Annotated in this window: 100 protein-coding genes, 1 tRNA gene and 3 rRNA genes (1 of these 104 running past the window's edge); 31 read left to right on the forward strand and 73 right to left on the reverse strand. The window is 36.0% G+C overall.

Annotated elements, in window-relative coordinates:
* The coding region (locus C8269_RS07755; RefSeq protein ID WP_158698396.1) for an IS3 family transposase at positions 1-191 on the forward strand (191 nt) is incomplete at its 5' end.
* A 62-nt stretch (positions 192-253) separates the two neighbouring features.
* Here the strand turns inward: C8269_RS07755 and C8269_RS07760 are convergent.
* Positions 254-1,063 (reverse strand): Cof-type HAD-IIB family hydrolase, encoded by an 810-nt coding sequence (locus C8269_RS07760; protein ID WP_106461159.1) that lies wholly within the window; start codon positions 1,061-1,063, stop codon positions 254-256.
* Between the two features lie 130 nt (positions 1,064-1,193).
* Here C8269_RS07760 and C8269_RS07765 point away from each other — a divergent pair, with 130 nt between their 5' ends.
* The 13 genes from C8269_RS07765 to C8269_RS07825 all read left to right on the forward strand — a co-directional run bounded on the left by C8269_RS07765 (position 1,194) and on the right by C8269_RS07825 (position 14,565).
* The gene (locus tag C8269_RS07765) at positions 1,194-3,086 is read left to right on the forward strand and encodes a BglG family transcription antiterminator (RefSeq protein WP_106461160.1); all 1,893 of its coding nucleotides are present in this window, start codon (positions 1,194-1,196) and stop codon (positions 3,084-3,086) included.
* Positions 3,076-3,411, forward strand: a complete 336-nt coding sequence (locus C8269_RS07770) for a PTS lactose/cellobiose transporter subunit IIA (protein ID WP_106461161.1) — start codon at positions 3,076-3,078, stop codon at positions 3,409-3,411. Before C8269_RS07765 ends, C8269_RS07770 begins: the two co-directional genes overlap by 11 nt.
* Positions 3,408-3,725, forward strand: a complete 318-nt coding sequence (locus C8269_RS07775; RefSeq protein WP_106461162.1) for a PTS cellobiose transporter subunit IIB — start codon at positions 3,408-3,410, stop codon at positions 3,723-3,725. Before C8269_RS07770 ends, C8269_RS07775 begins: the two co-directional genes overlap by 4 nt.
* 7 nt (positions 3,726-3,732) lie before the next feature.
* Positions 3,733-5,088, forward strand: a complete 1,356-nt coding sequence (locus tag C8269_RS07780; RefSeq protein WP_106461163.1) for a glycoside hydrolase family 1 protein — start codon at positions 3,733-3,735, stop codon at positions 5,086-5,088.
* On the forward strand, positions 5,081-6,394 hold the full coding sequence (locus C8269_RS07785; RefSeq protein ID WP_106461164.1) for a PTS sugar transporter subunit IIC: 1,314 nt from the start codon (positions 5,081-5,083) through the stop codon (positions 6,392-6,394). Before C8269_RS07780 ends, C8269_RS07785 begins: the two co-directional genes overlap by 8 nt.
* 141 nt (positions 6,395-6,535) lie before the next feature.
* On the forward strand, positions 6,536-7,201 hold the full coding sequence (locus tag C8269_RS07790; RefSeq protein ID WP_106461165.1) for a PRD domain-containing protein: 666 nt from the start codon (positions 6,536-6,538) through the stop codon (positions 7,199-7,201).
* 18 nt (positions 7,202-7,219) lie between these two features.
* Positions 7,220-7,381: a PRD domain-containing protein gene (locus tag C8269_RS07795; protein ID WP_106461166.1), complete on the forward strand. Its 162-nt coding sequence runs from the start codon at positions 7,220-7,222 to the stop codon at positions 7,379-7,381.
* Positions 7,382-7,390: 9 nt separating this feature from the next.
* Entirely contained in the window at positions 7,391-9,247 is a 1,857-nt protein-coding gene (locus C8269_RS07800; RefSeq protein WP_106461167.1) for a glucose PTS transporter subunit IIA, read from the forward strand.
* 1 nt (position 9,248) lies between these two features.
* The gene (locus C8269_RS07805; protein ID WP_106461168.1) at positions 9,249-10,721 is read left to right on the forward strand and encodes a glycoside hydrolase family 1 protein; all 1,473 of its coding nucleotides are present in this window, start codon (positions 9,249-9,251) and stop codon (positions 10,719-10,721) included.
* 90 nt (positions 10,722-10,811) lie between these two features.
* Positions 10,812-11,714, forward strand: coding sequence for an alpha/beta hydrolase (locus C8269_RS07810; RefSeq protein WP_106461169.1), 903 nt, complete (start codon positions 10,812-10,814; stop codon positions 11,712-11,714).
* 8 nt (positions 11,715-11,722) lie between these two features.
* Positions 11,723-12,319: a histidine phosphatase family protein gene (locus C8269_RS07815; protein WP_106461170.1), complete on the forward strand. Its 597-nt coding sequence runs from the start codon at positions 11,723-11,725 to the stop codon at positions 12,317-12,319.
* A 95-nt stretch (positions 12,320-12,414) separates the two neighbouring features.
* Entirely contained in the window at positions 12,415-13,884 is a 1,470-nt protein-coding gene (locus C8269_RS07820; protein WP_106461171.1) for a hypothetical protein, read from the forward strand.
* Between the two features lie 9 nt (positions 13,885-13,893).
* On the forward strand, positions 13,894-14,565 hold the full coding sequence (locus C8269_RS07825) for a DUF5710 domain-containing protein (protein WP_106461172.1): 672 nt from the start codon (positions 13,894-13,896) through the stop codon (positions 14,563-14,565).
* Positions 14,566-14,594: 29 nt separating this feature from the next.
* On the opposite strand, the gene sdaAA is transcribed toward C8269_RS07825, so the two are convergent.
* From sdaAA to C8269_RS07935, 22 genes are all read right to left on the reverse strand, one after another.
* Complete coding sequence (gene sdaAA / locus C8269_RS07830) at positions 14,595-15,506, reverse strand: L-serine ammonia-lyase, iron-sulfur-dependent, subunit alpha (protein ID WP_106461173.1); 912 nt, start codon at positions 15,504-15,506, stop codon at positions 14,595-14,597.
* Positions 15,507-15,515: 9 nt separating this feature from the next.
* Entirely contained in the window at positions 15,516-16,175 is a 660-nt protein-coding gene (sdaAB, locus tag C8269_RS07835) for an L-serine ammonia-lyase, iron-sulfur-dependent subunit beta (protein ID WP_106461174.1), read from the reverse strand.
* A 91-nt stretch (positions 16,176-16,266) separates the two neighbouring features.
* Positions 16,267-17,478 carry a dicarboxylate/amino acid:cation symporter gene (locus tag C8269_RS07840; protein ID WP_199792188.1) on the reverse strand — a complete coding sequence of 404 codons (1,212 nt, stop codon included), beginning with the start codon at positions 17,476-17,478 and terminating at the stop codon, positions 16,267-16,269.
* Positions 17,479-17,916: 438 nt separating this feature from the next.
* Positions 17,917-18,396: a staygreen family protein gene (locus tag C8269_RS07845; RefSeq protein ID WP_106461175.1), complete on the reverse strand. Its 480-nt coding sequence runs from the start codon at positions 18,394-18,396 to the stop codon at positions 17,917-17,919.
* A complete protein-coding gene (locus C8269_RS07850; protein WP_106461176.1) occupies positions 18,393-18,920 on the reverse strand; it encodes a hypothetical protein in 528 nt (175 codons plus the stop codon). The genes C8269_RS07845 and C8269_RS07850 overlap by 4 nt, the downstream gene beginning before the upstream one ends.
* 1 nt (position 18,921) lies before the next feature.
* The gene (locus tag C8269_RS07855; RefSeq protein ID WP_106461177.1) at positions 18,922-19,905 is read right to left on the reverse strand and encodes a radical SAM/SPASM domain-containing protein; all 984 of its coding nucleotides are present in this window, start codon (positions 19,903-19,905) and stop codon (positions 18,922-18,924) included.
* Between the two features lie 136 nt (positions 19,906-20,041).
* Positions 20,042-20,485: a MaoC family dehydratase gene (locus tag C8269_RS07860; protein ID WP_106461178.1), complete on the reverse strand. Its 444-nt coding sequence runs from the start codon at positions 20,483-20,485 to the stop codon at positions 20,042-20,044.
* A complete protein-coding gene (locus C8269_RS07865; RefSeq protein WP_106461179.1) occupies positions 20,475-21,629 on the reverse strand; it encodes a haloacid dehalogenase-like hydrolase in 1,155 nt (384 codons plus the stop codon). The genes C8269_RS07860 and C8269_RS07865 overlap by 11 nt, the downstream gene beginning before the upstream one ends.
* An 8-nt stretch (positions 21,630-21,637) precedes the next feature.
* Entirely contained in the window at positions 21,638-23,002 is a 1,365-nt protein-coding gene (locus C8269_RS07870; protein WP_106461180.1) for a class II fumarate hydratase, read from the reverse strand.
* A complete protein-coding gene (locus C8269_RS07875) occupies positions 23,002-24,420 on the reverse strand; it encodes an aspartate ammonia-lyase (RefSeq protein ID WP_106461181.1) in 1,419 nt (472 codons plus the stop codon). Before C8269_RS07875 ends, C8269_RS07870 begins: the two co-directional genes overlap by 1 nt.
* A gap of 144 nt (positions 24,421-24,564) precedes the next feature.
* Positions 24,565-25,698: a sortase gene (locus C8269_RS07880; protein ID WP_106461182.1), complete on the reverse strand. Its 1,134-nt coding sequence runs from the start codon at positions 25,696-25,698 to the stop codon at positions 24,565-24,567.
* A 164-nt stretch (positions 25,699-25,862) separates the two neighbouring features.
* The gene (nagA, locus tag C8269_RS07885) at positions 25,863-26,993 is read right to left on the reverse strand and encodes an N-acetylglucosamine-6-phosphate deacetylase (protein ID WP_106461183.1); all 1,131 of its coding nucleotides are present in this window, start codon (positions 26,991-26,993) and stop codon (positions 25,863-25,865) included.
* Between the two features lie 163 nt (positions 26,994-27,156).
* Entirely contained in the window at positions 27,157-28,938 is a 1,782-nt protein-coding gene (locus C8269_RS07890; RefSeq protein ID WP_106461184.1) for a hypothetical protein, read from the reverse strand.
* A gap of 137 nt (positions 28,939-29,075) precedes the next feature.
* Positions 29,076-29,363, reverse strand: coding sequence for a cupin domain-containing protein (locus C8269_RS07895; protein ID WP_106461185.1), 288 nt, complete (start codon positions 29,361-29,363; stop codon positions 29,076-29,078).
* Positions 29,364-29,432: 69 nt separating this feature from the next.
* Entirely contained in the window at positions 29,433-29,996 is a 564-nt protein-coding gene (locus C8269_RS07900; protein ID WP_106461186.1) for a uracil-DNA glycosylase family protein, read from the reverse strand.
* A gap of 195 nt (positions 29,997-30,191) precedes the next feature.
* Entirely contained in the window at positions 30,192-31,007 is an 816-nt protein-coding gene (locus tag C8269_RS07905) for a Cof-type HAD-IIB family hydrolase (protein WP_106461187.1), read from the reverse strand.
* A 14-nt stretch (positions 31,008-31,021) separates the two neighbouring features.
* Positions 31,022-31,639 (reverse strand): dihydroxyacetone kinase subunit L, encoded by a 618-nt coding sequence (locus C8269_RS07910; RefSeq protein ID WP_106461188.1) that lies wholly within the window; start codon positions 31,637-31,639, stop codon positions 31,022-31,024.
* A 6-nt stretch (positions 31,640-31,645) separates the two neighbouring features.
* Positions 31,646-32,659 (reverse strand): dihydroxyacetone kinase subunit DhaK, encoded by a 1,014-nt coding sequence (locus C8269_RS07915; protein ID WP_199792189.1) that lies wholly within the window; start codon positions 32,657-32,659, stop codon positions 31,646-31,648.
* 5 nt (positions 32,660-32,664) lie between these two features.
* The gene (locus C8269_RS07920) at positions 32,665-33,327 is read right to left on the reverse strand and encodes a class II aldolase/adducin family protein (RefSeq protein ID WP_106461189.1); all 663 of its coding nucleotides are present in this window, start codon (positions 33,325-33,327) and stop codon (positions 32,665-32,667) included.
* A 9-nt stretch (positions 33,328-33,336) separates the two neighbouring features.
* A complete protein-coding gene (locus C8269_RS07925; protein ID WP_106461190.1) occupies positions 33,337-34,689 on the reverse strand; it encodes a PTS galactitol transporter subunit IIC in 1,353 nt (450 codons plus the stop codon).
* 8 nt (positions 34,690-34,697) lie between these two features.
* Positions 34,698-34,979, reverse strand: a complete 282-nt coding sequence (locus C8269_RS07930; protein WP_106461191.1) for a PTS sugar transporter subunit IIB — start codon at positions 34,977-34,979, stop codon at positions 34,698-34,700.
* 3 nt (positions 34,980-34,982) lie between these two features.
* Positions 34,983-35,450, reverse strand: a complete 468-nt coding sequence (locus tag C8269_RS07935; RefSeq protein WP_106461192.1) for a PTS sugar transporter subunit IIA — start codon at positions 35,448-35,450, stop codon at positions 34,983-34,985.
* 423 nt (positions 35,451-35,873) lie between these two features.
* On the opposite strand from C8269_RS07935, the gene C8269_RS07940 reads away from it, so the two are divergent.
* Positions 35,874-37,043, forward strand: coding sequence for an IS110 family transposase (locus tag C8269_RS07940; RefSeq protein WP_106460365.1), 1,170 nt, complete (start codon positions 35,874-35,876; stop codon positions 37,041-37,043).
* 292 nt (positions 37,044-37,335) lie between these two features.
* On the opposite strand, the gene C8269_RS07945 is transcribed toward C8269_RS07940, so the two are convergent.
* The 11 genes from C8269_RS07945 to C8269_RS07995 all read right to left on the reverse strand — a co-directional run bounded on the left by C8269_RS07945 (position 37,336) and on the right by C8269_RS07995 (position 52,709).
* Positions 37,336-39,291 carry a BglG family transcription antiterminator gene (locus tag C8269_RS07945; RefSeq protein WP_106461193.1) on the reverse strand — a complete coding sequence of 652 codons (1,956 nt, stop codon included), beginning with the start codon at positions 39,289-39,291 and terminating at the stop codon, positions 37,336-37,338.
* 802 nt (positions 39,292-40,093) lie between these two features.
* Positions 40,094-40,169 (reverse strand) — tRNA-Gln (locus C8269_RS07950).
* Positions 40,170-40,240: 71 nt separating this feature from the next.
* A complete protein-coding gene (locus C8269_RS07955; RefSeq protein ID WP_106461194.1) occupies positions 40,241-40,957 on the reverse strand; it encodes a hypothetical protein in 717 nt (238 codons plus the stop codon).
* A gap of 113 nt (positions 40,958-41,070) precedes the next feature.
* Positions 41,071-43,350: a DUF5633 domain-containing protein gene (locus tag C8269_RS07960; protein WP_106461195.1), complete on the reverse strand. Its 2,280-nt coding sequence runs from the start codon at positions 43,348-43,350 to the stop codon at positions 41,071-41,073.
* 10 nt (positions 43,351-43,360) lie between these two features.
* Entirely contained in the window at positions 43,361-44,155 is a 795-nt protein-coding gene (locus C8269_RS07965; protein WP_106461196.1) for a metal ABC transporter permease, read from the reverse strand.
* Positions 44,156-44,161: 6 nt separating this feature from the next.
* A complete protein-coding gene (locus C8269_RS07970; protein WP_106461197.1) occupies positions 44,162-44,824 on the reverse strand; it encodes a metal ABC transporter ATP-binding protein in 663 nt (220 codons plus the stop codon).
* Positions 44,817-45,758 (reverse strand): metal ABC transporter substrate-binding protein, encoded by a 942-nt coding sequence (locus C8269_RS07975; RefSeq protein WP_106461198.1) that lies wholly within the window; start codon positions 45,756-45,758, stop codon positions 44,817-44,819. Before C8269_RS07975 ends, C8269_RS07970 begins: the two co-directional genes overlap by 8 nt.
* A 186-nt stretch (positions 45,759-45,944) precedes the next feature.
* Entirely contained in the window at positions 45,945-46,478 is a 534-nt protein-coding gene (locus C8269_RS07980; protein WP_106461199.1) for a hypothetical protein, read from the reverse strand.
* A 1,200-nt stretch (positions 46,479-47,678) separates the two neighbouring features.
* Positions 47,679-47,795: ribosomal RNA gene (rrf, locus tag C8269_RS07985) — 5S ribosomal RNA — on the reverse strand.
* A 124-nt stretch (positions 47,796-47,919) separates the two neighbouring features.
* Positions 47,920-51,048 (reverse strand): 23S ribosomal RNA (locus tag C8269_RS07990).
* Between the two features lie 134 nt (positions 51,049-51,182).
* Positions 51,183-52,709: ribosomal RNA gene (locus tag C8269_RS07995) — 16S ribosomal RNA — on the reverse strand.
* The 16S, 23S and 5S rRNA genes sit together here, the layout of an rRNA operon.
* 625 nt (positions 52,710-53,334) lie before the next feature.
* Between C8269_RS07995 and C8269_RS08000 the strand changes: the two genes are divergently transcribed.
* Positions 53,335-53,598, forward strand: a complete 264-nt coding sequence (locus C8269_RS08000) for an RNA polymerase sigma factor (protein ID WP_234025865.1) — start codon at positions 53,335-53,337, stop codon at positions 53,596-53,598.
* A gap of 256 nt (positions 53,599-53,854) precedes the next feature.
* Here C8269_RS08000 and pepF read toward each other — a convergent pair whose 3' ends face one another.
* From pepF to C8269_RS08020, 4 genes are read right to left on the reverse strand one after another with little or no spacing between them, the layout of a single operon-like run.
* Entirely contained in the window at positions 53,855-55,633 is a 1,779-nt protein-coding gene (pepF, locus tag C8269_RS08005) for an oligoendopeptidase F (protein WP_106461200.1), read from the reverse strand.
* An 11-nt stretch (positions 55,634-55,644) separates the two neighbouring features.
* Positions 55,645-56,460: a hypothetical protein gene (locus C8269_RS08010; RefSeq protein WP_106461201.1), complete on the reverse strand. Its 816-nt coding sequence runs from the start codon at positions 56,458-56,460 to the stop codon at positions 55,645-55,647.
* A gap of 1 nt (position 56,461) precedes the next feature.
* Positions 56,462-57,145, reverse strand: coding sequence for a rhomboid family intramembrane serine protease (locus tag C8269_RS08015; RefSeq protein WP_106461202.1), 684 nt, complete (start codon positions 57,143-57,145; stop codon positions 56,462-56,464).
* Between the two features lie 28 nt (positions 57,146-57,173).
* A complete protein-coding gene (locus C8269_RS08020; protein WP_106461203.1) occupies positions 57,174-58,256 on the reverse strand; it encodes a glycerate kinase in 1,083 nt (360 codons plus the stop codon).
* Between the two features lie 624 nt (positions 58,257-58,880).
* Between C8269_RS08020 and C8269_RS08025 the strand changes: the two genes are divergently transcribed.
* From C8269_RS08025 to C8269_RS08060, 8 genes are all read left to right on the forward strand, one after another.
* Complete coding sequence (locus C8269_RS08025) at positions 58,881-59,789, forward strand: DMT family transporter (RefSeq protein WP_106461204.1); 909 nt, start codon at positions 58,881-58,883, stop codon at positions 59,787-59,789.
* Positions 59,790-59,913: 124 nt separating this feature from the next.
* Positions 59,914-60,483 (forward strand): alkyl hydroperoxide reductase subunit C, encoded by a 570-nt coding sequence (ahpC, locus tag C8269_RS08030; RefSeq protein WP_106461205.1) that lies wholly within the window; start codon positions 59,914-59,916, stop codon positions 60,481-60,483.
* A 2-nt stretch (positions 60,484-60,485) separates the two neighbouring features.
* Positions 60,486-62,015 carry an alkyl hydroperoxide reductase subunit F gene (ahpF, locus tag C8269_RS08035; protein WP_106461206.1) on the forward strand — a complete coding sequence of 510 codons (1,530 nt, stop codon included), beginning with the start codon at positions 60,486-60,488 and terminating at the stop codon, positions 62,013-62,015.
* 134 nt (positions 62,016-62,149) lie between these two features.
* Positions 62,150-62,671 carry a GNAT family N-acetyltransferase gene (locus C8269_RS08040; protein ID WP_106461207.1) on the forward strand — a complete coding sequence of 174 codons (522 nt, stop codon included), beginning with the start codon at positions 62,150-62,152 and terminating at the stop codon, positions 62,669-62,671.
* A 577-nt stretch (positions 62,672-63,248) separates the two neighbouring features.
* A complete protein-coding gene (locus C8269_RS08045) occupies positions 63,249-63,932 on the forward strand; it encodes a ZinT/AdcA family metal-binding protein (RefSeq protein ID WP_106461208.1) in 684 nt (227 codons plus the stop codon).
* A complete protein-coding gene (locus C8269_RS08050) occupies positions 63,916-65,280 on the forward strand; it encodes a metal ABC transporter substrate-binding protein (protein WP_106461209.1) in 1,365 nt (454 codons plus the stop codon). Before C8269_RS08045 ends, C8269_RS08050 begins: the two co-directional genes overlap by 17 nt.
* Positions 65,277-65,948 carry a metal ABC transporter ATP-binding protein gene (locus C8269_RS08055; protein WP_106461210.1) on the forward strand — a complete coding sequence of 224 codons (672 nt, stop codon included), beginning with the start codon at positions 65,277-65,279 and terminating at the stop codon, positions 65,946-65,948. Before C8269_RS08050 ends, C8269_RS08055 begins: the two co-directional genes overlap by 4 nt.
* Positions 65,942-66,736, forward strand: a complete 795-nt coding sequence (locus tag C8269_RS08060; RefSeq protein WP_106461211.1) for a metal ABC transporter permease — start codon at positions 65,942-65,944, stop codon at positions 66,734-66,736. The genes C8269_RS08055 and C8269_RS08060 overlap by 7 nt, the downstream gene beginning before the upstream one ends.
* 125 nt (positions 66,737-66,861) lie before the next feature.
* Here the strand turns inward: C8269_RS08060 and C8269_RS08065 are convergent, their stop codons facing one another.
* The 7 genes from C8269_RS08065 to C8269_RS08095 all read right to left on the reverse strand — a co-directional run bounded on the left by C8269_RS08065 (position 66,862) and on the right by C8269_RS08095 (position 74,587).
* The gene (locus C8269_RS08065; protein WP_106461212.1) at positions 66,862-67,623 is read right to left on the reverse strand and encodes an ABC transporter ATP-binding protein; all 762 of its coding nucleotides are present in this window, start codon (positions 67,621-67,623) and stop codon (positions 66,862-66,864) included.
* Positions 67,610-68,485: an ABC transporter permease gene (locus tag C8269_RS08070; protein WP_106461213.1), complete on the reverse strand. Its 876-nt coding sequence runs from the start codon at positions 68,483-68,485 to the stop codon at positions 67,610-67,612. Before C8269_RS08070 ends, C8269_RS08065 begins: the two co-directional genes overlap by 14 nt.
* Positions 68,486-68,499: 14 nt before the next feature.
* Complete coding sequence (locus C8269_RS08075; protein WP_106461214.1) at positions 68,500-69,492, reverse strand: ABC transporter substrate-binding protein; 993 nt, start codon at positions 69,490-69,492, stop codon at positions 68,500-68,502.
* A gap of 445 nt (positions 69,493-69,937) precedes the next feature.
* Positions 69,938-72,013, reverse strand: coding sequence for a heavy metal translocating P-type ATPase (locus C8269_RS08080; protein WP_106461215.1), 2,076 nt, complete (start codon positions 72,011-72,013; stop codon positions 69,938-69,940).
* The gene (locus C8269_RS08085) at positions 72,013-72,345 is read right to left on the reverse strand and encodes a DUF6110 family protein (RefSeq protein WP_106461216.1); all 333 of its coding nucleotides are present in this window, start codon (positions 72,343-72,345) and stop codon (positions 72,013-72,015) included. Before C8269_RS08085 ends, C8269_RS08080 begins: the two co-directional genes overlap by 1 nt.
* 173 nt (positions 72,346-72,518) lie before the next feature.
* The gene (argF, locus tag C8269_RS08090) at positions 72,519-73,529 is read right to left on the reverse strand and encodes an ornithine carbamoyltransferase (protein ID WP_106461217.1); all 1,011 of its coding nucleotides are present in this window, start codon (positions 73,527-73,529) and stop codon (positions 72,519-72,521) included.
* A 68-nt stretch (positions 73,530-73,597) separates the two neighbouring features.
* Positions 73,598-74,587 carry a DUF4236 domain-containing protein gene (locus C8269_RS08095; protein WP_106461218.1) on the reverse strand — a complete coding sequence of 330 codons (990 nt, stop codon included), beginning with the start codon at positions 74,585-74,587 and terminating at the stop codon, positions 73,598-73,600.
* A 165-nt stretch (positions 74,588-74,752) separates the two neighbouring features.
* On the opposite strand from C8269_RS08095, the gene C8269_RS08100 reads away from it, so the two are divergent.
* Positions 74,753-75,007, forward strand: coding sequence for a YkvA family protein (locus tag C8269_RS08100; RefSeq protein WP_106461219.1), 255 nt, complete (start codon positions 74,753-74,755; stop codon positions 75,005-75,007).
* Positions 75,008-75,094: 87 nt separating this feature from the next.
* Here C8269_RS08100 and C8269_RS08105 read toward each other — a convergent pair whose 3' ends face one another.
* From C8269_RS08105 to C8269_RS08155, 11 genes are all read right to left on the reverse strand, one after another.
* Positions 75,095-75,538, reverse strand: coding sequence for a hypothetical protein (locus C8269_RS08105; RefSeq protein WP_106461220.1), 444 nt, complete (start codon positions 75,536-75,538; stop codon positions 75,095-75,097).
* A 60-nt stretch (positions 75,539-75,598) separates the two neighbouring features.
* Positions 75,599-77,413 (reverse strand): glutamine--fructose-6-phosphate transaminase (isomerizing), encoded by a 1,815-nt coding sequence (glmS, locus tag C8269_RS08110; protein WP_106461221.1) that lies wholly within the window; start codon positions 77,411-77,413, stop codon positions 75,599-75,601.
* A 1,308-nt stretch (positions 77,414-78,721) separates the two neighbouring features.
* Positions 78,722-78,910, reverse strand: a complete 189-nt coding sequence (locus C8269_RS08115; RefSeq protein ID WP_106461222.1) for a hypothetical protein — start codon at positions 78,908-78,910, stop codon at positions 78,722-78,724.
* Positions 78,907-80,523, reverse strand: a complete 1,617-nt coding sequence (locus C8269_RS08120; protein ID WP_106461223.1) for an oligopeptide/dipeptide ABC transporter ATP-binding protein — start codon at positions 80,521-80,523, stop codon at positions 78,907-78,909. Before C8269_RS08120 ends, C8269_RS08115 begins: the two co-directional genes overlap by 4 nt.
* Positions 80,513-81,514 carry an ABC transporter ATP-binding protein gene (locus C8269_RS08125; RefSeq protein ID WP_106461224.1) on the reverse strand — a complete coding sequence of 334 codons (1,002 nt, stop codon included), beginning with the start codon at positions 81,512-81,514 and terminating at the stop codon, positions 80,513-80,515. The genes C8269_RS08120 and C8269_RS08125 overlap by 11 nt, the downstream gene beginning before the upstream one ends.
* Before the next feature lie 8 nt (positions 81,515-81,522).
* On the reverse strand, positions 81,523-83,478 hold the full coding sequence (locus C8269_RS08130) for an ABC transporter permease subunit (protein WP_106461225.1): 1,956 nt from the start codon (positions 83,476-83,478) through the stop codon (positions 81,523-81,525).
* 1 nt (position 83,479) lies between these two features.
* The gene (locus C8269_RS08135) at positions 83,480-84,442 is read right to left on the reverse strand and encodes an ABC transporter permease (protein ID WP_106461226.1); all 963 of its coding nucleotides are present in this window, start codon (positions 84,440-84,442) and stop codon (positions 83,480-83,482) included.
* A gap of 510 nt (positions 84,443-84,952) precedes the next feature.
* Positions 84,953-87,133, reverse strand: coding sequence for an ABC transporter substrate-binding protein (locus tag C8269_RS08140; protein WP_106461227.1), 2,181 nt, complete (start codon positions 87,131-87,133; stop codon positions 84,953-84,955).
* 442 nt (positions 87,134-87,575) lie between these two features.
* Positions 87,576-89,771 (reverse strand): ABC transporter substrate-binding protein, encoded by a 2,196-nt coding sequence (locus C8269_RS08145; RefSeq protein WP_106461228.1) that lies wholly within the window; start codon positions 89,769-89,771, stop codon positions 87,576-87,578.
* A 346-nt stretch (positions 89,772-90,117) separates the two neighbouring features.
* A complete protein-coding gene (locus C8269_RS08150; protein ID WP_106461229.1) occupies positions 90,118-92,331 on the reverse strand; it encodes an ABC transporter substrate-binding protein in 2,214 nt (737 codons plus the stop codon).
* A 475-nt stretch (positions 92,332-92,806) separates the two neighbouring features.
* Complete coding sequence (locus tag C8269_RS08155; protein ID WP_158698397.1) at positions 92,807-94,762, reverse strand: peptidoglycan amidohydrolase family protein; 1,956 nt, start codon at positions 94,760-94,762, stop codon at positions 92,807-92,809.
* A 263-nt stretch (positions 94,763-95,025) separates the two neighbouring features.
* Between C8269_RS08155 and C8269_RS08160 the strand changes: the two genes are divergently transcribed.
* Complete coding sequence (locus C8269_RS08160; RefSeq protein WP_106461231.1) at positions 95,026-95,967, forward strand: hypothetical protein; 942 nt, start codon at positions 95,026-95,028, stop codon at positions 95,965-95,967.
* Between the two features lie 55 nt (positions 95,968-96,022).
* Here the strand turns inward: C8269_RS08160 and C8269_RS08165 are convergent, their stop codons facing one another.
* The gene (locus C8269_RS08165; RefSeq protein WP_106461232.1) at positions 96,023-96,550 is read right to left on the reverse strand and encodes a GNAT family N-acetyltransferase; all 528 of its coding nucleotides are present in this window, start codon (positions 96,548-96,550) and stop codon (positions 96,023-96,025) included.
* 169 nt (positions 96,551-96,719) lie between these two features.
* On the opposite strand from C8269_RS08165, the gene C8269_RS08170 reads away from it, so the two are divergent.
* Positions 96,720-97,172, forward strand: coding sequence for a YhcH/YjgK/YiaL family protein (locus C8269_RS08170; RefSeq protein WP_106461233.1), 453 nt, complete (start codon positions 96,720-96,722; stop codon positions 97,170-97,172).
* 54 nt (positions 97,173-97,226) lie between these two features.
* Here the strand turns inward: C8269_RS08170 and C8269_RS08175 are convergent, their stop codons facing one another.
* The 16 genes from C8269_RS08175 to dnaA form a co-directional block, all read right to left on the reverse strand.
* A complete protein-coding gene (locus tag C8269_RS08175; protein WP_106461234.1) occupies positions 97,227-98,750 on the reverse strand; it encodes an ATP-binding cassette domain-containing protein in 1,524 nt (507 codons plus the stop codon).
* A 310-nt stretch (positions 98,751-99,060) separates the two neighbouring features.
* The gene (locus tag C8269_RS08180; RefSeq protein ID WP_106461235.1) at positions 99,061-99,306 is read right to left on the reverse strand and encodes a cytoplasmic protein; all 246 of its coding nucleotides are present in this window, start codon (positions 99,304-99,306) and stop codon (positions 99,061-99,063) included.
* A gap of 59 nt (positions 99,307-99,365) precedes the next feature.
* The gene (locus C8269_RS08185) at positions 99,366-100,754 is read right to left on the reverse strand and encodes a double zinc ribbon domain-containing protein (RefSeq protein WP_106461236.1); all 1,389 of its coding nucleotides are present in this window, start codon (positions 100,752-100,754) and stop codon (positions 99,366-99,368) included.
* 97 nt (positions 100,755-100,851) lie between these two features.
* Complete coding sequence (locus tag C8269_RS08190) at positions 100,852-101,853, reverse strand: zinc-ribbon domain-containing protein (protein WP_106461237.1); 1,002 nt, start codon at positions 101,851-101,853, stop codon at positions 100,852-100,854.
* A gap of 96 nt (positions 101,854-101,949) precedes the next feature.
* Positions 101,950-103,251, reverse strand: coding sequence for a DUF438 domain-containing protein (locus C8269_RS08195; RefSeq protein WP_106461238.1), 1,302 nt, complete (start codon positions 103,249-103,251; stop codon positions 101,950-101,952).
* Between the two features lie 70 nt (positions 103,252-103,321).
* Positions 103,322-103,624 carry a cupin domain-containing protein gene (locus C8269_RS08200; RefSeq protein WP_106461239.1) on the reverse strand — a complete coding sequence of 101 codons (303 nt, stop codon included), beginning with the start codon at positions 103,622-103,624 and terminating at the stop codon, positions 103,322-103,324.
* 24 nt (positions 103,625-103,648) lie between these two features.
* Entirely contained in the window at positions 103,649-103,813 is a 165-nt protein-coding gene (locus C8269_RS10900) for a hypothetical protein (protein WP_199792190.1), read from the reverse strand.
* Positions 103,810-104,577, reverse strand: coding sequence for a SigB/SigF/SigG family RNA polymerase sigma factor (locus C8269_RS08205; RefSeq protein ID WP_106461240.1), 768 nt, complete (start codon positions 104,575-104,577; stop codon positions 103,810-103,812). Before C8269_RS08205 ends, C8269_RS10900 begins: the two co-directional genes overlap by 4 nt.
* A complete protein-coding gene (locus tag C8269_RS08210; protein WP_106461241.1) occupies positions 104,570-104,911 on the reverse strand; it encodes an anti-sigma regulatory factor in 342 nt (113 codons plus the stop codon). The genes C8269_RS08205 and C8269_RS08210 overlap by 8 nt, the downstream gene beginning before the upstream one ends.
* 2 nt (positions 104,912-104,913) lie before the next feature.
* Positions 104,914-105,219 (reverse strand): STAS domain-containing protein, encoded by a 306-nt coding sequence (locus C8269_RS08215; RefSeq protein WP_106461242.1) that lies wholly within the window; start codon positions 105,217-105,219, stop codon positions 104,914-104,916.
* Position 105,220: 1 nt separating this feature from the next.
* Positions 105,221-107,659, reverse strand: a complete 2,439-nt coding sequence (gyrA, locus tag C8269_RS08220) for a DNA gyrase subunit A (RefSeq protein WP_106461243.1) — start codon at positions 107,657-107,659, stop codon at positions 105,221-105,223.
* A gap of 8 nt (positions 107,660-107,667) precedes the next feature.
* Positions 107,668-109,569 (reverse strand): DNA topoisomerase (ATP-hydrolyzing) subunit B, encoded by a 1,902-nt coding sequence (gene gyrB, locus C8269_RS08225; RefSeq protein ID WP_106461808.1) that lies wholly within the window; start codon positions 109,567-109,569, stop codon positions 107,668-107,670.
* Entirely contained in the window at positions 109,556-110,650 is a 1,095-nt protein-coding gene (gene recF, locus C8269_RS08230; protein WP_106461244.1) for a DNA replication/repair protein RecF, read from the reverse strand. The genes gyrB and recF overlap by 14 nt, the downstream gene beginning before the upstream one ends.
* Positions 110,650-110,856 (reverse strand): RNA-binding S4 domain-containing protein, encoded by a 207-nt coding sequence (locus C8269_RS08235; RefSeq protein WP_106461245.1) that lies wholly within the window; start codon positions 110,854-110,856, stop codon positions 110,650-110,652. The genes recF and C8269_RS08235 overlap by 1 nt, the downstream gene beginning before the upstream one ends.
* Before the next feature lie 7 nt (positions 110,857-110,863).
* The gene (dnaN, locus tag C8269_RS08240; RefSeq protein WP_106461246.1) at positions 110,864-111,976 is read right to left on the reverse strand and encodes a DNA polymerase III subunit beta; all 1,113 of its coding nucleotides are present in this window, start codon (positions 111,974-111,976) and stop codon (positions 110,864-110,866) included.
* Between the two features lie 223 nt (positions 111,977-112,199).
* Complete coding sequence (dnaA, locus tag C8269_RS08245) at positions 112,200-113,579, reverse strand: chromosomal replication initiator protein DnaA (RefSeq protein ID WP_106461247.1); 1,380 nt, start codon at positions 113,577-113,579, stop codon at positions 112,200-112,202.
* A 721-nt stretch (positions 113,580-114,300) separates the two neighbouring features.
* On the opposite strand from dnaA, the gene rpmH reads away from it, so the two are divergent.
* The 4 genes in view from rpmH to C8269_RS08265 are tightly spaced (at most 41 nt apart) and all read left to right on the forward strand, a layout consistent with a single transcriptional unit that may run on beyond the window.
* Positions 114,301-114,435: a 50S ribosomal protein L34 gene (gene rpmH, locus C8269_RS08250; RefSeq protein WP_037326218.1), complete on the forward strand. Its 135-nt coding sequence runs from the start codon at positions 114,301-114,303 to the stop codon at positions 114,433-114,435.
* 24 nt (positions 114,436-114,459) lie between these two features.
* Positions 114,460-114,810: a ribonuclease P protein component gene (rnpA, locus tag C8269_RS08255; RefSeq protein WP_106461248.1), complete on the forward strand. Its 351-nt coding sequence runs from the start codon at positions 114,460-114,462 to the stop codon at positions 114,808-114,810.
* On the forward strand, positions 114,800-115,015 hold the full coding sequence (yidD, locus tag C8269_RS08260) for a membrane protein insertion efficiency factor YidD (RefSeq protein WP_234025866.1): 216 nt from the start codon (positions 114,800-114,802) through the stop codon (positions 115,013-115,015). Before rnpA ends, yidD begins: the two co-directional genes overlap by 11 nt.
* A 41-nt stretch (positions 115,016-115,056) precedes the next feature.
* A protein-coding gene (locus C8269_RS08265) for a YidC/Oxa1 family membrane protein insertase (RefSeq protein ID WP_106461250.1) crosses the window boundary here: on the forward strand, positions 115,057-115,343 show its start. The gene runs 433 nt beyond the window's last position; the window shows 287 of its 720 coding nt (coding positions 1-287); the start codon lies at positions 115,057-115,059; its stop codon lies beyond the right edge, outside the window.

Raw genomic sequence — 115,343 nt, forward strand, 5'->3', positions numbered from 1 at the left:
GTCTAGACAATTCTCCAATGGAGAACTTCTTTGGAATATTGAAACAGGAAATGTATTATGGAGAAGATTTTAAAAGTTATGATCATTTAAGAAATGAGATTGAAAAATATATAAAATGGTACAATGAAGATAGGATTAAAACAAAATTAAACGGAATGTCTCCTGTTATGTACAGATTACATTCCGCTTAAAATATTATTAAATTATTCCGTGTTTACGGGTTCAGGTCAATATGACTTTCCTTTTTCAGTATCTATTTATTTAAAAGCTCATTTTCAAGATAGTAAGCAATTCCATCTTCATCATTAGATTTAGTAATGTAATCACCAATCTCTTTTACAACATCAGGAGCATTACCCATCACAACACCCACACCAGCCGCCTTAAGCATAGCAAGGTCATTTCTCTCATCTCCAATAGCAATAGTATCCTTAATATCTATTCCTAAATACTTAGCCATCTCTATAAGAGAATTCCCCTTATCAATGCCCTTTGGCATAACCTCATAGAAAAATGGTGTAGACTTGGCAGTTGAAAACTTACCTTCAAATCTCTCATCAAAAATCTTAATCTTTTCATCTATTATGCTAGGATCAATTGAAAACAGAATCTTATTTGGACTAAAATCAATATTATAAGATAAGTCCTCAACTACCTCATAAGTATTATGATCAGCATGGGCAATATCAGCTATAGCATAGGTATCTTCTGAATTTGTCACAATGCAAGTATCAGTATAAAGAAGATAAGTCATAGAGTTTTCTTCAGCAAAAGCTAAAATCTCCTTAGCAGTATCTAAGTCTATTGAATGGTCAATCAATACTTCTTTAGTTTCATAATCAATAACCTTAGCCCCATTAAAGGTACAAATTAAGCCATTATGCTTATAAAAATTAAGCATATCTGCATACATAGAAACCCCAATAGGGTCCCTACCGGAAGCTATAACGAGAGTGTGACCAGCATCCTGTGCCCTCTCCAAAACCTCTCTAGTCCTATCTGTAATCTCATTATTCGAATTTAATAGTGTTCCATCTACATCAAGTGCAATTAATTTTCTCATAAATCCTCCTACATATATTATAGTATAATATTATGTAAATTCGAAACAAGAAAATTCCACAAGCATGAGGAAAATGTTTGAGTGGAGGTTTGTGAACCCTTTCCATATAATATAAGTACAAGGTGGTTATATGATTGAAACAAGACTAAAACAAATATTTGACTACCTAACTCTAGACTATGATTTTCACACGTCTAAAGAGATAGGAGAAGTAATGGAATTATCTTCCAAAACAATAAGAAAGGAGATAAACCAGCTTAACTCTGTAATTAAAGATAAGGGGGCGATAATAGAATCTAAACCAGGAAAAGGTTATATATTCAAGATAGTAGATAAGGATAAATTTAAGAACTTTTTAAAAAGTGATTGGTATAAATACGCATACTACCAACAAGAAAGCGGAGAAAAAGACATCAGGTATGAGAACATCCTAAAAATGCTCCTCTTCTCCAACTCTTATATCAAGCAATTTGAACTAGCAGAAATTTTTCACATAAGCGAATCACAAATAAACAAAGACCTCCCCTATGTCAAAGAAATACTAGCAACTTACGACTTAAACTTAATTTCAAAACCTTACTATGGCATGAAAATAGAGGGAAGCGAAAAAAACATTAGACTAGCAATAAAAAATGAAATAGGAGAAGATCCAAGTTTATTTGATGATGATGAAAATAAGGAACTCTTCAACAAAATCCAGTCAATAATAGATAATATAGATTTTGGCGAAGACTACTATATGCCTTATGTAAACTTCAAAAACCTAGTAATCCACATCTATATATCAATCCTAAGGATAAGACAAAAAAAATTCATATCCCTACCAAAAGATATAGAAAGCAAAGTCACATCCTATGAAGAATTTAATTTAGCAAACAAGATTGTCAATAAGCTAAAAGATGAGCTAAATATAGACATACCTAAGCAAGAACTAGTCTATATCACCATGCATCTAATAGCAAAAAACACAATCAGAGACCAAGAGAAAATATCTACAGAAATCCTAGAATTATCTCAACAAATAATCGATGAAATCTACAGGGTATCAAGGTGTGACTTTAGAGCAAATATAGACTTCTATTTCTCCCTAGCCATCCACTTAGGACCTTTGATAAATAGGATAAAATATGGTTTTGATATGAAAAATCCAATCCTAGAAGACATCAAAGATAACAAAGTCCCATATCTGATGGCAACAATAGCAGCAAATACCATCAACGAAAAATACAAAACTAAACTATCAGAAGATGAAATTGGCTATCTAGCCCTTCATATAATGGCAGCCATAAACAACAATAACTTAAATAAGAAAAAAATATTAATAGTATGTGGCTCAGGCAATTCATCAGCCCAAATAATGAAGGCCCAGCTAAATAGACAATTTAAAAACAATATAGAAGAAATTGTAATAACAGACCTTAGAAATCTAAAAAATATAGATCCAAGCAATTATGATTTAGTGATTTCTTCAGTCGAATTAGACCAATGCTGCGATATACCCGTAGTATATGTAGATATAATATTTTCTAAAATAGACCTAGAAAATATCAAAATAGCCTTCGATGATACAAGGCTTGCAAAGATATACGACATCTTCGCAAATTCAGTATTTGTAAAAGTTAATAAATTTAAAAATAAACTTGAAGTCCTAAGCTTTATCGCAGAAACAATCGAAGAAAAATCAGGAGTAGACAAAGAAATAGCTCTAAGCCAGCTAAAAGAAAGAGAAGGACTTGGTCAAACAAGCTTTGATAATATAGCAATCCCCCACATCCTAGATCAGGTAAGGGGTGATTCCTACTCCATAATAATAATCTTAGATAAGCCGATAAAATGGAATAAAGAAGAAGTCGACTTGGTATACTCTCTAGTAATAGGTGAAAACCTAGGAGATATGGGCCTATATTACGAAAAACTAGGGGATTTCTTATCAAATCAAAAACTAATAAAAATGGCAATGAATTCTAAAAATCAAATGGAATTTATGAATATATTCATCAAAGGAGGTAATGATGGAAACTAGCGAAAAAGTTTACGAACTAGCATTCAACATCATAGTTCATGCAGGAGAAAGCAGAAGCTTATCATCAGAAGCCATGGATGCAGCTGAAAACTATGATTTTGAAAAGGCAGAAGAGCTTCTACAAAAGGCAAACGAAGAATTTCTAAAATGCCACGAAGTTCAAACAGACATGCTAACAAGAGAAGCAAATGGCGAAGAAAATGAGATAAACGTAATTTTAATCCACTCTCAAGACCATTTAACCATGGCAACAATGGCCATGGACAATGCTAGAAGATGGATCAAAATAAACAAAAAATTACAAAAATTGGAGGAAAAGAAATGAAAAAAGTAATGTTGATTTGTAACGCAGGAATGAGTTCATCTTTGATGGCAAAAAAAGCAAGTGAATACTTGGCTTCTAATGGCTACGATATTAAAGTAGATTCCACTACTTCTGCAGAGGCTGAAGATATATTCAATAATTCAGAATATGACATGATTTTGGTAAGTCCACAAATAAGAATGCTGTTTAATGAATATAGCAAAAAAGCTGAAGAAAAGGGTAAGGAAATAGCACAAGTTGGTTTTGATGCATACTCACCTACTTCAATGGGAATCTCAAAGATGGCGAAGTTAATAACAGATAAGATTGGATAGTAACATAATGAATAAATTTTTATGGGGTAATTCTACTTCTTCAATGCAGACAGAAGGAGCCTATAATGAAGGAGGAAAAGGCCCATCAGTATATGATATTAGAGAAGCTACTGCAAACACAAGCGATTGGAAGGTAGCCATAGACGAATACCATAGATATGAAGAAGATATAAAACTCATGGCGGAAATGGGGATGAATTGCTATAGGTTCCAGGTTTCTTGGTCAAGAATATTTCCAGAGGGAGAAGGAAGGGTAAATGAAGAAGGCCTAGAATTCTATGATAAATTAATAGATAAATTAATAGAATATAATATAGAACCAATGATATGCCTTTATCACTTTGATATGCCTCTAGCATTATATGAGAAATATGATGGATTTTCTTCAAGACATGTAAAAGATGAATTTGTAAAATATGGAAAACTTTTAGTAGATAGGTTCCATCAAAAAGTTAAATACTGGATAACATTTAACGAACATAACCTTTATACTATGGATATGGGCTTTAAAATAGCTGGAAGCAAAAAAGAACATACACTTGAGAATATTTATAATATCCAGCACTATACTTTGCTTGGACACGCTGAGATTGCTAATTACATCCACGATAAGTATAAAGATTTACAAATTGGTGGTATGCTTGCTTATTCACCTTATTATCCTGCAAGCTCAAAACCGGAAGATGTTCTTATATCCAATCAATATGATAGATTTTTAAGTAAGTTATATATTGATATTTTTAGCGGAAGAAATTATCCTAAATTTTTCATAAATTACCTAGAAAAAAATAACATAAAGATTGATTATACACATGAGGATTCACTTGTATTTGATAAAGTAAAATCTGATTTTATGTCATTTAGCTATTATCAATCAACAACTGTAAAAGCTAATGGAAAAGATTTCAATACTTTAAAAATGGATCAAGTAATTGATAATGAATTTGTTGATAGAAGCGAGTGGAATTGGGAAATTGACCCTGTAGGTCTTAGAATATCTATGGAAAATATTTTTGCTGATTCAAACGTACCCGTTTTTATAATAGAAAACGGATTAGGCATAAGAGAAGAATTACCTGAAAATGAATTTATTGAAGATGATGAAAGAATTACTTATCACGATAGCCATATTAAAGAAATGAAAAAAGCTATGAAAGAAGGAGTAGACTGTATTGGCTACCTAGGATGGGGGCTTATAGATATACCTTCTTCATCAGGAGATATGGATAAAAGATATGGTGCTGTCTATGTAAATAGAGATAACCATGATCTTAAAGATTTAAGAAGAATAAAGAAGAAAAGTTTTGAGTATTTTAAAAGCATATTTAATCAAAATATATTAAAGGAGACAAAAAATGACTGAAAATAATAAAAGAAGCTTCATGGATAAATTTACAGAAGCCGCTATGAAATTTGGTGCACAAGTCCACCTTAGATCTCTTAGAGATGCTTTTGCTATAATGATGCCTTTGTTCATTTTAGCAGGTCTTGCAGTATTGATAAATTCTGTAATATTTCCAAAAATTTTAAGCGAAAGCTCTTTACAAACTGCTGGATATTGGGCAGTATCTATAGCTAATGCAACTTTGAATGTATCTGGCCTAATTCTTTGCGGAATCATAGGATATACCCTTTCAAGAAATAAAGGCTATCAGAGCCCTTATACATGTGTAATGATTGCAATAGCAGCCCTTATAGTGATGATGCCTCAAACCTTAAAAATAGCTGCAGCTGATGGTACAGAATTTGAAGCTGGTGGAATCTTAACTTACGGAAACCTAGGCACATCATCAATGTTTGCTGGAATAATAGTAGGACTATTATCTACAGAGATATATCTAAGACTTTCAAAAATAGATAAACTAAGAGTAAACATAGGCGGAGATGTTCCACCTCAAGTAAACGCATCTTTCAATAATATGATTCCTGCAATGTTAACTATTATTGTTTTCTCTTTAGTTAGCTTCGGACTTTATGCAGCATTTAAGACAGACCTTATAACATTAATAACAACAATGATACAAGAGCCTCTAAGAAAGATTAATACATCACTAATAGGTACTGTTCTTATATACAGTTTCGGAAACTTCTTATTCACATTTGGTATACACCAAACAGTAGTAAATGGTACAATACTTGAACCTCTATTACTTGTTAATATGAACGAAAATATGGCCGCTGCTGCTGCAGGAAAAGAAATTCCACATATTATTAACTCAACCTTTGTACCAACTTTCGGTATGATGGGTGGAACCGGATCAACAATCTGTCTATTAATAGCTGTTTTTATATTTTACAGAAAGAATCAACAATATAGCGAATTAGGTAAACTTGCTATAGCACCTGGACTATTTAATATAAATGAACCAGTAATATTCGGTTTTCCAATAGTATTCAACCTTCCAATGATGATTCCATTTGTTTTAACTCCTGCTATAGGAATTATTGTAGCTTACTTTGCAACAGCAATTGGATTTATGAATAAATGTACAGTTCTTGTTCCATGGACAACACCACCACTACTAAACGGATTCTTAGCAACTGGTGGAGACTTCAGAGCTGTGATAGTTCAATTAGTGATAATAGTTATAGGCGTGCTATTATATCTCCCATTCATGAAGGTAAGTGCGAGAGTAAGCAAAGAACAAGCAGAATCCATGAATAATTAAAGAAAACATTTGTATTTTTTCTAAAATATGATATAATTTAGTTATCATATCTAAGGATAGTAATTCAAATGCGAAGCTAAACCTGTATGTGTACTTGGGGATAAGTATGCGTACAGGTTTTTTTGATTAAAGGAGGTGTCGATGAGAATTAAAAAAATATTAAATAATAACGCATTGATTGCTATCGATGATAAGGGTTATGAAAAAGTTTTGATGGGTAAGGGTATTGGTTTTGCTAAAAAAACTGGAGAAAATATTGACTCTAACCTCGCTAATCAGATTTTTTCTTTGGATGGTAAGGATTTTGATAAAGATCTTGCTGATATTATTGGTTTGATTCCTCTTGAGTATTTTAATGTCAGTAAGGATATTTATGAATTAGCCTGTAAAGATCTTAGCAAGAAGATAAATCCATCTATGATTGTATCTCTTGCAGATCACATCTATTACGCCAAAAAGCGTTTGGATAATGGATTTAATATTCCTCCATCTACCCTCCTATATGACATGAAGCTATTATATAAGGATGAGCTTGAACTGGCCTATAAGGCTATCGATATTATTAATAATAATTTAAATATTGATTTTCCAAAGTCTGAGGCTTCTTATATTGCCATGCATATAGTAAATTCTGAAATAGAATTTTCCGCTAATGCTGATGCTATGAAAGTGTCTAAATTTATAGACGAAATTTTAAATATTATGAAGTATGACCTAAACCTCGAATTTGAAGAAGACACGAGCTTTTTCTACAGATTTGTTAGTCATCTAAAATATTTTGCTATAAGAGTTTTTAATGATAATTAGGTTGAGGATAAGAATGTTTTGGAATTTTTGAAAATTATTGATGCTAATCACCCAAAAATAGGAAGAGTTGTTGCGAAAATTTCTCAGTATATCACCGATAGATATAACTACGACATCAATGATGAAGAGAAGCTATACCTATCCATGCATATTAGTAGACTTTTAAATTACAAAGATTAAGGAGAATTTATGAAAAAATATAGGCCTTTGGCTGAAGATATTATTGCCCATGTTGGTGGCAAGGAAAATATTACTGGTCTTACCCATTGTATTACAAGACTTAGATTTGAACTTAAAGACCAATCTAAGGCAGATGATGAATATTTAAAAGACCGTGATGGGGTTGTTACTATAGTTAAAAACCCTTCCCAATATATGGTTGTTATTGGGGAACATGTTGGCTCTGTTTACGAGGAGGTTGTTGATATACTCGGAGGAGGAATTAACGATAAAGAAAATAATGAAAAAGTCCCTTTATCTAAGCAAATATTGCCATTTATTATGGGGACTCTTGCTCCAATTATCTTCCTACTTTCTGCAAGTGGTATTATCAAGGGTATCTTGTCTATCCTTGTGATGGCAGGTGCTCTAAATGCTGAATCAGGTATTTATACTTTAGGCTATGCTATAGGTGATGGTATTTTCTACTTCCTACCAGTTTTACTTGGTATAAATGTAGCTAAATATATAAAGATGGATATACTAATGGGTGCTCTAATAGGTGCTATTCTTTGCTACCCTACAATCAATGGTGTTGACCTTAACTTTATGGGCAAGGTTGTAAACCTTACCTACACAAACTCCATGCTTCCAGTTCTAGTTACTGTTTTATTTGCAGGCTTTGTTGAAAAATATGTTAAAAAAATAATCCCAGAGATGATAGCCTCTTTCATAGTTCCTATGATCGTTCTAATAATTTCTGTGCCAGCTGGTTTCCTAATTTTAGGTCAAGCCGCTAACTTTGTTGGTGACCTTGTTGCAAATGGAATGAATTTTGTTTACGGACTAAGCCCTATCCTAGGTGCTACAATTCTAGGTGGTTTATGGCAAGTTCTTGTTATGTTTGGTATTCATATGGCAGTGGTTTCTGTACCAATTATGAAACTTGCTCAAGGAGTTCCTTCAGAGATGATGGGCGCTCTTTTCGGACCAAGCTTTGCTGTTATGGGTATTACTCTAGGCGTTTATCTTAAAACTAAAAATCAAAAGATGAAAGAAATAACCATGCCAGCCTTTATCTCTACCATATTCGGTATAACTGAACCATCTATGTATGGTCTTATCATCCCTAGACCTACCCTCTTTAAATTAACTATTATTGCTGCCGCAGTAAGTGGCTTAGTTGGAGGAATATTTAGAAATACAACTTATGCTATGTCAGGCCTTGGTATCTTTGCAGCAATAGGAATGATTTCTCCTGAAGGTGGTGGACTTATAGGAATAGCTGCACAAATGATTATTCCTATAATAGTCGGTGCTATCCTTTCATTTATAAGCTATAGCGATAAGAACGATCCTGTAGTATTAAAACAAAAAGAAAAGAAAGAAACTACAGAAGTAAGTCCTGTAGAAAATTTATCTGATGTTGAAATCAAAATTACTTCACCTGTAAAAGGCAAGGTTGAAGATATCAAAAATTCTACAGATGAGGTCTTCTCATCAGAGGTCCTTGGAAAAGGTGTTGTAATCTATCCAACAGAAGGCAAGGTCTTTGCCCCAACTGACGGTGTAATCAAAAATATTTTTGACACCAAACATGCCATATCTTTCCTATCAAATGATGGTGCTGAAATATTAATGCACATCGGTATTGATACAGTCAAGCTAAATGGCGAAGGCTTTAAAGCCTATGTAAAAAATGGTGATGCAGTTAAAAAAGGTGATTTACTAATTGATTTTGACATTGACCTTATCAAAGAAAAAGGCTTTAGTCCAGAATCACTTATAGTAATTACTAACCACGATTCCTATGATGAGTTTAATATAGTTGAAAATAAAAACGTTGATATTAATGATGAAATAATCAGCGTTAAGAGAGGCGAATAAAATGACATTTCCAAAAAATTTCCTATGGGGCGGCGCTACAGCCGCCAACCAAGTAGAAGGAGCTTATGATGAAGGTGGCAGAGGTAGAGCTCTTACCGACTACACCTTGGCAGGATCTGTAGAAAAATCTAGAGTTGTAACTTTCCTTGATGAAAATGGCAACTATGCAGAAAGTATCCATATGGCAGAAAAACTTCCAAAAGGTGCAAAGCTTCATATTTTTGAAGATAAATACTATCCAAACCAAAAAGCCATAGATTTCTACCACAATTATAAAGAAGATATCAAGCTATTTGCTGAAATGGGCTTTTCTATATATAGGATGTCTATTTCTTGGCCAAGAATTTATCCAAATGGTATAGAAGAAAAACCAAATCAAGAAGGTCTAGACTTCTATAGGAAAGTATTTGAAGAGCTTAAAAAATACAATATAGAACCCCTTGTCACAATCAGCCACTACGATAATCCAGCCTATATAGATAATAATCTTGGGGGTTGGGCTAATAGGGAAATAATAGATTTATATACAAAGTATTCCAAAACCGTAATGGAAGAGTATAGGGACCTTGTAAAATACTGGCTAACCTTTAACGAAATAAATGTAGAACTAATGATTGCCGAACTATTAGGTCACTCTGATAAATTCGATAGAAAAAAGGCCTACCAAGCTCTTCATAATCAAATGATAGCAAGTGCAAAAACAGTTATTAATGCTAGAGATATAAATCCAGATTTCAAAGTAGGTTGTATGATAGCTGGCTTTGTATGCTACCCATTAACTTCAGATCCTAAGGATATCCTACTTGCTCAAGATAAGATGCAAAGAAATTTCTGGTATCCAGCAGATGTCATGGTTAGAGGAGCTTATCCTTACTATACTAAAAAGCTTTGGGAAGAAGTTGGTCTTGAATTTGCTATCTCTGAAGAAGATAAAAATATTCTAAAAGAAGGAAAAGTTGATTACTACACCTTCTCTTACTACAGCTCTCAAGCTGTCACAGTTAACCTAGATGAGGCAGAGATCTCTAAAGGTAACTTTGCATCAGGCGTCGTTAATCCATATCTAACATACTCTGATTGGGGTTGGTCAAAAGACCCAGATGGATTAAGATATATCCTAAATGAAATATATACTAGATATCAAGTTCCAGTTATGGTTGTAGAAAACGGTCTTGGCGCCTATGATAAGGTCGAAGACGATGGCTCAATAATAGATGATTATAGAATTGACTACATGAAAGATCACATAGTCGCTATGGACCAAGCTATAAAAGATGGTGTTGATTTAATAGCCTATACCTCTTGGGCTCCAATAGACCTAATCTCAGCAGGTACAGGTCAAATGAGCAAAAGATATGGATTTATCTATGTAGACCTAGATGATGAAGGAAATGGAACACTTAAGAGAAGCAAGAAAAAATCATTTGACTGGTATAAAAAAGTAATAGCTTCTAATGGTGAAGATTTAGATTAATCAAATACCTCCACGGATTTCCAGTGGAGGTTTTATTTACGCTTTAAAAATGTAAAATACTTATAAGACAAAAGGAAGGAATATTTTTACATGACCAAGGACCTCTACCCAAACCATACCTTAGAAGAAATCATAAATGACATGGATACAAATGACAGAAAGCGACTTGCTAAACAGGATTATCCTACAGATGGGGTGATTGTTAAAGCTGATCTTGCATATATTGATGATGGGGATGATTTTCACCTTTTTGATATTTATTATAATGAAGAAAATTATGGCAAGGGCCTGCCTACTATAATAAATATCCACGGCGGCGGCCTTGTTTATGGGAGAAAACAGCTAGATAAGAATATGAACATCGACTTTGCCAGGGCTGGTTTTAATGTCGCAGGACTTAATTATAGGTTAATTCCCCAAGTTAGCCTTAAAGAGCAAATCTCTGATATTATAAGTGGTATTTCTTTTATTTATAAAAATCATGAGAAATTTGACCTAAATATGGATAAATTTTTTATAAGTGCCGATTCAGCAGGGGCCTATTTGGCTATAGCTGCCTTTGCAATCATAAACAGTGGCGAACTTCAAGATTTATTTGGGATTTTCTCCCCAAAGATTGAAATTGATGGCATGGTCTTTATCTCCCCTATGACTAAGCTTGCAGATGATGGGTCATTTTCTACAATCAATGACTTTGTAATAGATGGTTTAGACCATGATGACTTAAAAACTTATGCTAAAAACATGATTAAAATTTTTGATAAGGTAAGTCCTTGCCCAATTTTTATCCAAACTAGCAAGGAAGATTTTATCAGGGACCATTCATATGAACTTAGGGATTATCTAGACAATAGAGGCGCCTTTTATGAATTTGCCGACTTTGGCAAAGGAATAAACCAAGCCCTCGGCCACGTCTTTCCCGTTTGCTATCCAAAATTTCCAGAGTCTATTATGGCCATAGGCCAGATGGTTTTATTTTTGAAAAATTTATAGGAGGAGTTATGAGAAAATTATATATAGTTAGACACGGACAAACACTTTTTAATCTCAAGGGCATGACCCAAGGATGGTGTGATTCGCCCCTTACAGACCTTGGTATCCGACAAGCCAAGAAGGTTGGGGAGTATTTTAAGGAAAACAATATAAAATTTGATGAGGCTTATTCATCTACCCAGGAGCGAGCTTGCGATACACTTGAGCTTATAACAGACATGCCTTACAAAAGAGTCAAGGGCCTTAAAGAGTGGAATTTTGGCATGATGGAAGGTGAAGCTGAAATCCTCCAAAAAGTACCAAGACGTCCTGACCAAATGACCCACGAAGATTTTTTCGTACCTTGGGGTGGCGAAAGCGATAAGGAAGTTGCATCTAGAATGAGTAGGACAATCAAAGAAATCCTTGAAAAGTCTTCTGCCAAGACCATCCTTATGGTAAGCCACGCTGGCGCCATGTGGACCCACGTCCTTTCAACCTTGGATAATCCGCAAAGAGATAAACCAGGTCACCTAGGAAATTGTGCTATACTTGAATATGATGTGGACGATGCTAACAAACTTAAATTTGTCACAATCCACGAACCTGCCAAGGATGTAAAATAATCTTTATCTCCTTCCTTAAATAATATTTCTAAAGAGTGAGCTAAAAAACGGGTAAAAATTATAAAAAGAAGTCGCTTAAAACAAAGGAAGGTATTATGGCTAATAAAATTTCGACTAGAAAAGATTTAAAATTTCAGGATTTTAAGAAGGGGGACTTGGCTCGTCGTTTTGCCCGTATGGCTAGGATTTGTTCCAATCTTGATATTCCAATGCTTATTATTGTAGATGGTTGGGAATCTTCTGGTAGGGGCTATGTGATTAAAGAGCTTGTCAGCGAGCTTGCCGCCAAAAATTATGATGTAGAAGTCTTTGATAAGGAAGAAGCCTTAGATGATACTTATCCATTTATAAGGAAATTTTGGATAAACATTCCTAAAAAAGGCCATATCAAGGTCTTCGACAGGTCTTTTTATTACAAAATTTTTGAAAACCTAGAACTTTCTGATAAGGAAATTGAAAAAAGAATTGCCTCTATCAAAAAAGTGGAGAAGGCACTTTTCGATGATCAGACAATAATTCTTAAATTTTTCCTAAATGTAGATGAAAAAGAGCAGAAAAAAAGAATAAAAATCCTTAAAGAATCAGTCAAAAAAGATTTTTATATAGATGGTTTGGACCAGGCCCAGCAGAAAAATTATGGCAAGTACGAAGACCACTTTGCAAGGCTTTTGGAGAAGACTAGCTTTTCTTATTCTCCATGGGATATTATAGATTCAAATGACAAGAAAACTTCCGCCAAGGAGGTCTTAGGCCTAGGTGTAGAAAGGCTTAGTCAGGGTCTTGAGAGAGTTATCAGGCAAAGAGAGGATAGCAAAAATACCCAAAGGTCTTATCAAGAAACTGAGTCGATTCTAAAAAATCTCGACTTGAACAAGACCATAAGTGATGAGGACTATAACAAAATCAAAGATGACCTCCAGGATGAGGCTGCCAAGCTCATGTATAAATATTACGAAAAGGGCATTTCAACAGTCCTTGTCTTTGAAGGAGTCGATGCTGCTGGCAAGGATGGGGCTATTGAAAGGCTTATAAAAGAAGTAGACCCAAGACTTTATACAGTCCATGGCATATCTGCCCCAAGCAAGGAAGAGTTAGATCACAACTATCTCTGGCGTTTTTATAAAAAGCTCCCCCAAGATGGCTATGTAGGAATATTTTCTAGGTCTTGGTATGGTAGGGTCATGGTTGAACGTGTTGAAGGCTTTGCCAAGACCAATGAATGGGACAGGGCCTATGGAGAAATCCTAGATATGGAAAAGGAAATCTATGATCATGGCAGCTTAATTATTAAATTTTTCGTTGTGATTGATAAGAACGAGCAGCTTAAACGCTTTGAGGCCAGGGAAAATGACCCTGATAAAAATTACAAGATAACCGATGAAGATTGGAGAAATAGGGACAAATGGGACGCCTACATCGCAGCCATGGATGAGATGCTAAAAAGAACAAATGCAGCCTATGCCCCATGGATAATTGTAGAGGGCAAGCAAAAGAAATACGCAAGGATTAAGGTCCTTAGAGAATATATAAGACTAGCCAAAGCCCACCTTAAAGAATTAGATTAGGAAAATATTATGCTTTATTTAAATGTATCTTATGAAGATAAAGACAAGGCAAAAGCCTTAGGAGCTAGATGGAATCCTAATGTAAAAAAATGGTATGTAAAAGATAGAAAAGATTACCCTAAGTTTATGGAATTTATGGGAGATGATAATATCCTAGTTTTAGATAATCTATACCTAATCCAAGGATTTCAGGAATGCTTTCGATGCCATAAACAGACCAGAGTAATAGGTTTTGGTCTTGATAAATATCTAGCCATGTATAAGTATCTAGAAGTTGATAATTATAAATATGACAGACAAAAATTTACAAGAGATATAAAGTTATGTGAAAAAAATAATTTTGACATGCATATAGTTGGTCCCATAGACCCTATTCCATCAAAACTTTATAAACTAATCAGACAAAAATACAATTATAAAAATAGATATTCCAAAACAACTCACACTTCATCAATAAGCAATTGCTGCGATTATTGTGATGTTCTACAGGGTGACTTCTACTTATTTTATGAGGTTGATAGTCCTTTTTGGATTGACTCTGAAGAAAAATTAGAAAAACTTAAAATTTATAAATTTAACCTATCTAGAGATATACTAGTGAACGCAAATGACGGATGGTCGTCTTTTGACGAACTCTTTAAAAAGCATTGTAGGATAAAGGAATTTAATATAGAAATCTAAAAACCAGAAGCATATAGCTTCTGGCTTTTTTAGTGTTTAGCTTCGTTTTCTACTGTTTGGCCCTTTTCTGGGTTATCTATATATTTATCTCTTAGTTTTAGGGCTGATGGGCAGACTGCTATGCCGCCTTCGCCTGTTTCTCTAAGTCTTTCTGGTAGGGCATCTCCTACTCTCTTCATGGCTTCTACAGCCTCATCGAAAGTTACAAACATTGCCACGCCTGCCATTGCCATGTCGGCACTTGCTAGGGCGTTCATTATGCCGTTTGCATTTCTTAGGTTGCATGGGAATTCTACCATACCGCCTATTGGGTCACAGATTAGGCCCATGATATTTAGTAGGCTTGCTGTTGCGGCATTTTCTTGGGTTTGGATGTCATAGCCTCTGAGGTAGCATACTGCAGCTGCTGCCATAGCACTTGCTGATCCTGTTTCTGCTTGGCAACCGCCTTCTGCACCTGCAAAGGTCGCATTATCAAAGATTACCTGGCCAATTTGGGTTGCTACTAGGAGGGCTTCTTTTAGTTTCCTGTCGTCATAGCCATATTTTTTGTACATGGTCATCATGGTAGCTGGGATTATTCCAGAGCTGCCTGCTGTTGGTGCTGCTACTATCCTTCCCATGGCTGCGTTGACTTCTGATGTTGATAGGGCCATGGCCATCGCTATGGATGGGGTATCTCCTAGGACACTTTCCCCGCCTAGGAAGTATTCGTTCATCTTCTTGGCATTGCCGCCTGTCATGCCTGTTACGCTTCTTACGTCTTCTTCTAGGGCACGCTGTGCAGATGCTTTCATAACATCTAAGGTCTTTTGAAGTCTAGCAAATATCTCTTCTTCAGTCTTGCCTGTATTTTCTATTTCATCTTTTATAGCTAATTGCCAAAGATTGAGATTTTCATTCTCGCATCTTTCTTTTAGTAATTTCATTGTTGTAAGCATATTTCTATCCTATTCTATATATTTTAAGAAGGTAAAGTCTTTACCAGCTCTGATTTCCTCAAGGACTCCTTCTTTGAGTGGTTCATCAAGCTCGCAAACTAACATTACATTGTCACCATCTTTGATTGTCTTCATCATATGAATATTATAACCATACTCAAATAGCACTCCTGATACAAAGGCTATTACTCCCTTTTGCTCGCCATAAGACATAAAGAGGGTTGGCTTTGTGGCGTTGTATTCGATAGGATTGCCATTTACCTTGGTTATTACTATTGATCCACCACCTATAGAAGAACCTTGGACTTCTAGTGGGCTTCTGTCTGGATATTTGAAGACTATTTTTACTGTATTAGGATGTACATCGCCTAGGTCTGTTTCTAAGAAGTTGTATTTAATTCCAGCTTGATCTGCATAGTCAAATGAATTTATTATCCTATCATCATCTGGCTCATAACCTAAAACTCCACCTACTAAAGCTCTGTTTGTACCATGTCCCTTATAGGTTTTGGCAAAAGAACCGTGTAGATAAAAGTCTACTTCATTGAAATTTCTATCGACCATTCTCCTGGCTATATTGCCTATCCTACAAGCTCCTGCTGTATGAGAGCTTGATGGTCCGACCATGACTGGTCCCATTATCTCAAAAATTGAAGCATTTACTGCCATAATTTCTCCTTTTCCTTAAATTATAAAGGGGAGTTAACCCAATAGATATTTTGTTAACATCCCCTTATCTTGCAAAATTTTACTAATCTTATTATTTAACTGGGTCTGCTTGCCAGTTTTTGTCTCCTAGGATATTTCTGTGATAGAATTTATCCACTGCTACTGCTAGAGCTGTATCACCAGAGATATTTGCTGCTGTACCAAATGAGTCTTGGGTTAGGTATAGAGAAATAGCTAATGTTGCCATTGCTGACTCTGGGCTAATTCCTACTATTGGTAGGAATGGAAGTGCTGACATGATTGCTCCACCTGGTGCTCCTGGTGCTGCTACCATTGCTACACCAAGGATAGCTATAAGTTGGATCATTAGGCCATATGAGTGGTCCATGTTATACATTGTAAGGATTGTAAATACACAACCTGTAATTGTAATCATAGAACCTGGCATATGAACTGTAGCTCCTAATGGAATTACGAAGTCTCTGATTGGTTGAGATACGCCGTTTGCCTCAGCACATTCTAGGTTAACTGGAATTGTTGCTGCTGAAGATTGGGTACCTACAGCTGTAAAGTAGCCCCTAAGTTGGTTTTTAAGCATAGCAAATGGATTTTTGCCTGCATATGAACCTGATGCCACAAATAATATTGTGATGTAGATTAAGTGTAGGGCTATAATGCAGATAAATATCTTCCAGAAAATTGAAAGAACTGCGAATACAGAACCTGTAAAGGCCATCTTAGCGAAGTTACCCATGATAAAGAATGGAAGTACTGGAACTATAGCTACTGCTAATACTTGGGTGATGATTTGGTTAAATTCATCAACTGCTCCGTATAAGTACTTGCCAGAGCCCTTTTTCCTTAACCATGAAATACAGATACCAAGCATAAAGGCGAATATGATACCACTTGTAACTGTAAAGAATGGTGCAATCTCAACGGTAAAATATGGGTCAAGCTTGATTTCATCTGCTGCTTGGATAGCTGCTACTTGACTTTCGTTGATAAAGTTAGGGAAGATTGCCCTTGACATGAAGTATGATGCAGAACCACCGATAAGAGTAGATGCATAAGCTAGGGCTACTGTAACACCTAAAAGTTTACCAGCTCCTTCTCCTAGATCTGCTATACCCTTAGTAACGAATGCTAAAATCATAAGTGGAATTATGAAGTTTAGGAAGTTACCAAAGATAGATGAAAATGTCACAAAAATTCTTACTATTGATTCTGGTAGATAAGATCCTATTAAGATACCTAAGATTATACCACAAATCATTCTTGGAATTAAACCAATTTTTTTCATTTTTCTCTCCTTGTTTATGTAATATGTAAACCTTTGCAATCGATAGAATCAAAAAAGTAGATTTTTTCTAAAATATACCTGGGTCGCCTTATCCCAAAATCATTACTAATTATTTATCAAAAATCTATATCAATTTGTATTTCCTATCTGACTAGATTATATATGATAAAAACGTTTATGTCAACACTTTGAGGGAGGATTCGCCAAAAAATATCAATGATTTTCTTTGTTTGAAAATTATCAACTTGATATTATAAAGGATGTTAGCCCTTACATTTTTTATGATTTTTTTTAAAAAAATTCATAAATTTTCTTATTTTTTATCAAAATTATCCCTTATCGGAAATCATTTGTAAGATTTCCTACAGACAATTTCTAAGAAGATCATAAGTCTTATATTTTTAAAATAATCAAAAAAAGCTTAAAGAAAAATCCTTCTTAGCCTTTTTTATATCCTAGCAAAGTCTCATAATCAAATCCCTTCTCATAGTCTACAAATTTACCATTTTCATATATGAAATCATAGAGATTTTTATTTTTTATTATCTTATTAAATTTTGGATTATTAGATTTATAAATCTCTATTAAAGGTACTCTCAAATCTTCTTCTTTTAATTTTCTTTCTGCCTTAAGCATAGTCAATACCGAATTTCTCAAATGACCTTTAAAGATTAGATACCTACCCTCTGTCGTGTAGGAACTTTTATCATTATCAAGCAAGCAAGAAAATACAAAATCATCATCTTTCCAATATCCGAAAACCTCATCTAGATGATCTGATAGCTTGTAATCTTTAAAATCCGCTAGTATATGGACATACAAATCTCCAGTATCATCATCATGGGCTAGGATGTATTTTCTATCCTTAAGATCTAAATTTTTAGCTTTATTATCTTCTATTACTTCTGTTTTTCTCACGCTATAGCCATCCTTTTAGAAAAGACTCTAGCTGTATATTTACTTGCTCCAAGACCCACAAAATAGATTATTACGCTAATTATTAGGGTTGGTATTAAACCTGCCTGGACAAATCTTGAATTTGGTACAAACTTTGTAACTATAAAGTATGATGTCCAAACTGATAAAGTTGATTTGATTGGTACTGAATAAACTATATTTTCTATCTTGTCATAGTTTTTAAATATTAATAGGCTTAAAAGGTCACAAAGTATTCCTGAAAGCACTCCAGCTGCTGCCCCAAATATTGAAAATCTAAGCATATACAAACCATAGGCTAGAGATATAAAGCTAACTGTTCCTATTCTTCTTGTCTGCATAGCTGTAGCTGTATAGATAAAGGCAAATACTGGTGCTGTAACTAAAACTCTTGATGATGGGATAGGTAAGCTTAGACTTATAGTGTAAAGCATTTTTCCTACTACTATCATCATGGCTAAGGAAAGTGCCATTAAGACCCAATCTTTTAATGTAAATTTCTTCATTTCAATCTCCTAGTGAACAATAATTATCAAATTCTAAGTAGTCTCCTGTATTGGCAAAGGCTCTAGCTCTACATCCTCCACAGACTTCGTTATAGGAACAAGCTCCACATGCTCCTTTGTAGTTATCATAGTCTCTTAGTTTTTCAAAAACTTCAGACTTATTCCATATATCAAGGAAGCTCTCCTCTCTTAGATTGCCAGCAGTCACTTCTGCATAAGGGCAAATATTCACCCTTCCATCATAGACTACCGAGCAATATGACATACCAGCTATGCATGCCTTCTTAACCTTAGGATCAAGACCCAGTTCTCTAGCTATAACTGTAGACTGTGGGGCACAGGTTGGCTTTATAAATAGTTCTGATTCGTATTCAAGAACTTCCTTTATAGCTTTTAGATATTCTTCCTTGCTTAGGTAGACTCCCCCTAAATCTTTGCCCCTACCAGTCATTACCAAAAATAATACGTGTACTGAGCTGGCTCCTAGAGAGCTTGCAAAATCTAAAAGCTCGTGGATTTCATCTTTGTTTATCCTTGATATGGTTGTATTTATTTGAACCTTTACACCGTTTTTCTTTAAAAGTTCTATGCCTCTTAAGGTCTTATCAAAAGCTCCTTCATAGCCCCTAAAGTCATCGTGGGATTTTTTGTCAGTTGAGTCTATTGACACTGCAACTGATCTTATGTATTTTTTAATTTCTCCTATGTTATCTTCACTAATCAAAGTTCCATTTGACCCCAAGCAAGTATATAGTCCCAAGTTTTGAGCATATTCTGCAAGCTCGAATATATCATCTCTCATAAGGGGTTCACCACCACTTAGTTTGATCATATTAAAGTCAGCTTCTTTCATATCCCTAAAAAGTGCCTTGCACTCATCTGTGCTAAGCTCTCCAGAGGTATCTACATCCTCACCAGAATTCCTATAGCAATGTTTACAATAAAGATTGCAAGCTCTGGTTGTGTTTAGCGAAACGATTTTCAAGTATATCCTCCCCTATCTTTAATAGAAAGGCTTGCCTAGTTCAGGCAAGCCTTTACTTTAATAATCTAATTATAACAGATATCTCGTATTTCTCCAAACCACCCTACACTTCTCTTTAGGTTTTTGCTCAAATATCTTATTCCGGTCTAAATCTTACAAGGCCTGTGCAGCAATATTCGCTTACTACTTCTCCCTCAGGATTTGTCGCTGTCATTAAATAAGTGACTGCACCATTTACCCCTTCTTTTCTAACTTCTTTATCTACAATTTCGACTTTTATATCATATAAAGTGTCAGGATAGACTGGTCTTAGCCATTTGCCGTATTCTATACCAATGCCAGCCACTATGCCTGGCTTATCTATGTCTGTCTTTACCCATTGGCCCCAAAAGGCCATGTTTGAATAAGATCCTGGCGAGATTATCCTACCAAAAGGGCTTGCTTCTGCCACTTTCTTGTCTGTATGGATAGGTCTTGGGTCGTATTTTTCTCCAGCCCAAATCAGTTCTTCTTCGCTAAATTTGATGGGCTCTATTTCCTTGTCAAATACCATTCCTATTTCATAATCTTCAAAATACATTCTTAAGCTCCTTAGATCTTTTTTCTTTTATAAAGGTCTTAGCTCTGACATCCCTTGCTTGGAGGTGGTATTTATTATCTCCATCTAGGGCAAAAGCCTTAAGGTCATTTATCTTTCCTCCTATGTCCCTGTCAATTATAAGACCTAGGTCGGTTTGATCAAAGCTTGTAAGCATGGCATAATCGCCATCGCTATCGCCCCCGACCATGATTGGCCCGTAATTATTTGGATTTTTTATAAATTTATTTATAGTTTGGACCTTGCCTTCTTTAAGGGTTGGAGGGTAGGCTGGGTCAAGATTTGGAATAACTTTACCATCACCATCTTTTTCTAACCTTAGGCCAAGGACCTTGTCCTTGTCAAATCCATAAGCATTGGCCCTTGATGTGGCAAAAGCCCTTACTATATCTATGAAGGAGGCTGATACTATATAAACGTCAATTCCATTTGATTCTAAAGTCTTATAGAGCTTTGCCATTTCATCTATATCACCCAAGCCCACAAAGATTGATATCTCAACTCTTCCTGCGGAGCTTTCTATATCTGGAGATGTAAAGATTTCCCTTCTAGGGGTCTCTTTTTTGACATAGGCAAAGGCATCTTGACAGAGATTATAAAGCTCTTCTGTGGTGTAATTTGTAAGCAAAAATGACATCCAACAATAGTCTTCCCTTGCATCAGACCTTGCCCTGATAGCTTTGTACCTATAAAACATCTTACTTACAAATTCCTTGTAGACATTGGTATCTAGCAAATCCTCTAGGTCGATATCCCCTCCAAGGCTCTTAGCTGTCCCGTAAAGTTTGTCATAGGCTTCTTTTATATCACTAGCAAGGAGGTCTATATTTACAGGCTCTCCATCTAGATTATTAAATTTTTCATCAAGATTGTCAGAAGGGACATTTTTCTTTATTACTTCTATAAGCTCTTCAGGATCCATCTTAAAGGCTAAGTGGGTTATTATATAATATAAAAGTGCCTCTTCTACATCACCTATAATTGAGGTATTATCCCAATCAAAGACTGCAAAGGGCTTCTTATCTGCCCTGTAGGCTTCATTCTCACTGCCATGTCTTGCGAGCAAATTCTCTATGGCTTTTTGAAGTCTATCGTTGAAATTAGTATTTTTAATTGACTTGTTCATTCTTCCTCTCAGATCATCTTTTTGGGGTCTACGATTTTTATAAATTCTTCGTCAGACACATAAGCTAGCTCTTTGTTAGCTGCTCTTAAACTTATACCCTTTTTGTGGGCAAATTTAGCAAGGTCTGCCGCCTTTTCGTAGCCAATGAACGGAGATAGGCTTGTAACAAGCATGAGGGACTTATCTAGATTTTCTTTGATTTTTTCTTCATTTGCCACTAGGCCCTGGACTAGGTGGATATTAAAGGAATGCATGCCCTTTGATAAGATATCAATTGATTCTAGGGTTTTTGAGATTATTAGTGGCATATAGGCGTTTAATTCAAGTTGACCAAGGGAGTTGGCCATGGTGATTGCCTGGTCATTTGCCATCACTTCTAGGCAAATCATGCTTAACATCTCTACCTGGGTTGGATTTACCTTGCCTGGCATGATTGATGAGCCTGGTTCGTTGGCTGGGATTATTAGCTCGCCAATGCCTGTTCTTGGGCCAGATGATAAAAATCTGATGTCCTCGGCAATTTTTAAGAGGTTGCTGGCTAAGATTTTTATAGCTCCATGAGTCCTTGCCAGTCCACCTTTGGATGATAATTGCAAGAATTTATTAGGGTCAGCCTCAAGGTCTAGGCCAGTAAATTCTGATAAAAGTCTGGCCATTTCCTTATCGTAGCCTTCTTTGGTATTTAGTCCTGTGCCCACAGCAGTGCCCCCTATGGCAAGTTTCTCTAAAGCTTTGGCACTTTCTTTGATGTAGTCCTCGTCTCTAAGTATAAGATCTGCGTAGGTCTTTATTTCGTCTGAAAGGGCAAGGGGTGTGGCATCCTGAAGATGGGTCCTGCCTGTTTTAATTATCCCCTCAAATTCCTCTGCCTTTTTCCTAAAGCCTTGTCCTAAATTTTCTATTTCTGGCAAGAGCCTATCTCTTATAGCAAGTAGGCTTGCTATGTGCATGGCTGTCGGGAAGGAGTCATTTGTAGATTGGCTCATATTTACATGGTCATTTGGATGGATTAAATCTTCCCCCAAAATCTCATTGGCAAGGTGGGCTATAACTTCATTGACATTCATATTTGTCTGAGTCCCTGACCCTGTCTGATAGACTGTAAGTGGGAAGTGGTCCTCATAACCACCAGCTAGAAGCCTATCACAAGCCCCAACTATGGCTTCCTTTCGCTTATTATCAAGCTTACCCTGACTTTCATTTACTATTGCCGCCGCCTTTTTTACTAGGATTAGGGCATGGATTTGGTCTTTTGGCATCAACTTTAAGCCTTGGGGGAAATTTTCAAAAGACCTCTGAGTCTGAGCTCCCCAAAGCCTATCGCAAGCAACCTCTATCTCGCCCATGGAATCGTGTTCTATGCGCTTTTTCATCAATTTTTCTCCATATGTTCTTCATCAAGGATTCCTGGTCTGGTCATCCTCTTGTAATCAAGTATCTTATCGATTTCAACTTCATCCATAAGGCCCTTTTCAAGGATTAACTCCCTTACGGACTTATCTGATTTCATTGATTCCTTGGCGATGGCACTTGCAGCATCATAGCCAATATGTGGTGCAAATGGAGTAATTATTGCCACAGAATTTTCAACCTTGCGTCTTAATTTTTCCTTATTGGCTGTAATTCCTTCAACGCAATTTAGGGTAAGAGTTGAAATTGCACCTTTAAGAGCAGTTATTGACTCGATTAGGCTATAGAAAATTACTGGCTCAAAGGCATTTAGCTCTAGCTGGCCAGCCTCAACTGCCATTGTCACTGTCATATCATTGCCTATTACCAAGAAGGCAACCTGGTTTACAACCTCTGGAATTACCGGATTTACCTTGCCTGGCATGATAGATGATCCCGCCTGCTTGGCTGGCAATTTAAAATCTGAAATCCCTGTGGTTGGTCCTGATGAAAGAAGCCTTAGGTCATTAGCAACCTTTGATAGGCTGGCTGCAAAAGTTTTTAAAACTGAGGATGTAAATAAAAAACCATCCAAGTTTTGTGTTGCATCTATGAGATCATTGGCTTGATTTAGGTCAAGACCTGTGATATCACTTAAAGTTGTTACTATATTTTCTACAAAATAATAGTCCGCATTAAGGCCCGTACCTATGGCTGTTCCTCCAAGATTGACATAGGATAGCTCCTTCTTTGCAGCCTTAAATCTCTTTAGCCCTCTTTTTACAACACGTCTGTAGGCATTAAATTCCTGGCCAAGGGTAATAGGAACTGCATCTTGCAGCTGGGTGCGGCCCATTTTTATATATTCATCAAATTCTTTGGACTTCTTATCAAAGGCTTCGACAAGCTTTTCCACCTCTTCATATAAATCATCCATATAGCGAATTATTGCAATCTTGCCCGCTGTTGGGATAACGTCATTTGTAGATTGGCCTAAGTTTACATGATCATTTGGATGGATGTGCTCATAATGGCCCAGGCTTCCCCCTAGGCTTAGGTTTGCAATATTTGCTATAACTTCATTGGCATTCATATTAAAAGAAGTGCCAGCCCCTCCCTGAATTGGGTCAACAATAAATTGGTCAAGGTACTTGCCTGCCAAGATTTCATCGCAAGCGTCAACTATAGCCTGCATTTTCTTATCAGATAGGATTCCAACCTTGTTATTAAGTATGGCACAAGCCTTTTTAACTTCGACTATAGCCTTGATAAAATAAGGGTCCATGGCCTTATCTGTGATCTTAAAATTTTCATAAGCTCTGTAAGAATTTGCCCCGTAATATGCATCCTTTGGTATATTTAGCTCTCCCAAAGAATCTCTCTGTAACCTGAATTCACTCATATTTGCCTCCTATATAGATATTTTCTTCTAAATTAAAAATCTTTCCCTATCCTAATTATAAACCAAGAAAACGATTTTACCAAATAAATATACAGGACCTATAAATGATTAAAAAAAAAGAGCCCCATAGGACTCTTTAAAATATTATTTTCTTTTCTTGCTTGCGAATAGAGCAGTTGAGCTTGCTCCAAAAGTAAGGATAGCTAGAATAGATGAGCCTACGCCTGTCTTTACATTTTGGGATGAGGCTTTTACATCTTGTTTTCTTTCTTGCTTAAGACCTTCTTTTTCATCCTTTTTTGTGGCTTCGCTTGTTTGGTCTACTTTTTGAGATTTTTTATGTTCTTTATTTAATTCTTTCTTTTCTTCAGATTTTTCAGTAGCCCCGCTTTTTTCATCTACTTTATCTGGATTTGCTGGCTTAGCTGCTGAATTTTCGTTTTTGACATAGACTAGATCACCATTTTCAAAATATGTTCCATCAGCAAATTTGACTAGAGCTATAGGTTTGATGAATTTCGCATCTGCTGGTAGTTTGGTGATTTCTATCTCATAGCCATCTTCTACTTCCCTTATTATGTAATCATCTTGAGGGAGTTCTTGTTTTTTGTATTTTGGTGTTGCAGCTGATACTCCATCTAGCTTCATTGCCTTGTAATCATCTTCTGTAACATAGTTTAACTTTATAAATTTATTCTTACTTTCTCCAGATTTTTTTAGTCCCTTAAAGCTTGATTTTATCTTGATTTTATTATCCCTAAGTCCTACATAGGCTTTATTGTTGTGAGGATTCTTATTTGATCTTTCACCTTCTACTTGAAAATTCACTAAAGCCTTATGGGTATAGTCTCTAAATAAACCTTGTTTCTTACCATTGACTTTTTTAAATGGGATTTTTTCGATTTCTTCCAATTTTGCTTGGTCAATTTCTTCATCATTTAAAAGCTCTTTTGCTCTTGTTATAGAATTTTTGATATCTTCCTTAGCTTGGCCTTCGTAAGCTATAGCTGGATTATCAACAGATTCTTCATCCATTGAATCTAGATATTTTTTAAGATCTTCCTTAGCCTTAGCAACTTTTTCCTCAAAAGCCTTTGTCTCATCATCTTTTGTGGTTTCATCACTAAGTGGTATAGGATTTTCAACATCCTTTTCTTCACTCATAGTTTCTTGCTTAGGCATCTCTTCCATTAGCTGGCTTGCATCTACTCTTCCAGGAACTATATTTATCGCCAATAATAAGGCTAGGGCTAAGCTCGCTTTATGTTTTACTTTCATAAATCCTCCAAATTTATATAATAATTATCTTAAGCTATTTAAAGCTTCTTGTTAGTTACTTAATTAACCTTAATAATTATAATAAAAATTTAAAGACTTGTCAATAACGATTATCATTATTCTTCGATTAAAAAGCTCCTCATCTCTGAGAAGCTCTAAACATCTTATTTGCTATAAACCAATTTGCCATTTAAGAATGTTTTTTCTAGATTCATATCATAATCAAGAACTATAAAGTCAGCAGCGTAACCTTCCTTAAGCTTGCCACAAACATCATCTATGCCGACAGACTTGGCTGGCACAAGGCTTGCCATTTGAACAGCTTCAAAGACATCTGCAATATCCCAGTCAACAACATTTTTGATGGCATCCTTTAATTTTAGGATAGAACCCGCAAGAGATCCGCTATCCTTTAGCCTTGCTGTTCCCTTTTCAACTTTTACAGGAAAATCACCTAGCATATAGTCCCCATCAGCCATGCCGCCTGCGGACATGCAATCTGTAATTAGAGCAATGTGGTCCCTGCCCTTGGCATTCATTAAAATATTAGCAGCATGAGGATTTACATGATGACCATCGCAGATTAGCTCTGAAATAGCATCGGTGTTCATGGCAGCACCAACCATGCCAGGCTCCCTATGGTGGAGACCGCTCATACCATTATAGGTGTGGACAAATATATTTGCCCCAGCTTCAACTGCTTCTACCGCCTGGTCATAAGAGGCATCAGAATGTCCTAGGGCAACCCTTACGCCCATGGCGTTAGCTTCTTTGATAAAGTCAATTGCCCCTTCCCTTTCAGGAGCGATGGCAATCTTATTTACCAGACCATCAGATAGGTCCTTCCATTCTTTTAAATATTCAATCTTTGGATTAGACATGTAGGCTGGGTTTTGGGCTCCCTTGTACTTTTCTGTAAAGAAAGGTCCTTCAAGGAAAATTCCCCTAATCTTAGCCCCTTCAACATCTTTATATTCCTCACCAACCACCTTACAAGCCGCATCAGTCCTCTCCTTAGAGTCTGTAAGAGTAGTAGGCAAAAAGCTAGTCACTCCACACTCCAAAAGTCCCTTAGAAATCACATTTAGGGCCCCCTTTTCAGCATTCATGATATCCTTGCCATGGTAGCCATGGATGTGTGTATCCACAAGACCAGGAGCCACAATCTCCCCAAGGTCCTCATAAGAATCAGGCACTTTCTTAGAAAATCCCACAATCTTCCCATCATCAACTTCCATAAAATAATCTTCCAAAATCCTATCTTCTAGGATAAAATATTCTGCCTTATAAAACATAAATCCTCCCTTAATCATTCAATAATCTATCTACTAATATGATACCCAAAATATATGGTAGTGACCATTATAATAATATGTATTCTTATTTATTCCTCAAAAAAAGACGAGTCAACCGCTCGCCTTTCTTCATTTTATGCTTTTGTAAAATCAGATTTAGATTTTAATAACTATAAATTTCTTCTAATCTTTCTATTATTAGCCTTGTTTTTGATAATAGGTATACTTGTTTTTCTAGTAGACTTTGTAATCTTTGCCTTCTTTCTTTTGACATTTGCTTATTATTTACAAAATCTTGCGCACGTTTGAATACCTCAACACTTCTATTATAGGCTATTCTTAGTCTTGATATTGATATAACCATCTTTTCTTTATCTTTTTCTTGAATTTCTACTTCATCATCTTTTTCTGATGTCATAAAGTTATAGTATCCTAGATAATTATTATCATAATACTCCGGTGTCTTATCTTCTTTGACCATCAAAACTTTTATTATCTCTTGTATTTTCTCGATTTCTTTTTCTAGTTCTTCTCTTTTATTTAAGTAAGATAGTTTCTTGTCCTTAGCCTCGTCTATTTCTTTTTGTAATTTTTGTTTTTCTTCCTCAGTTAAATCCTTAATATTTGACTGAGCTTCTTTAAATCTAGCTATTTCTTCGTTCATTCTATTTAGCTGAGCATTCTTTTCAGCTAGTAGTTTTTCTTTTTCTTTTATTAATTTATCAGTAGATCCTAGTGGATTTTCTAAAAATGCTTTTAATTCTTTATATTTATCTGCTTTAATTCTATATTCTATAAAATATCTAGAGGATGTATTGTTTTCATCTATTGCTTTACTAATTTCTGTTCCCAACTTAGCTAATTCATCTTCAAGCTCAAATTTTCTGCTTACAAGAGCCTTTGTTTCCACTTGTATCTCTTCGTTCTCTCTTCTTAATTTATCTTTGTTTTTTTGATAATATAAGTCGTTTGTATCTCTTTGAATCTTAATTATCCAAGAAGCAATAGAGCTTTTTTCTTCAATTTGTTTTAAAACTTTAGCTTGTTCGGACCTTTTATCACCGATTTGCTTAGAAAGTTCCTCATATTTTTGATGGTCGATTATATAATCATTTTTAGCAGGCTTTGCCTTGGTCTCATTTTCAGCTATCTTAATATCTATATTATCAAGATTTACCTTTCCTTCTTCATATTCTTTCTTAATCTCAAGCTCATAATTCATTTTATCAAGCTTAGGAGACTCAGCATTCTTAAAAGCTTCTCTATCAATTTTTAAGTCTGATTCCAGCTTCTTTATTTCTTTATCATGATTTTTTATATCAAGATTAAGATAGGATAATTTTAAATCCTCTGCTTCTTTCTCCTCTGCATTGAGATTGACTAAGTTTTCTTCTCTTCTTTCTTTTTCATAATTTAATATGAAAATTTCTTTTTTATTTTTCTTTAGTTCGTCACTTTTTTCATTTTTATATTTCCATGCAGCATCAATTTCAGCACGTCTTATTTTTGCTTTTTCTTCCTGATTTTTATATTCTTCCTCGCTTGGAAATAGTTTTGAAACATCTGGTTTTTCAGAATCTTGTTTTTTTAGGTCTTCGATATCTTTTTCTAAGCTCTCTTTATCAGCCTCAACCTCATATTTTTCTCTTTTTAAACCAGAAAGTTTCTCGTTAATTTCTCGCCTACCTTGATCTGGGTCTAGTTGATTTGTTTTAGATATTATTTCTTCATCAACTTTATTGATTTCTTCATTTACTTTTGCTTTTTCTTTTTCTGCTACTTCTAAGTCTTTTTGATAATCTTTTAAGTTTTTTTCTTTTACTTCTGTACCTTCTGTGTTTGAGCCTGTATCCGCTTCATCAGCAAATACAGTATTTACTCCTAATGGAAATAATGATGCAAACATCATTATAGCTGCTAATTTACAAATTTTCTTCCCTTTCATAGCTTCTCCTTAAATATATAGATTTTCTTATTTTTATTATATCATGTTACGTTACTTTTGTAAATTAGTAAAATCTTTGTAAGCACAATATAAAACAGGTGGATAAAATATCCACCCGTCTGATATATAATATATACTTAGATTTTTGCCTTAATAACCATAAGGTCGCTATCTTCTATGGCTTCTAGAGCGTGCATTTCGTTTGGATCCATTGTGATGATGTCTCCTGGCCTTATTATTTCGCTTGCATTTTCTCCCTTAAAATCTACCTTGCCCTTATATATTACAACTACTACATTTTTATCTGATTTGTGGCTTGGGACTTCCTCGCCTTTTTTGATCTGTAGGTGGGTGATTTGTAAATTGTCCTCATCTACTAAATGTTCAAACTTGCCATCTAAGATATTTGCACTTATTTTTTTCATATATCCTCCTTTTTGATATTTATTATCACTAAGGTTATTATACTATTAGCTTTTTCAAATGATAATTTATCATAGATTATTTACAATCTTCTTCAGTTCAGGCAAGACTTCCTCTTTAAAAAAGGGATTTTTTGCCATCCACCTGTTGTTTAGTGGGCTTGGGTGGACTAGGGGGAAGTATTTTGGTAAATAGGCCTTAAAGTTTCTTACTGTTTCTGTGAGATTTTTCTTAAATTTATCTCCAAGATAGTATTTTTGAGCATAGGCTCCTATAAGGATTGTTAGCCTTACATTTTCTAATTGGTTTAAGATGAGAGGATGGTATTCCTCTGCTATGAATTTCCTCGGTGGCTTATCTCCTGATTTAGCCTTGCCCGGATAATAAAAATCCATTGGTATTATTGAATAGTCTTTGCTATGAAGGTCTTCCATGCTTATACCTAGCCAATCTACTAGGTTTTCGCCACTCTTATCTGCAAATAAAATCCCGCTTTCCTCGACCTTTTTTCCTGGTGCTTGGCCTATTATTAGGATTTTTGAATCCTTATTTAATTGAAAAATAGGACCTATGCCTCTTTCTGTATAGGCTTTATTTCTAGGATCTTTTTTTAGTTTTTCGATTATTTCTTCCATAATATTTCCTTATATTTAAGCTATTTTATTTAAGTTTGTCTTTTTATAAGAATACCCAAAACTTGCATAAAATAAAAGCTCCGACTTAGTCAGAGCTTCTAATATTTTATTCTTCAATTTTTTCAAATACGGAATTGGCTATTTATTAGCTTTACTGTTGAGATATTTTGTCCTTTTTGAAGATAAGCAGGGAACCTAATTCATTAATTCAAAGTAATCTATTAAAAATCTTGCTACACCATCTTCTGAATTAGGTTTAGCTATATAGTCAGCCTTGGATTTAAGAACGTCTTTTCCATTTCCCATAGCAACAGAAACACCAGCGTATTCTATCATTTCAATGTCATTGACGTTATCCCCAAATGCCATTATTTGATTTCTATCAATATTTAAATATCCACTTAGAAATTCTAAGCCCTTTCCTTTACTTGAGTGTTTATTTAATATCTCGTAACTAAATGTTTCATTCCTCATTGTGGAATATTTCTTCTCAAGAGTATTCAAGGTCGCTTTTTGAAAATTATCTAGTAAATCTTCTGGTCCCATTACATTTATTCTACATATGGGTTCATTTTTATAAGAACCAATATTTTTGCTAGCCATCCTCAAGATATCCTTGTCATGAATAAATGCTTCGTTAGGGTGGGTCTCATCAATGTATAAATAATCATCAGTATAAAATGCTACTTGGAGTTTATCATAATTTTCAGTTAGATTCTTTATGAATAAATAGTCATTTAAATTCATAGCATTGAGTTTAATATTACCTTCGTCAATATTTTCTCTTATAATAGAGCCAGTGTTTGTTATTGAATAGTTATCTTTACCTAATGTACCTAACTTTACTAAAAACCTACTGAATCCAGCATAAGGTCTACCTGTAGCTATAACTATTTTTATATCTTTTTTTATTAACTTTTTTATAGCTCTTATATTATATTCTGATAATTCTCTATTTTCGTTTAATAAGGTCCCGTCCAAGTCAAAAGCTATCAATTTAATGTTTTTCATCTTATCTTTATATCTTACTTATTGTAATATTTATCTAGAGCTTCGAATAGAAGTTTACCCACGTAAGCACCACCATCCATGTGTCCTAGAGTTTTTTCACCATGGTAGGATGCTCTTCCATGTTTACTTACCATGTTTTTAGTTTCTTCAGCACCCTTATCAGCCTCTTTGGCCATAGCGGCTGCTAGTTTTTCAATACCTTCAGATTTTACACTCTCTGTATTTTCTACCGCTGGAATTAGTGAGTCTAGTATAGTTTTTTCACCTGCTTTAGAACCTGTTTTGCTTACTATATTATCAACTCCTGCTTTGATGGCGTCATAAAGGTCATCGCTTGATAAGTTTTCCTTACCTTTTGTTGCTTTAGCTATACCAATCATTCCAAAAGATAGAATTGTTCCTAATGAAGAAGGAGCACTTTCATTAAAGTCCCTCCCCATCTTGATAAAAACTTTGCCTAAATCACTTTCATCACTACTAAAGTTTTCAAGAAGTCCTCTAAATCCTTGGCACATTGAGATACCAAGATCTCCATCTCCAAACAACTGGTCTAAACTTATTAGGTAATCTTTATTTTCAATCATCAGTTGTTCAATTATCTCATTTATTTTAAGAACGTCTTTTGTATTCATATTCACCTACCTGTTATAATTTGTATAGAATGGAGTGTTTGAAACTTCTAATAATAATTCCTTTAACTCCTCATCTAATTTAAACAATGTTATTGAAAGCCCAGCCATCTCCATAGAAGTTGCAAAGTTACCTATGTGTGGTTGGATTATATTTATATTTTTCTCTTTTAATGAATCGTATAATCTGTTGTATACAATATACATTTCATCTAATGGTGTTGATCCTAATCCGTTTATCATAACAGATATCTCATCATTATCTTCAAGCTTAACTTCTGTCAAAAGCTTCTCTAAAAGCAAGTCTGCTAATTCATCGGCTGTTATCATCTTTTTCACTTCAATTCCAGCCTCACCATGGATTCCCATTCCTATTTCGATTTCATCTTCATTAATAGAAAATGTTGCTTTTCCAGCTTCTGGAACAACGCAAGGGCTTAGAGCCACGCCCATTGTTCTTATATTTTCTAAGGCTTTATTTGTAATAGATGCTACTTTTTCTAAATCATAACCTTTATCAGCTGCAGCTCCTGCTATTTTATAAGCATATACTATTCCAGCTACACCTCTTCTTGTGTCTCTTTTTTCATAAGGAGCGCTAGCAATATCATCCTTAACAGCAATTTTAACAGTCTCGATGTCATCAAAATCTGTCATTTCGGTAGCCATATTAAAGTTCATATTATCTCCGCCATAGTTACCATAGAGACATAGGACACCTTTGCCAAAATCACATTCTCTAATTAAATCTTCCATCTTAGAGGCAGCAGGAGATGCAAAAACATTTCCTACCGCACAGCCGTCAAGCATTTTTTCTCCAACATAACCTAAGAATAATGGAAGGTGTCCACTACCGCCAGCTGTTACAATGCCTACCTTGTCTTTTTTTGGATTATTCTTGCGTATAAGCATTCTAAAGTCATCATTTAATAAAGCATATTTATCGGAGTGAGCTTTAATAATGCCATACATAAACTCTTTTGTATAATTTTCTGGTTTATTGATTATTTTCTTCATTTTCATTAATATTAACCCTCTAAATCTAATTTTTCTGGATATTTCCAAATGTCAAAGTCTTCTTGTTTAAATGAATCTGGTTCTTTTCCATTATTTATCATTAGTACATTAAAATAGATATGAGCAATATCCTCTAAATATTGCATATTGATATATGCTTTTTCCAAATCCTCACCTATACCTACTGCGCCGTGCTTTTCCATCAAAAATGCATTTGATATCTTGCATGACTCTATAACTGTTCTTGCTAATTCTGGTGTTCCTGGTGTTGCAAATGGAGCAACTGGAATCTTTGCTTCTTTAAGTCCCATAGCAGCCAATTCATAAACTATTGCTGGAATTTCTTTTCCAAGCACTGCAAAGCTTGTCGCATATTTTGAGTGAGTATGAGCTACACCATTGATATCATCCCTTGTTTTATAAATTTGTAGATGCATCATTGTCTCACTTGAAGGTCTTCTATCATTTTTAGCTTCTATTATATTTCCATCTAAATCAACAACTACAATATCGTCAGTTGTGAGTTTCATCCTATCTACTGTTGCAGGTGTTACAACTACATATCCTGTTTCTTTATCTTTTTCACTAAAGTTTCCTGATCCTGGTTGACATAGTCCCTTTAATTGTGCGTCTTTAGATATTCTTATTATATTATTTTTTAATTCTTCTAACATTATAAACTCCTAGTTATTCTCAACTTCAACTTGTTTTCTATTCAGTGCTTTTTTAACATATACTATAAAAAGTCCAACAAATGCTACAAAGGCTACAATTCCTACCACATTAAAGGCAAAAGCTTCTGATATTGCCCATCTAAAAATTGGAGCTTCTACACCAAAGTATGTGATAAATTGGCCTGAAGGTATATCAATAGTACCAACTTGTTTAGCAAGAGCTGTTACTGCTTCAGCAAATCTACTTGAAACTAATAAATATGTTGGGGTGAAAAGGATAGATAAAATTATCATTTTAATTATATCTCCATTAGTTACTATTAATGCTGGTACAACTACAATAACATTTACAATTCCAGCTAATGGTAATACTGATGACCATCCAAGCTTAGCAAATAGAAAAGCTAACGCTATTTCAAGTGGTACAAGTATGATAGAAACTACCCATATTTCTGATCTTCCTGCCATAAATGGCCAGTCTAGACCAATTTGAATCTCTCTATCTTTATATTTGTCTTTCATATAGGTACTTGCATAGTCAGATATAGGTTGTAGAGCTTGCATAAATAGCTTAGCAACCATTGGAAATAAAACTAATGATGCAGAAACTTTAATTCCAACATTCAAGGTTTCAGATATACTATAACCAGCAATTATAGCTAATAATATTCCAACTAAAAGACCCATTACACTATTTTCCCCAAATATTCCTATTCTATCTTTAAGCCTGTCAGAGTCAAAAGATCTTCCACCGAGTCCAGGGATTTTATCTAAGAATCTGTTTACTGGAGCCATTAAAGCACACTGGAATGTCATATAGTGGGTACAAGTTACGCCAGGTATTCCTGTGATTTTTTGTATTCTTTCATGATTTGCATCAGCCATCTTTAATTCAAACACTATTTGAATTATTGCAGCAACAAATCCAAACACTAAATTTCCAGATATAGCATTTACCATTGTAGCAGTGAAAATTTTTCCCCAAACGTTCCACATATCTACGTTTAATGTATCTGTCCATTTAAAACCTATAAGTAATAGATTCACCACTATTTGGATAGGGAACATTAATAGTGCATATGGCCATGCCCAAGCAATAGCACTCATTGGTGTCCAGCCAACATCCACAGCATTTAGTTGAAGTCCTGTTCTTTCTACCAGTGCTTGTGCAACAGGGCTTATTGTTCCAAACATAAAATCTAATATCAAGCTCATACCTGTAAAGGCTACACCAAGTGTGATACCTGATATTATAGCTCTTTTAGCAGGCATCTTAAATATCAAACCAATAATAATCATAATTATTGGTAAAAATATTGCTGCTCCTAAATTTAAAATATAATTAATTATTTGCCCTAACATGATAACTCCTAACTATTAATATATCCTTTTAATTTTTCATATTCTTCATCCATACCCATACCAGTTAAGAAAGCTATCCCATTAATCTTTGGTATATTTTCATAAGTTTTTCCGCCTGGCATGATTGATACATATACATCAACACTATCTATAATATTTTCAAGTGATTTTATATCTACAGCTTCTACAGTTGCTCTGATTCCATCATCTTCTAACATATGATTAATTTTAGAAGCTACTGTTTGACTTGTTGCTACTCCTGAACCACATGCTACTACAATTTTTTTCATTTTTTACTCCTTTATTAATTTTTCAAGAATTTGTTTAATTTCTTGTTTTGTTTTTGAATCTTTTATTTTTTTCAATAGTTCTTTATCACTAAATACACCCATCAATTTAACAAGCAAAGGTACTTGAGCTTCAGGGTTTGCTACCGCTAACATAAATACTAGATCTACATCAATATTTTGATTAGGATCTTCCATATTTTTAAATTCCACACTCTTTTTTAGTGTTGCAACTGAAATTCCTGCTGAATTGACATGAACTGGATCTGTATGAGGAATTGCGACTTTAATATCTCCTGTATTCAAACCAGTTGGGTATATCAATTCTCTTTCAAGCACAGCATTACAATAAGTTTCTTTTACTTTTCCAGCATTCATCATTTGATCAGACATATATTTGATTAATTCTTCCCTGCTATTGCAATCTAAATCAATAAATATTAAATCTTCTCTTACTTCAATTTGACTTTCCATAATTACCTCCTTATATAATGTATTTAGGTTGTTAAAGGTAACCTATAAGCCTTTTTCGACTAAGTATTATTCAGATTTACTGTATAATATTGTTATTAGATAGAGTGTACTCGTCACTTCCTTGAGATTTAATCTCGTACTTGANTCCTTATATAATGTATTTAGGTTGTTAAAGGTAACCTATAAGCCTTTTTCGACTAAGTATTATTCAGATTTACTGTATAATATTGTTATTAGATAGAGTGTACTCGTCACTTCCTTGAGATTTAATCTCGTACTTGAAAGAGTGAGTCCTCTAATCTTTTAACTGTTTACGAATAAGTTAGATGTTGACCCTTTCAGGGTACTTCGTATATACCATAAGGCAGTAACGTTATTAGATTTTGAGGTGTCTATCTAAAATACTTTTTTATGAGGTTTCAAATGTTCTATTTAGGTATCGATATTGGTAAAAATACTCATGTTGCTTCATTAGTTGATGACAAGAAAAAGGTTATTTTTAAGGCTTTTTCTTTTTCAAATTCCATTAATGGCGCTGAGAGTTTAGTCCTTAAACTAGAAGCTTTCAAAAATGAACTTGAAGTTGGTATGGAAGCTACAGGTCATTATTGGTTATCTCTATACTCATATCTTGCCCAAAAAAACTTTACTGTTCGTGTTATCAATCCAATCCAAACTGACGGTTGGCGACAAGGTGTAGAAATCAGAAAGAGAAAAACTGATATTATTGATTCTCTTTTAATAGCTGATCTTCTTAGATATGGAGATTTCGTTGAGACTTCACTTTCTAATGAAGATTATTTGTCTTTGAGGAATCTTTCCAGATTTAGGTCCTACCTCATTTCTTCAATTGGCGATCTTAAAAGAAAAACTATTGCACTTTTAGATCAAGTTTTTCCTGAATACGCCTCTTCTTTTAGTAATATTTTTGGGAAGACTTCTAAGGAAATTCTTTCAAATTTCTCTACTCCTTCTGATTTTGAGGATATTAATTCTGATGATTTGAATACTTTTCTTGAATCTGTTTCTAAGAAAAACTATGCTTCTAAGAAGATTGATGAGCTTTCTAAAAAGGCTTCTTCTTCTTTTGGTATTAATTTCTGCCTGGATTCTTTTAGTCTTCAAATCAAAATGCTTATTGAGCAAATTTCTTTTATTCAAACTCAGGTTTCTAATGTTGAGAATGAAATTGAGGTTTTACTTGAAAAACTTAATTCTCCAATTACTACTATTCCAGGTATCGGTTCTGTTAATGCAGCTACTATATTAGGTGAAATTGGTGATATTAAAAGATTTTCTAATCCTTCTAAACTTGTCGCTTATGCTGGTTTGGATGCTAGCATTTCTCAGTCTGGAGAATATGAATCTACTTACAATCATATGAGTAAAAGAGGTTCTCCATACCTTAGACGTGCTTTGTTTCAATCTGCTCTTAGAGCTGAATTTTGTGATCCTGTTTTCTCAGATTATTATCAAAAAAAGATTAGTGAAGGAAAACATCATTTAGTTGCTACTAATGCTGTTGCTAGAAAGCTTTGTCATACTATTTTTGCTGTTCTTACTAAGAATGAACCTTATCAAGTGCAGAGTTAGTTTTTGCTTAACTGTTTACAAATTTTTGATAAAGCTTCTGTAAATGGCGAGCGAAGCTAGGGTGTAGCCTTTACCTTTTACAGGTTTTTTTGAAAAAAATTACAATTTCATGAGCAAAAAACTTATGAACCCAATATTTAAAATCTATTAAATATTAGGTCTTTTTGTTGTGCCTATTTTTATTCATTTTTTATCTATATCAATCCCTATATTTTTTTATTTCACCTCTTGACTTTTAATAGTTAGTCTTTCTTTTTTTATTTATTACATTGTTTACTTAAATCCATTTTTACTAATTAAAAATTCTATTATATTTTATTATTTGATTCCTGACTTCTTCGCTTGTTCTAGCCAATTCTAAAGCTCTTTTAAATTCATCTATTTTTAATAAATTAATTAACTCAAACAAAGCCTTTAAGTGGTCTTTATTTTCATCCACTGCAAGAATGCAAACAAACTTAATCGGATCAAAAACCGGAGAACCAAAGTTAACAGGATTCCTTAATCTAGTTAAGGACATACTAGTCTTATTAACTTTAGAAGAAATTTTTCCATGTGGCAAAGCAAAATTTTCACTAACTACTACATATGGTCCAAATTCTTCTATATTTTCAATCATTTCACTTACATACTCTTCACTAATAAACTTTTTATCTAATAAAACTTCTGAAGCCATTTTTATCGATTCTTTCCAATCAGATACTTCAATATCCAACACGATATTATCCTCAACAAGAAAGTCTTCCAAACTATTACCTTCTTCTGAATTCATTTTTTCTAAAAATAAATCTTTCTTTTCGTTATTTTGTTTATTTGATTTATTTTCAGTAAAATCTAAATCGTAATTTTTAATCATAGACCTAGATTTTTCATATATATAATCAGATATTTTCTTATAATCATATGCATTTATTAAAGGAGATACTTTTATATACTCTTTATTAATGTTGTATAGATCAACCGTTGTGATTATGATATCAATATCATCTAAATCCATATTTCTTAATTGATGGCTTGTTGTACTTCCTACTATTTTAAACTTAAACAATTCTTCCAATTTATGATTTAATAACTGACTAGTACCTATACCTGAATTGCATACAACTATTGATTTCAACCTTCTGCATGCTCTATCAATCATTCTTTCGAGTGATGCGTAAACGTATATAACAATATATGATATCTCAATATCATATATTTCTCTGTTAAAGTAACTAGATAATACTTCAGAATGCTTTTTGATTTTTTTAAATAAATCTTTATTCTCTTTAGCAATTAGTTTAAGTTCGGGATAGTTAACGATATCTTCTATTTTATATAGTTTCATTCTTTCTATATGTAGTGAAAGACTTTCAAATAATTTGTAGTCTAAGAATAAAGGAATTGATAATTCTCGTGATAATGAATCAATTAATTCTCTAGTTATAAAATTTATACTGATTGAATCATCATCATTTGCACCTACTAATCTGAACTGGAGGTTTGATATTAGTTTAGAAAGATATATACATTCATCTATATCGTAATGATGTTCAAAATGTTCAATCAACTGTTTGTATAAGCTATATGCTATATTTTTATCTAAATTATCTGATATAAAGTCAGATTCATCTATACTTTCATGGTCGTAATCGGCACTTAATGATAAAACCAATAAATAGCTTGATAAGATATCAAAGGACTTTTCAGAGAATATAACACTATTCCTATATTCAGATTCTCCAATAATATTAAATATAGTTTTTTTATTTTCCTCGATTTTAAAAGCTATATTTTCATTTAAGTTGTTTACAGAATTTATGAACATATTTATCAAATGATGATTGTTATAAACAAAATCTATTAGAGCTTCTCTTTTATTCTTGTGTGACCCGTCAATAGACAATCCTTTTCCTGGCTTTGTAACTAGTGATATGTTTTTTTGCTTGATAAAAGTTGCTAAGTCATTAATATCGGAAGTAACAGTAGATCGAGATGCAAACATAGTATCGGCCAATTCTTTTTTTGTTACATAATCTTTTGCTATAAGCAAAATTAGGGTCTCTACATTTTGCCTTTCAGTTTTGTTAAGAGTGTAATCGTAAAAGTTTAATCCAGATAAAAAGCTTTTAACCGATTTCTTATCTTCTAACTTTATTTCGCTATCTCTAACATCAATGCTAATGCCAGAATACTTTAGAAGATAATTATTTATTATCTTTACATCGTCATTTATAGTTCTAAGACTTACTTTAAATGTTTTTTTCAAATGCTCTAAAGGTACAAAATCATTCTCATTTAATAAAATACATAAAATTTCATATCTTCTCTTGTTTATATTAACCCTCCTTTCAACTCAATAATACAATATAAGCAGAATTACAACAAGTCCAAATGTTTTCACAAGTTTGAAGGGAAATGTACTATCTCGATGTTTATTGGAAATTGTAAAAGGATGAATTTATAAAATATGTATAAATATCTACCAATTATATTTTTTCATCCAAGAATATTTCAAAAAATCTCTTAGGTCTTGATAATAGCTGATAATAGTTTTTTACTTATAATTTTTATCTATTAATTACTTTTATATTTTATAAGATATCATGTTTGTTTTTGTTTTTTTATTTAAATGTTTTTTGAATATACCATATGATATCTAATTTTAAGAAAAGAAAAACCCCTCAATCCGATTCTGGGTTTTAGGATTTGGCTTATAATACATGGATTATCATAAAATTACAGGAATAGTAAACTTAAATCTATTCTCAAAAGGCTCAGAAGTCTTTTTCTTTCTAACTTGAACATAAAATAAAATTTTCAAAATAAAAAGTCCGCAGATTTCTCCACGAATTTAATAATTTGGATGTAGTATTTAGACTCGAACCTGTGCTCTTCAGAGTCAGAAGTCCTCCTCGAGCCGGACTGGTTTGCTATGCCTTACCAACTTGCTACGATAAAAGCCCCTTGATTTGGGGCGCTCTCGGCCGCTAGGGCAAATCTATCCCGAGAATAAGGTGTGCTACCACCGATAAGCTTCGAAGAAGCGAATTCTCGTTTCCAATAAATTTTGGCTGGAATGACAGGACTCGAACCTGTGCTCTCCAGAGTCAGAATCTGGTGCCTTACCAACTTGGCTACATTCCAAAAATTTTCTTACCCTTATAAATTACCTCTTTCAAAAATTTTGTCAACGCCAAATACCAGTAAATATGTGTCTATTTTTGCTTGCCAGTGATACAAAGATTTATCTCGTATCCAGCTCTTATTGATGTATTAATGGACTTGGTGTGAGAAATTTGTGTGGCAGTAATTGGGCTTATATCTTCATATTCTTGTTTTATTATTAAGGATAGGCTCCTTAAGATGGATGCACCTAGACCTTGGTATTTAGGTTCTTTAGAAAATTTCTCAAGGCCTATATCCCAAAGGTATTTTCCAGCAACTGAGGCTCCTGCTAGAGCTATGAGGTCTTTTCCATCATAAAAACTAAGGCCTAGCCTGTCATCTTCATCAAAAGCAAAGGCCATTTTTGTCTTGCCTTTAAAGTTTTTTATATCTTCTTTTTCTAGCCTTGTGAATTCGAAGTCTTTAATCTCTACATATCTATCAGAAAAAGTCATCAGAGGGAAAAAATTGTCTATTTCTATTCCAAATTCTCCTAAAATTTTATCCAAAACCCTAATGTTGTCCGCTTCGGCAAACCAGGCTCCGGGATACTGTTCAAATTTTTTCTTTAATTTGTTTATTAGGGCAGGATTTTCTGATCTCATGAAGACCTTTCCTCCTGTACAAATCGCAGTAAAGGGAGCCTTGTTATAGAAAAGAAAACTTTCATCTGCCTTATTTACCATAAAAATATTATTTTTATCCTTAAATCCCTCAGGACTTATTGAAAAATCATTCAGTATTTGTTTTTTAAAATTAATATCCATTTGCCTAAACTCCAGTATTTTTATTAGTTAAAATTATACTTTTAAGTGCGATTTTTCGCTAAAAACCCATCTAAAAAGCACTTAGCTTATATATCCTAAGTGCTTTCTTGCTTTTAATTTACTTTTAAGTTATAGAACCATCTGCCATTTGAGCCTTGGATTAGATCGTAGGCGTTGTTTGCAAAGTCGCTTTCTAGGGCTTTTTGTGCGGCCTTTTCTGCTTCTTCTCTAGTTTCATAGCCATCTTGAGCTTTTTCTAGATTTTCCTTTTTCTCCTCTGGGTCTATCTCTTTCTTTTCTATTTTAGGCTTTGTTTCATTTTCTTCCTTATTTTTAGGACTTTCTTCAATTTTTTCGTCTGATTTTTCTTCTTCAGCTTCTTCTTTTTTCATTTCTGGTAGCTTGCCATTTTTGTAGACTATTTTTCCGTCTACTTCTTCAAAGTCACTTATGTGGAAGACTAAATCTTCTGTTCCATATACATAGAAGTTTAGTTCTATATTATTTACAGAAGCTTCTGGGTATGCTTTTTCTAAGAATTGTTTTATATTATATCTTAGTATTTCTGATTTTTCATCATCATATTCTTTGCCTATTTCTACATCTGGATTTTCCATCTTATATTTTAGGGTTGCTACTATATCTTTGGCTGTGAAATCGCCTAATTCTCCAGCTTTTTCCATTTTTACTAGGTCTTTTATGCTTAGGTAATGATAATGATCTCCGTGAAGCCAGTAGAATACATCTCCACCCTTGTATTGGCCACCTGGTCCAAATGCCGCCTTGCCATCGGTTATTTGTCCGTAGCTTTCCATTAGTTTAAACCTATCGTCAAATACTCTTTCTATACCTGCTACTTTTTTACCTTTGATGCTGTCATAGGAAAATAGGTCTCCATCATTTACTTCTACATGGGAATAGTCTTTTGAATCATTGATATATTCAGCATCTGGATAATGACTCTTAGGATTTTCTGTTACTACTCCTACTTCTTCTTCGCCCTTGTAGAGGTGCCAATGATCACCATGGTCGATTATTTTTGTAATTCCTTCTGGCCAGGTGAATTCTTTTTTATCTTCTTTTTGATTATCGTGGCTGCCTTCATATTGACCAAAGTTTGCCTTTGGGTAGATATCTTGTGGATTCTCATAGGTTACACCTTCTCTTCCCTTTGAATCGTAGATGTGGTAATGGTCACCGTGTTTTAGGATTTTTACTATATCGTAGCGGTCAACTTTTTCCTTGCCTAGGATATTGGTTATTTTTAGACTTTCTATCCTTGATTTTTCATCATTTCTTGGATTTTCTGGTCTATCTTGACTTTCCTCTTCTTTAGGATTTTCTTTTTTATCTTCGCTTGGCTTTTTATCTTTTTCTTTATTATCCTTTTTATCTCCATGGCTTCCTTCATAGGTGCCTATTGGAATATCTGGATAAAGGCTTGATGGGTCAGAGTAGCTTATATATTCATCTCCATCAGCTGTATAGATATGATAGTGGTCTCCGTGCTTTAAGATTTTTACTACGTTGTGAGTTTTTTTCTCATCTTCTACCTTTATTAACTTATCATCTTTTTGTAGTTTTTCAGGTCTTTTTTCTTCCTTTTTATCTTTATATTTAGCTTGCTTTTCCTTCTCTTCTTTGAGAATTTTAGCAATCATTTCCTTTCTATCGCCGTGGCTTCCTTCATAAATTCCGTAGGAGGCGTTTGGATATAGGCTTCTTGGGTCTTCGTAAGTTACAAATTCGTTGCCCTTTGATGTGTAGATATGATAATGGTCGCCGTGCTTTAAAATTTTGATGACTCTTTCATCATCTTTTTCTAGTTTTTCTTTTACTTTTTTATTTTCGGCTACTTTTTCTGACTTTGTTTTATTTGCATTATGTGATCCATGACTGCCTACATAGGTTCCTATTTTTATATTAGGAAAAAGAGCTGATGGGTTTTCGTAGGTTAGGTATTCTGTCCCATCTGCTAAGTAGACGTGGTAGTGATCACCGTGTTTTTTTATTGCTACTACATTTTTATTTTTTAGCTGATTTTTGCCTACCACGCTTACCATTTCAAATTTACCTGTATCTTGAATCTGACTTGGGTCGGTGTAGGTTATCTTTTCCCTGCCATCTTTGGTGAAAACATGCCAATGGTCGCCATGTTTTACGACCTTTACTATGTCTTCTTTTTTGATTTCAGCATCTACTAGGACTTCTGTTGTTTTGTCCTTTTTGATGGTAGATTTTTTGGCAATGTAGCTTGTTTTCTGACCTGTTTTTATTGCTTTGTTAACAGATGTTTTTGCTTCTTTATTATTAAATAGGGAGCAGGCACTGAGGCTTGTCGCAAATAGGCAAGTAAGTAGGACTGCTCTTCCTAGATTTTTCTTATTTTTCATTGTTTCTCCTTTATTTTTTCTTTATAAAAAGGCTTATAATTAGCCATACTACAGATATCAATACTATTACAGACCCTGGTTTTAAGTCTAGATAATAGGATATTATTAGACCTAAAAATACAAAAATAATGGAAAATCCTATTGATAGTAACAAGGTCGCCTTGTAGGTCTTGGTATATTGCATTGCACTAATACTTGGTATGACTAAGATTGATGATACTATCAAGGACCCTATTGTCTTAGCTGATATTGATACTGCTATGGCTGTTAAAAAGGTTATAAATATATTTACTAGCTTGACATTAATTCCCATAATTTTGGCCGCCTGGGGGTCAAAAATCGTAAGATAAAGGCTTTTGTACAAGCTTATATAGGCCAAAATTACAAAAATAGCCACTCCTATCACTAAATAAAATTCCTGATCTGAAATAGTCACTATGGATCCAAATAGGTAGGATGAGATGGCATTGGTATTTTTGACCATGGATGAAAATATTCCCGCAAGGCCTATTGATGCCGCAAGGATAATCACCGTTGATATTTCTTGGTAGGCCTTTAATTTATTTCTAATAAGTTCTATGGATAGGCCTGCCACAAGACAAGCAATTATTGCCGCAAGGATTGGACTAAAGCCAAAGGCAAGGCCAATGGTAAGGCCTGCTAGAGATGAGTGGGATAAGGTATCTCCAATCATCGATAGCCTCTTAAGTAGGACCAATTGACCCATGCAAGGCAAAATCAAGGCCAAGAGTCCGCCGACCATGAAGGCCCTTTGCATAAATTCATATTCTAATATATCTGGCATATTTCCTCACAAACTAAGCTCATCTTTGCTTATTCTCTCGATTTTCCCCTTCTTAATCCTAAGAGCATAATCTACATAGGCCCCTGCCATATCTAGCTGGTGGGTGATGATCAAAATGGTCTTGCCACTTTCCTTAAGACTTATGAGGTCCTTAAAGAACTCATTGGCAAAGTCTTCATCAATGCCCGTTGTAGGCTCATCTAAGAGGATTAGGCTTGCATCCTTTATCAGGGCAAGGCTTATAGCAAATCTTTGAATTTGACCACCGGAAAGGTCACTTAGGGCCTTCTTCCTATGGTCCCAAAGGCCTAACTTTTCCATCAATTCCTTGGGATCAACTTTCTTTTTTAGGTAGGAAATGTGGATTTTTATCGCTTCTTCGATAGTTGTTGGAAAATTCCTGTAAGAAGCTACAGCATTTTGAGAAATATAAGCTAAGTCCCTGTAGTGGTCATCCTTTCTTATATCATCGGAAAATATTTCTATATGGCCTTCCTTAGCCTTTAACTCTCCCATAATTAGCTTTAAGAGAGTCGATTTTCCTACACCATTTGCTCCGACAAGGGCTAAAAAATCTCCCACTTTGACTTCAAAATTGATATCATCTAGGATTAGGTCCCTATCATAAGCAAAGCTAAGATTTTCGGCCTTTAAAATTGTCCTATTCATTGAAAGATTCTACCAAGGCCTTAAGATTTTCTTCCATAAGGCCCACATAGCCCTTTGATACCATATCATCGTCAAGATTTTCCATGGTGTAGAGGGTAGACGTCTTTGTGCCTGTATTCTTTGCTAAAGTTTCTGCAACCTTTGGTGTAGCCTTGCCCTCAAAAAAGATTGTCTTGATATTTTTTTCCTTCACAAAATCAGCAATGGTCTTAAGGTCTTTGGCTGATGGCTCTTCTTCTGGAGAAATCCCAGTGACAGCCACTTGTTTAAGGCCATAATCATCAGCTAGATAGTTGAAAGCTGCATGAGAGACTACAAAATATTTATCTTTAGATTTAACCTTAGAAAGCTCATCTTCAAATTTCTTATCAAGTTCATCAAACTTGGCAAGGGCCTTATCCAGATTCTCCTTATAATAGGCTTCATTATCAGGATCCATTGCTGACAACTTCCTATAAATATTATCTACCATTACCTTGGCATTTTTAATAGAAAGCCAGGTGTGAGGATTAATAGAAGTCATATCGGAGCCTTCCTTAGATGAATCAAGCAAGTTAAGACCTGCAGAAAGGTCCAAAAACTTGTCATCATCCTTAATATTTGCCTTCAAATCATCAATAAAAGATTCCATTCCGGCACCATTGAAGGCTATAAGGTCAGCTCCATCAAGGTCTTTCATAGCTTGGCTAGTGAGCTCAAAAGAATGAGGCTCCTCATTAGTCTGAATAATAGTTTTTACCTCAAACTTATCTCCAGCTATCATCTTTACAAATTCAGCAACAGGGAAAAAGCTAGCATAAATAGTCTTTTTTCCTTCAGCACTTTTCTCTTCAGTAGCTGTATTTTCAATATTTTTCTCTTCCTTGCCGCAAGAAGTCATACAAACTAGGGCAAGAAGAAATATAACAAATAAATTTTTAAAATTCTTTTTCATATATCCTCCTATATGCAAGTGGTTTGCGATAGTAATTATCATACACCTACTGCAAATCATTTGCAATAGTAATGAGGATTTTTTCATCCAGTTTAGAACATAAAAATAATCCACAACAAAAAAGAAGTCATTTAAAACGACCTCTTCATTTTTGAAAAATAAGTTTTTTTTGGGGGATGTTTTATTCTAATCAGCTTCTAACTCTAACACCCCATCTCGTGCAGATTCTTGGCCCACATACTCAATCCTCGTTGTAAGCTTATCCTTAGCCTTGCTAACTTTAAAAGACTCGTCAGTTTCTTTTATTAGATAAGCTCCCGGTTCAAGTTTTTTAATCTTAATTATATCCTTAATTTTATCCTTGTTTTTTTCAAACATTTCATCACCAATTTCATCATATTCCCTGCCACCAAGATATAATTTGGACTTTTCAGAATATTTTGCAACTTTACCCATTTTTTTATTTATCTGATCTATCGTCATCTTGTCACAATCCTTGGCAAGACGCATGGTATCCCAAGGTCCCATATTTTTATCATCAATTTTCCAATAGGCAAGCTGTCTATTGCTAGCAGTATTAGTTAGATTATTTCTACCTAATACTAAATCAAGCTCATATCCTCTAGAATGTCCAAAAGATTTCAGGCTCAAGAAAATTACAGCTCCTAAAAGAAGTAGACAGAAAAATATAATTTGTAATTTGTTAATAGTTTTATTCATAAATCCTCCTACTAATCTAGTCTAACACAAGAAGTATAAAATTTTGATAAATAAAAATATTAAAAGTCTACTCATCCAATATAAGATGTTCATAATGATTTAAAAAATGTACTTATCCTTAAAACTATAATAAACGAAAAAATTTAAGTTTAAATAAAAATAGACACAAAAAAATCGACCTTGAAATTTCTTTACACTCCAAAGTCGATTATTTAACTCCTCCAGTACAGGATTCTGATTTAGGTTCAATCACTCTTTATCATCCTTCCTATAATTCTTGATTTAACGAAATTTACTTGTACCATGTCTTCTAATATTCTACTAACAAACAACAATTGATTTACATTTTTATCTAATCCTATCTATATAAAATAGAAAAATGTCAGATGGCTCTACTTTTACACTTATCTTCCACCACTTTTTCTATGAAATCTTACTCAACATACTCTTCTTTACTCATATATCACTACTGTAAGGGCACATATTTAAAACTTCTCTATTAGTAAGTCTCAGATCAAAATATTATAAATCTCTCTATTCAATTTTTTTAAACTACCTGTACCGGAGGAGCCAGGATAGTTTATCTATCTTGTTATTAATAATATACCCCGGCTTTTTATTTCTAAACATAAATTTTAAAAAAATCATTGAGAAAAATTGACTTTTTTGGAATATAAAGCTAAAAAAGCAATGTTATATTACGAATTTTATCAATATAGGTAGATTTAATTATATAAAGGACATGTAAATTTAAGTTTTATAACCCATGTGACTAGCTTCTACTATCATAGTTTGAGGATTATTTTAATTTGATATTTATATATTTTTTGTACAAAAAAAGACTCATTTCTGAGTGTCCTCCAGGAGCCGGACGGGGTCTCTAAAAGGCGACGGACTAGATTTCTCGTTTCGCTCGACCATTTTGCCTCTGCACCAGTCCTACCTACCATCCCCCATTCAGGGTATGGGGTTAGGGCTTCGCATGGAGGGTCCTCTTCTACGCATCAAGCCTACCAACCATTTGCTTCACAAATGGGGTTAGGCATAGACACGAGCCGGACAGGCTTGTCTCCATGAGCCGACGGGCTTGTTTTTTGTTTGGCGACTTTCTGTCCATAATCCAGATGACCAGACTCTACTATCATAGTTTAAGGATTATTATAAGCACTAAAAAAGACCTACAATTGTAGATCTTTGTTAGTTTGGCGACTTCCTACTCTACCACCCAGTTGCCCAGGCAGTACCATCGGCGTTATGAGGCTTAACTTCTGTGTTCGGTATGGGAACAGGTGTATCTCTCATGCAATCATCACCATATTTTTTGAACCATCTTTCTCGCTTCGCTCGACCATTTCATGGAGAGTCCTCCATAAGCCGGACGGGCTTGCCTTAAATAGCATCCACTTTTTTGTGGACCCCACCTTAGTGGGAAACAATATTTCCAGTCAAGATATAAAGTATTAGTATCCATTAGCTTAATACATTACTGCACTTACACCTTGGACCTATCAAACGTATTTTCTTTACGTACTCTGAGAAATCTTATCTTGAGGTCTGTTTCGTACTTAGATGCTTTCAGTACTTATCGATTCCATACGTAGCTACCCAGCTATGCTCCTGGCGGAACAACTGGTAGACCATTGGTATGTCCATCCCGGTCCTCTCGTACTAGGGACAGATCCTCTCAAATTTCTTACGCCCACGCTGGATAGGGACCGAACTGTCTCACGACGTTCTGAACCCAGCTCGCGTGCCTCTTTAATGGGCGAACAGCCCAACCCTTGGGACCTACTTCAGCCCCAGGATGAGACGAGCCGACATCGAGGTGCCAAACCTCCCCGTCGATGTGGACTCTTGGGGGAGATAAGCCTGTTATCCCCGGGGTAGCTTTTATCCGTTGAGCGATGGCCCTTCCATGCGGTACCACCGGATCACTAAGTCCGTATTTCTACTCTGCGCAACTTGTAGGTTTTGCAGTTAAGCTCGCTTATGCCTTTGTACTCTTCGAATGGTTTCCGTCCATTCTGAGCGAACCTTTGAACGCCTCCGTTACTTTTTAGGAGGCGACCGCCCCAGTCAAACTGCCCAACTGACAATGTCCGATACCCTGATTCAAGGGTTATCGTTAGAACTTTAATATTAGAAGGTTGGTATCCCAAGGGTGACTCCTCACACACTGGCGTGCATGTATCACAGTCTCCCAACTATCCTGTACATCTAATCTCAAAGTCCAATATCAGCCTACAGTAAAGCTCCACGGGGTCTTTCCGTCCTAGCGTGGGTAAGTCGCATCTTCACGACTACTACAATTTCACCGGATCCTTTGTTGAGACAGTGCCCAAATCGTTACACCTTTCGTGCGGGTCGGAACTTACCCGACAAGGAATTTCGCTACCTTAGGACCGTTATAGTTACGGCCGCCGTTTACTGGGGCTTAAGTTCGAGCCTTCGCTTGCGCTAAGCCTTCGCCTTAACCTTCCAGCACCGGGCAGGTGTCAGCTCCTATACTTCATCTTACGATTTTGCAGAAACTTGTGTTTTTGGTAAACAGTCGCTTGGGCCTGGTTTCTGTGGCCATATCGCTATGGCTCCCCTTCTCCCGAAGTTACGGGGACATTTTGCCGAGTTCCTTAACAAAGGTTCTTCCGCGCGTCTTGGTATTCTCTACCTCCCTACCTGTGTCGGTTTCGGGTACGGGCGCTTTGGTCTGGATAGTGACTTTTCTTGGCAATTTGAAATCGGCTACTTCTCTACTCATGTTTTCGATACCCATCACAGCCTGATTTTAACAATGTGCGGATTTGCCTACACATTAATCTCACTGCTTGGACTGACTTCCATCTGTCAGCTTAGCTTATCCTCTTGCGTCATCACTTCTCTCTTAACGACTTTAAGCGGTACAGGAATCTAAACCTGTTGTCCATCGCCTACGCCTTTCGGCCTTGGCTTAGGTCCCGACTTACCCTGAGGGGACGAGCCTTGCTCAGGAATCCTTAGGGTTTCGACGGGAGAGATTCTCACTCTCCTTCTCGCTACTCATGCCAGCATTCTCACTTGTATTAAGTCCACCTTTGCTTTCGCTTCTGCTTCTTCCCTAATACAACGCTCCTCTACCACTGATAGAGGTATTAAGTATGCTTGTAAGATAGATTTTACTTGACGTTTAATATTTACAGTTACCAGTTAATTTATTGTAGTTTGACTTACGCTTAGGTTTTTAGACCTACCGTTTATTCTTTTTAGGATTTTGGGTGATTTTTGAATCTTTTCTGATTTTTCTTAGTGAGCGTATGTTAGTTTTGATTTTCTACTCTTTTGTTAACTCTGTTATCTTTAATATTTCCATTCAAGTTTAATTATATACCTTACTTGTATACTTAATTCCTCTATCAATCCGAAGCTTCGGTACTGGATTTGAGCCCCGTTCATTTTCGGCGCAACCCCACTTGACCAGTGAGCTATTACGCATTCTTTAAATGCATGGCTGCTTCTAAGCCAACGTCCTGGTTGTCTTAGTAGGATCACATCCTTTTCCACTTAATCCAGATTTTGGGACCTTAGCTGTCGGTCTGGGCTGTTTCCCTTTCGACTTAGAAGCTTATCCCTCTAAGTCTGACTCCTTGACTTGATTTTTTGGCATTCGGAGTTTGATAGGTTTTGGTACGGTAAACCGCCCTAGACCATTCAGTGCTCTACCTCCTTAAATCTTTCGTCAAAGGCTAGCCCTAAAGCTATTTCGAGGAGAACCAGCTATATCCGAGTTCGTTTGGCTTTTCACCCCTAACCACAACTCATCCGATACGTTTTAAACCGTACCCGGTTCGAGCCTCCAGTGAATTTTACTTCACCTTCACTCTGGTCATGGATAGATCACCCGGTTTCGGGTCTATTCTATTCTACTTTTCGCCCTATTCAGACTCGCTTTCGCTTCGACTTCTGATCTTAAATCATTAATCTTGCAGCTTAGAATAACTCGCTGGCCCATTCTACAAAAGGTACGACATCAGACTTTGCCCAGTATGTCGGGCTTAATTGCTCTGTCTGCTTGTAGGCGCTAGGTTTCAGGTTCTATTTCACTCCCCTTTCGGGGTTCTTTTCACCTTTCCCTCACGGTACTTGTTCACTATCGGTCACATGTTAGTATTTAGCCTTAGGGGATGGGCCCCCTATCTTCACAACGGATTCCTCGTGTCCGGTGCTACTTTCCCTCTGTCCATATTTAACTGTCGCGTACAAGACTGTCACTTTCTTTGGTTCATCTTCCCAAATGATTCTGCTAATTAAATATGATCCTTAATGAGTTGGGCTCTTTTCTTTTCGCTCGCCGCTACTAGGAAAATCGAGTTTTCTTTCTTTTCCTCCTGTTACTTAGATGTTTCAGTTCACAGGGTCTTGCTTCATTAAGCTATGTATTCACTTAATGATGACTGTGTCTTCCACAGCCGGGTTTCCCCATTCGGAGACCTAGGGGTCAATGCTTTTTGTGAGCTTACCCTAGTTTTCGTTCACTTACGTCCTTCGTCGCCTTCATGTGCCAAGGCATCCACCTTGCGCCCTTTCTTTCTTGACTGGAAATATTGTTTGCTATTTAGTTTTTTTGGTTCTTTTACCTTAATAAAATATAAGGATAATCAAAGTTAATCTTTGTTCTAATCGAGAAATCTTCTCGAGTGAGGAGAGAGCGTACCCTCTCCTCATCCTTAGAAAGGAGGTGATCCAGCCGCACCTTCCGATACGGCTACCTTGTTACGACTTCACCCCAGTTACTGACCCTACCTTCGACTGCTGCGTCCAAAAGGTTCGCTCACAGGCTTCGGGTATTGCCAACTTCCATGGTGTGACGGGCGGTGTGTACAAGACCCGGGAACGCATTCACCGCGGCATTCTGATCCACGATTACTAGCAACTCCAACTTCATGCACTCGAGTTGCAGAGTGCAATCCGAACTGGGACAGGCTTTTTGAGATTTGCTTGACATCGCTGTCTTGCTGCTCTGTGTACCTGCCATTGTAGCACGTGTGTAGCCCAAGTCATAAAGGGCATGATGATTTGACGTCATCCCCACCTTCCTCCGGTTTGTCACCGGCAGTATCGTTAGAGTCCCCAACTTAATGATGGTAACTAACAATAGGGGTTGCGCTCGTTATGGGACTTAACCCAACATCTCACGACACGAGCTGACGACAACCATGCACCACCTGTATTACAGTCTTCCGAAGAAGTAAGGAACTATCTCTAGCTCCCGCCGTAATATGTCAAGACTTGGTAAGGTTCTTCGCGTTGCGTCGAATTAAACCACATGCTCCGCTGCTTGTGCGGGTCCCCGTCAATTCCTTTGAGTTTCACACTTGCGTGCGTACTCCCCAGGCGGAGTGTTTAATGCGTTAGCTGCGGCACCCAGATTTACTCCAGACACCTAACACTCATCGTTTACGGCGTGGACTACCAGGGTATCTAATCCTGTTTGCTACCCACGCTTTCGTACCTCAGCGTCAGGTTATGGCCAGAAAGTCGCCTTCGCCACCGGTATTCCTCCTAATATCTGCGCATTTCACCGCTACACTAGGAATTCCACTTTCCCTTCCATACCTCAAGATGAGCAGTTTTAAAAGCTTACTATAGTTGAGCTATAGGATTTCACTTCTAACTTGCTTACCCGCCTACGTACCCTTTACGCCCAATGATTCCGGACAACGCTCGGACCTTACGTATTACCGCGGCTGCTGGCACGTAATTAGCCGGTCCTTATTCGTATAGTACTGTCATTTTCTTCCTATACAAAAGATTTTTACAACCCGAAGGCCTTCTAAATCACGCGGCGTCGCTGCATCAGGGTTTCCCCCATTGTGCAAAATTCCCCACTGCTGCCTCCCGTAGGAGTCTGGGCCGTGTCTCAGTCCCAATGTGGCCGTACACTCTCTCAAGCCGGCTACTGATCGTTGCCTTGGTGAGCTATTATCTCACCAACTAGCTAATCAGACGCAAGTCCATCTTAGAGCGATAAATCTTTGACCAGGCTACCATGCGATAACTTGGTATCATTGGGTATTATTCTCCGTTTCCAGAGGCTATCCCCATCTCTAAGGCAGGTTACTCACGCGTTACTCACCCGTCCGCCACTAATCCACTTAAAATCACTCCGAAGAGATCAATTAAGTTTCATCGTTCGACTTGCATGTGTTATGCACGCCGCCAGCGTTAATCCTGAGCCAGGATCAAACTCTCATAAAAAATTTGTATGAAAGTCTTAGATCAAGACTCTTATTCATTTACATCTGACTTAATCAAATGCGTGATTTATTCTTGCATATCAAGAATCATTACTGTAAAGAAATTTAACTAGGTTATAGTTGTTATTCTCCAAAGTAATTATTTTTTTCTATATATAATAGAAGTTTAATAATTAACCTTGATTATCTTATTATTATATTTTATTCTGGTTCGGTGTCGCTAACTTGTTGCGACTCTTATATAATACCACGAAGTTTTTATCTTGTCAAATATTTTTTGAAGTTTTTTCAAAAAATTTAAGTTTTTTCGATAAATGCCTTCAGCAGCATTAGTATTAGTATACGATATATTTCTTTGCTTGTCAAATATTTTTGTAAATATTTTTTTGACTTGTAAGCACTTCCATATCTCGTGCCTATATAATGTACTAGCTTTTTTTATTCATGTCAAATAATTTTTGATATTTTTTTATATTTTCTTATTATTTTTTTATTCCTTCTATATATATGTATTATTTGTCATTTAGAATCGTTAAGTATTTGTAACACTTTCAATATTCATTCGTTATTATAGTAGAAGGCCCTATTAAGGAGGTAGAATATTTGATAGATATAAGGAGAGGAAGATGGATTTTGCCAAGATTTATGAAGATTACAACAAGGATGTATATAGGTTTATCCTGAGCCTTTGCTCTGATAGCGACTTGGCAATTGATATTTGCCACGAGACCTTTGCCAAAGCCCTTGATAAGATTGATAAGTTTGACTGGTCGGTTGACATCAGGGCCTGGCTTTTTACCATTGCAAGAAATTGCCTATATGATTATTATAGGAAAAATAAAATGATAAAATTTTGTGAAAAAGATAATTACTTGTGGATTAAATATTAAAATAAAGGCGATATTTTATTTAGCGCTGGTAATGCTTTCAATAATGATGGAACTTAGGCAGTGAACTTTTCACAAAGTCCTTGGGAAAGATACATTGCGCCTTTGTATAAAAAAGAACCATACGTTTTTGACTTTATGCGATTAGATATGGTTGATAAAGTCTATGACAGTAATGGCAATGTTTTATGGGAGAAGAAGGATAGATGATTTAGGCAAAAAAATACCCTCTTTGCTTGGCAAGGAGGGTATTTTTTTCTTATAATATTGCTTCTCTTAAGTCCTTCATAGCATCTCTTGCTACATCCATTGCAGCTTGCATGGCTTCTTTGTTTGTCATGTCGACTCCTGCTTTTTTGAGGACTTCTAGTGGATATTCGCTTTCGCCTGCTTTTAGGTAGTTTAGGTAGGCTGTCCTATCTTCGTCTGTGCCGTGTAGGATTTTTTGGCTTAGAGCTACTGCGCTCATGAAGCCTGTTGCGTATTGGAATACATAGTAGAACATGTAGAAGTGTGGGATTCTTGCCCATTCTGATGCTATATAGTCATCTACTTCTATGTCTTTGCCGAATAATTCTTCGTTTAGCTCTTTGTAGATTGCGTGTAGTCTTTCTGCTGGGATTGGTTCTCCTGCTTCTACTAATTTGTTTACCTTGTGTTCAAATTCTGCAAACATTGTTTGTCTAAATACTGTTGATTTGAATTGGTTTACAAAGTAGTTTAGGAGATATTTTGTTTCTTCTTCACTTTGGCTATGTTTTAGCATGTAGTCAAGGAGTAGAAGCTCGTTGGTTGTGGATGCTATTTCTGCTAAAAAGATTGAATATGAACCATATTGGTATGGTTGGGTGGATCTTGTGTAGTAGGAGTGCATGGAGTGGCCCAGCTCGTGAACTACTGTAAATACGTCATTTATGGTGTTGGTGTGGTTTAGTAATATAAATGGTTGGGTGTCATAGGATCCTGATGAATAGGCACCAGATCTCTTGCCTTCGTTTGGCATAACATCAAACCATCTTGATTCAAAACCTTCTCTTGCTACCTTTACATATTCTTCACCAAGTGGTGCTATGGCTGCTAGGACTATTTCTTTTGCTTCATCAAATTCGATTTTTCTGTCATAGTCTTCTACTAGTGGCACATAGATATCGTGGAAGCCTAGGTCATCTACGCCTAGGTATTCTTTTCTAAGTGTGGTGTAGTCTCTGTGGATGTCACTATTTTCATGAACTACTTCTAGGAGGTTGTCATAAATTTCTTCTGGAAGGTTGTTTTTGAAAAGTGACATTTCTCTTGCTGATGAGAATTTTCTTAATTTTGCTTCTACGTTATGAGCTGTAAATTCACCGTCTAAGGTTGATCCTAGGGTGTTTGAGTATTGTCTGTATGTTTTGTAATATTTCTCATAAACCTGGCGTCTGAAGTCCCTGTCTGGGTCTTCTTGGAGGGTTACGAAGTTAGCATCAGATAATCTTATCTCTTCGCCATCCTTTTCTACGCTTGGGAAGGATAGGTCGGCGTTATTAAAGATCATATAGGTGTTTTGTGGGTTATTCTTTAGTTTGCCGAAGGCTGCTAAGATTGTTTCCCCATTTTCATCTAGGACATGGTCTTTGTTTCTGAAAATATCGTCAAAATAGTGTTTTAGGTATGAAATTTCACTATCTTCTAGGTATTCATCTATAACTTTTTTATCAGTTGATAATAGCTCTGGTTGTACGAAAGAAAGGGCGCTTGATGCTCCTACCCATGTATTTTGAGCTACTTGGCTCATCTCTTGGTACTTAGTTACCCTGGTATCCTCATCTGATTTTAGGGATGAAAATACATAGGCCTTTTCCATCTTTCTAGAAAATTCTTCGTCTAATTTGAGATAGGCCTTAAAATTTTCCAAGCTTGATGTGATTTTTCCCTTGTAGGATGTAAGCTTTTCTACAAGAGCCTTTATCTCCTCAATATCTTTATAAAAATCTTCATCATTTTCATAAATGGATGAAGTATCCCATTTTAATCTTTCTTCTATTTCGTTTCTTTGCATTAAATATCCTCCTATTTTATATTTAATATTTTACCTTTTTCATCTTCATATTTTACAGTTAATATCTTATTTTTAGGGTCGCTTGGCATATTTCCTACAGAAATCTCATCACCATCTAGGCTCGCCTTTATTTTTTTGTATTTTATATTATAGGCTGTTAGGATTTCTCCCAAATAATCATCTTCTGCCTCTAGCCTATTTTTTATAAGACTTTTAAGGTCATTTGTAGAAGCATCCCTATTTTCCAGCAAATCTCCTAGTCTATAAACCTTGGTTGCAGGGTCTGCTTTTGAGTTTTCGAATTTAAAGGAATCTATCAGCGACATATATTTATTGTATAAAAAATATGCCGAAGATGTAGAATCCTCATTTATCACGACCTGGCTAGCAAGTAGCATAGGGCCGGAGTCAGATTCTATTACATCAAATGACACCTTAGAGAATATTCCGTCAGGACTTATGACCGGTCCATATTCCTTTTCTACCAATTGATCGTTTTTCTCAAAAGATAAAACAGCAGAAAAAGAGTCTGGTGAATATGATGACTCAAGAACGGATATGCCTAGATAATTATCCCCTAGGCCAAAATCCTTCAAAAAACCCATAGCATCTTCTATAGCTACTGCATTTCCCATCTTGCCCCTGCCATAAGTTTCTTCAAAATCAAGGCTGGATGATCCTGAATTTGTAGATGGTAGGTATTTTATCTCTGGAAATTCAATCTCTTCAGATTTTTTAGGAGTGTTTTTGGCTTCAAATTCCGCCTTTGACTCAAAACCACAAGATGTCAAAGTCAAAAGAATGCCCAAAATCAATATTTTCTTCATATTACACTCCTAAAAGCGACTTATTGCCTATCCTTATTAGGATAAAGGCCAAGGCTAGTGTCGCTAGACCTGCTACAACTTGTCTAGGAATAGATAAATCCCTTCCAACAACTGGCAAGGCATTGGCAAGGATAAATCCTCCCACAAAACCGCCCAAGTGGCCAAGAACGCCCACTCCAGGCATAAGGAAGGAATAAATCACGTTAATTACAACTATTGACACAAAGCTTGCCCCAAAACTATGGAGGATGGCATCATCCCTATAGACAAGCATCATGCCGATAGCTATACCCAAAAGCCCATAAAGACTAGTAGATGCCCCAGCAGATACCGTATAGACATCCCCAAAGGCGTAAGAAACAAGGTTGCCAAAAATCCCGCAGACTAGGTAGATTATAAGAAATCCAACAGATCCATATAGCCTTTCAAATATAGGACCGATATTGTAAAGGAAATACATATTAAACATAATATGAAAAAATCCTATGTGGATAAAAGAAGCCGTAAAAAGCCTCCACCAATCCCCTTCTCCTACGAGAATCTTGGAATTTGCACCAAATCTTATCAAATTTTCAATACTTTCACTACCACCACTAAGACTCATCAGAACAAAGACAATCACATTAATAATCATCAAAGCCGATGTAACCTTAGCCTGGCTAAGTCTTTCTAAATTAATATTCATAAGATAATTATACCTCTTATCCTCTCAATTAAAGTAAGGACTCAACCCTTTTGGCAAGAAAGCCTATTTCCTTATACATATCCTGCCTATCAAAAGTATCCCTAAGCTCATAGGAAATAATCTTATCAAAATCTCCCTTATCCTCAACCCTCTTATTAGTAGAGTCTTCAAGGAAGATAATTTCAAGGTCTTTATTGTATCTTTTGGCAAGTTTGGCCACGTTTTGAGATGAATAGGCCCCAAATTGCTCGACATTCTCACCTAAAATAAGGACATCCTTATCCCTTATTAGCTTTTCAAAATCAAGGGTCTTCATCATAAAGTCCATAGACTTAGTAATCTTGGCCTTAAAGAAGAGATAAAGGGCCCAAGCCACTCCACCACCAGAACCAAGACCTGGCATATCGACAGAGCCTGTACCAAGTTCATCTTCGATAATCCTCTTAAAATTCTTAGACCCCTTAAAAAGCCTAGCCGTATCAAGGTCGCTAGCGCCCTTTCTGTAGACCCTATCCTCAAGGAAAGAATTCTTACCAAAAAGAGTCTTAAAGGTAGAGGTCGCTATGACAATCTTAACATCTTTAAGCCTCCTATCAAGGCCAGAAATATCAGCCCTAGCCACTCTTTCCATATTTTCTGCAATAGGGTTAAGGTCATTGTCATCCAAATCGTAAAATCTCGCCCCCAAGGCATAGAGCATACCCATACCCAAATCGTTAGTAGCGGTATCTCCGATGCCTATATAAAAGGACTTGGCCCCATTATCAAGGCCATCAAGAATCATCTCCCCAAAACCAAGAGAAGAAGACTCCATAACCCTAAGGTCTTCCTTATAAAGGAGCCTAATTCCAGAAGACTCAGCCATCTCCATAACAGCCAAATCATCCTTGAGTATGTATCTGGCGGTGATCACATCATTTAGAGGATTATGTACATTGACATATTTATATTTCCCCTTAATCACAGCCTGCATAGCTTCAACAGTCCCATCACCTCCATCCAAAAAGGGCATGACAGTCACATCTTCATTCATATTATTTTTAAAAACATTTCCGATTTCAACGGAATTTTCAAAAGTTTTTATAGAATCAATTCCAATTAATATTTTCATCTTATCTCCCATCCTTATAATATATACCCTAGAAAATTAAATTTTATTAAAGAAAAAGGACTTATTCAAAAATAAGTGCAAAAAGCTTTACAAATAAGCTATTTGCTGCTATACTAAATAAGAAGGTTAAGAAACTTTCGCTGTTTAACTCATGAAATCTACATATGATTTCAACCATCAGGGCCATTAGTATTTAGCTAATGGCTCTATTTAATGGTAGCAAAAATATTGTAAGCAATATTTTTGCGGTCTTCACAATATTTTCGAGTGCAAAGCACGAAGAAAAGATTGATGAAGAACCTTATGCAGCGAATAAAAATTGATGCGACGAATAGGAGCATTGATTTTTATGAGTCGCATTGTCAGGCATACAGCTTATTTCATATCTTTTAATTATTAGCTATTATATTCATGATAATCCAAATAATCACCTGTAAACGATGTATCAACGAAACCCTATATAAAGAACAATGGTCCTCATGAGCCGGACTGGCTTATTCTCTGTCATGTCGAAGGAGCTTTGCGACTAAGATATTTCATACCCCTTTAAAATTAGTTAATTTTTGCTATATTCTCTTTATTTGGTAAAGTTAAATAGTAAGTTATTAATTTCAGGAGGAGAATTTGTTAAAAAATAAAAAAACAGCTATTATATTTTCTATCTTTGCCATGTTCCTTTGGGGATCGGCTATCCCTACTATAAAGACTACCTATATAGAGCTTGCTGTAGCTAGTACTGATACAGGTCTTAAGATTCTTATAGCGGGAATTAGGTTTTTTATGGCAGGGATTATTACCCTTATATATTTTAAGATTTTTAATAAAGATGAAGTAGACAAGAGTCAGATTAACTGGAAATTCATTATAATTTTGGGTCTTATCCAGACCTTTATCCAGTATATGTGCTACTATATAGGCCTATCAAATACTGCGGGTGTTAAGTCATCTATTATCCAGTCAGCAAATTCCTTTATAGTGGTTATCATCTCATTTTTCCTACTTCCAGGTGATAAGATTGACAAGAGAATTATCATTGCCCTTATCATGGGTACTGCCGGTATTATTGTCACAAATATGGGCAAGGAAGCAGGTGATAGTCCCTTAAGACTAACTGGTGAGGGTTTGATACTTGTATCTACCACCATCAATGCCCTATGTACAGTCCTTGTTAGAAAATATGGCCAGGGCCAAAATGCCTATATTATGACAGGGGTTCAATTTTTGATTGGGTCTACCATCCTTATAATCACAGGATCTATACTTAAGGAAGGAAGTCTGGTCTTTACAGCCAAGGCTGCCATCTTACTTTTATATGCTGCCTTTATTTCAGCTACCGCCTTTAGCATTTGGACAATAGTCCTTATGAACCACTCAGCAGGAGAATTTGGAATTTACAAGCTCTTTGTCCCACTTTTTGGATCTGTCCTATCAGTTATAATCCTAGGAGAGACTTTTACTACAAATCTTGCTATCGGTATGATTTTAGTTTTGTCAGGGTCTTTAATTTTAAATACCAAGAAGAAAAGAGCATAATTTTAGCTTTCGCCTTAGGCGAAGGCTTTTTTATTTTTATTTTTATAAAAACTCTTTCCCTTGACTTTTTAAATTAGAATGATTATAATTATTATTATAGAATATAAATAAAAAGGAGAAAATTATGGCTTTAATCGGAAAAACATTACCACAATTTGAACTTGACGCATACAATCCAGCTAAGGAAGAATTTATAAAGGTTACAGATGAGGACCTAAAGGGTTCTTGGACTGTTCTTATCTTCTATCCAGCTGACTTTACTTTTGTATGCCCTACAGAGCTAGAAGATATGCAAGAATCATACGCAGAGCTTAAGGAACTAGGTGCTGAGGTTTACTCAATTTCAGTTGATACCCACTTTGTTCACAAGGCTTGGCATGATAATAGTGATGCTATTAGCAAGATTGAATACACAATGATTGGCGATTCAAACAAGGAATTAACAAGAGCTTTAGACCTACTTGATGAATCAGGCAAGGCTCACAGAGCTACCCTTGTTCTTGACCCAGAAAATGTTATCCAAACTGTTGAAATCAACGCTGATGGAATAGGTAGAAAGGCTAATGTAAATATTAACAAGGTTAAGGCTGGAAAATATATAGCAGCTCACCCAGGCGAAGCTTGCCCAGCTAAATGGGAATCAGAAGAAAGTGCAACCCTTACACCAGGACTTGACCTAGTAGGTAAAATCTAATAATGTTAGATAATAATCTAAAGACCCAGTTAGCCCAATACCTTGACCTCCTCAAAGGGGAGGTCACTATTGGGCTTTCTGTTGATAATAGCGAAAATTCCAAAAAAGTTAAGGAATTTATAGACGATGTAGCAAGCCTTTCATCAAAGATAAAGGTTGAGGAAAAAGACCTCACCTACAATCCATCCTTTGATCTTAAGGGTGAATTTGACCACGGTAATATAGTCTTTGCAGGCCTTCCACTAGGCCACGAATTTGCTTCCTTTGCCCTTGCCCTTTTACAAGTTGGAGGAATAGAGCCAAAGGTTGATGAAAGTATAAAGGCTAGGATTAAGGCCCTAGACGGATGCGATTTTGAAACAATTGTATCTCTTTCTTGCCACAATTGTCCAGATGTTGTCCAAGGCCTAAATATCATGGCCATCCTAAATCCTTCTATAAATCACACCATGATTGAAGGATCTATGTTCCAAGAAATAGCAGAAGGTCGTGATGTCCTTGCAGTTCCTGCCATCTTTAAGGATGGGGACTTCTTTGAGGGCGGCAAACAATCAATCGAGACAATCCTTGATAAACTCGGCTCAAAGATAGACGCTGACCACTTTGCTGATAAGGGACTTTTTGATGTCCTAATAGTAGGTGGAGGTCCAGCAGCAGCAACAGCGGCTATCTATGCAGCTAGAAAGGGAATCAAGACAGGAATCATTGCCAGCGAATTTGGTGGCCAAGTCAATGAAACTCTTTCTATAGAAAATATCCCAGGCTTTAAATATACAGAAGGCCCTGAATTTATGAATCAAATGAAAGAGCAAGTCAAGGCTTTAGATGTTGAGATAATGACAGGTGCCCTTGCAGAAAATATTGAAAAGAAAGATGGAAATATAGAAACCAGCCTAGATAATGGGGCTAAGCTTGAATCAAAAACTGCAATAATTGCCACAGGAGCTAGGTGGAGACTAATCGGCATTCCTGGAGAGACTGAATTTAGAAACAAGGGTGTAGCCTATTGTACCCACTGCGACGGCCCACTTTTTAAGGGCAAGAATGTAGCGGTAATTGGCGGAGGTAACTCAGGAATTGAGGCTGCAATCGACCTAGCAGGCATGGTTAACCATGTAACAGTCCTAGAATTCTTGCCAGAATTAAAGGCTGATGAGGTCCTACAAAAGAAGGTCAAATCCCTTTCAAATGTAGAAATCATAACCAATGCCCAAACCACAGGCCTCTACGGTTCTAACAGGCTAGAAAGCCTAGAATATACTGACAGGATTTCTGGAAAAGACCACAAGCTTGATATAGCTGGCTGCTTTATCCAAGTAGGGCTTGTACCAAATACAGAATGGCTAGAAAAAACTGAAGTAAGCCTAAGCCAAAGAGGAGAAATCATCACATCTGCAGATGGGTCTACAAATGTAGAAGGCATCTATGCAGCAGGAGATGTTACAGAAGAACTCTTCAAACAAATAGTAATAGCAGCAGGATCTGGCGCAACAGCAGCCCTTGGTGCTTTCAACTACCTAATGAGAAAATAAATTTAGAGATAGAAAAAGACAGAGTCATTGCGATTTCTGTCTTTTTTGATGAATATTTTTGAAAAATTTACCTTAGCTTGAAAATTATAAAAGTCAAAATAAAATCAATTAAAAACTAAAAGCGAGGAGACTTTGTGGAAAAGATACAAACAAAAAGATTGACCCTAAGAAAGCTTAATAAAGATGATGCTAAGGCCATCTACGAGGGATGGGCAAGTGATGAAGAGGTCACCAAATTTCTCACCTGGCACCCTCACGAAAACATCGAAACGACTCAGGAAATCTTAGATTCTTGGCTAGAAGCTTACAAGGATGAGGCTTGCTATAGGTATGGCATAGAGCTTACTAAGGAAAAAAAGCTCATCGGCATGATAGATGTGGTGGAATTTGATGAAGGCATACCAGAAATCGGCTACGCCTTATCAAGATCATATTGGAATCATGGCTACATGACAGAAGCCTTAAAGGCCTTTATTTACCAGCTTATCTTAAGGGGCTATAGAAAAATATATATAGAAGCAGACGAAAATAACCTAGCAAGCTTAGCGCTAATAAAAAAGAATGGATTTAGCTTTTTGGGCAAGGAAAGAAAGATAAAATCCACCTTCAAAAACGAACTTGTAACAGTTAATACCTATCAACTTGATATAAAATAAAACAAGCCTACTACTTTGTTTTGCAAAGTAGCGGGCTTTTATTTGTCTGTAAATTTTTTAAAAAAATAATTTCTGCTAGTAACTAGAAGAATCGAATATATTAATTTAAAGAAAAATCTATCAGTACTTCCAATAAGAGTGGATAATATAGCAAACATCGATAAATAATAAACTTTTCTAAATATAAAATCTAGCTTTATCTTTTTCATAATTTAACTTACTCCTAAATAAATTATTATCCTAGCTTGCCTATAAATTTATTCAGTGATATTCTAATAATTATTTAGTATTTAATTATCAATAAGAAGATTTTCATACTTATTATATAAACTATTACTATATTTAAATATATTTTCTAAACTTAAGAAAGTTTAAGATCTGACATGATTTTTATTCTAACTTAGGCTATATAGCTTATTTACAAGATTCTAAAGGTCTTTTTGCATTAATATTCTTTGTTAAAATATTAATTTTAACTGATAATGCAAATCACTCTTGACTTTTTGGATGATAAGTGTTATTATTATCAATATCAGTTAGTCGATTAACAATTAATAAAAATTTATGAGGTGAAACTATGAAAAACAAAAATAAATATACTATTGCAGCCCTACTTTCATTAGGACTTGTTCTTTCTGCTTGCCAAAAAGATGCAGCTGATACAAAAACCAAAGAAGATACTAAGGCTGAAACAAAGGTTGAAGAAACAGCTAAAGAAGAAAAACCAGCTGAAGAAGCTAAAGAAGCTGAAAAGCCTGCTGAAGAAGTAAGCATGGCTGATTGGGAAGGCCAATGGAACGGCATGGGCGGATATCTAGAAAAACCTGAAATCCAAGAAGCTTACAAGACTTTAGCAGAAAAAGAAAATACTGATGAAGCATCAGCTAAGGAAGCTTATCTTAAGAAGAGAAAATGTGACTTTGGCGGTCTTGAAATTTCTGGCGACCATGTTAAATTCCTAAAAGAATTCCCTGAAGCTAAGGGCGAGGTAATAGGTGAAGCAGATTACAAATACAAAGAAAAAGTAGAAGTAGAGCACGGTGGACACAAACTTGAATGGGATATATTTGAAGCTACAAGCGAAGATGCTCCTTACAAGGTTCTTATGATGATGCCTATCCACGGTGAAGAAACTCTAACCCACTTCCATATGAGATATGGTGATGATAAGGATAGCCTACTTAAGGAAGAAGGCTGGTACCCAACATTTGTAAAACCTACTTCAACAGACCAACAAATTATAGATGAAATTACTGAATAGGATACTATCCCTCGATCTTAGTAGAATTAAGAAGAATTTTTCAATAGTATTTTCGCTCCTTGTCTTAATACTTGTCAGCGGATGTTCTAAGGATGTTAAAAAAACAGGTGATTCCCCTTTAGTTTACACTTCCTTTTATCCGGTAAATGACCTTACGAAGATGATTGGTGGAGATACTATCAATGTTAAAAGCTTTATGCCTTTGGATAAGGATCCCCATATTTGGGAACCTAGTCCAAAGGATATGAAAAAACTAGCCTCATGTGATTTATTAGTTGTAAATGGGGCAAATATGGAGCCTTGGCTTGATACTGTTAGGGAAAATCTTCCAAATCTTGATATCCTTAAGCTTTCTGATTCTGTAGACCTTATTACCTATAAGGGTGCTGCAGCAATCGGTGATTTTCAATACTTATCCAGAATTGAAATAGAGGCTGGCAAAAATAAAATCGACTTCGGCCATACTCATGAAGATATGATGAGGGTTGCTTTTATTAAAGATGAAGGCCTTAATCAAAAAGACTTAGTCAAGAAGGCTAAGGAAATTATGAGCCAAAAAGGTGAACTAGTGGCTCAAAAATCTACCAATAAGGTAGAAGAAGGCAAGGTTTACGGAGTAGAGATGGGCCATGAATCTGGTGAAGTATTTTTCGACTTCCCGGAAAGCGGCAAGTGGATTTTCATTTCAGATAGGATTAGTGAAGATTTGCTGCCTTATAATCTAATGGATAGCAAGGGTAATATCCTAAAAGATGAAGGCAAGGAAGAATCCCTTATGGAAGGATCCTCATCAGGTTTTGATAAGATTACCTATGATCCCCATTCTTGGCTATCTATTGTAAATGCCAAGAGATACCTAAATGCAATCCAGGAAAAGCTAGTAGAAAAATATCCAGAAAATGAAAGACTTTACAGAAAAAACAAATTAAAATACGTAGATCAGTTGACAGATATAGATGCAGAATATAAAGAGAAGTTCTCTAAGCTTGATAAGGCAAGGAAAAATTTCCTAACCCTCCACTATGCTTACGCCTATATAGCTAGAGACTTTGACTTAACCCAGTACCCTCTCCAAGGTCTAACTAGTATTGAAAGCCCAAGTCTTAAGACAATAAAAAAGGCAATTGATTTTTCTGATTATCACCACATCTCAACAGTCTTTTATGAATATGGACAAAATCCTAAACAGGCAAAAGCCCTTGCAGAAGAAATTGGCGGTAAGGTTTCTCCCCTTGCCTCTATGGAATATTTAAGCAAGGAACAAAAGGAAAAGGATCAAAATTACATTGATTTGATGCGTATGAACCTAGAAAATCTCTACAATTCTATGGTCGAGGAGGAAAAATGAAAGCGATAGAAATAAAAAATCTTACCTTTGCCTATAATAAAATTCCCGTCATAAGATCTTGTGATTTTAGTCTAGAAATGGGAGATTTAGCACTTATACTTGGTGGCAATGGTAGCGGTAAGTCAACTTTAATAAAATTGATGTTGGGAGAATTAAAGAAAGATACTGGGAGTATTAAAATTTTGGGGAAAAATATCGAAGATTATAAGTCATACAAAGATATAGGTTATGTTCCACAAATAAATATAGTCAACAAAATATCCTTTCCTATAACTTGTTTAGAACTTGTATCTTTAAACCTCTATGAGGATTTTGGCTTTATTAAAATCCCTAAAAAATCCCATTACCAAAAGGCTAGAGATATCCTTATTAAGATGGGTATGGAAGATTATATAAACACACCAGTTAATGAATTGTCTGGCGGCCTTGCTCAAAGAGCTATGATCGCCAAGGCAATGATTAATAATCCCCAAATCCTAATTCTAGACGAACCTACAGCCGGGGTTGATAAGGAAAGTAAGACGAATTTCTTTGAAACTATAGACATCCTTTCAGAAAAATTCTCAATTACTATAGTTATGGTTACTCATGAATTAAAGGAAATGGAAAGTCTTAAGTTAAATATGAAAAAATATGAAATGTCAGAAGGGAGGCTAGTAGAATGTTAGAATTTGCCTTTATGAGAAAAGCTTTATTTTTGGGCTTCCTCCTTTCAATTATGATTCCTATTATAGGAATTGTCATGGTCAATAGGAAGACTTCTATGATAGGCGATGCCCTATCACATACCGCCCTTGCTGGAGTTGGTATGGGTTTAATTCTTGGTTTTGATCCACTCCTAGGATCTGCTATTATTTGTGTGTTGGCAGCCTTCCTAATTGAATTAATTAGAAAGAAATTCCCCCAATATGGAGATATGGCAACAGCTGTAATAATGTCAACAGGCCTTGGTATAGCAGCAATTCTTTCAGATTTTGCACCAGGCGGAAATTCCTTTGAATCCTATCTTTTTGGTTCGATTTCATCGGTTACAAGCGCTGATATTATAAATACTTCTCTAGTATTTATCTTGGTAATTATCCTTTCTGTTAGCAGATATTCAGCCCTTTTGGCTATAGCTATAGATCCAAATACTGCAAGGCTTTCTGGAGTAAAAGTTCAAGCCCTTGATGCTGTCTTTACCCTACTTGCAGCTATAACAATAGCCCTTTCTGTTAAGATAATCGGAGCTTTGATGGTTACAAGCCTGATAGTGCTCCCTGTGGCTACAGCCCTTATAGTTGCTAAGTCCTACAAGCAGACATTTTTCATAACTACTATACTTGGTGTAATTTACATGATGGTGGGAATAATCATGTCTTACCATTTTGATATCAAGCCAGGTGGCGCTATAGTAGTAAATGCAATTTTGGGAATGGCGATATTTGCTCTATATAAGAAAATTTCAAAAAAATAGGTAAATAACTTGAACCCTCCTTTTATTTCAAGACTTAACTTATTTTTATAAGATAAATTATTTACCCCTTTATATAAAAACTGGCTAGGCTCTAATCAAAATGATTAAGGGCTTAGCCAGTTTTTCTAATTATTTTCTCCAAGAATTTCCTTATATGATCTTATAAGTTCATCTTCCGTTATATCTTTGGCCCTCACATCTAGGGCAATTTGTCCCTTATTTAGCATAATTATCCTATCGGAATATCTTACTACATCTCTTAGATTGTGGGATATTAAGAGGGTGGTGATTTTTTCTGTGTCGATTAGGCTCCTGGTCTTATCCATGACATTTCTACTTGTCTTTGGGTCAAGGGCTGCTGTGTGCTCATCCAAAAGGAGGAGTTTAGGCCTGATATTTGTAGCCATAAGGAGGGCTAGGGATTGCCTTTGGCCGCCTGATAAAAGACCAGTCTTGGTGTGAAGCTTATCTTCAAGGCCTAAGTTTAGAGATTTTAGTCTTGCTATGATTTCTTTTTCATCAGCGTTTTTATTTAGGGATTTGAGGGTAAATTTGCCTGATTTTTTGAGGGATAGGGCCATATTTTCGTAAATATCTAAGTTTGTCGCCACCCCATCTTTGGGATCTTGGCTTACCTTGCCAATGTAGGCCGCTCTTTTTTCCTCGCTAAGGCCTGTCACATCTTCCCCATCTATTAAAATTGACCCCCTATCTACAGGAAGGGCCCCAGAGATTATTCTCATGAGGGTGGACTTGCCACAGCCATTTGGGCCTATAATTGTTGTGGCTATCCCTTCTTCTACCTTGAGGGAGAAGTCTTTGAATATAGTATTTTCTTCTTCTGTACCTGGGTTAAAGGTCTTTGAAATATTTTTAATTTCCAACATTTTTTACCAACTTTCTATGCTTAGCCCCTGCTAGGTAGTTATTGTAGGCTATGAAGGCTATGACAATTAGGGCTGTGATTAGCTTTAGGTCGTTTGGGTTTAGGCCTAGGTAGATTGCAATTCCTGATATTATCCTATAAATTATGGCACCTATGATTGCCTTGGTGGTGTCTCTAAGTTTTGATGAATTCTTACCAAGAGTATCGCCGATTATAATTGAAGCGATTCCTGTTACAATCATGGCTGTGCCCATGCCTATGTCTGCAAAACCTTGGTAGTTTGCCATAAGTCCTCCAGAAAGTCCTATGAGGGCGTTGGATAAGATTAGGCCGAGGGCGATATAGGTATCTGGGTCCTTACCTAGGGATTTTACTAGCTTTCTATTATTGCCTGTGACCTTTAAGAGATAGCCCTGCTCGCTTCTTAGGAAGTAGTCTAGGCTAAGTTTTATTATGATTACAAGGCCTAGAAGGACTGTCCATTTAGGAAGATTTCCAAAAATAGATGGATATTGGGCAATTGGAATGTTGCTTGCCCCGCCTATCCTCAAATTTAGGGAATAGAGGATGGTTAGGGTAAGGATACCTGTTAGGAGGGGTTGGACTTTGACTTTTTTGTATAAGATATAGGTCAAAAATCCTGCCAAGCCCCCGCCTATGCTTGATAAGACTAAGCCGAGATAGGGATTTAAGCCTTTTGCAATTATTACCGCTGTGAGGAAGGCTCCCATTGGGTAGGATCCTTCAAGGGATAGGTCGTAATATTCTAATATTTTGTATGATAGCATGTAGCCCATGGCCAAGATTCCAAAGATTAATCCAATCTCTATTGATGTGGCCAAGGACCCTAATAGTCCTGTCATTTTTTCTCTCTTTCTTATTTTTCAATATATTCTGCATCCTTTAGGACTTCTTTATTTAAGTCTAGTCCTAGGATCTCTGCTGTCTTTTTATTTACCAAAGTTTTTAGGCTTTCGGCATCTTGATAAGGGATATCTTTTATAGCTTTTCCATCCTTTAAGATAGCAACAGCCATTTCACCGACTTTCTTGCCACAGTCCTCATAATTAACTCCTTCTGAAATTAGGGCTCCATTTTCTACTGACCCCTCATCGCAGGCAATGGATGGGATTTTGTCCTTGTTTAAATTTTCAGATAGGACTGGCATAGCATTTACAACGACATTGTCTGTAACCGTAAACATGGCATCGATCTTAGATTTTAGAGATGAGATGGCTTGTGGGATATCATTTATAGTTGAAACTCCTTGTTTTTCAAGCTTTAGTCCTCTTTCATCTAGGGCCTTCTCTAGGGCTTCTATTTGAACTACAGAGTTTTGCTCGTTGGTGTTATAGATTGTACCAAAGGTCTTTGTATCTGGATATAATTTTAAGAAATCATCTATGAGCTTGCCTGGCTCTACATAATCGCTGACACCTGTAATACTTGCCCCAAACTTGGTATTTTCATCTACAAGACCAGCTCCTACCGGGTCTGTAACAGCTGAAAATAGGATTGGTAGGTCAGTTATGGCATTGGCAACTCCCTGGGCTGCTGGTGTGCCTATGGTGTAGATTAAGTCTGCCTTTTTGTTTTTTAAATCTGACGCAAATTGAGGAATGAGGGCCAAATCACCATTTGCCCTGTGGTCTACAAGTTCATAAGCAAGACCTGCCTCATCTAGCTTTTCTATAAAGCCTTCTCTTGCAGCATCTAGGGATGGATGGTCAGCTATTTGGACAATGCCGATTGTAAGCTTTTCTCCGCTTTTTGCATCTGTTTTTCCTTCTTCATTTGACTTTGCTCCACAAGAAGCAAGTAAGATTGCTCCAAGGGCTAGGCTTGTGATTTTTTTAAGTAGGTTTTTCATTTTCTTCTCCTAAAATTTATTTGATAGATTAAGGTTTTGCCAATAAAAAAACCCGTCCATATAGGACGAGTGTAAATTCGTGGTACCACCTAAGTTTATAATCTAAAAGATTACCTTAACAGAAGTCTATCAACTTCTTGCTTCTGATAACGGTAGCTTCCGTAATAGCTTACTTATTTCGGCTATTCTGCATACAGAGGGAATAAGTAGATAATCCTTATAAGACTTTCACCAAGCGTCTCTTCTCTAAAATAATTCATATAAACTGTCTTTCTGTAATCACATTTATTTGTTAGTTAGATAATACAACAGGATATAATTTTTGTCAAATTTTTATTTGTAATTTTTGATAATTATTAGTAAAAAGTCTTGAAAAGAGCTATTTTATAGTGATTGTATGAATATAAATAGCTTTCATAAAAAAACTTGCCCTGATGGGCAAGCTTTAAATTCTATAATCTTTCATATTTTGACCACCTATCATGACTGTGGATAGGTTGTGGATTAGGGATGATGTTGTGTTTGTGAGATATCCTAGGACTCCTAGGGCTATTAGGCTTGAGTTTATGCCTACGATTTTTTTGTAATCATCTTTTATCCTTTGGTCCATGGCTTTGGCTAGTTTTATAGCATCTATTAGGCCGTAGAGGCTATCTGTGCCTATGGATATGTCTGAGATTTCCTTGGCTATATCTGCTCCTTGGTGCATGGCTATGCCTACATCTGCTGCAGATAGGGCTACTGAGTCATTTATTCCATCGCCTATCATAATTACTGTCCTGCCTTCAGCCTTTTTCTTTTTGACATAGGCTTGCTTATCTTCTGGCAAGACTTGTGATTGGTAGTGGTCTAAGCCTAGCTTTTCTGCTACTGATCTTGCTGCGTTTTCTGCATCGCCTGTTAGCATAGCTATCTCATTAAAGCCTAGTTTTCTGAGCTCTTTTATTACATCTTTTGCATCTTCTCTTATTGGATCTTCTATGCATAAAACTGCAATTAACCTGCCTGAGAAGGCTAAATAAAGAAGTGAATAGTGTTCCTTAAGGTCATCTATCATAGCTCTAGTTTGGTCAGATATTTCTATTCCCTCATCTTCTAGAACAAAGTGCTCTGACCCTATTAGGGCTGGCTTGTCGACTATATATGACCTTATACCGTGGGCTACTATATATTCTGGTTTTGAGTGCATCTCTTCGTGGTGAAGATCCTTATCCTTGGCTGCCTTTACTACAGCGTTGGCTATGGAGTGTGGGAAGTGCTCTTCAAGACAAGCAGCAATCCTTAGACACTCATCTTCGTTTATGTCTGTTAGGGCAATGACCTTTGCAAGCTTTGGCTCAGACTTGGTTAGGGTTCCTGTCTTATCAAAGACTATGGTATCAGCCTTTGAAAGATTTTCTAAAAACCTACCGCCCTTTACAATTACATCCATGTCAGATGATTGGCTAATTGCCTTCATGACAGCTATTGGAATAGTTAGTTTTAGGGCACAAGAAAAGTCTACCATTAAAAATGACTTGGCCTTGGTGAAATTCCTAGTAAGTAGGTAGGTTAAACCTGCTCCTATGAAGGAGTATTTAACTAGGGAATCTGCCATATTTTCGGCCTTTTTTTGTGATAAGGACTTGTTTCTCTCACTTTCTGAAATCAGATTTATGATGTGGCTTAGTCTTGAATCGTCATATTTTTTGGAAACTTTTATAAGGATATTACCTTCTTCAAGGGCTGTACCTGCAAAGACTACCGATCCCTTGTTTTTCTTAACCGCTTCACTTTCTCCTGTAAATGATGCTTCATTTACCATGGCAAGACCTTCTACAACCTCCCCATCAACTGGTATGGTTGATCCCATCTCAACCTCTACTAAATCTCCAATTTCTACATCTTTTAGAGCTTTTAATATCTTTTGGCCATTCTCTTGAACAAATACCTTGTCTATATTAAGGGCCAAGGAATGAGCTAGGTCATCTTGAGATTTCTTTAGGGTGTATTCTTCTAGCCTTTCGCCAAGGTCTAGCAAGAACATGATGTTGGCAGCATCTCCATATTCTCCAGTTGCAAGAGATACAGAAATGGCTGTAGCATCCAAGAGGTCTACATTTAGTTTCCTCTTCCATAGAGCCTTGATTCCATCTCTAATAAATGGGTAGGCCCTAACAAAAATTAAGTAAGAACCTAATGGAGCTGGGATGAAATACTTAAAAAAGACCCTCTTATAAAGGGCATCTCTTACTATCCTAAAGACATCTTCCTCTTCTTGAGGGTAGAAGTCAGGATCATCAATTTCTAGCTCTTTTACATCATTTATATCAAGATTTAAAACAAATTTTGCAAGCCTAGCTAGGCTTCCCTTTTCAAAATATACTGTGAATGAATTAGCTAGAGGATTAATCTTGCAAAGATTAACCCCCTTTACACCCTCAATTAGATATTTTAAGTTATTGGCTAGATCAAAGCTTAGGTCTTCTTCATAGACAAACCTAGCCCTAGTATCTAGCCTATGGGCTAAACTTGCCCTCATTACTTATCTTCTTCCTCTTTAAGTTCTGCCTTAATTTCTTCTTTTATTTGTTCTTTAAGGTCATCTTGTGCAACCTTTTCTATATCTAGGTCAGCTTCTTTTTGAGCTTTTTCTAAATCTTCTTTTAGGTTTGCTTCCTTAGCTTCTGAAACTATGTCATCAGCAGAAACCCTAACTTGTTCGATTGTCTTATCTAGTGATTCCTTTACTCTTAATCCGCCAGCAACAGCTCCTACAGCTGCTTTTTTTGCTAATTGTGAAGTAAGAACCTTTCCTCCAAGAGCTCCAACTAAAACTCCTGCACCTATTCTTAATACTTTTTTATTAATCATAACTCCTCCTATATTGTATAAATATTATACTTATATTATATTCTATCTATTATCACAAGTCAATAAAAAACCGTTGTTTTTCCCTTGTTTTAAATGATTATCAAATTCATTTAATTAATTCAATCTTTTTCAACTCGATTCATATGAATAATATTTCATAAGATGCCCGTAGACTATTCATATCTTAAAGTTGAATATAAAATAGCCTTAACAGCCCCAATCCTGTTTTCAGTTTGGTCAAAAACCATAGACTTTTCAGACCTAAAGACCTCATCAGCTACCTCCATCCCATCTAGGTCCATATCGCTAGGTAGCTTTTCTATTACCTTTTGAGCAAGGGTCGATTTCTTATCGTGGAAGGCTGGCAAACAGTGCATGAAAATCGAATCTTCCTTAGTCATATCCATAATCTCTTGGGTAACCCTAAATGGATAAAGCTTTTTAATCCTTTCTACAGGCACATCATCCTTTTCATTTAGGCCAATCCACATGTCAGTATAGATTATATCGGCATCTTTAACAGCTTCCTTGACATTGTCAGTATAGATTACATCTGAGTGGTGGTTTTTAGAAAACATATTTGAAAGGCTTACTACATCCTTATCGGCAGCATATTCAAGTGGCCCACAGCCCACAAAATTTATACCAAGCTTAGCACAAGTTATGGCAAGGGATGATGGCATATTATCTCCTGTATAGCCCAAATATACAAGTTTAAGGCCTTCAAGTCTGCCAAATTTTTCCCTGATTGTAAGCATATCAGCTATCATCTGACTTGGGTGGAACTTGTCTGTGAGAGCATTGTAGATAGGTATATCTGTCAAATCTATCATGTATTCCAAAAGCTTTTGGTCAGGCCCCCTATAAACTATCCCGTCATAGTACCTATCATAGACTGAGATGGCATCTTCTAATGATTCATTAGTCCCTAGGGTATTGTATCTTAGGTCTACTAAGGACACACCCAGGCCTAAGTCAAAACCTGCCACCTCAAAGGAAGTCCTAGTCCTATTAGAGCTTTGCTCAAAAAGCAGGATAATATTTTGTCCCTCCAAGTATTTGTGTGGCTTTCTCTTAGCCTTTAGATCCTTAAACCTCGCTGCCTCATCTATTAAATATAGGATTTCTTTTTCGCTAAAATCCTTTAAGGCTATTACATTTCTATTTCTTAAGTCGACTTGCATCTTCTCTCCTTTTGTAAGTCTAAAATACCCTCTTAAATTTAAAATAAAGAGGGCCTTGTAACTAATTATTATTTACCATCAATAACCGTATCTGAAAATACGATTAGAAGTTCTAAATCATCGGCTTTTATCTCCAAAATCCCATAGTCTACCAAATACATCTCTGGATTATCCTTGTATCTCTTATCAGGGGTCCCATCCTTATTTACATGGAGAAAGGATTTTGAAATTATGGTCGCATCAGGGATTTTCTCTTCTTCTAGGAAAGTCTCAGCTCTTAGATCAATTTTTAAATTCTCATAGGAAAGAGCCCTGTAATCCCCATCTTGATATAAAAGCAGACAGTCTGGCAAGAAGCTCATAGTAAAATTCTTAGCTGCTAGGCTTTTAACCTTGACATTTGTATCAAGCGGGCCTTCTATGTCATTTTTTATGGCCAAAGACTCTCTAGATCTGATTATATTATCGTCATTGTCCCTTTCCATTTCCCTTACAAGCCAAACAGCGTCAGATTCTAAAATTCCCTCCAAAAGCTTATTTGTTAGGTCATATTCATCTTTTGCATCATTTTCAAAATCATAGTCGATTTTTATTGAATCTGTCCCCTTCTTGTAAAAATACATGATAGCCCCGATTATAGCTACAATTACCAAATATGGTTGGATAAAAGTCAATATGATTCCAGCTATAAAGACCAAAAGTCCCGGCATTCTCAAAGGATAAATCCTGCATGTCTTACTTAGGACATCTTCTAGGCAATCTGATTTTATATTTTTAAAGTCTAGGCCATAAGACTTGCTTGAAAAATCTTCCCTAGGATTTCCTGTATTTGGACTAGGCTTCTTTTCTCCATTAAAGACAGAATCTAAAGGATTTGAAAATTCCTTTTGGTAGGAAAGGCCTGTGCCTGGTATATAAGCTGATCCTCTAATCTTGCCGCCTGCGGTGCGAGTTATCCTAAAGCCCTTGCCGCCCCAAGAAAATCCCGGACCAGTCTTAGACATATTTATTCTAAAACCCTTGCCAAGGTTTATGCTTTTTCTAAATCTAAATCCCATAATCCCTCCTTCTTACTAGTATTATATCACAAAAGCAAATTTCTTCCTTATCGATGATGTGTTTTAATAAAATTAATTTGACTTTTAATTTTTCCAAGTATAATGAAGATAGAAGTTAATATTATTAAAATAAATATTAATATTTTAAAAAGAAATGGAGATTTTATGAACAAAATTAGAAAAACCCTACCAGCTTATATAAAGGCTCTTTTTAATAAAAACACACCAACATCTTCTAAAATCCTGGCCCTCCTTGCCATAGCCTATATAGTCATCCCTGCTGATGTCTTGCCAGATGTCCTACCCTTCCTAGGTTGGCTTGACGATGGGCTTATAACAATCTTATTAATATATTTTTCAAACAAAATGATACCAGATCTGGTAAAAGATGAAGCAATGCAAAAACAAATAGAAAATTAAAAACAAGCTCTTTTGTCTCAAAACATAGAAAACCCCTCTATCCGTTTTACGGATTTTGGGGTTTTTGTTATTTTATAAGATTCTCCTTTAGTAGACCTCTTTAAAATAATAAATCTCATCTTCTATCTTTTTAAGCCTTAACTGATTGTCAGAATCTTTTTCATTATAAAAATATTCACCATCTACCTTAGGCTCAAGTTTGTTCAGTCCCAATAAAGTCAGATCGTCATCTTTTATATAGTAGAATCCATAATAAATAGCTGCAGATCCAAAGCCCTTGGACTTATAGACAAATTTAGCAAGCTTTGGAAACTTATCAAACTTTCTTAATTCAAAACTTTTGTATTTGAATTTTTGATCCAAGCTAGAATCAGCATCATTTATGAAAGACACTATCTCAGCTTTATTATCCTTTAATGATTCCCTTATTTCTTTTTCAATCTTTAAGTCTTGGTATATAAAATAAGCTCTCGCCGTGAAAAACATTATAAATATTAGCCCAATTGCCATGAATATTTTTCTATGTTTCATAGGTAACTCCTATATATTTCAATATTTTTACAAGTAGGTAATGAAATTTATAATTCTATTTTATTCAACGGTTACAGATTTGGCTAGATTTCTCGGCTTATCTACATTTAGGCCCTTGGCTAGGGATGTGTAGTAGGCAAGTATTTGGCAAGGAACTACTGAAAGGATTGGGGCTAGGATGTCTAGGGTTTCATCAAAGATAAAGCTTGCAACTCCAATATCTCCAATTCTCTTATCCTTTAGATTTGTTATGGTAAAGACTTCTGCCTTTCTAGCCCTTACCTCTTCTAGATTTGAAAGAGCCTTATCCAAAAGGTCTTTTTGACTTAGGATGCCTATGACAGGAGTACCATCTTCTATTAGGGCAATTGTACCATGTTTTAGCTCTCCTGAAGCGAAGGCCTCGCTGTGAATATAGGATATCTCCTTTACCTTTAGGCTTGCTTCTATGGCTGTTTGGTAGTCAAGTCCTCTTGCTAGGTAGAAAAGATGTTCCTTATCCTTAAGCTCATTTGCAAAATATTTTAGCTCTTCTTTCCTATCGATTATATTTTTTATCTTTTGAGGAAGGGCAAATATTTCTTCAATAATCTCCTTATCATCAAATTTTTCTAAGACTTCATTAAATTCTAGGCCTAGGATGTAGAGATTTAAAAGTTGGCTGGTGTAGGCCTTGGTTGATGCTACCGCTATCTCAGGACCTGCCTCGGTGTAGATTGTTCTTTCTGATTCCCTATCGATTGATGATTCTCTTACATTTGTGATTGCAAGAGTCATAGCTCCTAGGCTTTTTGCAAGGTCTAGGGCCTTTAGGGTATCAGCTGTTTCTCCAGATTGGGATAGGAAAATTACCAAGGTATTTTCATCTACAAGTGGATCAGAGTACCTAAATTCTGAAGCCAAGTCGCAAGTAACTGGTATCCTTAAATATTTTTCAAAAAGAGCCTTGCCAACTAGGCCAGCATTGTAGGCTGTACCACAGGCAACTATATAGATTCTGTTAAAGGATTTTATTTCTTCTTCGCTAAAGACCTTACTCTTTACTTTTAGGCCTTCCTTATCTAGGTGGGCTTCTGCCAACCTTCCTATGACATCAGCTTGCTCCTCAATTTCCTTAAGCATGAAGTGGTCGTAGTCTTCTTTTGATGCATCATTTGCCCCAAAAGAAGTAGTTTTTACTTCCCTTGCTACTTCCTTTAGGTCCTTGTCATAAATCTTGTAAGAATCGCCCTTGATGTCTATTATATCTTCATTTTCTAGATAGATTAACTTGTTGGTATATTTGATAAAAGATGGGCTGTCAGAAGCTAGGATAAAGCCATCATCCATAAGGCCAAGGACCATAGGAGAATCCTTCCTGATGCCTACAAGCCTGTCTGGCTCATCTTCTGAGATTGCCCCGATAGCAAAAGACCCTTCAATCATTGATTTAACTTTAATTAAGGCCTTTAGAATGTCCCCATCATAAAATTTGCCAAGTAAAATGGCAACAAGTTCTGTATCTGTTTGGGACTTAAAAGTATAGCCTTCCTTGGCTAGTTCATCCTTAAGGTCCTTATAATTTTCTATAATACCATTGTGAACTATAGCAATCTTGCCATCAGCAGATGTGTGTGGGTGGGCATTTTCCCTGCTAGCCTCACCGTGGGTAGCCCATCTAATATGGCCAATACCGATGTGAGATGATAAATCTTTGCCTGCTATTTCTTCCTTAAGACTTGCAATAGGACCCTTTTCCTTGTGGATTTCAAGCTTAGAATCCTTAATAATAGCTATACCACTTGAGTCATAACCCCTGTATTCTAGCTTTTCTAGACCATCAAGAATGATATCCTTAGCATCAAGACTTCCTTTGTAACATACTATTCCGCACATAGTGCCTCCTTATTAATTTTTATAGATATTAATGAGGCCACTGTGTCTTCTCTGTAGCAGAAATTGCTCTCTGCTTTTGTCTAACACTAGGGCTGTGAACCCAGGAAGCTCCCGCCGAATTTTCGATAACTTCCTCCCTCGTCATCCCAAAGGGATCTGGCGCTTTTTTGTTTTTACCTCATTATCAGATATTATATTCTTTTTTTCTTTATTATCCAAGATAAAATTATTTTAGGGGCATCCCCTAAAAATCCCTTTTTATTATCCAAGATAGTTGGTTTATTATCCAAGATAATAGTATTATAAAGTTTTTCTCTTCGTAACTTTTCTTTCATTAAAAAATTATTATATACAATTGAATCTTCGTCTCAAGGGGAGGCCCAAGGACCCTTTCGCATGGGTCCTCATCGGCCTCCCCTTAAACCCCTCCCCGTTACACCCCACAAGCGACTCCTTAGCGGAGGGCGGATAGTGAAGATTGCCTAACGGCAATCCTCTATTAGTAGACAGCTCCCCTTGTTTTAGCTATCCTTATTCCAACTGATTTTGACATTCCGATGCCTAAAAATCTCAATCTAGCCCTAATATTTCTTTAATATTCACTCTACATCTCAGTAGTTACAGAAATTTAATTCGTACTCGTGCGTCAGGAGATTTTCTTAACGGCATCTCCATTTACAAAATCTCTCGACCTTAGGAGAATTATTCTGTATTCTGAGAGGATATTAACGGCAAAGCAGGCATTAGGCTCGTTTTACTCTGCATAAGTCCTTCCATAGCTCAGCTTCGATTCGCTAGGATATGGCTTTAGCTACGCAAACATTGCGATAAGCGAGACTTCTATACTAATCTATTTGAAGATTTAAAATCAAAAGTCACCGTAAAGAAAATCACACTGACAATTAAATTTAAATACAAATATTGCAACTACTAAGATGATAAGTAACTACCAAAATACAATTTGGACTAGATTGTGATTTTTAGGGGACTTTTGATTTTAAATTAGTAAGAACAAGGCCACCTACATACGAAGTAATCCGTCATAATAAAGAAGATTTTTGAAAAAAATCTTCCCCTTTCGCACTCCGCTAAGGAGCCGGGAGGGGGTGAAATGGGGAGGTTTAAGGAGGGGCATGAGGGGGCATCGGCCGCCCCCTTCGCCCCTCCTTTAGGCGAAGTCATCATCTTGATGACACCTATTTATTATGAGATGATATTACGATGAATTAAAACTTATAATAATATTATATTAATAATAAAAATCTAGTTTCTGGAACAAAAAAACCAGAATTTTTAAAATCCTGGTTTTCACATAAAGTATGCTAATAAAAATATTGGCGCTAGAAGTAGGAGGACGAAGGGCATGAAGACCCTCATGGCTGCTAGAAACATTGCTAGCTTGTCTCCTCTTTCTAGGTTATCCCTATCTAGGAGGTCTTCTTTTGCTTCGATTTCCTCCCTGGACTTGCCTTTAAATCTGTCTATTGGTCTTTTCATATGGCAGATATTTCTTCTAATTCTTCGGCTTCTTTGGCTCTCTTGGCCATGTTTTTCTCATAAGCTCTTTGTTTTTCTTCTTCTGATACATCCATTAGGTGGCAGGCTATAAAGTGGCCGTCGCCATTATCTTTTAGCTCTGGCTCGAAGTTTGAGCAGATATCCATGGCGTATTCGCACCTTGTATGGAACCTACATCCCTTTGGTGGTCTTACTGCTGAAGGTATATCTCCCTCTATTACTGCTAGTTCTTGACCTTGCTCTACGTCTGTCCTTGGTATGGCTTGTAGTAGGGCTTTTGTGTATGGGTGAAGTGGGTTTGCGAAGATTTTTTCTGAATCTGCAAGCTCTACCATTACTCCTAAATACATTACCCCTATCCTGTCAGAGATGTATTTTACTACTGATAGGTCGTGGGTGATGAATAGATAGGTTAGGTTGTTTTCTTCTTTTAGGTCTTGAAGAAGGTTGATGATTTGTGACTGGATAGATACGTCTAGGGCTGATACTGCCTCATCGCAAACTATAAAGCTTGGTTTTAGGGCAAGAGCTCTGGCTATACCTATTCTTTGTCTTTGTCCACCTGAGAATTGGTGTGGGTATCTGTGAAGGAAGTATGGGGCTAGACCGCATTTTTCCATTGTTTCTTGGATATATTCGTTGTAGCCTTTTTCATTTCTAGATTTGAATAATTCGTGGCCTAGAACACCTTCACCGATGATGTTACCTACTGTCATCTTTGTATCAAGGGATCCGTATGGGTCTTGGAAGATCATTTGTAGGTCTTTACGGAGCTGTCTCATCTCTTCTTTAGTTAGCTCTGATAAGTCTATACCATGATCTAGTTGACTTTCTAGCTCATTAAACTTATCTTTATCTTTTAGAGTTTGTCTGTAAGCTTCGATTTCATCTCTTTTTTCTTGTACTCTCTTTGAGATTTCATCAAGCTTGTTTGTTAATTCTTTATACTTTGGATCTTCTGCCAAGATCTTGTCGTATTCTTCCCAAGTTCTTACCATCATTTGAGATTTTTGTTCAAATTCTTCTATGGCTGTAAAAACTTTGGCTCTTTCTTTTAGGATTTGATATTCCTCATTTAGCAGGCTTGCTACCCTATTTAGATCATCTGATGCAAGAAGTCCTCCTGCTATCCTTATCATATTTAGGTATTCTTCTTCTATTTCACGACGTTTGAACATGGCTTTTTCGTTGTTCATTGCCCTGTCTTCGTCTGTTTCTGCCTTTTCTAAATCCTCATAGATTTTGTTTAATTCATCTAGTTCCTTGTGGTAATTTGGGAATTTTGATGGGATTTTTGAAATCATCTTGCCCATGTATTCTGGGGCTAAATCTTCTAGAGTTTTGCCGTAGTATAGGGTTGTTCCCTCTGTTTGTTCATATATTTGTAGAAGGGTTCTACCGAAGGTTGACTTACCACAACCTGACTCCCCTACTAGACCAAGTGTTTCACCCTCATAGATATCTATTGATATAGATTCATTGGCGTGGACATATTCGCCTGGACCTCTGTTGAAAAAGCCCTTTTTCTTAAGAGGGAAATATTTTTTGAGGTTTCTTATTTTAAATAAGACCTTCTTGTCTTTATTTTCCATCTTCTTCTCTTTCCTTTCTATTTGGGTAGTGACACCTGATTAGTTGGTTCTCGCTTACCTTTCTAAGCTCAGGCATCTCTTTTACACATCTTTCTGTAGCAAATTTACACCTATCGGCGAATTTACAACCCTCTGGTAGGTTGAGTGGGTGAGGTACGCTTCCTGGTATGATGTCTAATCTCTCGTTTCTATCTGATGTGATAGATGGGATTGAGTTTAGAAGAGCTACTGTGTATGGGTGGTTGAAATCTGTTATGTCACGTTTGAAGATAAATTCTACTGGTGATTGTTCTACGATTTGTCCACAATACATTACTGCTACTTCATCAGCCATTTGGTTGATTACACCTAAATCGTGGGTGATAAAGAGGATTGATGTGCCAGCCTTATGTTTTAGGTCATTCATTAGCCTTAAGATTTGGGCTTGGATTGTTACGTCAAGCGCTGTTGTAGGCTCATCTGCTATTAGTAGCTTTGGTTCACAAGCAAGGGCCATGGCTATCATTACCCTTTGGTTCATACCACCTGATAATTCAAATGGGTATTGCTTAGTTACTACGTGTGGGTTTGGTATCTTAACAGCTGCTAAGAGTTCTTCAACTCTTTCAGCTGCTTGTTTTTTATTCATTCCCTTATGGAGCATTAGCACTTCTGAAAGTTGCTTTTCTACTGTAAATACAGGGTTTAGGGAGCTCATTGGCTCTTGGAAGATCATTGAAATCTTATTTCCCCTTATATGCTCCATCTGGCTTGTATTATATTCTGAGATTTTTTCTCCATCAAAGTATATCTCACCACCATAAATCTTTTGGTTTGATTCAAATAATTGGAGAATACTCATAGCTGTCTGGCTCTTACCAGATCCAGACTCGCCTACAAGTCCTAGGGTTTTTCCTGCGTCAACTGACAAGCTTACGTCGTTAACTGCCTTTATTAGACCACGTCTTGTAGAAAAGTAGGTATGGAGATTTTTTATTTCTAGTAAACTCATATTTTCACCTATCTTTCGTTCGCTCTTGGGTCGATTGCATCTCTTAGGGCATCACCTATAAGGTTAACTGAGAAGGATGTCAAGAATACTGCTAGGGCTGGGAATACCCATCTCCACCAGTAAGTGTTAAGTACATCCGAACTTTGGGCTGCTGTTAGCATGTTACCCCAAGATGGTGTAGGCTCTTGAACACCGAATCCTAAGAATGATAGACCACTTTCAGTTAGGAGGTTGCCCGCATAACCTATGGTCGCATTTACTATAACTATTGATAAGACGTTTGGTAAAATGTGTTTTATCATGATTGACCAGTCTTTTACACCAAGTGCCTTGGCTGCTGTAATATAATCTCTTTCACGTTCTGCAAGAATTTGTCCACGTACCAGACGGGCAAGTCCTGTCCAACCTAGAACACCTAAAAGAATCATAACCATAGTTATTCTTTGTTCTTGGCTTGCTCCTGGTGGGAGTAGGGCAGATAGGGAGATTAGCATTGGGTAGAATGGGAAGGATGCAACGATCTCTGATATTCTCATTAGCACGTTATCAACCCTACCACCGACGAAACCTGATACCATACCTATTAAAACACCAAGTCCGATTTGGATAATTGATGAAATAAGTGAGATAATCATGGTCATCTTTCCACCGTGGATTAGTCTTGTAAATATATCACGTCCTTGGTCATCTGAACCAAATCTAAAACCATTTAGTCCCCAAGTATCTATTTTTCCATTTTCATCTACTGCATAATTGTTGAAGTAGTTGGCAAACACTTGCTTAAATTTGCCGTCTGGAGTCTTAAGCTCTCCGTAGTTTTCTATACCCCATTGGTAGATTTTTCCATTTTCATCAAGGGCTGTTAGAACTGAATCGCTTGCTTGAATATCTACAAGCTTAGCGTCAAATTTTGGAACATTGTCTCCAGATAATTTATCTCTTGATGGACCCCAAACAAATAGCTTACCATCTTCTGTAAGGGCTGCTGCAGAGTTGGCTGTAAGAACGGCTTTCTTGACCTTCTCCTTACCTTCTCTCAGCTCAGCAGGCATAGCTGTATCATTTTCAGCTCCTCTTACACCTAAAAGGTCGATTGAGCCATCTTTTTTAACTACTATTACGTTAATTGTGTTTGTATCAAAGTCGACTATTTGACCTTGTAACTTTGATGGAATCATATCCAGTCTTGATGCAAGGGTTGAACCCCATACTATAAGGTTGTTCTTATTTGTAAGAACTACTGAATATTGACTACCACCGCCAATTTTTGCAATCCCCTCTTCTTTGATTTGAGCTTCTTGCATTGGAGGTGTTTTTGTTTGGTCAAAGGTCTTGTTACCCCAACCATATATTTCATTATCATTTGTAGCAACTAGGATGTGTCTATCACCTGCTGCCACATCTTTTATATTACCTTGTTTAATCTTATCCTTTATATTATCTGGAATAGTTAATACATTATCTTCGTTATTTGAACCCCAAACATAAAGATTATTTTCTTCTGTAAGGCCTACTGCAAAGGTGTTACCTATAGAAATTTTAGCCACACCTTCCTTTTCCATTTCACTAGGATAATTCATATAACCTGCTCCTGGTGATACGTTTGTAAGGTTACCTTGAGAATAGTATTGGTCAAAAGGAAGCATTTTTGATCCGACAAAGATTACAAGAACTATAGCTATAAACATAGCAAGTCCTATAACACCAAGTGGATTTCTAAAGTAGTTTCTAACTGCTACCTTGCCAGGGCTCATGATAGCTTCTTCTTTTAGCTTATCATTTTCAGGGCTCTGTTTTGGGCCGCCCTCAAGGTTAGCATTAAGGTCACTTTTTGGACCTTCATTTTCTGAATTTTGCGAATTTAAATCGCTATCCATGCCATTTGCAAAGGTAAAGCCTCTTAAGAGGTAAGCTTTTAGGAAGCTAAAATAAGATTTGAATGGTTTATTTAATTTTCTATTCATATTAAGCCTCCAATTTTACTCTTGGGTCTACTAGGGCATAGGCTATATCCATTAGGAGGTTACCTAAAAGAGTAAGTATAGCATAAAACATTGATAGGGCAAGGATTACATTGTAATCTTGAGCCATTACCGCAGAAATAAGCTCATTACCAATTCCCCTATAAGAGAAGATTCTCTCTGTTATAGCAGAACCTGAGAACATTCCAAGAACCGCCCATGTCAAAGCTGTTACTACTGGAATAAGAGCATTTCTAAAGGCGTGAGAATATACAACTGTTTTTTCCTTAAGACCCTTAGATCTTGCTGTTCTTATATAGTCTTGGTCAAGAGCATCAAGCATTGAGTTTCTTACATATCTAGAAAGAGATGCAAGAGAACCTACTGTAAGGGTAAGGGTTGGTAGGGTTAGATATTTAAGCCATTCAGCGAAGGTATTTTCTCTAGGCATACCATTAGCTGGGAACATCTTTAGCCTAAAAGCAAAGAAGAATATCATAATCAAACCTATAAAGAAAGTCGGAATTGATAGACCGACCAATGTTAGGGTCTGACTCGTCTTATCAAAGACTCCTCCCTTCCTGGTCGCCGACCTAATTCCTATGAGCACCGAAAGCACAAAGGAAATTATTGTAGAACCAATATTTAAATAAACTGTATTTTTAAGCGGTTCAGACAAGTATTCCTTAACAGGTCTTCTAACTCTGGTAGATTCACCAAAGTCTCCCTTAAGGGTTCTGCCTAACCATCTAACATATTGTTCTGGTAGTGGCTTATCATATCCATATCTTGCTTGTAAGTTCTTATACATTTCTTCTTTTTGTGCCTTAGTAATCCTACCTGTAGTAGGGATCATCGCCTGGATTGGGTCACCTGGCATGGCCTTTGAAAAGGCAAAAAGCATGATAGATATAATAAGAGCTACTGGTATTAAGTTTAATATTCTCTTAACTATATAACGTAACATAAGTTTCCTTCCTATTCTCGCCTAGTTTCTGCTGCCTATGTATTATTACTTTAATATATTAGTAAAATGAATTTTGGGCATAGTCCTAGACCATTATAATTTATACATACAAGTTTAATATATTTAGCCATTTTTGTCAACCTTAATTTTCCTACAATCCCTTGGACTGATTAATAAAAATTCTTCTAAAAAATTATAGGCTTGTTAACAATTGACTTGTTATGTATATTTATAAAGTTTTGTAAATATTGATAATCATACTTCCTAATGAGTAATTTTTCAACATTCTTTATCTTAATTCATTGCCTATATTAAAAGGTCCACCTAGGAGTAGACTTAGTGTTTTAGTACCTTGTATATAGCATTATAAAAGCTTAGGATTGAAATATAAACTTAATATTCATGGTTTCTCCATAAAATATAAGCTAAATTCCAATCCTTTATTAAGAAAATTTTACAATGTATAATTAGATATTTTCTTCACTTTTTTCATCCTTGGTGGACTTTATTTTATTCTAGGGTCATGGCATTGATCTGATATTCAGATTCCCAAATTGGAGTATTGATATCAAAGCCCTTAACCCTTGTTGAATAGCCTGTATGGTATTGGTTAGAGTATAGTGGAATTTCTGGTAGGTAGTCGTTATACCACATCTCAAATTTCTCCCAAGTATCTAGGTAGTCTTCGTTATCGCCTGGTTTTGTTTGGCGAAGTTTGACTGTTAGCTCATCTGCTAGAGGGTCATTGGTTTTTGTCCTGTTGTCAAAGCCTTGGCTGTTGTATTGGTAGTAAGGGTCAAATGGTGTACCAAAGTCTGTTCCCATGTTGAAGGCTGTGTATTCTGCATCTTCTTTTGGGAAGTTGTAGTATTCAAGTAGGGTTGCAAATGACCCACTTGTTACGTTATATTCCATACCTACTTGCTTAGCATTTACTGGAACTTGGTTAGAGATGAGGGTTGTGATTGGCGAATCATCTGAACCGTATTGGTTGACTTGAAGTTTTTTGCCATTTTCATCGTACCTATAGTAATCAAAACCATCTGCATTTTTAGCAAATTCTTCGTCTGCCTTTGTCTTATCCCATGGAGTTTTGCCGTCTGCTTCAAACTTGTATGGGGTCTTATCAAGTAGACTGTTAGCCTCTTCTAGGTTTAATTGGTATTTCTTAAATTCTGGATTTAGTTCAAGGTCTGCTCCTCTTTCCTTATACATCCATTGGCTGGTACCATACATACCATTTGTTACTACTCCATAGCCGCCAGCGTAGGATTGGACGAAGTTATTTCTATCCATTAGGTGAGCGATGGCTTGTCTTACTTCTTTATATTTTGTAGCTCCCCTGTCTGTTAGGAAGGTCACATTTCCGTAACCATTTCTTTCAAAGGTATTGTAGCCACCAATTTTTCCTTCTTCTGCAGCTTGTCTCATCTGGTCAATCTTTGCTCCATCTGCTTCAGATTCCCAAATATCTATATCGCCATTTTCTAGGAGGTCTACTGCTATTTTCTTATTTACTGTTTGGAGAATTATGTTTTTGATTGTAGCCTTTTCGCCTTTGAAGTTGCCAGCATAGTTTTCATTTAGACTTAACTTAACCATGTTGTTTTCAAAAGATTCAAACTTATAAGGTCCTTCTGTTACATTTGGTTTTATCCTGTATTCGTTAGCATATCTTAGCATTGCATCTTCTATTAATAGCTCTGTAGGGTCTACATCGCCACCTTTCCTAGCTTCTAGCTCTGTTATATTCTTATCTAACTCTGCCTTAGCTTCTTCGTATTCTTTCTTTTCTTCTTCTGTTACATCTTTTTCTGTTTCTATGAAGGACCAATTTTCCTCAAAGTCTTCCTTGGCCTTGGCTATTGATGTATCAAGGTTTTTATAATATCTTTTCTTATCCTCATCTGTTACTTGGTAGCCTTCCTTGGCTACAAGTTTTTTACCATCTTTGGATACTTCTAGATTTTCAGTAATGGCTGCAATTGGGAATGGACCAAAGCCTCTTAGGGCTGCTTCTTCAAAATATGGAAGGTATTCTGCATCTACTGTTGCCTTGAAGGTGTAGTCATCTACTATTTCAAAACCTGTAAATTCTGGGTTTTTGCCTGCAAAATAATCCTTATATCCTGCTACGGAGTCTGCTCCTACATTTGTTGAGCCTGTTACAACTTGGTATTCTGGGTGGGATGTGAGTAGGGAACCAAAGATATAGTTAGCGCTTGTAATTGGTGTGCCATCAGAAAATTTTAGGTCTTTTTTGATGGTGTAGGTGGTTGTTTCTGATCCATCTTCATTTTTTACAGTTTCTGGCTCTTTTTCAAGAACTGTCATATTATTAATCCACTTGCCACCTTCATCTTGAACTACAGTAGAATAGCCATTGTTACCTTCTATACCCATTAGCCTACGAGCCTTGACATCTGTCTTGTTGTTAGTCCAACCTCCGACAAAGTCTCCATTTATCTCTTCCACACCTATTACTAGAGTATCATCAGATGTTTGCTTGTCAAAATTTCCTATATCTTGACTTTCATCACCAGCTTCTAGACCATCTCCGTTAGCATTTGTATCTTCTGTAGATGCTCCATCTACCGGAGCTTTTGTGCTGTCTGTACTAGATCCACACGCTGCAATCGTTACCATTAGGCCTAAAGCCATCATTGATGAAAAGACTTTTTTTAACTTCATTTTTTCCTCCTAAAACTAATAGGATTTTGATTTTATTTTGGAAAGGTTTTTTCTATCATTAGATAATATATTTTTTTTGAAATATTATCTTTTATTTTCCCGCTTACCTTCCTTGCAAAATCCTTATTACCATGTGTTTTATACAATAATTGTAAAATATCTTCATGTTTTTGTCAAGGTTTTCCTAAACTTGTTAATCTTTGCCCTATAATTATTAATCATCTTTAAAAGTTTTACATTTTTAAATAAAATCTTATGTCTTTTATTATATATTTATCCAGAATCTTTGGGATTTGAGGAGGTTAAAGGTATCTATACTTAATTTTTATTTATATTATTAATTTTCACAAGAATTTCATTATGAATAAATATTATCTTCCAATAATAAAGATTTCCACATAAAAAGACAAGACTCCTAAGAGTCCTGCCTTTGTTGTTTTGCTTATTTTTCGATTGACATAGCGTTGATTTGGTATTCAGATTCCCAAACTGGTGTGTTGATATCAAATCCTTTTACTCTCTTTGTGTAACCTGTGTGGTATTGGTTAGCATAAAGTGGGATTTCTGGTAGATAGTCGTTGTACCACATTTGGAATTCTTCCCAAGTATCTAGGTATCCTTCTTTATTGTCTGAATCTGTTTGACGAAGTTTAACTGTGATTTCGTCAGCTTTTGGATCGTTTGTTCTTGTTGTGTTGTTTGATCCTTTTGAGTTGTATTGGTACCATGGGTCAAATGGTGTACCGAAGTTTGAACCCATGTTGAATGCTGTATATTCTGCATCTTCTTTAGGGAAGTTGTAGTATTCAAGTAGGGTTGCAAATGAACCTGCTGTTACATTGTATTCCATACCTACTTGTTTAGCATTTACTGGTACTTGGTTTGAGATTAGGGTTGTGATTGGTGATTCATCAGAACCATATTGGTTTACTTGAAGTTTCTTTCCATTTTCATCGTATCTATAGTAATCAAAACTATCTGCATTTGCCTTGAATGCTTCTTCAGCTTTTGCCTTATCCCAAGGTGTTTTACCATCTTTTTCAAATTTGAATGGTGTCTTATCTAATAGGTTATTAGCTTCATCAAGGTTTAGTTGGTATTTCTTGAATTTAGGATTTGCTTCTAGGTCAGCTCCTCTTTCCTTGTACATCCATTGGCTTGTACCATACATACCATTTGTTACTACACCGTAACCACCAGCGAATGATTGTACGAAGTTGTTTCTGTCCATTAAGTGAGCGATTGCTTGTCTAACTTCTTTGTATTTTGTAGCTCCCCTATCAGTTAAAAATGTTACGTTACCATAACCATTTCTTTCATAGGTGTTGTAACCACCGATTTTACCTTGGTCTGCAGCAGCTCTCATTTGGTCGATCTTAGCACCTTCAGATTCGCCTTCCCAAAGGTCGATGTCACCATTTTCAAGTAGGTCTACTGCTATTTTGTTATTTACTGTTTGTAGGATTACGTGTGGTATAGTTGCTTTTTCACCTCTAAAGTTACCAGCATAGTTTTCGTTTAGGCTTAGTTTGATCATATTGTTTGCAAATGATTCAAATTTGTATGGACCTGCTACTACAGTTGGTTTTAATCTGTATTCGTTGTATTCTTTTTGCATTGCCTCTTCTATTAGCATAGAAGTTGGGTCAATTTCGCCTGTTTTTCTCTTTTCAAGGTCTGCTACCTTTGCATCATTAGCTTGTTTAGCTTCTTCATAAGCTTTTTTCTCATCTTCTTTTGCATCAGCAGCTGGTTCTGGATTGTTTTCCTTGAAGTCTTCGTTTGCCTTAGCTATTTGAGTATCAATGTTTTTGATATATTGAGCTTTCTCATCTTCTGATGGTGTATATCCATCTTTTGCTACTATCTTATTTCCTTCTTTAGATACGGTTAGGTTTTCAGATACAGCATGGATTGGGTATGGACCGTAGCCTTTTAGGGCTGCTGACTCATAATATGGTAAAAATGATGCTGCTACAGTGATTTTAAATGTGTAGTCATCAACTTTTTCTAGACCATCAAATGTGTCTTTGTCGCCATTCTTGTATGCTTCGTAGCCATTTAGTGAGTCATCACCAATTGATGTTGATCCTGTTACTAGCTGGTATGAAGGATATGTGTGAAGTAGGGAACCAAATATATAGTTATCTGCATTTATTGGTGTTCCATCAGACCATTTCAAATCTTTTTTGATTGTGAAGGTTGTTGTTTCTGTTCCATCAGCATTTTTAACTATTTCAGGTTCTTTTTCTAGGACAGTCATGTTGTTAACCCATTGACCGCTTTCATCTTGAACAACTGTTCCATATCCGTTGTTTCCTTCGATACCCATGTATCTACGAGCCTTTACGTCTGTTGCGTTGTTTGTCCAACCTTGGATAAAATCTCCGTTGATTTCACCAACACCTACTACTAAGGTGTCATCTGATGTTTGTTTGTCAAATGATTCTAGTTCAGCCTTATCATCAGCTGCTTTTTCTTCACCATCAGCTGGAGCTTCTTTATTATCAGCAGGAGCTTCTGCTGCTTTGTCGTCAGCTTTTTTGTCAGCGTCTTTTGCTGTGTCTCCACCACAAGCAACTAAAGTTGTCGCTAGGCCTAGAGCCATAAGTGATGAGAATACTTTTTTCATTTTCATAGTTTTCCCCCTAAAAAATTAAGTAACTTTTTTATAGTATAATATTTTATTCTATTAAACCGATTTTGTCAAGTTTGTTAGCGTTTTACTTTTCGCTTTTATGAATATTTATTCTATAACTTCGTCATGTTTTCAAGGAATTTGTTATTTATTATTGCAAGTTCTTTCATTTCTAGTTAGTTCTTTAGCTAGCTAAACGCATTATTTTAAGCTTATCTTAAGCTTGGCTAGGAAATGTTATCCCCATGAAGGGATTAGGATATTATTGAATATTATACAAGAAAATTCCACAACAAAAGCAAGGATAAATCCTTGCTTTGTTGTGTACTTAATTTATTGAGGGTGATTAATTTTCTAAGCTCATTGCGTTGATTTGATATTCAGATTCCCAAACTGGTGTGTTGATATCAAAGCCTTTTACCCTCTTAGAGTAACCTGAGTGGTATTGGTTTGAATATAATGGGATTTCTGGTAGATAGTCGTTGTACCATTTTTCAAATTCTTCCCAAGTATCTAGATAACCTTCCTTATCATCTGGGTCTGTTTGACGTAGCTTAACTGTTAGTTCATCTGCCTTTGGATCATTTGTCCTTGTCATATTATCAGAACCTTTTGAGTTGTATTGATACCAAGGATCAAATGGTGTACCAAAGCTTAAGCCCATGTTGAAGACTGTATATTCAGCATCTTCTTTTGGATGGTAGTAGTAATCTAGGAGGGTTGCAAAGGATCCTGCTGTTACGTTATATTCCATACCAACTTGCTTAGCATTTACTGGGACTTGGTTTGAGATTAGGGTTGTGATCGGTGATTCATCAGAACCGTATTGGTTTACTTGAAGTTTCTTACCATTTTCATCATACCTATAGTAATCAAAACCATCTGGATTTTTAGCATATTCTTCATCAGCTTTTGCCTTATCCCAAGGAGTCTTACCATCTTTTTCAAATTTAAATGGTGTTTTATCTAATAATTCATTTGCTTTTTCTAGGTTTAGGGTGTATTTATTAAAGTCATCAGAAGCTTCTAGGTCTGCTCCTCTTTCCTTATACATCCATTGGCTGGTACCGTACATACCATTTGTTACTACTCCGTAGCCACCTGCAAATGATTGAACATATGAGTTTCTATCCATTAGGTGGGCGATTGCTTGTCTTACTTCCTTATATTTTGTAGTTCCCCTGTCTGTTAGGAATACTACGTTACCATAACCATTTCTCTCAAATGTATTGTAACCACCGATTTTGCCTTCATCAGCTGCAGCTCTCATTTGATCAATTAGAGCACCTTCAGCTTCAGATTCCCAAAGATCGATGTCACCATTTTCAAGTAAGTCAACAGCTATCTTACTATTTACATATTGAACTATTACATGTGGTATGGTTGCTTTTTCACCCTTGAAGTTGCCTGCGTAGTTTTCGTTTAGGCTTAATTTTGCCATGTTATTTTCATAAGAATCAAACTTGTATGGACCACAAGAAACTGTTGGTTTTATCCTATATTCGTTGAATTCTTTTTGCATAGCTTCTTCTATTAGCATGCTTGTTGGATCTATATCGCCTGACTTACGGCTTTCAAGGTCTGCTACCTTTTTGTCATTTTCTGCCTTAGCTTCTTCGTAGGCCTTCTTTTCATCTTCACTTGCATCATCTTTTGGTGCTGGATTTTGTTCATTGAAGTCCTCATTAGTCTTAGCTATTTGAGCATCGATGTTTTCTATATATTTTTTCTTCTCATCTTCTGTTGGCTTATAGCCATCTTTTGCAACTATCTTATTTCCTTCTTTGGCTACTTCGATATTATCAGCTATAGCGTGAATTGGGAAAGGTGAAACTTGTTTTAGGAAGGCTGATTCATAATATGGTAGGTATGAAGCATCAGTTGTAACCTTAAATGTATAATCATCAACTTTTTCAAGACCTTCAAACTTGTCATCATCTCCACCCTTGTAAGCCTCATAACCCTTTACAGAGTCTGCACCTATAGTAAAGGCTCCTGTTACCAATTGATAAGAAGGATAAGTGTGGAATAACATATCGAAAAGATAGTTATCTGCTGTTATAGGTTGTCCATCTGACCACTTCAAATCTTTTTTGATTGTGAAAGTTGTTGTTTCAGATCCATCTTCATTTTTAACTGTCTCTGGTTCTTTTTCAAGAACAGTCATATTTGCTTGCCATTGGCCGCCTTCATCTTGTACCATTGTCAGGTAAGCATTATTACCTTCTGTACCTATGTAGCGTCTAACCTTAACATCGTAAGAGTTATTTGACCAAGAACCGTAGAAGTCCCCGCTCATCTCAGATGTACCTACTACTAATGTGTCATCTGCTGTTTGTTTGTCGAAGTTATCTAGTTCTGCTTTTTCATCATCAGAAAGAGCATTTTCATCAGCATCTTTAGCATCTTTGTCGTCTTTTTTATCTGCTGCTTGATCTACTGCTTGATCATCTTTCTTATCAGCAGCGTCGTCTTTTTTAGCGTCATCTCCACCACAGGCAGCAAGGGTTGCTGCAAGGCCAAGGGCCATCATGGTCGAGAATATTTTTTTCATTTTCATTTTTATTCCCCCATTTAATAACTTTTCTTGTTTAGTATTTTATCCTGATAATATAGTTTTGTCAAGTAGTGTTTTGAATTTATTTTTATATTAAGGAATAATAATGCAATTTCACTCTAAATTTTCAAGGTCTTTGCAATTAATAATGCAAGTTTTTACATTTACTTGTGGGTGTTATCAAGCTAAATCTTTATTTTTAGCCCAAGATTTATAAAATCTTCTATAAGCTTGGGTTTATTATTTCATTCTTAAATCTGGATAATATTCATGATTTTTTTTAAAAATTTTATAAAAAAATAGAGCAGATTAAAGTCAAATAGTCAACCTGCTCTATGAATATAGATTTAAGTTCTACAAAAGTTTTTTAAAGATAAAATAAATTCAATACAAGGGGGATTTTATTTTCATCAATTGAAAGTTAATCAAAAATTTTTTCACTAATAAAAAACTAGCCCCTAAGGACTAGTCTTTAATATTATTTTTTATCTACGAATATTCTGCTTGATTTGGCTCCAACAAGTCTGTAGTATTTTACAGGTCTGCCTGAAGCATCTCCCATTCTTCCTTTTCTAGGTGTTACTCTCACTCCGTTGTCTGAGTAATTCATATGGATTATGGAGTCATTTTGTTTGTTTAAGATGAAGCCTGTATGACCACCTGCTCCTAGGGACTGACCTGGATTACCTGCTACGAATATATCACCGTAGTCGATTTCATTTTCTTTTATTTCATACATTACTTCGCCCTTTGCACCCATGGCAAATAGGGTTTCAGTATTTCCTACGTAGGCATCAGATTTTAGGAAACCTCCGTAGATTAGAGCTCTGTATACAGCTGATGAGCAGTCTGCTTGTGTTTCTGTATTTCTTCCAGCACCCATATTATAGGTCATATTTTTGTTTTTTGCTTGGAACATCCAGTCCATGACTGTGTCGATATTTCTATCGCCTTTTACTTCAAAGCCTGTTCTTCTTGCAAGACCTTTATCATCTGTTGTGTATTCTAATCCATTTTGTAGGTATTTAGAATTTCTAACTAGACCATTATCATCAAAGCAATAGGTCTTGCCTTCTATATCCCAGATACCCTTTTGGATATAGCCATTTGCATTGGTGTGGAAGGTTTTGCCTTCGTGTGTTACCCATGCATCTTTTGGATTTGTTGCTACTCCGCGATTGTCAATTTCAAAGAATTTACCATTTGCTAGGGCAGTTTTTCCTGTAATCATTACTCCGGTTTTATGATCGAATACATAGGTGTTATTATTTATCTCTTGAACATTTTTTACAATCTTACCATCTTTATCTGTTCTATATGTTAGACCATCTATGGCTAGCCATTCGTTCTTTGGATTTGTTACTAGTCCTGTTGCATTTACTGTGTAGTATTTGTCATTTAGGATTAGTTTTTTATTGGTTTGAAGCTTACCGCTATTGTCAAACATGTAGTCGGCATTTCCAATTTTGGTAATTCCTCTAGCTATAGAACCATCATTTTGGGTACGATATATCGCACCGCTGATATTAACCCATTTGTTAGGGGCTGTCTTCATTTGGCCAAGCCTATTTACTTCATAATAAGTATTTTGGGTTACTAGCTTTTGGTTTCTTTGTAGGACTCCTTCATTATCAAAGTAATATTTTTGATCTTTGATTTGAGTGATTCCCTTTGTTATAGAGCCATCCTTGCCATTGTAGTAGATGCTTTTGCCTACATTTAGCCAAGAATTTCTAGGGTTTGATAGGGACCCTGTTTTATCTGCCCTATAAATCCTATCTTTTACTTTGATAGATTCATTTTTAACTAGTTTATTATTTCTAAAGTAGTTTATCTTGCCCTTATTTTTGACAAAATAACCACTTGTGCTTGGTGCATAATATTTCTTTTCTTCTATTTGAGTTTGGCTATTATGAATAGTATTTGTAGCTTCATTGCTAACTTCGCTCTTGTTTACTTCAGGTATGCTTAAATCTGAATTATCATAATAAATTACATTAGCAAGCTTCTTAGGGCTTTGTCCAAAAATTTGATCTAAGTCATCAGAGCTTTGATCTGCTTGTTGATTTTCATCTACAGAAGGAGCTTGACTTGCCTTATCATCGACTAATTGTTTATTTTCCAGAGAGATTTTTCCATCAGAAATAGAAGCCTCTTCTGGCTTGTTTGCCACTGGCTCAATTTTAGTATCTATTTCAGACTCTGCTGGCTTTGCATCTTGGTTTTCTGCTGCCTGGTCTGTATTTGTTTGAACTTTCGTGAAATTTTCACTTGTAATAAGTTCACTATTATCAGAACTGTCAATACTCTCCTTTAAATCTAGCTTATAATCATTTTTAAACTCTTCGCTAGCGTAAGTTTTATCAGTCAATAAGAAAGCTTGCGAAATAAGAAATGATGAGGCGAGTAGGACAGTTTTATTGATTTTTTTCATTGTCTTTACCTCACTTTTTGTTACAAATAATTTACAAAAATATAGTCTTTTACTCAAATTCTATTCCTATTATATAACAAAGCGGAAAAAATTGCAACAAAAAGGTTACAAATTTGTTAAAATTGGTGATTTTTTTTTCTAAAATACATAAGAACGATAAAGAAGAAGGGGCTTATCTTTTAAAACAACTTTAAAAATGGTATGATTGTATAAGAAAAACCTATCACATATTATCAAAAAATTGAAATAAAGAGAGGATAAGCATGAAAAATAAAACTTTAATCCTAGCCCTTGCCCTAACATTTTTAGTTACAGGCTGTAACAAGGCAGATAGCCCTTCTTCAAAAGTATCTGAAGAAACTATTGCCAAGGCCCTAGATAAAAAGGTTGATCTAGAAAAAGAAAAAGCAAATGAAGAAAAAACTGACGAAAAGTCTAGCGATTCTAAATTTGAAATAACCGGCAAGAACCTAAAGAAGCTTCTAACAGATATAGGAGAATTTGACCCAGCCTTTGTAAGAAAATTAGATGACGATGAGCTCATTAAGCTTTACGAAAAGGCAGAAGAGGAAAGCAAAGATACTGGATATTGGGATGTAAAAGACTTCTTCTTCCAAGAGCTTGCAAATGAAAATCCAGAAAAATCCCTCAAATTTCCACTAGATTCAGTAGAAAGCAAATATAATTGGCAGGCAAGCCAAGATGACACCATAGGCAATAAATTTGAATACGAAAGAAATACCATGGTAGAAAATGGTGAAGACTACAATGAAGTATGGTCCTACACCGACAAAGAAATGGAAGATGCCTTCCACGAGGCTTACGAAAAGGACCCATTAGCCTACTATGAAGACTATGTAAAAATGGCCTATGAGATCCTTTCTAGAGAAGATCAAGGAAACTCAAAGAATGACAAAAAATCCACCTCAAAAGAAGATGGTGCAGCAAATCCAGAAGACTACGAAAACCTACTCAAATTCGGCTCAAGCGACAAAGACTACCAAGCTCTAAAAGAAGCCCTTGTAAATCACTACGAATTTGACAAGAAAATAGTAGATGAGATACCAAACAAGGACATAGATCTAGCCTACACCAGGGCCCAAAAACGCCTAGAAGAAACAGGCTTTGGCGATATAGGACTAGTATTTGACGAACTAGGAAAATTATATCCAGGCGCATCCACAATGTATACAGGTAAAAATTAATATTTACAAAGCTAAAGACGGGGAAATCCTCGTCTTTTACTCTTCCTATTAAAATCTAACCAATCATCTTTCTAAGTTCTAAGGCATGGTAAATAATATCTGTACCAGCTTTTTTAAAAGTCATCTGCCTATAATTTTTGAATCCATTATTATAGCAAGCTTTTAAAGATCCAATATTTTCTTTAGCCACATCTGCTGATATAATTTTCCCACCTCTAGATTTAATAAATTTTTCTAAGGCTGAAATCAACTCTGTCGCAAGACCCTTGCCCCAAGATTCTTTTTTAAGAGTATAACCAATACCCCATATATCACCATCAATTATCCATGTACAAGCAGTGCCGATTATTTGATTATTTATTTTATCTAGCAAAACAAAATAAAAATCATCATCCCAATAAGAGCTATTATCAAAAACACCACTTCCAAAACAACTTCTAAGATCCTCACCATCCTTGTAATAGGGATCAGCTAGGTATTTTCCAACTTCAATATTTCCCCAAATCTTTGCAACTTGGTCTAAATCTTCTAAAGTCATGTCACGAATAATTAACCTGTCCGTCTTAAATCTATACTCTGCCATCAAAATACCCTCCAGATTCTATATAGTAATATAATACCTCATAGGTTCATGCTTTTATCAATAGCCTTTTAACCCCTGAAATACTAGTCTAATTTTAGAAAGTATTTTCACTCGCCAAGCCCCTTGTTTCTAAACCCTTGCAGCGTATATTTACTAAAAAGGGGGATTTATGATACTTGATAATATAAAAAACTTAGAAAAATACGAAAAAGTCCACGAGCAAATAAAAAACGTGATTAACTTCTTAGAGAATTTTGACAAAAATAATTTCAAGCCAGGAAGAATTGATGTTAACGAAAATCTTTTCGCATCCCTTCAATCCTACCAAACTCTAAAGGCAGAGGAAAAAGAATTTGAGGTCCACGAAGAATATATAGATATCCAATACATAGTGACTTCTTCTGAAAGAATAGACTTTGCCACAGAAGATTCTTATGGTAAGACTTATGAAATGGATAAGGACGGGGATTTCTTTTTAACAAATGATATAGCAAACTTCTCAAAACTCATCCTTAATGAGGGAGACTTCGCTATATTTTTCCCTGGCGAATTCCACAAACCAGGTTGCACCCTAGAAAAAAGTGTAGAGGTTAAAAAAATCGTATTTAAAATCAAGGACTAATAAAAAGGTGGTAAGATTTAGAAAAAATTTCTATTTATTTACCACCTTTTTTTATTAATTTATTTGCATAAGTCCCTTAGAATCTAACTCATATACCCTATCAAAGACCTCCCTTATGAAGTCCCTATCGTGAGATACAGCAATTATAGCTCCTTTGTAAGATTTAAGACTTTCTATGATTTCTGGTTGGGAAGTTGGGGATAAGTTTCTAGTTGGTTCATCTAAAAGCAAAACCTCTGCCCTATCCATATTCATCTTAGCAAAAAATACCTTGGCTTTTTGGCCGCCTGATAGGCTCTTTAGACTTCTTTCCATCTCTTCTCTAGAAAAATTTAAACTGCCTAGGAGATTTGAAACCCTGGTTTTCTCATCCTTACTATCTTGTTTTGCAAGGTAGGAGATGGGAGTTTCCGAATCTTTAAGGTATTCAAAATAATCTTGAGGCATATATCCTATTTTAAGATTTGTTTTTTCGAGACACTTATAAATCTCCTTCAAAAGAGTAGTTTTTCCTGCACCATTTTTCCCAATTATGCATATTTTTTCAGGTCCTACTACTTTCAGCTCAATATTTTTAGATAAGATTTTTTCTCCCGCCAAAATCTCATCCAAGTTAACATCCAAAACCACTTTTGAATTGGGAATATCGATGCTATCATCAAAAAATATTCCTATCGAATCTTCAAAATCAGGTCTTTGTGTTAAATTTTCTTTTTCCTTATCAAGCCTTTTTCCAAGCGATTTTACACTGGCCATCTTATCCTTTAGATTTTTGCCTTCTATATCATTTTTCGTAGCATTTATAGCATGGTTTACAGAATCATAGACTTTTCTGTACCTTTCTGCCTTCTTAGCAAATTCTTCCCTTTCCTTATTTGCCCTGGCATTTTGAATCCTAATTTGATTTTCTCGCTCTTTCACATACCTATCATAAGATCCATTAAAAACCGTAAATCTAGGGACTTGCCTCCTATGAACTTGTTCCAAATGAACAATCCTATTGGCGACTTTTCTTAAAAGCTCTGGATCGTGGGATACAAAAATTAAGGGGATTTTCATCTCAGCCATAAGCTTTGTGATAAAGCTTGCCGATCTGTAATCTAAATCATTGGTCGGTTCGTCAAATAAAAAGACAGTCGGCTCTTTTAAAAGTTCAAACAAAAGCAGGGCTTTTATCCTCTCCCCACCTGAAAGATCCCCTAGTTTTAATTTGCCAAAAACAAGGTCTTCATCAAGGCCAAATTGATCCAAATACTTATAAAGTTTATTATAATCTAATAGGCTCATACCAAGCACTTTATTCATATAGGTCTCTACTGTCATTTCTAAAAAATTCTCATCAAGACTTTGGGGAAGATATCCAATAATTTCTTCTTTTTTGTATATTTCTCCACTTATTTGAGCGTAATTCTCAACACTTTTCCTATCAATTATTGTCTTTAAGAGAATTGACTTGCCATTTCCCTCTTCGCCAATAAGGCCGACCTTGTCTCCCTGATTTAGGGCAAAATCAAAATCCTTTAACAAGTCTCTATCATCCTTAATTAAGTTAATTCCTAAATTTTTAATCTGTAACATATATCCTCCTAGGATGATATGCCACTTATGAATAATATTTATAAATTTTCACAAAAAAAGTCCGTCCCAAGTGAACAGACCTATTCCAAAAAGAATAATCTTATCCACAATATGGCATACCAAAACACGCCAAGGAAAATCCTCAGCACAATCAGTATCAATTTCCATATTGCTTATAAAATCATCTATATATTTCTCCTTATATGTTTATTAGCTTACTATACTAGATTTGTGAAAAAATAAAAGCTGATAGATATCTGTTTCTTAAAACAAGCAGATTTACCATATATTTGAATTAATCTATAAGATTCTAAAAATATATCTCATGCATCTTTTCAAGTAATTCTTTGCTTAGAATAAATGATTTTGACTCAGCTATCACAGAATCTACAAAACAATATGGGTAGAGGGCTGTGGAGTCTGGCTCATCTTCAATCCGCATAGTTATTTCCTCCGTGCAAAATATCCTACAGCAATAAAAACACCCACACTTCTTAGCTTGCTTAAGAATCTTCTTGTTTGCAAATGAATTCCTGTGAATTTCTATTAAATCCATTCCTTCTCCTTATAAAACAAGACCCGAGCCTGAGCTGCGGGTCTTAGTTTGTTCTTTTTTTAATCTTCTCTATATTCTCCAGTTATTAGTTTGGATGATATCCAGGCATTATCGCCTATATTTAGCCAATATCTTTCGCCATCGCTTTTTACATCATAGATGTGGTAGATTTCTCCTCTGTAGACATCTCCTATTTTCTCTGAGTTCATGTCTGCATTTGCCCTTACTTTTCCACTGTCTGTATCGATTCTGAAGGATTTGTTTAAGAAGTCTTCTGGCTTGTAGATTTCTGTGTATTGTGGATTTCCACCCTCGCCGTAGGAGTTATTTTTTCTTATTTCTTCTAGGTCGTAGTCTTTGCTTTTTTCTAGGTCACTTTCATTACGAGCTTCACTATCTTCGATTTTTCCACTTTCTAATTGATTATAGATGTCTTTTATTTTTTTAGAGTTTGGAATTATTTTTAAATAGCTTGCTGCAAGGCTTTTTGCTGTATTGTAGTCCTCATCTTCTATATAGGAATTGAGGTCTTCTACTAGTCTTTTTTCAATTTGTGATAGATTTTTTTGTGCCTTGGTGTATAGGTCGACCTCTTCTTGTGGGATTGACTTGAATTTCTCAGCTGCTTCGTTGTAGTCTTCATTATAAAACGCATCTAGGGCCTGGTCGTATAGGTCTTGGTAGGAACCATTTTCAGCTGATTCTATCTCTTGATTTTGCTTATAAGCTGGCTTTTGGGATTTTTTGGATCCGAAAAATCCTACCGCTATTACTACTGTTAGGACTATTAGGCAAAAGCCTGCTATTAATGCGTAGACTAGGACATTTTTCTTTTCATTTTCTTCGCTGAATTTTTCTTCTTGGGCTCTTTCGTGTCTCTTAGCTCTTCTATTTTCTCCAAGCTCATTGTTTAAGTCTTTTTTAAAGTCTTGGCCTAGTCTTTCTGTATCTCTTCTCTTTTTGATTTCTATATAGGAATCCTCGCTTGCTTTGTGGGCAGCTTTCTGTGGGTTTTCCTTATTTTCTGCCTTTTTTACTTCTTGGCCGAGGTTTTTTTCTTGGGTATTTTCCTTATTTTTTCCTATTAACTCTTCAATTTTTTCTTTGTTGACTAAGGTCGTTTGGCCTTTTTCTTCTTTTGCTTCATCTAGTTTGCTGCCACAAGATTCGCAAAATTTAGAGTCTTTGTCATTTGCAAAGCCACATTTTGGGCAAGCTTTGCTGTCTTTTTTCTCTTCTATGATAGCTGGCTTTATATTTTCTAATTTTGATCCACAAGATTGGCAAAACTTGGATTCTTTGTCATTTTCAAAGCCACATTTTGGGCAAACTTTGTTGTCTTTTTTCTCTTCTATAATCTCTGGCTTTATCTCTTCTAATTTTGATCCGCATTTTTCACAAAACTTAGAATTTTTTTCGTTTTCATGGCCGCAGTTTTTACAAATCATTGGATGCTCCTTTTCTCTACTTGGATTAGGATAATTATATCACATCTTCATTTTTTTTACTAGAAAAGACCTAGCTTATTGCTAGGCCTTTAAGATTTTAGTCTCTAAATTCACCTGTGACTAGTTTGGATGATATCCAGCCATCGCCTATATTTAGCCAATATCTTCCTCCATCATCGTGGACTTCGCTTACCTTGTAGGTTTCGTTGCGGTTGACATAACCTGCTACTCCTGAGTTTAGGTTTGGTTCTGTTCTGATTTCTCCCATGTTGGCATCTATCTTTACAGTTTTGTTTAAGAAGTCGCTTTCGCTGTAGACATCTGTATAAGCTGGGTTACCATTTTGACCGTAAGAATTGGTTCTTCTTAGGTATTCCTTGTCATAGTTTTTAGATTCTTTTTTAGTATTTTCTTTCTTGTCAGTTTCTTCGTCTGTACTTTCTTCTGTATCTTTATCAGTTTCTTTTTCTTCGTCTTTTTCTGGAGTTTCTTCCTTATCTTTCATATTAGCTCTGAGCTCTTTTATATTTTTAGCATCGGCATTTGCCTTTAGGTACTCATCAGCAAGGTTTCTTGCCTTGTCTTCATCACCTGCTTCTACTAGCTCATTTATCTTAGCTTCTACGTCTTTTTCCATGTCTGCTATTTGCTTTTGACCCTTGTCATAGAAGTCTCCTGCTGCCTTTGGTATAGCATTTAAAACCTTAAGAGCGCCTAGATAGTCTTCATCTTTTATAGCTTCTTCTGCCTTAGTTAGGGCTTGTTTGTAGAGGTCTTTGTTCTCCTCTACCTTTTCTTCTACTTGGCTTGGTGACTTTTCAGTTTTATTTGAGCCTAGGTTTATGAAGTAGGAAAAGATTATGGCTGCTACAGCAAATATTAATATTCCACCAAATATCATACCTACTGTTATTAGGTCCATATCCTTATCTTTTCTATTATTTTCTCTTTTTCTGATGACTATTTTCTCATCATCAGCCTGTTGGCTTCTTCTTTGTCTTCTTCTATCTCTTTGGTCAGAATTTTCTAACTCTTGTCCGCAATTTTCACAGATTTTTTTGCCATCTTCATTTTCGTGGCCACAATTTTTACAAATCATAAAATCTCCTTTACTATGTTCTCATATTATTATATCACAAGTTGTCTAAAATTATTAGTTTTTCAAGGGATTTTTTAAGATTTGCCTGAAATTTCTTTATTTATTAAGACTTTCAATATAAAAACTTAGGTCTTGGACAGTTTCTAACACTCCCTTATAGGTACCATTCTTATCTCTGACTGCAAAATAGCCTATTGCTATATCTTTACCAGCAATATTTTTTACAAGCTTGAAGGAATCTCTTTTTCCTTCCTTAAAATCTTTTATAAGGCCCCTAACTATAGGCTCAACTTGTGGTGGGTGACAAGAATAGACTTCTCTACCGAGGGATGATTTAGGTCTTTTGAATAATTTTGCTCCTTCGTGATTATTGTAATAAGAATTTATGTCATTTTCATCCACAAAGGTTATTTCAATTTCCATGGTATCTAGCATGGCTTCTAGCTGATCAATCCTCATCTTACCTTTGGCAAAGTGTATATAATTATCATCTGCTAAGGCCTTGCTTGCTGCTTCTTCTCTATTATAGTCTACTAGGTCGTGGTCATAATCGGCTAGGTCATCATAAAGAATGGCTAAATCTTGGCTGTTTAGGGTATATTTCATGAGAGGATAAAGGATATTTTCCTCCTTGTAGGTCATCTCCTTGGCCCTTTCGATAGATTTTTCTAATAGGTCTTCATTTTTTAATTTCAAAGCCTTTTTGATATTATTTACAATCTCGATGTCCACAGCCCACATTACATCAGAAGGGCCCGGCTTATTGTATTTAGCCTTTAGTATTGGATAGATGAGATCTCCCTTTTTCTTATAATGGTTTGATAAGATTCCTCTTAGTTTTTCATAATCACCTTCATAGTTTTCCAATATTTCCTTTATCTTTTGATTTTCTCTAGCAAAATAGGAAATAAATGGGATGTCATCATAGGATGTTTTTTCATTTTCATTTTCAGTCATCCCATGAAAAAGGCTTGAGTGAACATCGCAAAGCTTTCTAACTTCATCCTTATCCATGCCAGAAGCCAAGAGCTCTTCTTCTGCATCCATTATTTCTGCTGATGAAACTCCCTCAAAGTTTTCCCTAAAATCAGCCCTCACACTTTCAAGGTCTTCCCCTGCTGTGAGTCTTTCTATAAAGGATTTGATGAGTTTTTTCCTTTCTATGACTTCCGGATCTTGGGATGAGTCGCTTAGCTCATATCCAAGATCTTTTAGCTTATCTTCAAGATTTTCTATCTTCATCATTGAAGCTCCACGCTTAAGGCTCATCTTTTTGCCCACTGTACTTACCATTAGCGGATTGGCTAGAGCGTTAAAACCTAGACCTATTAGGTCATTTTTTAGTTTGTCATTATCTTTTATTAGATCTGCCACAGGCATATTTATATCAATTATCATAAAATCCTCCTAATCTTACCATAATTATATCACCATAGATAATGATTATCAGTAACATTTGTTACATTTTTTAATTTTTTACAAAAATACAAAGCCAGACTACATGGTCTTGGTAGGTGACTTTGTGGACTTGGTGGGGAGGGATTGGGAGGATGTCGCCCTTTTTGAGCTTAATTTCTTCTCCTTCGATTTCAAGAATAGCAGATCCTTCTACTATTTTTACTATTTCGAGCTCTTCCTGATCATAATAGTCTGTAACTTGATCAAGGGAGCTAGTTCTTAGGATTTTTATTTTATCATTTTCAAAGATTAGGTCTTCTATTTCTTTATCTTTATCGAAGTTTATATTTTCGTAGATGTTGTAGATTTTCATATTTCTCCTTAAAAAAAGCAGCTCTTAACAAGCTGCTGATTTTTTCTTTAATCCCATTAGGAGGGCCCCGATTGCAAGCCCATATGCTAGGCCCTTGGCTAGGTCTGGGATATTTGGGTTTTGGTTTAATACTATGGCTAGAACTAAAAAGGCAAGTCCTACCCTTGTTGGGTTTTGGATTTTTTTCATTCTGTCATCCTTTCAAATTCTATGGAGAATTTCTTGAGGATTTTCTTCTCTAGTCTTGATACAGTCATCTGGCTTATATCCAAGCTTTCTGCTATGTCTACCTGGGTTCTGCCTTCGTAGTATCTGAGCTCTAGGATTTGCTTTTCTAGGTCGGTGAGCCTTTCTTTTGACTTGTCTATCATATCTTTTAGCTCTATTGAGTCGAAGTTTTTGTCTTCTTCGCCAACTATATCTGCTAGGTCTATGGCATTTTCTCCCTTTTGGACCTGGTATTTCATGTCCAAGGATTGAGGAGTGTAGACCTTGCTTGCTTCCATGGTTTCTAGGATTGTTTCCTCATCTTCTCCTAGATAATCGGCTATGTCCTTACTTGTTGGAACTCTTTGAAGCTCTTGGGTTAGGGTTTTTTTGGCTGTGTTTATCTTTTTGTAGAGGTTTTGGATGCGTCTTGGCACCCTTATTACCCAGCCCTTGTCCCTAAAATATCTCTTTAGTTCACCCATGATTGTTGGGGTGGCAAAGGATGAGAAGGCATAGCCCTTTGATGGGTCGAACCTATCTACAGCATTGATTAGGCCTAGGCTTGCTACCTGGTAGAGGTCGTCTTTTTCTATGCCCTTGCCAACGTATTTATTTGATAGGATATCGACTATATACATGTGCTCTTCTATGAGCTCATCTCTTAGCTTTTTATCCCTAGTTTTTGCAAATTCTTCAAATTTCTGATTAATTTCATCCTTACGGTCTTGGCTTTCCTTAGTCATAAGTCTTCCTCATGCTTATTTTTAGGAAATCTTCTCCTGTTTCAAGATCATCTGCTAGGGCCTTTAGAATGGCATCTCTCATTGATATTGCCTTTGGATCAGCTGTCTTATCCTTGCCCCTTACTTCGATGGATAGGGAATCTTCTTCTACTAGGAAGTCTATTTGTACATCTTCTTCTGTTATCTTGTAGTTTATGGCCTCGCTTACTAGGACTTTGAGGTCTTCGATTTGTTCTATATCAAAGTCAAGGTCTGAGCCAAGACCTGCCACAAATAGCCTTACGGCTTTGAGATAAAGGCTATTTTGTGGTAGTTTTATGCTTATTTTTTCCATGTCTACTCCATATTGAAGACTTCTGTTAGGTCTGTTATTTTAAAGAGCTTGTAGATGTTTTCTTTTGGGTTTGTTATTGTGGTTTTGTGGCCCTTTTCATTTACAAGCTTGTATATTTTCATAAATTGGCCAAGGCCTGTTGAATCTAGGTAGTCTAGTTTTTCTAGGTCTATGGTTAGGTCCTTGTCTATGTCCCTTAGGTTTTCTTCTATGAAGTCTCTGAATTTTTCTTCAGAGTAGACATCTAGGTCTCCTTCAACTTTTAATAATAAGTGGTCGTCTTTGTCAATAATAAAGCTTTGAAACATTTTATTCCTCTTCTTCTAGTGTATTGTCATATTTAGTTACTGAAACAATCTTATCCTTATCATTGGCTAGATTTTTAAGTTTTACACCTACTGTATTTCTACCTGTTGTAGATATATCTCTTACACTTAGTCTAATCATATCGCCTGTTAGGGATACCATCATTATGTCAGTATCTAAATCTACTGCCAAGCTGTCTACTAATTGACCTGTCTTTTCGGTTATCTTGTGGCATCTGACACCTTTTCCGCCCCTATTTTGGTTTTTGAAATTGGTGAAGGAGGTCTTCTTGCCGTAACCATTTTCTGTTACTACTAGAAGATAGGTTTCATCTCCTTTGATATTCATTGATACTACTTCATCACCCTTATCAAGCTTGATTGCCCTTACTCCTGCGGCTGTCCTTCCCATGCTTCTAACATCTTTGGTGTTAAATTGGATGGTCATACCGTTTTTGGTGGAGATGATTAGTTCTTCGTCTTTTTCGATTTGTCTTACTGATATTAGCTTATCGTCTTCCTTGAGGGAGATGGCTATAATGCCATTTCTTCTAATCTTAGTGAAGTTTTCTGCATCAGTTTTCTTTATCTGACCGTTTTTGGTTTGAAGAACCATTTGGCTATCCTTGCTTAATTCGGATAGGGTCACCATTTCGGTAATTTTCTCGCCGCTTTCTAGGTTTAGGATGTTGATTATCGCTTGACCCCTAGATGTACGGCTACCTTCTGGAATCTTGTAGGCTTCTAGAGAATAAACCTTGCCCATGGATGTGAAGAATAAGAGATCTTCGTGGGTGTTGGTTGTGATTATCTTTTTGATGAAGTCGCCTTCTTTGGTATTGCCTGCTGCAATTCCCTTGCCTCCCCTATTTTGTACCTTGTAGGTGTCTATAGGAAGTCTCTTGATGTAGCCTTCCTTGGTTAGGGTTATTAGGATATCTTCTTCTTCAATTAGCTCTGTTATGTCCATCTCTCCCTCATCTGGGACGATTTGTGTCCTTCTATCATCGGCGTATTTTTCTTTGATTTCTGTCATTTCGTCGATGATTAGGTTGATTAGGGTTTCTTCAGAGTTTAGGATTGAAAGTAGGTATTCAATTGTCCTTGCTAACTCATCATTTTCTGCATTTAGCTTTTCAATTTCTAGTCCTGATAGGCGTTTTAGTTGCATATCTAAGATGGCTTGAGATTGAACATCTGTAAGCTTATATTTGTCGTAGAAGATTTTCTTAATTTGGTCATTGTCATAGGATGATCTGATTATCTTGATTATCTCATCTATGTGGTCAATGGCTATTATAAGACCTTCTACTATGTGCTTACGGTCCCTGGCCTTTGATAGGTCAAATGTGGTCCTACGGGTTACTACTTCCTTTTGGTGGTCTACGTAATATTCGATTAATTCTTTTAGATTTAGAATCTTTGGCTCGCCTCCAACTAGGGCTAGGTTTATGATACCGAAAGTATTTTCTAGTTGGGTATATTTATAGAGGTTATTTAGGACGATGTTGGCGTTGGAATCTCTCTTGATTTCAACTACTATCCTCATTCCTTTTCTGTCTGATTCATCTCTGATGTCAGATATGCCATCAATTCTCTTGTCTTTTACAAGTTCAGCTATTTTTTCGATTAATCTTGCCTTATTTACCTGGTAAGGGATTTCTGAGATTATGATTCTTTCCCTATTTTTCTTAAAGGGCTCAATTCTTGCTACTGCTCTTTGTTTAATCTTGCCCCTACCTGTGTGGTAGGCATCTTTTATGCCGGATTTTCCTAGGATTAGGGCGCCTGTTGGGAAGTCTGGACCTGGGATTATTTTTAATAGGTCATCTATGGATATTTCTGGATCTTTCATGTAGGCTACACAAGCATCGATTGCTTCGCCTAGGTTGTGTGGGGCCATATTTGTGGCCATACCTACAGCTATACCGTTTGACCCATTTACTAGTAGGTTTGGAAATCTTGATGGAAGGACTGATGGCTCTAGCTCTTCTTCATCGAAGTTTGGCACAAAGTCAACTGTATCCTTATTTATATCCCTTAGCATTTCCTTGGCTATCTTGCTCATTCTGACTTCTGTATAACGCATGGCTGCTGCCGCATCCCCGTCTATGGATCCGAAGTTACCTTGGCCTTGGGCTAGGGGATATCTAGTTGAGAAGTCTTGGGCTAACCTTACTAGGGCATCATAGATTGCATAGTCGCCGTGAGGGTGAAATTTACCCATTACATCTCCGACTACCCTGGCTGATTTTCTGGTTGGTTTATTTGGATCAAGGCCCAGAAGTTGCATATCATAGAGGATTCTCCTATGAACTGGTTTTAGGCCATCACGTACATCTGGTAGGGCTCTTGATACTATTACAGACATTGAATACTCAAGATAAGAGCTTTTCATCTTAGTTTCAAGGTCTATATTCATTATATTTTGATTTTCTGTCATGTTGCCTCCTATACGTCTATGTCAGTAACGTACTTGGCGTTTTCTTGGATGAAGTTACGTCTAGGTTCTACCTTTTCTCCCATGAGGAGGGCGAAGGTGTCATCAGTTGTGGTTGATTCCAAATCTTCTACTACTCTTAGGAGGACACGCCTGTCTGGATCCATGGTTGTTTCCCATAATTGTTCGGCATTCATTTCACCAAGACCCTTGTATCTGTTGATCTTGTAATTATCTACTCCAAGCTCTTTGATTACCTTATCTCTTTCATCATCTGAATAAACGTATCTTTCCTTCTTGCCTACGCTTATCCTGTATAGAGGTGGGAGGGCTACATATACGTGACCTTCATCTATTAGGTCTTTCATATATCTGTAGAAGAAGGTTAAAAGCAAGGTTCTGATGTGGGCACCGTCGACGTCCGCATCGGTCATGATTATGATCTTGCCGTAGCGAAGCTTTTCTAGGTCAAATTCCTTGCCTATGCCTGTACCGAAGGCTGTAATCATGTTTTTTATCTCTTCTGAGTTTAGGACCCTATCTAGGTGGGCCTTTTCTACATTCATTATCTTTCCTCTTAAAGGAAGGATGGCTTGGATTCTGTTGTCCCTACCGCCTTTAGCAGAACCTCCCGCAGAATTACCCTCGACTATGAAGATTTCATTTTCGCCAATGTCTGTTGATTGGCAATCGGCAAGCTTGCCTGGAAGGGTAGCTGAATCTAGGATTGATCTCTTGCGGGTTAAATCTCTTGCCTTTCTAGCTGCTTCTCTGGCACGTCTGCTTGCAAGGGCCTTGTCTATAATAGCTTTGGCTGGTTTTGGATTTTCTTCAAGGAAGGCTGTTAAATGCTCTGAAATAAAGGTATCTACTGCACCCCTTACCTCTGAGTTTCCAAGCTTAGATTTGGTTTGGCCTTCAAATTGAGGCTCAGATATTTTTACAGAAATTACAGCTGTAATTCCCTCTCTGATGTCCTCACCTTGGAGGTTGTCCTCGTTATCTTTTATGAAATTATATTTTCTAGCGTAGTCATTTACAGTTCTTGTAAGTGATGATCTAAGTCCTGCCAAGTGGCTTCCGCCTTCTGGGGTTTGGATGTTGTTGGCGTAGGATAGGATGTTTTCGCTATAGGCATCTGTATATTGGAAGGCAAACTCAACTTCTGTATCTTCTTGGTAGCCGTCAAAGTGTGGAATCATCTCCATTATTGGATCTTTGTTCCTATTTAGGTAGGCTACAAATTCTGATATACCACCTTCAAATTTGAAGCTTGTTAGGAAATCTTCTCTTTTATCTTCAAAGATGATTTCTACTCCCTTATTTAAGAAGGCCATTTCTCTGAACCTATTTTCTAGGATTGTCCTGTCATAGATTGTTGTATCAAAGATTGTTCCATCTGCCTTAAAGGTGATTTTGGTACCAGTTTCATCAGTATCGCCTATTACTTCTATATCTTTTGTAACTTGACCTCTGGCAAATTCCATTTTATAGATGTGGCCATCTCTTTTTACTTCTGCTATTAGATATTCAGAAAGGGCGTTTACTACTGAAACACCTACACCGTGAAGACCTCCTGATACCTTGTAGGCTGAATCGTCAAACTTACCACCAGCATGGAGGACTGTTAGTACGGTCTCTAGGGTTGATTTGTGGGTTGTTGGGTGTTCTTTGACTGGAATTCCTGATCCGTCATCTTCTACACTTACAACATTATCCTTGTCTATGGTAACTTTTATGTAGTCACAACGTCCGGCTAGGGCCTCATCTACCGAGTTATCTACTACTTCGTAGACTAGGTGGTGGAGTCCCCTCTGGCTGGTTGATCCTATATACATACCAGGTCTTAGACGAACGGGTTCTAGTCCCTCTAAGACCCTGATATTACCAGCATCATAATTATTCTCTGTCATATTTATCCTTTCTAATTCTGCCATCCTTGATATAGGATATCTTATCAGCTGACACTTCTTCTAGGCTCTTGGTGTTGGTGGCTGTGATTATGGTTTGATAGTCAGCTAGGTTTTCTAATAAGAATTTCGACCTAGATTCATCTAGCTCTGAAAATACATCATCAAGTAAAATCACCGCCCTATCTCCGCTTATCTCCCTTACAAGCCTTACTTCGGCTAGTTTTATATTGATAATAGCCGACCTCTGCTGGCCTTGGGAGGCGAATAGCCTGGTGTTTTTGCCATTTATTTTGATAATTATATCGTCTCTGTGGATGCCAGATTTTGTTGTTTGGTATCTTAAATCCTCATCCCTATGGGCTAAAAACTTCTCCTGATATTCTTCAAGGCTACTTGCCTTTATATCCGGTATATACTCTATCTCTAGCTTCTCAGCACCCTTGGTTAGGGCATTTTGGAAGTCATTGGCGTATTTTTCTATATAGCCTATAAATTTATTTCTTCTCTTATAAATTTTGTAGGCTTCCTTTACCAAGGACTGGTCAAAGGCATCTAGCTGCTCTTTGAAAAATGAGGAAGACCTGTTTTTTAGCAATTTATTTCTAGAATAAAGAATCTTATCGTAGTCTTTTTTGACCTGCTTATAGGAAAAATCAATGCTTGTTATGATTTCATCTAAGAGGTCCCTCCTAAGATTTGGTCCTTCCTTTATAATAAGAAGGTCTTCTGGAGTGAATAAGACTAGCTTGAATAATGATCTTAAATCCTTGTTCCTAGTATATTTTACTTCATTTACGAAAATATTCTTATCAGAAGAATCTACTTCTATCCTTACTTTTTTAAAAGAGCGGCCCTTTCTGATTATGCCAGAAAGCTCCATCCTTTCCTGGCCAAACTGGATTAAATCCTTATCCCTTAGCTTCTTAAAGGAAGTGGCATTGGCTAAGTAATAACAAGATTCAAGCAGATTTGTCTTGCCCTGGGCATTATCTCCTATAAAAATATTTATATTGTCGTTAAAGCTTACCTTTTCGTAGAAATAATTCCTAAAATTGTGTAATTTTATATCTTGTATCCACATTATTTGATTATAATCTTGTAATCATCAAAGATTACAGCATCGCCTGGATGGGCCTTTTTGCCAGCTACAAAGCAAGGCTCATCGTTAAGGATTATGCCCTCTTCTTTGATAATGGACTTGGCAATGCCGCCTGTTGGCACTAGGTTTAGGACCTTTAGAAGGTCCTTTAGTTTTATCTCTTTACTTTCAAATTCAATTATTTCCATAAGGTCCTCACTTAGCAAGTCTAACTGGTAGGACTAGGTAGGTAAAGTCCTCACCCTCATGGCTAGAGTTTGTTGGGTAGATTAGGCATGGATTTAGGCTTGATTTGAAGTTTAGCTTAATCTTTTCGCTGTCACAAGCCTTTACCCCATCTTGCATGTATTTGGCATTGAAGGCTATATCCAGACCCTCACCCTCTTGTTCTACTTCTATAACTTCTTTTACATCCCCTATTTCAGAATTTGACATGATTGTCATAACTTTCTCATCGATGCTTACTTTTATAAGATTAGCCCTGCCTGGATCTGATAAGACTTGGGCCCTGTCTAGGGCTGATGTTAATTCTCTTTTTTCTAGGACTATGGATGTTTCTGAGATGTCATTTATTATATTTCTGTAGTCAATATAATTTTTATCTATTACCTTGCATAACATGGTAGTGGACTCTGATACAAACATTAGGTCATTATCATTTTTATAAAGACTTGTCTTGCTGTCATCTGAAACTATCCTTGACCATTCTAAAAGTGATCTCTTTGGTATAATGTATTCTGTATTTTCAAAATCTGCTGGATAATCTAGGGCAAGCTTCTTAAGGGCTACCCTATAGCCATCAAGGGCTACCATATTTAGAGATCCTTCCTTTAATTCAAAGAGAATTCCTGTTAGGGCAAGCTTTGTTTCATCAAGACTTGTTGCAAATTCTGTTTGGTTTATGGATCTTTTTAGCTTGTCATTATCTATTTGTATAGGCTTAGAATCTGGCTTTCTGATTTCTTCCTTCTCAAAATATTCAAAGGATATAAGGTTAAAGTTTGATCTTTTACATTTGATATTGATCTTGCCATTTTCAAGTTCTATCTTTACTAGCTCATCTGGAAGCTTTCTTATTATATTACTAATAAGGTCTGCCTTTACAGCCATTACTCCTTCTTCTATAATATTGGCTTTGGCGTAGGTTTTGATTGAGATTTCGCCATCGAAAGAAGTCAATGAGAGTCCATCCTTATCTGCACTAAAGTATATTAATTCATGGATTTGTATATTGGTTGACTTGGATACGGCCCTATTGGCAATATTGATTGCTCCTAGTAGATCTTTTTGTTTGATTTCAAATTTCATGTCTTCTCCTTAACTATTATTTAAACTTAGTAGTATTAGTAGTAGGGAGTGTATAAATGTGGATATCTTTTATTGATATTAGTATTTCAAGCTTTATTGGTGTTTATATCTTCTGAATATCTCTATGAATAAATGGCTAGTTTTCCACATTTTACACAAGAGGTTTTTGAAGATTTGTTAAAAATAACTTATCAACAGACTTATCCACAAGCTTATACACAAATCACTCTTTTATTTCTTTTATTAGAGATTCAATCTCATTTTTAATGTCACTATCTTCTTCCATCATCAGGCTAATCTTATCTATGCCGTGAATGACAGTTGTATGATCCCTATCAAAGGCATTTGCAATAGTTACTAGGCTATCATCAAGTAGCTCTCTAGCTATAAACATGGCTATCTGTCTAGGATTTACAATCTCTTTCTTGCGACTTTTGCCCTTAAGGTCGGAAAGCTTAATATTATATTTATTTGCTACAGCCTGCTGGATATCTCCTATAGATAGCTTTTTCTTGGTATTTTTGACCCTGGTTCCTACACCCTTTATAGCATCTTCCATAGATACCTCTATCCTGCCGTCGCTTTTGGCATAGGCAATGGCTGTAGAAAGGGCTCCTTCTAGGTCTCTGATGTTTGTATCAATCTCATGGGCTATATAGGAAAGGATTGAATTATCAATGATAGCTCCCAAATCTTCAAGCTTTTTTTGAAGTATTGCCACCCTTGTCTCATAATCAGGCCTTGAGATATCAGCTATAATACCGTAGTTAAACCTTGAAACCAGCCTATCCTCTAGGTGCTTGATCTCCCTTGGTGGCTTATCTGATGTGATAACTATTTGCTTGCCTGCATTGTAGAGGTCGTTAAAGGTATGGAAAAATTCCTCCTGGGTCGCCTCCTTATTGGCAATAAATTGAATATCATCTATAAGAAGGATATCAACTGACCTATACCTGGACCTAAACTCTTGGTTTTTATTAGTCCTAAGGGCTGCAATCATCTCATTTGTAAACTTCTCACTAGATAGGTACATGACATAGACATCATCCCTAGCTTCTAGGACCTGGTGGGCAATAGCTTGGATTAAGTGGGTCTTGCCAAGTCCACTTGCCCCGTATATAAAGAGAGGATTATAGACCTTGGACTGCTCCCTCCTAGAAATGGTATCGGCAACAGCCTGGCTAATTGATAAGGCGTATTGGTTGGACTTGCCTTGGACAAAATTTTCAAATACATTAGCCTCTTCAAGCTGAGGTCTAGGGTAGGATTTGACCTTATCAATCCTCATTTGACCATCCCCATCGTATTCCTTGCCTAGGGTAAGGACCTTGTCATAATCATCCCCATCCTTGGCCACAACCTTGACATCTAGTCTAGCTCCAATCTTTTCCTCAATAGCATAAAGAGCCTCTTGTAACTTTGGAAGCCAAATGCCATCAAAAATAAAGAGGGTATCCTTCTTAGGAATCTCTAGATAAAGGGTGCCTTCATGCAAATTTAGGGGCTTTAGTATGTTAATCCATGTATTAAACTGCTGTGAATCGGTAACATGCATTTTCATTTCATTTTTTAATTCATTAGTAATGAATTCTAAACTTCGCATATAAACCTTCCTTTCGTATTGCTTATCCACATAGATAAAAGTCTTTAAAATTAGCTCTTATATAAAAAAATAGACAGCTTATCCCCAAAATAGGGATAAGTTGTGGATAAGTCCCTTGTTGATAAAAATAATCTTGATATTTAAAGCAAAATTAGGATAAGCAAAAAAATTTATATGTAAAAAATTAATCTTATCCCCAAAATAATATTAAATTAATGCTCAAAACTAAGTTTTACCCTTACTTTTACACAAGCAATTATACCATAAACAAGCCATTAATTCAACTTATCCACAATAAGTAGATAAAAATATGGATAAGTCTCAAGTCATAAAAAGATAAGACCAAAAATCATTGTTGATATGTGGATAAGTCTGTGTATTTATTAAAATTTTGGATAAGAAAAATAAATTTTGCCTTAATATTAAGATTTAAAACTAAAAATAATCACTCAAGTAAAAAAATATTCACACAAAAAATTCTCTTGAAAATGTGTGGATAAAATTTTATAAAGAATCTTATCCACAATTAATATTTATACCAAAAATTACCGGAAAAAAGAATAATTTTTAATTTATGCCCTAATACTTATGCAAATATTAAGAAAAATTTAAATAGGGTCCTAGCTTTTGAAAAATACTTATAAAAAAAGAATAAAAACCTTGACATATATGCTTATTTTCAATATAATAGTAAGAGTCAAAAATTATAGGAGGTGTAAAGATGAAAAGAACCTATCAACCAAATAGAAGAAAAAGATCTAAAGATCACGGTTTTAGAAAAAGAATGTCTTCTCCAGGCGGAAGAAGAGTACTTAAAGCTAGAAGAAAGAAAAACAGAAAAAGACTTTCAGCTTAATCTTTATAAGTAAAGAAGCTCTTAATGGAAAAAAGACTAAGCTTAAGGAAAGACAAAGACTTTCAGAAAGTCTACAAAAAAAACTTTGCATGTTATAATAGAGATTTCACAGTCCTAGTCAAAGATAATGGAACAAATACTCCAAGATTTGGTTTTACAATCAGCAAAAAAATTGGCAAGGCACATACAAGAAATTCTCTAAAAAGAAAGCTTAGAGAGATAATAAGGCTACATTACAAAAATCTCAATGGAGTAGATATAGTAATAATACCAAAAAAGCATACCACAGAATTTGACTACAAAAAACTAAAATCCTCTCTAGGTCATGCTCTTAACCAGGCATTTAAGAAAAAAAAGATATACTATGCTAAATAAAGTTTTTATAAAAATGATAAGATTTTATCAAAAATTCATTTCTCCACAATTAGGCAGTTCAAAATGCAAATACTACCCTACTTGTTCCAATTATGCCCTAGAGGCCTTTAGGAAATACGGGCCAGTAAAGGCTTTTTTTATGTCTTTGTGGAGAATTTTAAGATGTAATCCATTTTCAAAGGGCGGTTATGACCCTGTAAAATAAAATCTAGCCAGCTAATACCACAGATAAAAAACGGAGAAAATATGTTCAATTTTATAGCGATAATACTTGGTAAGCTCATGAGGTTCATTTATGATATCCTCGCAGCAAACTTCACAGAACCAGGATCTGTAAGTTTCTATGCCTTATCAATAATCATAATGACCCTATTAGTAAGTCTTATGACAATACCAATAACCATATCAAGTCAAAAACAAGCAGAAAAAGCAAGAAGATTCAAGCCAAAAATGGACGAGATCCAAAAAAAATACGGCTATGACCAACAAGTACTACAAAAAAAGATGCAAGAACTCTACAAAGAAGAAGGCGT

Origin of the sequence: Anaerococcus sp. Marseille-P3915 (assembly GCF_900258475.1) — a bacterium.
Taxonomy (GTDB): Bacteria; Bacillota; Clostridia; order Tissierellales; family Peptoniphilaceae; genus Anaerococcus; species Anaerococcus kampingae.

Excerpts from the sequence above, each read along its gene's own strand:
- C8269_RS07760 (WP_106461159.1), bottom strand. The coding sequence starts at position 1,063 with ATGAGAAAATTAATTGCACTTGATGTAGATGGAACACTATTAAATTCG.
- C8269_RS07765 (WP_106461160.1), top strand. The coding sequence starts at position 1,194 with ATGATTGAAACAAGACTAAAACAAATATTTGACTACCTAACTCTAGAC.
- C8269_RS07770 (WP_106461161.1), top strand. The coding sequence starts at position 3,076 with ATGGAAACTAGCGAAAAAGTTTACGAACTAGCATTCAACATCATAGTT.
- C8269_RS07775 (WP_106461162.1), top strand. The coding sequence starts at position 3,408 with ATGAAAAAAGTAATGTTGATTTGTAACGCAGGAATGAGTTCATCTTTG.
- C8269_RS07780 (WP_106461163.1), top strand. The coding sequence starts at position 3,733 with ATGAATAAATTTTTATGGGGTAATTCTACTTCTTCAATGCAGACAGAA.
- C8269_RS07785 (WP_106461164.1), top strand. The coding sequence starts at position 5,081 with ATGACTGAAAATAATAAAAGAAGCTTCATGGATAAATTTACAGAAGCC.
- C8269_RS07790 (WP_106461165.1), top strand. The coding sequence starts at position 6,536 with ATGAGAATTAAAAAAATATTAAATAATAACGCATTGATTGCTATCGAT.
- C8269_RS07800 (WP_106461167.1), top strand. The coding sequence starts at position 7,391 with ATGAAAAAATATAGGCCTTTGGCTGAAGATATTATTGCCCATGTTGGT.
- C8269_RS07805 (WP_106461168.1), top strand. The coding sequence starts at position 9,249 with ATGACATTTCCAAAAAATTTCCTATGGGGCGGCGCTACAGCCGCCAAC.
- C8269_RS07810 (WP_106461169.1), top strand. The coding sequence starts at position 10,812 with ATGACCAAGGACCTCTACCCAAACCATACCTTAGAAGAAATCATAAAT.
- C8269_RS07815 (WP_106461170.1), top strand. The coding sequence starts at position 11,723 with ATGAGAAAATTATATATAGTTAGACACGGACAAACACTTTTTAATCTC.
- C8269_RS07820 (WP_106461171.1), top strand. The coding sequence starts at position 12,415 with ATGGCTAATAAAATTTCGACTAGAAAAGATTTAAAATTTCAGGATTTT.
- C8269_RS07825 (WP_106461172.1), top strand. The coding sequence starts at position 13,894 with ATGCTTTATTTAAATGTATCTTATGAAGATAAAGACAAGGCAAAAGCC.
- sdaAA (WP_106461173.1), bottom strand. The coding sequence starts at position 15,506 with ATGCTTACAACAATGAAATTACTAAAAGAAAGATGCGAGAATGAAAAT.
- sdaAB (WP_106461174.1), bottom strand. The coding sequence starts at position 16,175 with ATGGCAGTAAATGCTTCAATTTTTGAGATAATGGGACCAGTCATGGTC.
- C8269_RS07840 (WP_199792188.1), bottom strand. The coding sequence starts at position 17,478 with ATGAAAAAAATTGGTTTAATTCCAAGAATGATTTGTGGTATAATCTTA.
- C8269_RS07850 (WP_106461176.1), bottom strand. The coding sequence starts at position 18,920 with ATGAAGAAATTTACATTAAAAGATTGGGTCTTAATGGCACTTTCCTTA.
- C8269_RS07860 (WP_106461178.1), bottom strand. The coding sequence starts at position 20,485 with ATGTATTTTGAAGATTATGAAATAGGAATGGTATTTGACAAGGAAATA.
- C8269_RS07865 (WP_106461179.1), bottom strand. The coding sequence starts at position 21,629 with ATGAACAAGTCAATTAAAAATACTAATTTCAACGATAGACTTCAAAAA.
- C8269_RS07870 (WP_106461180.1), bottom strand. The coding sequence starts at position 23,002 with ATGAAAAAGCGCATAGAACACGATTCCATGGGCGAGATAGAGGTTGCT.
- C8269_RS07875 (WP_106461181.1), bottom strand. The coding sequence starts at position 24,420 with ATGAGTGAATTCAGGTTACAGAGAGATTCTTTGGGAGAGCTAAATATA.
- C8269_RS07880 (WP_106461182.1), bottom strand. The coding sequence starts at position 25,698 with ATGAAAGTAAAACATAAAGCGAGCTTAGCCCTAGCCTTATTATTGGCG.
- nagA (WP_106461183.1), bottom strand. The coding sequence starts at position 26,993 with ATGTTTTATAAGGCAGAATATTTTATCCTAGAAGATAGGATTTTGGAA.
- C8269_RS07890 (WP_106461184.1), bottom strand. The coding sequence starts at position 28,938 with ATGAAAGGGAAGAAAATTTGTAAATTAGCAGCTATAATGATGTTTGCA.
- C8269_RS07895 (WP_106461185.1), bottom strand. The coding sequence starts at position 29,363 with ATGAAAAAAATAAGTGCAAATATCTTAGATGGCAAGTTTGAACATTTA.
- C8269_RS07900 (WP_106461186.1), bottom strand. The coding sequence starts at position 29,996 with ATGGAAGAAATAATCGAAAAACTAAAAAAAGATCCTAGAAATAAAGCC.
- C8269_RS07905 (WP_106461187.1), bottom strand. The coding sequence starts at position 31,007 with ATGAAAAACATTAAATTGATAGCTTTTGACTTGGACGGGACCTTATTA.
- C8269_RS07910 (WP_106461188.1), bottom strand. The coding sequence starts at position 31,639 with ATGAATACAAAAGACGTTCTTAAAATAAATGAGATAATTGAACAACTG.
- C8269_RS07915 (WP_199792189.1), bottom strand. The coding sequence starts at position 32,659 with ATGAAAATGAAGAAAATAATCAATAAACCAGAAAATTATACAAAAGAG.
- C8269_RS07920 (WP_106461189.1), bottom strand. The coding sequence starts at position 33,327 with ATGTTAGAAGAATTAAAAAATAATATAATAAGAATATCTAAAGACGCA.
- C8269_RS07925 (WP_106461190.1), bottom strand. The coding sequence starts at position 34,689 with ATGTTAGGGCAAATAATTAATTATATTTTAAATTTAGGAGCAGCAATA.
- C8269_RS07930 (WP_106461191.1), bottom strand. The coding sequence starts at position 34,979 with ATGAAAAAAATTGTAGTAGCATGTGGTTCAGGAGTAGCAACAAGTCAA.
- C8269_RS07935 (WP_106461192.1), bottom strand. The coding sequence starts at position 35,450 with ATGGAAAGTCAAATTGAAGTAAGAGAAGATTTAATATTTATTGATTTA.
- C8269_RS07940 (WP_106460365.1), top strand. The coding sequence starts at position 35,874 with ATGTTCTATTTAGGTATCGATATTGGTAAAAATACTCATGTTGCTTCA.
- C8269_RS07955 (WP_106461194.1), bottom strand. The coding sequence starts at position 40,957 with ATGGATATTAATTTTAAAAAACAAATACTGAATGATTTTTCAATAAGT.
- C8269_RS07960 (WP_106461195.1), bottom strand. The coding sequence starts at position 43,350 with ATGAAAAATAAGAAAAATCTAGGAAGAGCAGTCCTACTTACTTGCCTA.
- C8269_RS07965 (WP_106461196.1), bottom strand. The coding sequence starts at position 44,155 with ATGCCAGATATATTAGAATATGAATTTATGCAAAGGGCCTTCATGGTC.
- C8269_RS07970 (WP_106461197.1), bottom strand. The coding sequence starts at position 44,824 with ATGAATAGGACAATTTTAAAGGCCGAAAATCTTAGCTTTGCTTATGAT.
- C8269_RS07975 (WP_106461198.1), bottom strand. The coding sequence starts at position 45,758 with ATGAAAAAGAATTTTAAAAATTTATTTGTTATATTTCTTCTTGCCCTA.
- C8269_RS07980 (WP_106461199.1), bottom strand. The coding sequence starts at position 46,478 with ATGAATAAAACTATTAACAAATTACAAATTATATTTTTCTGTCTACTT.
- C8269_RS08000 (WP_234025865.1), top strand. The coding sequence starts at position 53,335 with ATGGATTTTGCCAAGATTTATGAAGATTACAACAAGGATGTATATAGG.
- pepF (WP_106461200.1), bottom strand. The coding sequence starts at position 55,633 with ATGCAAAGAAACGAAATAGAAGAAAGATTAAAATGGGATACTTCATCC.
- C8269_RS08010 (WP_106461201.1), bottom strand. The coding sequence starts at position 56,460 with ATGAAGAAAATATTGATTTTGGGCATTCTTTTGACTTTGACATCTTGT.
- C8269_RS08015 (WP_106461202.1), bottom strand. The coding sequence starts at position 57,145 with ATGAATATTAATTTAGAAAGACTTAGCCAGGCTAAGGTTACATCGGCT.
- C8269_RS08020 (WP_106461203.1), bottom strand. The coding sequence starts at position 58,256 with ATGAAAATATTAATTGGAATTGATTCTATAAAAACTTTTGAAAATTCC.
- ahpC (WP_106461205.1), top strand. The coding sequence starts at position 59,914 with ATGGCTTTAATCGGAAAAACATTACCACAATTTGAACTTGACGCATAC.
- ahpF (WP_106461206.1), top strand. The coding sequence starts at position 60,486 with ATGTTAGATAATAATCTAAAGACCCAGTTAGCCCAATACCTTGACCTC.
- C8269_RS08045 (WP_106461208.1), top strand. The coding sequence starts at position 63,249 with ATGAAAAACAAAAATAAATATACTATTGCAGCCCTACTTTCATTAGGA.
- C8269_RS08050 (WP_106461209.1), top strand. The coding sequence starts at position 63,916 with ATGAAATTACTGAATAGGATACTATCCCTCGATCTTAGTAGAATTAAG.
- C8269_RS08055 (WP_106461210.1), top strand. The coding sequence starts at position 65,277 with ATGAAAGCGATAGAAATAAAAAATCTTACCTTTGCCTATAATAAAATT.
- C8269_RS08060 (WP_106461211.1), top strand. The coding sequence starts at position 65,942 with ATGTTAGAATTTGCCTTTATGAGAAAAGCTTTATTTTTGGGCTTCCTC.
- C8269_RS08065 (WP_106461212.1), bottom strand. The coding sequence starts at position 67,623 with ATGTTGGAAATTAAAAATATTTCAAAGACCTTTAACCCAGGTACAGAA.
- C8269_RS08070 (WP_106461213.1), bottom strand. The coding sequence starts at position 68,485 with ATGACAGGACTATTAGGGTCCTTGGCCACATCAATAGAGATTGGATTA.
- C8269_RS08075 (WP_106461214.1), bottom strand. The coding sequence starts at position 69,492 with ATGAAAAACCTACTTAAAAAAATCACAAGCCTAGCCCTTGGAGCAATC.
- C8269_RS08080 (WP_106461215.1), bottom strand. The coding sequence starts at position 72,013 with ATGAGGGCAAGTTTAGCCCATAGGCTAGATACTAGGGCTAGGTTTGTC.
- C8269_RS08085 (WP_106461216.1), bottom strand. The coding sequence starts at position 72,345 with ATGATTAATAAAAAAGTATTAAGAATAGGTGCAGGAGTTTTAGTTGGA.
- argF (WP_106461217.1), bottom strand. The coding sequence starts at position 73,529 with ATGCAAGTCGACTTAAGAAATAGAAATGTAATAGCCTTAAAGGATTTT.
- C8269_RS08095 (WP_106461218.1), bottom strand. The coding sequence starts at position 74,587 with ATGGGATTTAGATTTAGAAAAAGCATAAACCTTGGCAAGGGTTTTAGA.
- C8269_RS08100 (WP_106461219.1), top strand. The coding sequence starts at position 74,753 with ATGAACAAAATTAGAAAAACCCTACCAGCTTATATAAAGGCTCTTTTT.
- C8269_RS08105 (WP_106461220.1), bottom strand. The coding sequence starts at position 75,538 with ATGAAACATAGAAAAATATTCATGGCAATTGGGCTAATATTTATAATG.
- glmS (WP_106461221.1), bottom strand. The coding sequence starts at position 77,413 with ATGTGCGGAATAGTATGTTACAAAGGAAGTCTTGATGCTAAGGATATC.
- C8269_RS08115 (WP_106461222.1), bottom strand. The coding sequence starts at position 78,910 with ATGAAAAGACCAATAGACAGATTTAAAGGCAAGTCCAGGGAGGAAATC.
- C8269_RS08120 (WP_106461223.1), bottom strand. The coding sequence starts at position 80,523 with ATGGAAAATAAAGACAAGAAGGTCTTATTTAAAATAAGAAACCTCAAA.
- C8269_RS08125 (WP_106461224.1), bottom strand. The coding sequence starts at position 81,514 with ATGAGTTTACTAGAAATAAAAAATCTCCATACCTACTTTTCTACAAGA.
- C8269_RS08130 (WP_106461225.1), bottom strand. The coding sequence starts at position 83,478 with ATGAATAGAAAATTAAATAAACCATTCAAATCTTATTTTAGCTTCCTA.
- C8269_RS08135 (WP_106461226.1), bottom strand. The coding sequence starts at position 84,442 with ATGTTACGTTATATAGTTAAGAGAATATTAAACTTAATACCAGTAGCT.
- C8269_RS08140 (WP_106461227.1), bottom strand. The coding sequence starts at position 87,133 with ATGAAGTTAAAAAAAGTCTTTTCATCAATGATGGCTTTAGGCCTAATG.
- C8269_RS08145 (WP_106461228.1), bottom strand. The coding sequence starts at position 89,771 with ATGAAAATGAAAAAAGTATTCTCATCACTTATGGCTCTAGGCCTAGCG.
- C8269_RS08150 (WP_106461229.1), bottom strand. The coding sequence starts at position 92,331 with ATGAAAATGAAAAAAATATTCTCGACCATGATGGCCCTTGGCCTTGCA.
- C8269_RS08155 (WP_158698397.1), bottom strand. The coding sequence starts at position 94,762 with ATGAAAAAAATCAATAAAACTGTCCTACTCGCCTCATCATTTCTTATT.
- C8269_RS08160 (WP_106461231.1), top strand. The coding sequence starts at position 95,026 with ATGAAAAATAAAACTTTAATCCTAGCCCTTGCCCTAACATTTTTAGTT.
- C8269_RS08165 (WP_106461232.1), bottom strand. The coding sequence starts at position 96,550 with ATGGCAGAGTATAGATTTAAGACGGACAGGTTAATTATTCGTGACATG.
- C8269_RS08170 (WP_106461233.1), top strand. The coding sequence starts at position 96,720 with ATGATACTTGATAATATAAAAAACTTAGAAAAATACGAAAAAGTCCAC.
- C8269_RS08175 (WP_106461234.1), bottom strand. The coding sequence starts at position 98,750 with ATGTTACAGATTAAAAATTTAGGAATTAACTTAATTAAGGATGATAGA.
- C8269_RS08180 (WP_106461235.1), bottom strand. The coding sequence starts at position 99,306 with ATGGATTTAATAGAAATTCACAGGAATTCATTTGCAAACAAGAAGATT.
- C8269_RS08185 (WP_106461236.1), bottom strand. The coding sequence starts at position 100,754 with ATGATTTGTAAAAACTGCGGCCATGAAAACGAAAAAAATTCTAAGTTT.
- C8269_RS08190 (WP_106461237.1), bottom strand. The coding sequence starts at position 101,853 with ATGATTTGTAAAAATTGTGGCCACGAAAATGAAGATGGCAAAAAAATC.
- C8269_RS08195 (WP_106461238.1), bottom strand. The coding sequence starts at position 103,251 with ATGATAATTGATATAAATATGCCTGTGGCAGATCTAATAAAAGATAAT.
- C8269_RS08200 (WP_106461239.1), bottom strand. The coding sequence starts at position 103,624 with ATGAAAATCTACAACATCTACGAAAATATAAACTTCGATAAAGATAAA.
- C8269_RS10900 (WP_199792190.1), bottom strand. The coding sequence starts at position 103,813 with ATGAAAAAAATCCAAAACCCAACAAGGGTAGGACTTGCCTTTTTAGTT.
- C8269_RS08205 (WP_106461240.1), bottom strand. The coding sequence starts at position 104,577 with ATGACTAAGGAAAGCCAAGACCGTAAGGATGAAATTAATCAGAAATTT.
- C8269_RS08210 (WP_106461241.1), bottom strand. The coding sequence starts at position 104,911 with ATGGAAAAAATAAGCATAAAACTACCACAAAATAGCCTTTATCTCAAA.
- C8269_RS08215 (WP_106461242.1), bottom strand. The coding sequence starts at position 105,219 with ATGTTTCAAAGCTTTATTATTGACAAAGACGACCACTTATTATTAAAA.
- gyrA (WP_106461243.1), bottom strand. The coding sequence starts at position 107,659 with ATGACAGAAAATCAAAATATAATGAATATAGACCTTGAAACTAAGATG.
- gyrB (WP_106461808.1), bottom strand. The coding sequence starts at position 109,569 with ATGACAGAGAATAATTATGATGCTGGTAATATCAGGGTCTTAGAGGGA.
- recF (WP_106461244.1), bottom strand. The coding sequence starts at position 110,650 with ATGTGGATACAAGATATAAAATTACACAATTTTAGGAATTATTTCTAC.
- C8269_RS08235 (WP_106461245.1), bottom strand. The coding sequence starts at position 110,856 with ATGGAAATAATTGAATTTGAAAGTAAAGAGATAAAACTAAAGGACCTT.
- dnaN (WP_106461246.1), bottom strand. The coding sequence starts at position 111,976 with ATGAAATTTGAAATCAAACAAAAAGATCTACTAGGAGCAATCAATATT.
- dnaA (WP_106461247.1), bottom strand. The coding sequence starts at position 113,579 with ATGCGAAGTTTAGAATTCATTACTAATGAATTAAAAAATGAAATGAAA.
- rpmH (WP_037326218.1), top strand. The coding sequence starts at position 114,301 with ATGAAAAGAACCTATCAACCAAATAGAAGAAAAAGATCTAAAGATCAC.
- rnpA (WP_106461248.1), top strand. The coding sequence starts at position 114,460 with ATGGAAAAAAGACTAAGCTTAAGGAAAGACAAAGACTTTCAGAAAGTC.
- yidD (WP_234025866.1), top strand. The coding sequence starts at position 114,800 with ATGCTAAATAAAGTTTTTATAAAAATGATAAGATTTTATCAAAAATTC.